Below are 115,343 nucleotides of genomic sequence, written 5' to 3'. Positions count from 1 at the left end.
CAGTAAAATTAACGGGCATAAGCCAAATAGCCGCCCTTTTATAGGCCTATTCCAGCGATTGTCTGGCTGACCTGACAGGATAATGGTACGACTCTCTTACCCTTAGGTGCCTGTCTAGTGAGTGATCTGTATACCGCCGAAGGCGTGATGGACAAAAATTCCCTCTGGCAACGCTATGTTCCTTTGGTTCGCCATGAGGCACTGCGTTTGCAGGTTCGCCTGCCGGCCAGCGTGGAGTTGGATGATTTGTTGCAGGCTGGAGGTATTGGTCTGCTGAATGCTGTCGAGCGTTATGACGCTTTGCAAGGGACTGCGTTTACCACTTATGCGGTACAGCGTATACGGGGTGCCATGCTAGATGAACTGCGTAGCCGAGATTGGGCTCCACGCAGTGTGCGGCGTAATGCACGTGAAGTAGCCAGTGCCATGCAACAGGTTGAACAACGGGTGGGGCGCCCTGCAACTGAGCAGGAAGTAGCGCAAATTCTTGATATTAATTTGGCGGAGTACCGTCAGATTTTGTTGGATACCAACAATAGCCAGCTTTTCTCCTATGACGAATGGCGGGAAGAGCATGGTGAAAGTGTCGAACCCCTGCTGGAAGGGCATGAGGATGCCAATCCATTGCAACATTTGTTGGAAGGAAATCTGCGTCAACGCGTGATTGAAGCGATCGAGGCATTGCCGGAACGCGAAAAGATGGTGCTGACGTTGTATTACCAGGAAGAGCTGAACCTGAAAGAAATCGGAGCGGTGCTTGAGGTCGGGGAGTCCCGCGTCAGCCAGCTTCATAGCCAGGCGATAAAACGCTTACGCGCCCGCCTGAATAACGACTCTTAATTCACTTCCGCTCAGTGATATCACAGTTTCTATTTTATTAATGCAGGTCTTCTTATGCCAGGACTTCAGTTAAAAAAACGGCCACTGAGCCGTTATTTAAAAGATTATAAACACGGCCAAACCCATTGTTCACATTGTCATAAAGAACTTGATCGTATGGCGTTGGTTTTCCGTGGACAAATCATTAATAAAGAAGCTATCTCCGGTATGGATCAGCCCATTGACGATCAAGTATGGTCAAAGCTTCAGCATGAGTTGACTGCATTATGTCGTTTTTGCAGCGAAATATATTGTAATAGCACGCCCGGTTATTTCGATATTATGGCGTTCAAGCAATATTTATTTGAACAAACTGAGATGAGCCATAGTACTGTTCGCGAATATGTTGTGCGCCTACGTCGTCTGGATGAAATGTTGGTTGCCACTAATTATCCGGCCGAAAAGTTTGCCAGTGAGACCATGCATCAGCGCATTATTGATGAGTTGCCTAATGCGGCGCATAACAATTATCGTATTGCCTTGCGTAAATATGATCAGTATCTGGAATGGCAAAAAAATTACTGAGACTGGTACGTGCATTCAGGCAGTTGAGAAAACTCTGTATTTTCGCTAACAGCGTCGCGAGTGTAACGCGAAACCCTTCAGTCATTATTTTACGCCCGGCAAGGTTCCCCGTGCCGGGTTAATACCCTTCATTCTGTACCCTGTAGAGGTGTTAGCTACCCTCGTTCCCTCGAATGACTGACTTGATTAAGCTGAGTAGTGCCGCCCTCTATAGCTTGAAATCGCTGAGTATCGTCTATTTATTCCGCATATTACGTTATTCCCCTGCGCTATCGTCAACGACATCTATAATAAAAATAAGTGATTATTGGTGTTACATCTGATAAATCTATATTTCCTCTTGGTACTTGCAGCCGCAGGGGTTAGTTACATTGACTTATCCGTACCTACCTACACGCCAAGTTCGTTGGGCAACAGTTGACTTATTAATTCCCTGGGGGATCCGTGACGTTTCAACACAAACTGGCGCAATTTCCGCGTCTAGATCTGGTCGGCAATCCGACGCCATTGGAAAAACTATCTCGACTCTCCGATTATCTGGGGCGTGAAATTTATATCAAACGTGATGATGTAACACCTCTGGCATTAGGGGGGAACAAATTGCGTAAGTTAGAGTTTTTGGCAGCAGATGCGTTAAGTCAGGGCGCGGATACGCTGGTTACCGCGGGCGCTATTCAGTCTAATCATGTCCGCCAAACAGCAGCAGTTGCGGCGAAATTGGGGCTGCGTTGTGTCGCATTGCTTGAAAACCCGATTGGCACGGCACAGGAAAATTATCTGACTAACGGCAATCGGTTGCTATTGGATCTATTTAACGTAGAAGTAGTGATGTGCGACGGGTTACATGACCCGAACCAACAATTGGCTGAGCTGGCAACCCGTCTGGAGGCTCAGGGCTTTCGGCCGTATGTGGTGCCGGTTGGTGGTTCTAATGCCTTAGGCGCTTTAGGTTATGTGCAATGTGCATTAGAGATTGCGGCTCAGTCGGCTGGGAATGTCACTTTTAGCTCGGTGGTGGTGGCATCGGGTAGTGCGGGCACCCACGCAGGTCTGGCAGTAGGGTTGCAACAATTATTGCCTAATGCCGAGTTGATTGGGGTGACCGTATCGCGTAAAGCCGATGAGCAACGCCCTAAAGTGGCGCATATTCAGCAAGAGTTAGCTGCGTCCCTGGGGATTACTGGGGAGCAGGCAGAAATTATCTTGTGGGATGATTATTTCGCCCCGCAATATGGCATGCCGAACGATGAAGGGTTGGCAGCTATTGGGCTGTTGGCAAGGCTTGAAGGTGTACTGCTCGATCCGGTGTATACCGGCAAGGCGATGGCGGGTTTACTGGATGGTCTTGCGCAGAAAAAGTTTCGCGATGAGGGTCCAATTCTGTTTATCCACACCGGTGGTGCACCCGCATTGTTTGCTTATCATCCACGGGTGTAACCTTTAGTTATTGCTTATTCCGTTTATAGCTATCGTTATTAGTTTATATTCCTTTATTCCATTAACAGCACTGATAAAGTGCTGAATATCAAAAAATAAACATGACAGTCGGGGTATTTATGGGTTTTTCAATTGTTCGTCGCCGGTTAGTTCTGGGCATGGTGGCAGTCGCACTGGCAACAGGCTTGAATGTGAAGTCTTATGCTGCAGGTGATTTGCTGAGTCAGGTCAAAGATCGAGGAACTCTGATTGTTGGGCTAGAGGGCACTTATCCGCCGTTCAGTTTCCAAGGTGAAGATGGGAAACTCACTGGGTTTGAAGTGGATTTTGCTAATGCATTAGCAGAACACATGGGCGTTAAGGCCAAAATCACCCCGACTAAATGGGATGGCATGTTGGCTTCATTGGAGTCCAAGCGTATTGATGTGGCGATTAACCAAGTCACCATTTCTGAAGAGCGTAAGAAAAAATATGATTTCTCAACGCCTTATACCATTTCTGGTATTCAGGTGCTGACTAAGAAAGGTAACGAAGGTAACTTCACTAAACCTGAAGATTTGCAAGGCAAGAAAGTCGGTGTTGGCTTGGGTAGTAACTACGAACAATGGTTACGTGACAACCTGAAAGGTGTTGATATTCGTACCTATGATGATGACCCAACTAAATATCAGGATCTGCGTGTAGGCCGTACGGACGCCATTTTGGTTGACCGTTTAGCTGCATTGGATCTGGTAAAGAAAACCAATGGTACTCTTGCTGTTGCAGGCCCGGCGTTTGCTCGTCAGGAGTCTGGCGTAGCATTGCGTAAGAACAACCCAGAGTTGTTAGCGGCAATCAATCAGGCGATCACTGAGATGCAAAAAGATGGCACGTTGGCCAAAATCTCTGAGAAATATTTTGGTGCGGACGTAACTAAATAATGCAAGAAAGTATTCAATTGGTGCTGGATTCAGCACCATTTTTATTGAAAGGTGCCTGGTTTACCCTCCAGCTCAGTCTGGGGGGGATGTTTTTTGGTCTGGCATTAGGTTTTATGTTGGCCATGATGCGGTTATCTCGTTTCTTGCCGTTATCACTCCTTTCTCGTTTCTATGTCTCCATTTTCCGTGGTACTCCATTAATAGCTCAGCTATTTATGATCTATTATGGTCTGCCACAGTTCGGCATTGAACTGGATCCGATGCCTGCTGCATTGATCGGTCTATCACTTAATACCGCCGCTTATACATCTGAGACATTGCGTGCTGCTATTTCGTCAATTGAGAAAGGGCAGTGGGAAGCTGCGGCCAGTATCGGTATGACACGTTGGCAGACACTTTATCGGGTGATATTGCCGCAAGCCGGGCGCACCGCATTACCTCCGCTAGGGAACAGTTTTATCGGTCTGGTAAAAGATACCTCTTTGGCGGCGACTATCCAGGTTCCTGAACTTTTCCGTCAGGCGCAATTGGTCACTTCCCGTACATTGGAAGTTTTCACTATGTATCTGGCGGCCTCGTTGATTTATTGGGTCATGGCGACATTGTTGTCAGCATTACAAAATCGGCTGGAAGCCCATGTTAATCGTCAGGATCAGGAGTAGCCATGAGTGCCATAGACATTAAACAACTGACCAAACAGTTTAAAGGTCAGCAGGTGCTGCACGGTATCTCACTTGAAGTAAATAGCGGTGAAGTGGTGGCGATCATCGGGCCGAGTGGCTCAGGTAAAACGACTTTATTGCGCAGTATTAATCTACTGGAGCTCCCTGATTCAGGGATTATTCGTGTCGGTGATATTGAGATTGATGGCAGCATACCTATCAGCAAGCAGCAACGTCAGGTGCGTGCACTGCGCCAACAGGTCGGGTTTGTGTTTCAGAGCTTCAATTTGTTTCCACACCGTTCGGTGCTGGAGAATATTATTGAAGGGCCGGTTATTGTTAAAGGCGAAAAGCGAGCCTCTGCGGAGAAACGTGCTCGTGAACTGCTGGCAAAAGTAGGGCTAAGTGGGAAAGAAGATGCTTACCCACGCCGTTTATCCGGTGGTCAGCAGCAGCGGGTTGCCATAGCACGAGCATTAGCGATGCAACCACAGGTTATTCTGTTTGATGAACCGACGTCAGCGTTAGATCCTGAACTGGTGGGGGAGGTTCTCAACACTATCCGCGCACTGGCTGAGGAAAAACGCACCATGGTGATTGTGACGCATGAAATGAGCTTTGCCCGCGATGTGGCTGACAGGGCTATTTTTATGGATCACGGACGGATTGTTGAGCAAGGTCCAGCAAAAGAGTTATTTGCTCATCCGCAGCATGAGCGTACTCGGTTATTCCTTGATAAGTTCCTGAACAATCACTGAGTCATTTACTGCGAAGCTGATAGCCAAATTCAGCGAAATAGGGGGCACTTTTGGGCCCCCAGTTTTATCAAATCATCTTACAAAAAGGCTTCCAGCTTAAGGCGAAGCGCGGTAGCTTTAACTTCCTTCATCTGCCCATGGCCCGGTAATACTTTTTGTTCGACGGTGACCAACCCTGCTTTTTTCAAAATAGCCACATCGCGGGTGACGGCACTGCGATCCCTTTTTAAACGGGTTGAAAGGGAGGTGATAGAGCCAGGGTGCATTTTTACCGCCCGCAGCAGAACAATGCGCGCAGCACTTAATATCCGCACCATCGCTAATGGGTCTTCAAAGGTAATAGTGTGTTCTTCAGGTAAGGCTTTCCCTGCATCTGCCAGAACCGCGACTTGTTTGCCTCGTTTGAAAAAATCATCTTCCGTTGCTGTTTTGATGACCAGTTTGTCCATTAACTTCTCCTTAATGAAGTCCAATCCTTCTGAAAGCAATCCTCTATCTGTTCAAAGCTGACAAAATCAACTGCTTCAATGCCACCTAAGTAATGGCGATGGTGAAAACCATGCGCATTGTCGTAACCTATTACGCAACCATTATCACCCAGTGATAAATGGTGATTGATATAGGCTAAGTTATAACGGGTGATAGTACCGGCCCGATCAGCCCATATTTCACGGCGTAATTGACCATTACCCCGCCGGTTAGCAATTTGATGAGTCTCATCGACAATCTTTTTATCAGACATGAATATTATTATCACTCCTGAGGAGGGTTGTACATAAGATCTTCACTAAGAAGAAAGCTAGGGGCGTATACAGTTCCGTCATTTGTCTGAATTTATAATGAGTTAATTACCAGGGAAGGCTCAACAGAGTGATGTGAAATATGCGAGAGGCTACCAGAGGAAAATAGTTTCATACCCGTTTTACATCGGGGAATGCGGCACATATCGAATAATAACCCGTCAGTTGCGACCGGAGTCTACGTAAAGAATAAGGTCCCGAAGGACCTTATTGGTGCAGGCACTCTAAGTGCGAAAAAGAGTGAGCTTAGTTAGCTAGCCGATGGTCATCAGGCTGGCATTTCCTCCCGCGGCGGCGGTATTCACACTCAGTGAGTGCTCAATCAGCAGACGTTCCAGCAGTATATTTGTTTCACCACGGGCGAAGCCCTGTACCGAGACAATTGGCCCCTCAATTTGCGCTATCTGCTCACACAAGGTGCGCAATTGATCAGCATCACCGTGATAGATAACGGCATCAAACGGTACGTTGGCGGTTTGCCAGTCATGGGTAAGGGTAATTTGGGATTGCACTACCGCCGGTAGCTGGCGTAACAGATCCTTTTGTATCCCCTGTTCTGGCCATAAGATCTCGCAGCCGATTGCCAGAACGGCTGCCAGTTGTATTAGAGCATCAGTGTCATTATCCGCCAGACAAAGAACACGTTCACGTGGTAGTAGGGTATAACTGTTGCGCTCACCGGTTGGCCCAGGCAATAACTGTATGGTGCCACCTTGCGCCAGTTCGCCATAGCGCTGCGCTAAAGGTACTAATTCAGCATATTGTTGTTTGTCAGCCCATTGTATTAGGGCGCGATGGGCTATTTGTAATGCTTCGCGACCAGCCATATTCTGTGGTTGCTCAATATTTTGATGTGCCAGTGTCTTAAGAACTGCATCTTCTGGGCGGCTGCACAACAGGCGATACAGATACAGTGGACCACCCGCTTTAGGGCCGGTTCCTGACAACCCTTCACCACCAAAAGGTTGTACGCCAACCACTGCCCCAACCATATTGCGGTTAACGTAGAGGTTGCCTACCTTAGCTTTTTCAGTGACTTGGGCGATAGTTTCATCAATACGAGTGTGAATGCCCAAGGTTAAACCATAGCCGGATGCGTTGATTTGATCGACTAAGGCGCCAAGGTTCTGACGCTGGAAACGTACCACATGCAGTACCGGCCCGAAGATCTCTTTTTTCAACTCATCAAAGCTATCCAGCTCTATTAATGTTGGCTTAATAAAGGTACCGCGTTGCCACTCGGTTTCGTCCTGACTGTTGGTGCGGGCAGCCTGGTAAACTTTACGCCCTTTGGCGCGCATGGCCTGAATATGGCGCTCAATCCCAGCTTTGGCCTCGGCATCAATCACCGGCCCAATATCTGTAGACAGGCGTTCTGGATTACCCATCCGGCACTCGGCCATCGCGCCACGCAACATTTGCAACGTGTGCTCAGCAACATCATCCTGAATGCAAAGAATACGCAAGGCCGAACAACGTTGGCCCGCGCTGTCAAAGGCTGATGCGACGACATCGGTCACCACCTGTTCCGTCAATGCAGAGGAATCAACAATCATGGCATTGAGGCCACCGGTTTCGGCAATCAGCGGCGTTGGGCGGCCCTGAGGATCAAGGCGGCCTGCGATGCTGCGTTGCAAAATAGCAGCGACTTCGGTTGAGCCGGTAAACATCACGCCGCGCACACGGTTGTCATTGACCAATGTCGCCCCAACGTTGTCGCCTCGTCCTGGTAATAGTTGCAGTACGCCGTGAGGAATACCGGCCTCTAGCAAGATACGTACAGCTTGCGCAGCAATCAGTGGCGTTTGTTCTGCCGGTTTTGCCAAGACACTGTTACCGGCAGCTAATGCTGCGGCAATCTGGCCGGTAAATATTGCCAACGGGAAGTTCCACGGGCTGATACAAACCACAGGGCCAAGAGGGCGGTGGCTATCATTGGAGAAATCGTTTCGTACCATTCCAGCATAATAGTGCAGGAAATCAACAGCTTCACGCACTTCGGCAATGGCATTACTCAAGGTTTTACCCGCCTCTCGTACCAGTATCCCCATCAATGCTTGCATCTGACTTTCCATCAGTTCGGCGGCGCGCACTAAAATAGCCGCACGCTCAGCCGGTGGCGTTGCAAACCAGATAGCCCCCGCGCTGCCAGCCGCATCTAGCGCACGACTGATTTCAGCATCCGTTGTTTCGCGAACGTAACCGACGATATCAGCGGGTTCTGCCGGGTTGATAACGGCTTGCGCTATTAGGTTATCAAGTCCTATACCGTTATCTCTTTCTGCGTCAATCATCGGTTCTGCCCGCCATATCTGGCTGGCACTGGTGAGGAGAGCACTGGAGAGCGAGGCCAAACGGTGTTCGTTGGCCAAATCTAATCCGCTGGAATTGGCTCTATCTTTACCGTAGAGGTCGCGTGGTAACGGGATTCGTGGATGAGGCAAACCAAGTTGCCCTTCACTGGCGGCAATGGCTTCTACAGCACTAACAGGATCAGCGACCAGTTCATCCAATGGCAGAGTGGCATCGGCAATGCGATTGACAAACGATGTGTTGGCCCCGTTTTCCAGCAGGCGGCGCACTAGATACGCCAGTAAGGTTTCGTGGGTACCGACCGGAGCGTAAATACGACATGGGCGATTAAGCTTACCCTCGGCAACTTTCCCGACGACTTGTTCATATAGCGGTTCCCCCATGCCATGCAGGCATTGGAACTCATACTGGCCGGGGTAATAATTTTGCCCTGCAAGATGATAGATAGCGGACAAGGTATGCGCGTTATGAGTGGCAAATTGGGGATAAATCAGATTAGGTACGGCCAGTAATTTACGCGCGCAAGCCAGATAAGAGACATCGGTATACACCTTGCGGGTATAAACCGGATAACCTTCTAACCCATCAACTTGAGCGCGTTTAATCTCGCTGTCCCAGTATGCGCCTTTGACTAAGCGAATCATCAGCCGGCGGCGGCTGCGCTGGGCCATATCTATCACAGCATCAATAGTGGCGGGGCAACGTTTTTGGTATGCCTGAATGACGAAACCGATACCATTCCAGCCTGCCAATTTTGGCTCGAAACAGAGTTTTTCCAGCAGATCGAGGGAGATTTCCAGACGATCAGCCTCTTCTGCATCAATGTTAATGCCAATATCATACTGCCGTGCTTGCAAGGTCAACGATAATAGCCGTGGATACAGCTCATCCATTACTCGTTCATATTGAGCACGGCTATAGCGAGGGTGCAGGGCGGACAGCTTAATTGAGATACCTGGCCCTTCATAAATTCCCCTGCCATTTGAGGCTTTGCCGATAGCATGGATTGCTTGTTGATAGGAGAGTAGATAAGCCTGAGCATCTACCTCTGTCAGTGCTGCCTCACCCAACATATCGTAAGAGTAACGGAATCCTTTATCTTCCAGTTTACGGGCGTTCGCCAATGCCTCGGCAATGGTCTCGCCGGTCACAAATTGCTCGCCCATCAGGCGCATCGCCATATCCACACCTTTGCGGATCAATGGCTCACCACCTTTACCGATAATACGATTTAAGGAGCCGGAGAGCTTAGCCTCATTATGAGTAGAGACCAGATGGCCGGTAAAGAGCAGCCCCCAGGTCGCCGCATTGACAAACATCGACGGGCTGCGCCCCAAATGAGAGTGCCAGTTGCCGTTACTGATTTTATCGCGGATCAGTGCATCACGAGTGGGCTTATCAGGAATACGCAGTAGTGCTTCCGCGAGACACATCAATGCCACACCCTCTTGTGAAGAGAGGGAGAACTCTTGCAGTAAGCTTTGCACGATACCCGCGCGACCATTAGCACTCTTCTGGTTACGCAATTTTTCAGCAATGGAGTAGGCCAGCTTATGGGTTTCTTGCGCTAAATCGGCCGGTAAACGTGCTTGCTCCAATAACATCGGTATGGCTTCAGTTTCGGGACGACGATAGGCCGCAGTGATGGCCGCACGAGTTACTGATTGTGGTAGCACTTGCTCGGCAAAATCTAAAAATGGTTGATGTGCGCTTTCAGTGACTTGCGGCATAATATCGTCCGTTTCCGCGATAGGGGTCACATGGGGTGTTGGCAATTCGGGTAGCTCACTGCCACTTTCCAGTCGTTCCAAATAGTTAAAAATGGCCTGCTTGATCAGCCAGTGTGGCGTGCGGTCAATACGCTGTGCCGCGCCCTTGATACGGTCGCGTGTTGCTTCATCGAGTTTCACGCCCATTGTGGTGCTACCCATGCTGTCCGGCTCCTTTAATAAGGGGGATTATGATTTGATTCCTGATAATATCAGGCATGTTGCAACTTTGTGCAACCGTGTTAAATCACGGCGTGAATGAAGTGTGAATTCAGTCTTGTTTTTAACAATCGAGCGGGGCGTAGGAGGGATCGAATATTATGTTTAACTAAGGCTAATGCTAACAATGGTAGGCTTTGTGAGGGATTAACCTTAGGTATGACTCATTTTGCAATGGAAGGTGTAACCTCTAACATGGCGTAATGTGATGCAGGGTGAATTTTTTGTAAAAAATTTGTTTAATTTGTTGTGAGTAAGGAAACTCCTCCACTAGGATAGCCACCGCGAGATGGCCGTTCGCCAGCGAATAGTTGTGCTGGTAGTTTATTTGAGTTCGAGATTCATCTCTGGTGCAACTGAGTGTCACGTTCCGGCTCTCCAGAGTGAAAACATGACACCGCACTGAGCGGAAAGAACTCAAAATAGCGGGATATATTAAAACGATAATACGCACTATGGAGACGTTGCATGACCATGAATACGCCAATGTTGGTGACTTTTTTAGTTTACATTTTTGGGATGATATTAATTGGCCTCATGGCCTACCGGGCAACCAATAACTTTGATGATTATATTCTGGGTGGGCGAAGTTTAGGCAGTGTGGTCACTGCATTATCTGCCGGTGCTTCCGATATGAGTGGCTGGTTATTAATGGGATTACCGGGGGCAATATTCCTGTCGGGTATTTCCGAGAGCTGGATAGCCATTGGTTTAACGATTGGTGCTTATCTTAACTGGAAGTTGGTCGCAGGCCGTTTGCGGGTTCATACCGAAGCCAATAACAATGCACTGACATTGCCTGATTATTTCACCAGCCGTTTTGAAGATAAGAGTAAATTGCTGCGGGTGATATCAGCGGTAGTTATCTTGGTTTTCTTCACTATTTATTGCGCTTCAGGAATCGTTGCCGGTGCGCGTTTATTCGAAAGTACGTTTGATATGAGCTATGGCACCGCATTATGGGCTGGTGCTGCGGCCACCATCGCCTATACCTTTATTGGCGGTTTCCTCGCAGTAAGCTGGACGGATACAGTACAAGCAACGCTGATGATTTTTGCTCTGATCCTGACCCCGATTATTGTTATTCTGGCGGTGGGAGGTATCGACACTTCCATGATGGTCATTGCTGCGAAAAATCCCGCGAATATCGACATGTTTAAAGGGCTGAATCTGGTTGCCATCCTCTCTCTACTCGGTTGGGGATTGGGTTATTTTGGTCAGCCACATATTCTGGCGCGTTTTATGGCGGCAGACTCTCACCGTACTATTCGTAGTGCACGCCGCATCAGTATGACTTGGATGATCCTCTGTCTGGCAGGGACCATCGCGGTGGGCTTCTTTGGTATTGCTTACTTTGAAAACCATCCTGAACAAGCTGGGAATGTGAGCCAAAATGGCGAACGTGTTTTCATTGAGTTAGCTAAATTACTCTTCAATCCATGGATTGCCGGTATTTTACTGTCCGCTATTCTGGCAGCCGTCATGAGTACCTTAAGCTGCCAGTTACTGGTGTGTTCTAGTGCGTTGACGGAAGACCTGTACAAAGCATTCCTGCGTAAAAAGGCCAGCCAGAAAGAGTTAGTGTGGGTCGGCCGTGCCATGGTGTTGCTGGTGGCATTGATAGCTATCGCACTGGCAGCGGACCCGGATAATCGGGTTCTTGGTCTGGTTAGCTATGCATGGGCTGGTTTTGGCGCCGCATTTGGTCCTGTGGTTCTTATCTCGGTGATTTGGCCACGAATGACTCGCAATGGCGCACTGGCAGGGATGTTGCTCGGTGCTATTACGGTTATCGTCTGGAAGCAATATGCCTGGTTGGGCTTGTATGAAATTATACCAGGCTTCCTATTTGCCAGTATCGCCATTGTGGTGGTGAGCTTGTTGGGCAATACGCCAAGTAATACCATTACTGAACGTTTCCGTAATGCTGAAGCGGAGTTTAAAACCATTTAATAGCGCACACATGCAGTTATTAATAGCATTTACTGTTGCTTAACATCGCCTCCTGTACAACAGGAGGCTTTTTTTTGCTGAAAATTGCGCCAGATATCGATAAATAGGCTGAGAGGGCGGTGCGACCTAAAAAAACGTATCTTAATGAATTTATTTGTTATTTAACCTAGCAGAAACAACTTGCCACAGTTTGTTTAACAATATTCTTATTTAGCCTCTTGAATTTCTTTTTGCCAGAATGATAATCACTATCGTTCTTAGTTTTACTTTTCTTTACGAAAATTGACGTTACTCATAATTACATATTTATACCCATATCCAGCGCAGGGGTGCTTAGCATGTTTGTCCCATTTCTAATTATGTTTCGTGAAGGGCTGGAAGCCGCGCTGATTGTTAGCTTGATAGCCAGTTACCTTAAGCGTACTCAACGCGGTCAATGGATGGGGGCAGTGTGGATTGGAGTGGTAACGGCAGCCGCGCTATGCCTTGCTATCGGCATCTTTATTAATGAAACCACGGGTGAGTTTCCGCAAAAACAGCAAGAGCTGTTTGAAGGTATTATTGCGGTGGTCGCAGTTTGTATTTTAACCTATATGGTTTTCTGGATGCGCAAGGTATCCAAGTCAGTCAAAGTCCATCTGGAAGGGGCAATTGATAATGCACTCAACTCAGGCCGCAGTCAGGGCTGGGCATTGGTGGCGATGGTCTTTTTTGCCGTGGCCCGTGAAGGGCTTGAATCGGTATTCTTCTTACTGGCGGCTTTCCAGCAGGATGTCGGGATTGGCGCGCCAATTGGCGCAATACTTGGCCTGACCTGCGCCATTTTGGTGGGGATGGCTATCTACTGGGGCGGCGTTAAGTTGCATCTGGCTAAATTTTTCAAATGGACCAGCCTGTTTATCTTGTTTGTCGCCGCAGGCCTGGCAGCCGGAGCCATCAGAGCTTTCCATGAAGCCGGTCTGTGGAATCATTTTCAGGATATCGCGTTCGATTTGACGAATGTGCTCTCCACTCATTCACTGCTCGGCACCTTCCTTGAAGGGATGTTTGGCTATCAGGAAGCACCAACAATCAGCGAAGTTGCGGTCTACTTTATCTATCTGATTCCGGCACTGATCCTCTTTTTCCTTCCACCACGCACTACGGCGGCCACAATTACCCCTGCTGCGCGGAAAACTAACCAATAATTCAGGAATTTTCACATGTCTAACCGGTTCTTCCGTCGCACTGCATTGCACGCCGCGTTACTGGCACTACCTGCTGTAGCTATCAACGTACAAGCAGCTGATATTCCACAAATTAAAATTACCGTTAACGATAAGCAGTGTGAGCCGATGGTGCTGTCTATTCCTGCCGGTAAAACTCAATTTATTGTTCATAATGCCAGTCAGAAAGGGTTGGAGTGGGAGATCCTCAAAGGCGTGATGGTGGTTGAGGAACGCGAAAATATTGCCCCGGGCTTTACCCAGAAGATGACGGCTAATCTGGAGCCGGGTGAATACGATATGACCTGTGGCTTACTCAGCAACCCGAAAGGTAAATTGACAGTCACGGCGGCTGGTGATAACGCGGCGGTAAAACCGGACGCGATGGCATTGGTCGGGCCAATTGCTGAATATAAAGTCTATGTAACACAAGAAGTTGCCCAATTAGTCACGCAAACTAAAGCCTTTACTGATGCAATCAAGAAAGGCGATTTGGCTCTGGCGCGCAAGTTGTATGCGCCAACCCGCCAGCATTATGAGCGTATCGAGCCGATTGCTGAACTGTTCTCAGATTTGGATGGCAGTATCGATGCCCGTGAGGACGATTTTGAGCAGAAGGCCGCTGATCCGAAATTTACCGGTTTTCATCGGTTAGAAAAAATCCTGTTTGGTGACAACACCACTAAAGGCGCGGATAAATTCGCCGACCAACTGTACAAGGACACCCTGGAACTGCAACAACGCATCACCGGCCTGACATTTGCGCCAAATAAAGTGGTTGGTGGTGCTGCGGGCTTAATCGAAGAGGTTGCGGCCAGCAAAATCAGTGGTGAAGAAGACCGTTATAGTCGTACTGATCTGTGGGATTTCCAGGCCAACGTTGATGGAGCACAGAAAATTGTTAATCTGCTGCGGCCATTGCTGGAAAAAGCCGACCAGCCGCTGCTGCAAAAAATCGATGCTAACTTCAAAACCGTCGATAGCGTATTGGCGAAATATCGCACGAAAGAGGGTTATGAGTCTTACGAGAAGTTAACTGACGCCGATCGTAATGCTATGAAAGGGCCGATTACGGCACTGGCGGAAGACCTTGCTCAGCTTCGTGGCGTATTGGGTTTGGATTGAGGCATTAAGATGAGTAAGAAAACCGACCCGCAACACGGGTCGTATCAACATGATAGCGGGGCGGCGTTGCCCTCCCGTCGGCGTTTACTGCTGGGTATGGGCATGATGAGTGGTGCCTTGGCTCTTGGCGGGGCAAAGATAGCCCGAGCGGCAGATTGCCCTGCACCCGAGGCTGCACTTGTGCAAGATGAACGCTGGCAGAAGCAGCCCTTTTATGGTCAGCATCAGTCAGGGGTATTAACCCCACAGCAAGCGGCCATGATGCTGGTAGCATTTGATGTACTGGCCACCGATAAGGCGGCCTTGACCCGATTATTCAAACTGCTGACGGAGCGGCTGGCCTTCCTGACCCGCGGCGGGCATGCACCTTCGGTTAATGCCAAATTGCCACCGCTGGATTCTGGAATTATGGGGCCGGAAATTTACCCGGATAACCTGACCATTACGGTTTCTGTGGGGGATTCCTTGTTTGATGAGCGGTTTGGTTTGCAGGGGCAGAAACCACTGCGGCTACAAAGAATGACGCGCTTCCCCAATGATTCACTGGATGCGGGTTTGTGTCATGGTGATATCTTGCTGCAAATTTGTGCTAATACCAACGAAACGGTGATTCACGCTCTGCGCGATATTATCAAGCACACGCCAGATTTACTCAGTGTGCGGTGGAAGCGTGAAGGTTTTATTTCTGCTCATGCGGCCCGTAGCAAAGGTAAAGAAACGTCGATCAATTTGTTGGGTTTTAAAGATGGGACTGCGAATCCCAAAACCAGCGATAAGCCGCTGATTAATCAAGTGGTATGGGTTCAGGGCAATATCGGCGAGCCCGCATGGGCAGTCGGGGGTAGCTATCAGGCGGCGCGGATTATTCGCTTTAAAGTGGAATTTTGGGATCGCACACCGTTACAAGAACAGCAGACTATCTTTGGCCGTGATAAACATAGCGGTGCCCCCTTGGGGAGCCTACATGAACATGATGAGCCGGATTACACCAAAGATCCCGATGGCAACGTGATTAAGTTAGATGCACATATCCGGCTGGCAAATCCACGTACCGCAGAAACTCAGAGTAACCTGATGTTACGCCGTGGCTACAGTTACTCGCTGGGAGTGTCAAATTCAGGGCAACTGGACATGGGCTTGCTGTTTGTCTGCTACCAATCTGATTTGGAAAAGGCGTTCCTGACGGTACAAAAACGGTTGAACGGTGAGGCGTTAGAAGAGTATGTCAAACCGATCGGTGGGGGATATTTCTTCGTGTTACCTGGGGTGGTTGATGCTAACCACTATCTGGCACAAGGGTTGCTTGAAGCCTAACTCCGTTTAATGAGTAAGAAAAAGCACCGCTTTCATGCGGTGCTTTTTTATTGCCAGACAGCAGGGTTGATGCTCAAAGCAGATTTGAACGCTACTTGCCAAGCCCTGATATGGGCTGAATATTGAGCGAAACTAACCCCGCTGCGGTATTAGGTCTGAAGGGCGTTAGCTTACCAGTTTGGCGGTAATTTTTGCCACATGCTCGCCCTGGAAACGGGCGATAGCAAGCTCTTCAGCAGTTGGCTGACGGGAGCCATCACCACCGGCAATGGTTGTTGCACCATATGGGGTACCGCCACGGGTCTGTGAAACATCAAATAACTCTTTGGCCCCATAGCCGATTGGCACGATGATAAAACCGTGGTGGGCTAATGTGGTCCATGTGGAGGTGATGGTGTGCTCTTGTCCGCCGCCAGTACCGGTTGAGGAGAATACACTGGCAACTTTGCCGTACAGTGCACCAGAAGCCCATAGCCCGCCGGTTTGATCGAGGAAGGTACGCATTTGCCCTGCCATATTACCGAAACGGGTTGGGGTACCAAAAATGATGCCATCGTAATCGGCCAGTTCTTGCGGCGTTGCGACCGGGGCTTGCTGGTTGTTTTTGCCGCCGGCATTGGCGAAGGCGTCTGGTGGCATGGTTTCAGGGACCCGTTTGATGGTCACTTCAACACCGCTGACTTTTTGGGCACCTTCGGCAATCGCACCGGCAAGTGTTTCAATATGCCCATACATGGAATAGTAAAGCACTAAAATTTTCGCCATCTCGCTATGCTCCAATCAAATTTATTGAATAATGCTGATGATGTAATCATAGTCGCTGCTAATGACACCTATTAACCATACGCCAATACAATCAGGCTGCAACTTATTAGTCGTGCGCAAAATGAATGGGATATGAGCTAACCTTCTCTTTCTGCTGGTTTTATTAGCGCAATATTGTTACAGATTACGTAACTTCTTTTGCAGGCGTTTTTGCTGCCAGCGCTCGACCCAATTACCCAGCAATAACAGATTTATTGCGCGCAGACACAGCGGGATACTTAGCCCTAGCACTACCCACCAGGCCCACATATAGCCAGGTGAAGTAAACCAATTGATAGCAAACAGCACTGCACACAGAATAACCGCCCGCAGTAACTGACGCAGTAAAGACATTTCATCCTCAACCGCTTTGCGGGCATCAATGACGCGTTGGTCAACAGCTTGCGACGGGGTGCTCTGTTCCTGAGAGACATTTGGGCAATACAGCTCACTGACTTTCAGATCCATGACGGCCGCAATAGCACTCAGTGTTTCCAAGCTGGCTTGTTCACCATTCTCTATGCGTTGAATCGTGCGTACACTCAGACTGCAAAGTTCAGCCAACTGTTCTTGTGACCAGGCCCGGGCCAACCGCAATTCACGAATACGATACATGTTCATACTGATTTTCCTATGAGGTTTGAAGCGATATCAACAAACCTATGCTTAAGCCCTCGTCACTGCCACGACAGCAGCATGACATGTTCCCGACAGCTTTCTGACACGCTTATCACGACTTATTTAACCGCTGTTGCGAGCATTTTACCGCGACGACCCTGCACATGGCGTGACGTCTTGGTTATAAAACGCCTTAACGCTCTTGATTGAGCTTTTTGGCACACTAACAGAGCGTTATGGCACAATGTAAACAAGCCTGTTTGCGTAAGCTACTAACTTACCTCACAGGAGAACCATCATGAAAAAGATAGCACTGTCTCTGGCGATTATCGCAGTGTCATTATCTGCTCAGGCACAAACCTTCAGCGTCAAAAGTAGCGATATGCCTGAAGGTAGACCCTTACAAACCCAGCAGGTTTTTAACGGATTTGGCTGTGATGGCGGGAATCAATCGCCACAGCTTTCATGGCAGGGTGCGCCCGCAGGAACCAAAAGCTTCGCCATTACCGCTTATGATCCTGATGCCCCGACGGGGAGTGGCTGGTGGCATTGGACGGTGGTGAATATCCCCGCCGATGTTCATTCATTGGCAACAAATGCTGGGCAGAGCAAAAATGGCACTTTACCTGTTGGTGCCGTTCAGGGGCGCAATGACTTCGGCTATGCGGGATTCGGAGGGGCTTGCCCACCAGCAGGAGATAAACCTCATCGCTATCAGTTCACTGTGTGGGCATTGAAAACAGATAAATTACCCCTCAATAGTGATGCCAGTGGTGCATTGGTGGGTTTTATGCTCAACAGTAATGTGATTGCGAAAACGCAACTGGTTGCCACTTATGGCCGCTAATTATTAATCCAAGAGCAGGAAGTATGCAGCAGATAAATCATAGCCAGATGACTATCTCCAGCGCTGAAATTGTTGCCCGCCGAGCACATACGTTGCATCGGGTCACGGTGTTTTCACCGGCACTGTGCCATGTCCGTCAGGGCAGTAAATTGGTGCAATGGGGGGCACAGGCTGCCAGTGCGGGGCAATCGTCGCTTATTTTGTTTCCTGCCGGTATCGAAGTCAGTATCGCGAATACCCCGGATCGGGGGCATTATTGTTCTGATATGGTCTATCTGCCGCAAAGTTTATTACGCCAGTTTCGCCACTGGTACGGTGCCTCTGCGGTGACGCCAGTGGCAACTGCATCGCTGTGTGTTCCTCTGGATAGCCATACCCGCCTTGCATGGGATAGCTTATTGCTCAACGTGAAGTGTCATGCGCCAGATGCGCTCTTACAGCATGCGGCGATGGGGGTTTTATTGGCGCTGCACTTGGCTGGACAGGCAGGGACGTTATTAATCGACCGACGAGATAAATGGGCGGAACAGGTACAACAAATTTTACTGCTCGATCCGGCGCGCAACTGGAGCGTGAGTGACGTCGCCCACTCTTTGCATATTGGGGATTCAACTTTGCGGCGCAAACTGATGCAAGAAGATCGTAGTTTTCGCGTGATTCTGGAAGAGGTTCGTATGGGGTGTGCATTAAATGCATTACAAACCACATCACTTTCGATTGGCGAGATCGCTGCACAGCACGGTTATATTTCACCGTCCCGCTTTACTTCACGTTTTCAGCGGCATTTTGGCTTAACGCCACGCCGATTACGCGAAGCAATCACGGCAGCCTAAGTATATCTATATAAAAACCTTACTCCCGTGCAGGGAGTAAGGTGATGATAATAAAACAACCGCTATAGGTGATGATGATGCCTTACTGATTACGGTTATCGTACAAGTAGCTTCTGCGCTTCTTCAAGATGAGATAGCCAATGGTCAGAATGACAAACCACAGCGGCGTCACTATCAGCGCTTGGCGGGTATCACTTTCCAAGGTTAACAGCACCAGGACAAAGGCAAAGAACGCCATACATACCCACGACATGAAAATACCAGCGGGCATTTTATAGATGGATTTCTTATGTAATGCCGGGCGTCTTTTGCGATACACCAGGTAAGAGCAAAGGATGATGGTCCAGACGAACATAAACAGAATCGCTGAAACTGTGGTGACCAGTGTAAACACCGTCATTACGTTCGGGATTAGGTAAATGAGAACCACACCACCTAGCAAACAGATACAAGAAAATGTCAGGCCGGATGCGGGGACGGAACGGCGCGACAGCTTACCAAATTGCTTTGGTGCATCACCTTCTTTTGCCAAACCGAACAACATACGGCTGGTGGAAAACACGCCACTGTTAGCTGACGAAGCCGCCGAGGTTAGGACCACAAAGTTGATCACACTCGCAGCGGCGGGTAACCCGACCAGAACGAATAACTCAACAAACGGGCTTTTATCGGCAACTACTGAACTCCATGGTGTCACTGACATAATCATAATCAATGAGAAAACATAGAACATGATGATGCGGATAGGGATGGAGTTAATAGCACGCGGTAATACCACTTCAGGATCTTTGGTTTCAGCGGCGGTGGTCCCAACTAACTCAATACCGACAAAAGCAAAAACGGCTATCTGGAAGCCCGCAAAGAATCCACTGATTCCTTTCGGGAACATCCCGCCATCATTCCATAAATGGGTAAATGACGCGGTGGTACCCGAAGGGGACTGATAGCTCATTAACACCATGGTTAAGCCGGCAAAGATCAGTGCCACAATTGCCACAATTTTAATCATGGCAAACCAGAACTCCATTTCACCGAACATTTTCACCGTGGCCAAATTCAGTGATAGCAACAGTAAAACCACTAGCAGTGAGGCAACCCACTGGGAGAAACCGGGGAACCAAAATTGGGCGTAAGCCGTGATGGCAACCACATCAGCGATACCGGTGATGACCCAACAAAACCAGTAGGTCCAGCCGGTGAAAAAACCAGCCCAAGGACCGAGTAAGTCGGCAGCGAAATCACTAAATGATTTATATTTCAGATTCGATAGCAGCAGCTCACCCATGGCCCGCATCACGAAAAACAGCATAAAACCGATTATCATATAAACGAAAATAATCGACGGCCCGGCAAGGCTGATGGTTTTACCCGATCCCATAAACAATCCGGTACCTATAGCCCCGCCAATAGCAATTAGCTGGATATGGCGGTTGGAGAGACTTCGTTGAAGGTGCTCTTCAGGTTCCGGCAACTGTTCTGCCACTATCTTGGATTGGTCTACCATCTTTCCCATTCCCTCTTCCTGTATTTGTGAAGTTGTTGAGCTCTATGTTGGCTCTTTGGTCTTAACCTGTCTGTCTGTCTGTCTGTTAGTTTTTTGCTATGTTTTAAGTACAATTTGCGAATTATTTAATATCTTCGCAACAATAATTGCACAATACGCCTCGTTTTCCAGTGTTTATATTTCACACACTGAATTTTGTTAAGTTCATCACAGCATCTGGAATTACAACATGAAGTCACATAACTAACAATAATCGTAAAGAACAGATGAATAATTAATCTCCAGAGAGGGATATAAACAGTATAAACAGAAAAATCCGATGAAATGTTTGACAGCCAAGGCTAACAGGAGAATAATTATCGCCGTTGGGTCGTTAGCTCAGTTGGTAGAGCAGTTGACTCTTAATCAATTGGTCGCAGGTTCGAACCCTGCACGACCCACCAACAAAATCAATAAGTTACACTAAATTTCATATGTTTTATTTATATTTTCGTGCCATATTTGTATCGGTAATATTTAATATTCCATCTGTTTATTTTATATGCTGGATTAAATTGATAGGTTAACCACGAACAAGCCTTATTAGTATCTCAATATCTTCTCTCAGCCTATTTCTTATGATATATAAATAGTAAATCTCGATTTAAATAATTGACTTTTTTATGTATATCTTAACCAGGAATATGGGTAAAACACGTTAAAACCCAAATGTTAATTGAGTAAATAAAGTTGAATAAACATCAATTATGATTATAGGCTTGCGCTGAATAGTTTTATTTTCTCCGTAGTTGTGATAATCGTAATGCTTTATTCACTAACATTGCACAATAAAAATCTCAATTTTCCATAATATCCAGGGGCCGTGATATGAGAGGTCTGTAAACAGTAAATACCTATGGTGGTCGAAAGCGGAAATCGCTCAAACGTTTGATACTACCTTTCCTGAGAATATTCTTTCGACTTTAGGCTAAACGTCGAGGCGTAATGGCTGTATGACTGCCATGTAGGGTGAGGATCAATGAGTCAAACAATTATTTTTTTGCGTATTAATACGACAATTTATTGTACTTTTTACCCGAGATAAAACAAAAGAGCCGCGCATTAGCGAGACTCTTTTAGTGGTTACTGAAAAATAAAATTGATGGTTCCAGCAACCAGTAGCAGAAATACAGTATATTGTAAGTAGTACGCAGACATTGCTCTCATTTCTTCCTCCTTGCTGTTATGGTCTTTAATCAAGCAATATTTGCGCCATATCTAACTAATTGAAAAATAGTTTATTTTTATTATGGATAACTAAATTAGTGCCCCTATTTAGGGAGTCGGCACCATTTAGGAGCATATCGGGTATATCTCTCCTGGCAGATTTATTGTTTAGGCATTTAGTTTTGATTTGATTAATTATTAACACGACGACTTACTGGTGCTTTGAGAAGTGTAATAACACATGACATTAACTCTTAGAAAAAGGGTTTTTTTTAGTGCGTAGCTCTAATTTATGCATGTACATGGATGAATCGGCGGCGGCGAGTAGTTCATTAATCGGTGTATCTTTCTCTAAATTGCAATTAGCGTACCCCACGCTAAAATCAATATTATAACCACGCAATTCTTGGCTATTGCGTAATTCTAACGCATTCTTAAAGCGGCTTAATATTGCTGGCATATCACTACAACCTGATGCCGTGAGTAATGTGACAAATTCGTCGCCACCCAATCGGGCGACAACATCTGTGTCACGGAAGAAAAACTGTAACTCCTCAGCGAAAGTCACTAATGCCTTATCACCTTCAGCATGACCATAACTGTCATTTATTTCTTTAAAATCATTTAGATCAAAGAAAATCAAAGTGGCAGGAATATTATTATGTGAGCAAAATGTTAATGCATGCTGAGCCAGAATTTCAAAGCCTCGACGGTTGGTTAACTGTGTTAGTTCGTCAATAGTTGCTAATTGAACGGCAGCAATTTCTTGCTCAGCCATTTTCGCTAAGTCACATAAAAGTTGTTGGTCGTATTCATCTAAAGAGCGCGGTTTAAGATCGATAATACAGAGTGTGCCAAGTTTACTGCCATTGGGAACAACCAGCGGACAACCCGCATAAAAACGAATGCCAGGATCGTCGGTAACGAGTGGGTTGTCACTAAAACGAAGGTCGTTAAGGGCATTGGGTACCAAAAGGATATCGTCACCTAAAATCGCATGACCACAAAAAGATATATCCCTGGGGGTTTCGCTGGTTTCCAGTCCGGGATGTGATTTAAACCATTGCCGGTTTACGTCGACGATAGATATAAGCGCTATTGGCACATTAAATAAACGTTTAGCTAAGCGGGTGATACGATCAAAGCGTTCTTCGGGAGAGGTATCGAGAATATTATAAGAGCGTAATGTAGCAATTCTCTTAGCCTCATCTTGAGGTATCGGGGGAGCTTGCATATTCATCGTCTCCTGTTACTTGTCTTATCCACTTAGCGCGAAGTGTCGCTAACAAAGATTAGCAGTAGTGACCAAAGACTACTGGGTGTGGCTACAAAACAACATCAAAAATAAATTTAACGCATTGAAAAATAGTTATTTTCTCATCAGTGAGATGACATTTTACAGACGTAAAACTCAATCCAAGAAGCTATTTATCCGTATCACAAATTACCAACTGTGGATCGGGTAGCTTTTATTACCATCAGTCTCAATTCCCAGGCCAAATGATCGCTTGTGCTGCAATTATCGTCTTTTTCTCTGGGTCATAAGCGATTGATTGTGAGCCGTATAATACATAGCCAAGCTTCAATTGATCAGACACTCGGTGACAAAATGATGAATCATCTGGTCCGGTAATCAGCCGGTATATTGGTAATCCATCTGGCGGCACAGTGTTCATATACATCCCCCATTTTGTTGATTAGTCGTGTGTATGCTTTTGTACATTCTCTCTGGCTGCGGCTTTGGCTTCTTCAGCCAACTGTTCAATTTGCTCTTCGGTAAGTTGTTCTGAAGCTTCATGAATTTTAGCCAAACCTTCATTAACTGTTGTTTCTTCGTGATTTTTATTAGACATAATGGATCCCATACAGCGTTGCATTTAATTTATACTATAGGTCATTTAACCCTATTAAGGGGTTTTATAATGAGTTAGTGGTTTTTAGGCTCGCCGAGTCAATATCAAACAGGCGCTGGGGGAGTAAACCTCCCCAAGAGTCACGAGTTGATGCAGGAATTTTTAATAAAAACCATCCCGATTTCTATTCAGGTTTCTTCGCAGAAAGTAAAAATAGCATAGGGCGTTCTTTCTCTTCATCCAATTCAGGATAATCTATAATTTGCTGTGTTGTTGGTCCCCATTCTTCGACATGCGTAATTATAAAACCTTGTTTTATCAAAAAATTAATATAAGTCCCTAATGTCCGATGCTGCTTGATAACGCCTTCTGCCAACCAGTTTGTTATACGTTCCCCTTCCGCCTGATAACTGTTCACCGGCCAGGATTTTTGCCCATTATCGGCAATTAACCAACCAGGTTGCTTTGCTGCGGTAAAGATAGGGTGTTCGGCGGAAAAAACAAAACTGCCCCCAGGAGTTAGTGCTTGATAAATCGTGGCAAACAGTGCTGGCAGTGCTTTTATATAATGCAATGTGAGTGAGCTATAGGCTAATTGGAACAGCTGTGGTGGTAGATGCAAATGTTCCAGGTCTTCCTGACGGTAAATAATGTTTTCGTCAGTGGTCATCTCTTTAGCGTGGTTTAACATTCGCGTTGAAACATCCAGACCTAAAACTTCGCTGGCACCTTGCGAGCGTGCGTAGCGACAAAACCAGCCATAGCCACAACCCAGATCTACAACTTTGCTTCCTGACAGCGACGGCAGCATCTGGCGAATGGCTTCCCATTCTGGCGCGCCAGCCAATCCATCAACTGAACGGGGAAGTTGTGCATACCCTGAAAAAAATGCCTGATTATCATAAATATTCTGAGTCATTTCTCTTCTCCTTTAAATTAACTTTTTACTCCTGAATAAAAAACATCGACAGTTTAGCACTAATGAAAAGATATTGAATATATCAGAGCAGCCGCCAAATGTTATTCCTTTGTTATAAATACAAATGACTGAGATTAGCTAAAGCGATATTGAGATGTAATAACGGATAGTTAAAACTATTTAATATGGAGTGCGGAGTAAATTAATATTATGCGGATTCTGTTATTTATTGAGAAATAGCCTAAACTTTATACAGTACGTGTTGACGGACTTCGTTAACCGTTCGGGAAGGGTCACCTTCTGTTTGGTGTTGCCAAAGACTGATAAAGCGTGAATATACTGCGAGAGCAGGTAGCCACTATGCCAGATTAAGGCACTTTATCCCTGATTAGATGCTTCTCTTGAAGGAGATAGCGATGACTCCCGTACAAATACTGATTATTCTGGTGCTAACACTTTTTGCATTGTACCGCCAGTCGGTCAGCCACGAGGTGTCTTTAGGCCCCGCCCGTTTTAAATGGGCCTGGGTTTACGGGATGGTCGGCCTGGTAGTCGGTGGAACATATATGCCCGCTACGATGACTTCCTGGGTAGTTTTAGGTAGCGGAGTTTTATTTAGTATTGTTGTCGGTGTTTTGCAAGGTCGCCTTATAGAGATTTGGCGTGAACCTGATGGACGTATTTTTTGCAAGGGAACACCACTGACGATAACTTTATTTCTGCTATTGGTTGGTTCTAAATGGATTATAGGGACACTGCAATATCTTTATAATCAACCAACGGAACAAGGCGGGTTTGGTGAAATCCTGATCATGATTGCAGTCATGGCAGCATTTCAGGTCGAGATTGTCAGACGACGTATTCGGGTTTTATACCCGGATAACCCCGTTGATTCATTACCTGAAGGGCAGTAACAACGTTTATTTCAGCTAACAGCCGAGGACTGGCTGCTAGCTGAATATAAAGGACTCATAGACATCTTCGAAAAACGTGATCAGTCGACAATAAAAAGTCTGGCCCCTGAGATTGTAGATGAACGATGTGCTTCGGCGCCATCGGCAACCTGATAACTCATACCTGCCTTCAATATAAAGCTTCGCCCATCGTCCAATTCAGTGCTTAGTTCGCCTTCAAGGCACAGCAATATATGCCCTTTAGAACACCAATGGTCAGCTTTGTATCCAGCACTGTACTCAACCATACGGACTCTAACACGACCAAAAAGTTGTGTTCGCCAGTAGGCAACCCCTTGCTCCCCCTTATGCTCAGTTGTTTCTATTTCTGACCAATCGGTGATACCGAAGGGGATATCCACTATTTTCATTTAAATTACCTCTTTTTAATGCTGGCCGACCTTACATTAACTCACTATTAAAACGAATACACAGTCTATTACCTTATTGCCAATCCAACTTTTATAAAGTGGGCCATACTGTGAGATATACGGTTAAATGGAGTTATCAAGCCTATGAATAATCCCACAATCTTCCAGTTTTTCCATTGGTACTATCCTGATGGCGGTAAATTATGGCAGGAGGTCTCAGATCAAGCCGCACATATTAGCCAACTTGGAATTAATATCGTTTGGCTTCCCCCCGCATATAAAGGTGCCTCAGGAGGATATTCTGTAGGATATGACACCTATGATTTGTTTGATCTGGGGGAGTTTGATCAGAAGGGGACTCAGTCGACTAAATATGGCGACAAAGAAGGATTACAGAATGCGATTAACCGATTGAAGGAGAATGGCATAAAAGTTCTTTTTGACGTCGTATTCAATCACAAGATGGGGGCGGATGAAAAAGAACAGGTCAGTGTCCGTAAAGTTAATCCTGATAACCGGACTGAAATGGACGATGATATTATCGACGCCCTTGCCTATACCCGTTTTACGTTTTCTGGCCGCAATGAAACTTATTCATCCTTTGTTTGGGATAAACAGTGTTTTACCGGTGTTGATTATATTGAAGAACCCTCAGATGAGGGGGTTTTTAAGATAGTAAACGATTATAGCGATGAGGGATGGAATACAGAGGTTGATGATGAGTTAGGTAATTTTGATTATCTGATGGGGGCGGATATTGATTTCCGTAATCCTGCCGTTATGGATGAGTTAAAATATTGGGGAAAATGGTTACTGGAGTCACTGCCAATTGATGGTTTTAGATTGGATGCAGTAAAACATATCCCAGCATGGTTTTTTAAAGCATGGATAGAATATATACAAAATGAAACAGAACATGATTTACTGATTATTGCGGAGTATTGGTCCCCTGATATCGAAAAATTACAACAATATCTGGCACGGGTAGAAGGCAATGTAATGTTGTTCGACGTTGCTTTACATCACAAGTTTCACGAAGCGTCGAAACAGGGCGAAGATTTTGATTTAACGCAAATATTCAATGGCTCATTAATTGAAGTTGACCCGTCACATACCATTACGTTGGTGGCCAATCACGATACTCAGCCACTTCAGGCCCTGGAAGCACCTGTAGAACCTTGGTTTAAACCTTTGGCTTACGCGTTGATCTTAATACGAGAACAAGGTATTCCCTGTGTTTTTTACCCCGATCTTTTTGGTGCCAATTATGAAGATAACGGTGAAGATGGGGGGACTTATCAGATAGAGATGCCGGTTGTTGCTGAATTGGAGAGGCTAATTCAAGCCAGACAACGCTTCGCTCATGGCGCACAAACCGATTATTTTGATGATAAAAACTGTATTGCTTTTGTTCGTGCTGGTACGGCGGAGGCACCCGGTTGTGTGGTGATTCTTTCGAATGGCGCAGAAAGTGAAAAAACAATCGTCCTTGGTGAAGGTTTTGAAAATAAAGAGTTTGCTGATTACTTAGGTAATCGTCAGGATATTATTACTACAGATGAAGATGGTGGGGCGACATTTCCTGTTAATGGCGGGAGTATTAGCCTTTGGGTACAGAAAGAACTTCTGTAATCCGTATAATGAATATGTTCTTCAGAGAAGATGCCATATCATCTTGAGCTAGGCACTAAGTTGCTATGATTCACACAACTTAGCGCTTAGTCATTATTTCCTTAGCTTAATGATGGCTGATTAATTTGAAAGAAACGGATAATCTGGCGCAACTCCGCGCCTTGCTCCGTTAATGATTGTGCGGCGGCGGCGGCTTGTTCAACCAATGCGGCATTTTGTTGCGTAACTTGATCCATCTGTTCTACAGCGATACCGATCTCTTGAATACCAATGTGTTGCTCGTGTGATGCCGTCGATATCTCGCCAACGATATGAGCAACTTTCCCCACCGAGTCGACTATCTCGCCCATCGCTTGACTGGCATGGTCAGCGCGTTCTGAACCCGCATTAATTTTCTCAACCGTACCAACAATTAATTGCTTTATCTCTTTGGCTGCATTTGCACTTTTCTGTGCCAAAGTGCGTACTTCGCTTGCGACAACGGCAAATCCCTTACCTTCGGTGCCCGCTCGGGCGGCCTCAACTGCAGCATTTAACGCTAATATATTGGTTTGGAAGGCAATGCCTTCAATAACAGCAATAATATCGACGATCTTCCTTGAGCTTTTGGTGATTTCTTGCATACGAAGTAGCATTTCATCAACAATAATTCCGCCTTCTGTGGCGGTTGCTGCTGTATTAACCGCTAACTCACTTGCTTGCCGTGCATTCTCCGCATTCTGACGTACGGTTTGGGTGAGTTCCTGCATATTTGCTGAGGTTTGAATCAGAGAGGATGCTTGTTCCTCGGTACGTTGTGATAAGTCAGCATTACCCTGAGCAATCTGATTCGACGCCACAGAAATTGATTCGCTCCCATGCATGATCTCATTAATCGTTTTCTTCAACTGCCGGTTCATGATATTCAGGGAAGCCAGTAAGCTATTATTATCACCTGGGCGAAGTTTTATTTCAGTGGATAAGTTTCCGGCGGCGATATGGCCCATAATAGCCACAGCATAGGCCGGTTCCCCTCCCAATAAACGAGAAAAGTTGCGGGCAATCATGACAGCAAGCAGTGCAGAAATGAAAACAGCAAAGAGCAATAAAGCGATAAGTACGTTTTTGGCAGTATTAAAGCTTTGTTGACCATCCGTTGCAGCTTGTTCCCCACCTTGAACTTCCAGCACGACTAATTCAGCGAGGTCTTTCATCAACTGTGTGCGATATTTTCTTGATGTATCACCACTAACTTTAGTGGCTTCAGCTAATTGATTATTATTAACCGCATCAATAACGAGACTGTTTGCCTGAGAAAAGTGGTCAAAATCTGACATTATTATCTTGAATAGTTCGGAGTGATTGTAACCTTCGGGTAATTTCAGAAATCTATCTTGCGCGGCACGAAAGTTGTCTACGGCTTGTAATATCTCCAGACGGTGTCCTTCGCGCTCTTTTTCTGTCGATGAGGCGATATACTGAACCTGCTGCAGGCGCAATTCGGCTAAAACGCCTCGCATCTCTAATGCATAGCGAACACCCGGTAACCAACTGTCGCGATAGGCTTCCAGCCTGGCGTTATTACTGCTTAACTGTGATAGTGCCACAGCACCTAGCAATAACATCATAACAATAACAACCGAAAAGCCTGAGAGTAACTTTGTCAAAATGGATAGGTCGGAGAACTTTTTCATGAACATTACGTATATTAAATAAGAGGTGCAATGTATAACGGCAAATAAAATGAATTCTTGATGTAATAAAACTACTTAATTTGATTTTTTAAGCATTTTATTTGAATGTACAAAACACAGGATAATGTTGATTTTTGAGCTGAATTTATCATGTTTTAGATAAAGTCATAGATGATTTGTCTTATAATTTAGTTATCGCTTTATCTTATGCTATTTAATTGTGGATGTTCAATACGGTTCTTTTTTTAAATTAACTATTTATTAACTTCATTTCTGCTGTTTATGATGTTTTTAGACTGACATTTTATGTTTTCTGCATTCCTTTTTTTCTTGTAAGTGGGTCTTAATGGTTTTTAAGGAGTGTGCTAAGCTCGGACTATCAAAACTTTAGGTGGTTAATCATGGTCTTTGTCATTCTTTGGTTTGCTATTGCAGGATTAAGTGAGTACTTAGTCTGGGGATCTCCACTCTTGGCGGTGTCTCTGGCCTTGCTTTTTGTGGTGCTCGGCGGGTACTGGGTTTACAGAGTCAGAAAAATTCAAGTAAGTGATATACCTTCTGATGAAGTCAGATCAAAATCTATCAGTAATTTGAATCTCACCTTCTCTGTGGCGCTGTTGGCTATTCATGCGCTTGTTTTATTACTATTGCGCTGATAATGGTATGGTTTTCGTTAACTATGCCATTGGTTCCAGGCAGCTATAAGTATCCAGGCGGCGATGGCCCAACATAACACAGCCGCGGTCAATGCGAGTGGTAGGCGTAAATAGTCAATTAAAAAATAAAGCGATATCAAATAGATAAAGTAGGGAATGATAGCCCATAAACCGAATATAATTGTTATGCGCAGTGCTTCGATATTGCGCTCATGGCCAACAATATAGTGTGCGATGAGGGCGAAAGTAGGGAATAACGGGATTAAACCAGCAATATAGTAATTGCGCGTCTTCGATAATAGCCCAATCAATACCACAACTATGGCGCCGATCAGTGCTTTAAGTAACAGTCCCATCGCAATCCCGAAAAATTTAAAAAAGCTGCCAATAGAATATATTTCAATGAAAAACAAAGAAATTCCTATATATGGCAGCGGAGCAAAATAAGACTCTATATCTTGATAAGCTATTGACGATAGCCGTTCTTGATTTGTGCCAGGGTATTGGTGAAAACTTCAGCTTGAGCAGTGTCTTCGATACCGGCAATGGAACGTTCGATATTTAAGATTACTTTCCCAGCATCGGCTTGGCCGATCGCTTTTAGCAATAGAGTCAATGTTGCTTTCAAACATGCAACTTCATTTGCTAAAGTTTCTGGGTCAGCAGAAGTGGTAAAGTCTGGATTACTCATTTTTTTTCCTGAAGTGATAGCTTACCTGTGAACAAAGTGATGTGGGCTAACCCAGTATCGCAGTGAACATTCGCGGCATTATTAAACAGTTATAGCATTATATCATAAACTGATGGTCAGCTTTGATAACATGTGCTTAATCTTTAGTTTGTGGCGCAAAATGTGGTCGAAGGCGAGCAGGGGATAGGTATGTCTGGAAGATGCTTCCTCTGACTATGTAAGTATTATCTTAATTAAGTGAGTTTTGTTCATAAAAATCATACCATTTCTGAATGAGTAATTTTGTGTCAAAAATCACTCATTTTGAGCGTGAATAAGAGATAAACAATAAATAAACAAAACTAAGAATAATTCCTATGCCGCAAAATTAGAACGGAAATAGCCGATCCTGTGTGGTATCAATATGTTGTGCTTTTTCATGTAAAAATAAGTTTCGGGATGTCAGCAATTACTGTTTGCATGAATAGCAGTGTAATGCCAAGAAAACTCTTAAAAAAACTTTTCTTTTTTATCATGTCGTTAATTGATATGTCAGCGATTTTATGTACATAGTCGAAATGATGATAAAAATAATATCTGTCAAACAATATAGATATGAATTTGCAATTATTCTGTATTCATTCTTTGGTCGAAAACAAGTAATATCATTGTCGTAAACAAAGCGTGATTAGGTTACTCCCTTATTTTTGGAGAATTTTCTTTGATTAGCGTTCTTCTTGTTGATGACCACGAACTGGTGCGCGCAGGGATTCGACGCATTCTTGAAGATATCAAGGGTATCAAAGTAGCGGGCGAGATGCAGTGTGGTGAAGATGCGGTAAAATGGTGCCGTAGCCATGTTGTTGATATCGTTTTGATGGATATGAATATGCCCGGTATCGGCGGGTTGGAAGCAACTCGTAAGATTTTGCGTTTTTCTCCAGATACTAAAGTTATCATGCTAACCATCCATACTGAAAATCCGCTGCCCGCAAAAGTCATGCAGGCTGGTGCCGGTGGGTATTTAAGTAAGGGGGCAGCACCTCAGGATGTTGTTACGGCTATCCGTGCGGTTCATTCGGGGCAACGCTACATTGCTTCTGATATTGCGCAGCAGATGGCCTTGGGTCAGTTAGAGCCTCCAGCCGAAACGCCTTTTAGTTGTTTGTCAGAGCGTGAGTTACAAATTATGCTCATGATAACGAAAGGCCAAAAGGTGAACGACATTTCGGAACAACTTCATCTGAGTCCGAAAACGGTGAACAGCTATCGCTACCGGATGTTTAGCAAGCTTAATATAAGTGGTGACGTTGAATTGACCCATCTGGCCATTCGCCACGGTCTGTTTAACGCGGAGACGTTGTCTAATAGTGACTGATTGTTTCGATTCTAAAGAGTTTTTGAAAACTGTCACCAGCCAACCTGGTGTTTACCGTATGTATGATAAGACGGGGACAGTTATTTATGTCGGCAAAGCAAAAGACCTCAAGAAACGTCTGACGAGTTATTTCCGTGCTCAGGTTGCCAGTCGAAAAACAGAGACCTTGGTTAAGAATATTGCTCAAATTGATGTGACCGTGACACATACAGAAACGGAAGCACTGCTGCTTGAGCATAACTATATCAAGCTTTATCAGCCTCGTTACAACGTACTGTTGCGTGATGATAAGTCATATCCTCTTATTTTCTTGAGTGCGGATACTCACCCGCGCTTAGCTATTCATCGCGGTGCTAAGCATGAGAAGGGTGAGTATTTTGGCCCGTTCCCGAACTCTTATGCTGTCCGCGAAACCTTGGCATTATTGCAAAAACTTTTTCCAGTAAGGCAGTGTGAAAACAGTGTCTACCGCAATCGTTCACGGCCTTGTCTGCAATATCAGATTGGCCGTTGTTCAGGCCCTTGTGTTGCAGGTCTTGTGAGCGATGATGAGTACCAACGCCAGGTTGATTATGTGCGTTTGTTCCTCTCGGGCAAAGACCAACAGGTACTGACACAACTGATTTCCCGGATGGAGGAAGCCAGTCAATCGTTGCATTTCGAAGATGCGGCGCGTATTCGAGATCAAATACAAGCAGTAAGGCGAGTTACTGAACAGCAATTCGTTTCGGGCGACAATGAAGATCTTGATGTTATCGGTGTGGCGTTTGATGCCGGGTTAGCTTGTGTCCATGTGCTATTTATTCGACAAGGGAAAGTGCTGGGAAGCCGGAGTTACTTCCCGAAAGTTCCTGCTGGGACTGAGCTCAGTGAAGTCGTTCAGACCTTTGTTGGGCAGTTTTATTTGCAAGGAAGCCAGGGGCGAACGCTCCCAGGTGAGATCTTGCTGGACTTTACCCTAGAGGAAAAGGATCTGCTGGCTTCCTCTCTTTCTGAGTTGGCCGGAAGAAAAATTCAGATCCAAAGCCGTCCTCGGGGGGATCGAGCGCGTTACCTTAAACTTGCGCGCACAAATGCCTCTACTGCGTTGATTACTCGTTTATCGCAGCAATCAACAATACATCAGCGAATGAAAGAGTTAGCCAAGATTCTTAATCTTGATGAGATCAATCGTATGGAATGTTTTGATATCAGCCATACGATGGGAGAGCAGACTGTCGCGTCTTGTGTCGTATTTGATGCAAATGGTCCTGTACGTTCGGAATATAGACGCTACAATATTAGTGGCATAACGCCCGGTGATGATTATGCGGCGATGTCTCAAGTGCTTAAACGTCGATATGGTAAGTCATTAGATGACAAAAAAATTCCTGATGTTATTTTCATTGACGGAGGGAAAGGCCAACTGTCTCAGGCTTTTGACGTGTTTGCTTCTCTCACCGTTGAGTGGGATAAGCAAAAACCATTATTGGTCGGCGTTGCTAAGGGAAGTGATCGAAAAGCGGGGCTGGAAACATTGTTCCTGGAGGCGCAAGGGGAGGGGTTCTCGTTGCCACCAGATTCACCAGCATTGCATTTGATTCAACATATCCGAGATGACTCGCATAACCATGCTATCACCGGACATAGGCAGCGTCGTGCTAAAGTAAAAAATACCAGTGCATTAGAAACGATAGAGGGAGTTGGCCCTAAACGGCGGCAAATTTTGCTGAAGTATATGGGGGGACTGCAACCTTTACTGAATGCTAGCGTCGAGGAAATTGCAAAAGTGCCGAGTATTTCACAAGCATTGGCAGAAAAAATCTACAATGCATTGAAACACTGAGGCTAATGTTGCACCATACTCATAATATCCACCCCAGCCAGATAGTTATCGTAGCATTATGCAATTGAATATACCGACTTGGCTTACCCTGTTTCGTGTTGTACTCATCCCATTCTTCGTTCTGGCGTTTTATCTGCCATTCGTTTGGGCTCCGATGGTTTGTGCCATCATATTTGTGTTTGCAGCAGCAACCGATTGGTTTGATGGCTTTTTAGCGCGCCGCTGGAAACAAACTACCCGTTTTGGGGCTTTTCTTGACCCTGTGGCGGATAAAGTTATGGTTGCCATCGCATTAGTGTTGGTCGCTGAGCATTATCATGTCTGGTGGATCACTCTACCGGCGGCAACTATGATTGCCCGTGAAATCATCATTTCTTCCCTGCGTGAGTGGATGGCTGAAATCGGTAAGCGCAGCAGTGTTGCGGTGTCATGGATTGGTAAAGTGAAAACCACGGCTCAAATGGGTTCGCTGGTTGGCTTACTTTGGCGCCCAGACCATAATGTTGAGCTCGCCAGCTTTGTTCTTCTCTACATTGCTGCGGTACTGACATTCTGGTCAATGTTTCAATATTTAAACGCCGCCTGGAATGATTTGCTCGAACCTTGATCGAAGCGCCGCAAAAAGCAGCAAACGAACACATTAGTCAGATAATTTTATTGACTCATTGCGTCAGGTAAGTAGAATGCATCGCATCAGACGGCAGCAACGAAATGTCGAAAGATAGCAAAAGAATCAGTAAGTTCTGATGTTGCGGGAATAGCTCAGTTGGTAGAGCACGACCTTGCCAAGGTCGGGGTCGCGAGTTCGAGTCTCGTTTCCCGCTCCAAATTAGTAGGTTGGCTTAAGGCGAACCTCAGCTGTAAAGGCAAAGAAGAATAAGGCGCGTTGGCAGAGTGGCCATGCTACGGATTGCAAATCCGTCTACCTCGGTTCGACTCCGGGACGCGCCTCCAGTTTTCCAGAGCCCGGGTGGTGAAATCGGTAGACACAAGGGATTTAAAATCCCTCGGCTTATGGCTGTGCGGGTTCAAGTCCCGCCCCGGGCACCATGGAAAATATTCTAAGTAAAACAAAGTAGTATGAGTATGTCGTTAACCGCCGAGAGGCGGTTTTTTTGTGCCTAAAATCACCTTTCATAATATCTCTTCATAATATTATTTCTGCTTTACTGGTCTCCTACCGCTGGCACTATCGCAATTTTACGATCATATCGTGCTGTTTGAGCTGCATTCTTGTGTCCTGATATCGCCTGTTTGTCACTGAGTGAACCCTCAAGATCAGAAACCCCTTTAGCTTTCAGGTCATGGAAGGTGAAATTAAAATCCAGCTCAGGGTGCGCTTCTTTTGCTGCTTCTTTGGCTTTGCGCCATCGACTATTAAAACCGTCGCGTGTATACCGCAGTCCCGTTCGTTGGCGAATGATGTAGATACTGCTGATACCCGGCTGTAAGGACAGGGACTCAGCCAGCGCGATAGCGTCACGTAATCGCTCCGACCATTCCTTGATTTGTTTTGCCCCTGTCTTACCCTGCCTGATGTATATACCTGACTCTCTGAATTGATCCTTGCGTAATGAAAGCACATCAGCCTGTCTTGCGAGGCACAAGTACGCTACCTGAATTCGTTGGTACCACTTGGGGCGATAGTGGGTTGTATGCCCTAGCTCTTAAGCGTGAGTTGCGCGGCTCGATGAGGTTATTAGCTGGCGGCAGAACGCCACCCGGAAGCAATGAAAAAGGATCGGACATTAACGTTATATAAATGGAGTTAATAACTTGTAAATAAAGGCTTGATAGCGTCAGCTTTTAACTGTATAAAAAAACAGGTCATTAATTTATTGTTAAGTACAATACGTTAATAATTAGAAAGATAATTAATTCACAAGGAGTGATTATATGGTAGTTCGCTTATCTGCATTAATTGTTGCTTTGACTGTATCGTTCTCTTCGGTTGCAGCAACTTCACAAGAAGATATCCAAGGAGCTAAGGTAGTGACTATGGCTACCGAAACAATATCCGGCCATCTTAATATTGCAAATGGCCGTAACTGTTTGGATGAGAATACCCAAGGTAAGCCCACCTTGTTAGCCTGTGATAGCGTGGCAAAGGCCAGTTCAGAAAAAAACACCGTCCATTACATCGTGTTGAAAAGTGGGCAGTGTTTGTCAGATGAAGGTGGCTCAACTCCGGTCATGGCAACCTGTGATTATCAGAACACAAAACAACAGTGGAAAGCTCTTCAAGGTGTTGGTTCGGATGTGCGAAATGTGGCGTCAAATAAGTGCCTGACAACTGCAGGGTTGGACAAGTCGGTGACGATGGCTACATGTGCTGGCCTGCCAGCTCAGAATTGGAAATTACCTCAGTAAAGTAGCATTACAGGTGGCATTCCTTGAGTGCCATCGATAATGGTGCGGATATATAAGATTTTCCTTAATTTAATGCCATTACCAATGGAAATAAGAATTATTATTAACAGCGGTTAAACAAACCAACTTATTTGATTGATTAGTGGACTTGATGAATTAATGATTAGGGTGGCTATTGCAGGTTATTAAAAGCAATCGTCGCATCGTCCGTCACTTTAGGCGGCTAATCATGGAGGAAGTTACGATGAAAGATATGTTAAAAGGCTTACTGTTAGTTAGTGTTATGTTGCTATCTGCGGGTGCTATGGCTGAAGAATGTAATCCATCCAGCAAGTGGTGGCCGTATTGTAATGATCCTGCAACGGGGCCTGATGTTGGCACTCCTGAACATGGACACTGTCAAGCTAACGGCGGATGCACTAATAATTAAATAGTTGAAGATTCCCTATATTGGGAGTCACATTTTATGTGTTAAATATTATTATCAAACCGCCTACGGCGGTTTTTTATTGGAGTAAACAAATGACCAAACCAGATTGGGAGGCCATCGAATCGGCGTACCGAGCTGGCTTGATGTCATTGCGTGAAATAGCCTCACAACACAAATGTCTTTGCCAGCGAGGGCGTGAGCGGCTTATCGTTGGCCCACATATGGGCCTCAGCCATGGTGTCAGCCAACATTTGCGTGGTACGGATGTAGTTTTCAAAGGCAAATAGCGGATAATCAGAGCAGGAGCGGGAACCCAAGAGGCGATAGCCATTTTTACGGATCAGGGTGGTAACATTTGTTATGGTGCCGGATTGCTACGCGCGGGCAGGTGATGGGGGCTGTGTGAGGGATAGCACAAAATAAGGTGGCACTATTACTGATTAAGTAATAGTGCCACTATTTATAGAAACAAATAAGGATGATTACATACTCGGCGCTGCACTTTTGTATTTTGCGTCAGGCGTCGGTTTTGCACCTAATGAACGACGGAACTCGTCAAGAGACATACAGGCACATATATCCCCATTTTTATTGACGCAAGCCACTTGCGCATAATCCGTTACCCCCAGACCACCCGAACTACCAGGATTACCACCTTTTTTAAATGCGATAAATGCTTCGACATAAATAATAAAAGCTCTTATGCCTTTACCATTTTTGATGACCTCATCTAGGGAGACTCCGGTTCTACCAGAGAAATAGGTTTGTGCCCATAGTGAAAATTCACCTGTGTAGAGCATGCCGCCATAAATCAGGAAATGATGACCATCAATTGCGGATAGAGCGCTTTGAGCCTGTTGATAATTAATAAACTTTGTTTTTTCGGATTCTAAGTCGGCCTTACTTCTTTTAAATTCAATTAATACCCATTTATTGCCCTGAGTAAATATATTGTCACCGGCTTTCTCGTGATTGCCATCTAATGGGGCTATAGCAGCTGTGTCACTCAAATATTTAGCCACGAAATAGTATTCAACGGTTTTTTCCCACCATATCATGGTGCCAGCGGTTTTATCTTGCCCGAACATTACAGCTCCTATTGCTGTTATCTGGATGATAAATATAACTATACATCTATTTTGGCAGCGTGTATTAACGGTATTTCTTGTGAGCTATTCTATGACAAGTGGCCAAGTGGAAACGATATAACCTTGATTCACCGCTTCAATCAAAAGCCACTGCGGTAGTTCGGGTAATTCAATCAGCGGCCAGTTTTCCGCTGTCGGCCATGCGCCGAGGCCGACGGCGGCGGGAAGTCATCAGAGAAAATGCCACGCAGCACAAAGGCTGTATCCAGTTCGTCACCGAGGGACAATATCAACACCTACTCACCCTCGGACGGTGCTCACCATGATCGCGATTGACCGGCGCGCAGCGTCAGCCAGTTTAACTAGCCGGTGGTATTGTCTCCTGTCGCCACGCGGCGCAGGACTTGGTCGAGATCGACCGCGGCCACTGTACCAATACGGATCAGGTTGTGCAGCAGGCGCAGAATTTCAGTGATTTGGATTTGAGTTTGCATGGGGGAAGCATGCTATCGGAGATGGTCTTCTTCAATCTGATAGGGTTGTAAGAGCTATAGCACAACAAATTTTGAAATAACTTGCTAATCACTAAATTGATAGTAATTTATTATCGATAAATTTTCAGTATCACATTTTTTATAGCTATCTTTATTTCTGGGACAATATAATAGAAGAAAAAGAATTCTTTAGTCATGGGGATGTATGGGTTACAAATGCTTGTTTACGGTAAGCGGTGCCACTTATGCAATGAATGGCGTTACATCAGTTAAAAAATTATAGACAAAGTACTCAAAGGTAGGCTCGGTTATTTTAGCTATTATTGGCGCTCTAGTTACATTTAACACTGGTGGTGAGGTTAGGATTATTGGAATATTAATTTTATTAACTGATGTCTTTTGGTTTAGAAAAATAAAACTAAAATATGTTGTCGTAAGAAAATACGATATTTTGCCATGACAACTCTGCAATAGTATTCACACTTGTTCAGTGGTGGCAATATATTAAAAAACATTTCACTAATGATGTAATAAAGCCTCAAATATTGTTATTGTCAATAAGATAGTGATTAATTTGACTAAATCGGATATTCCCATTGCCTTTAAATCATGAAACGTGAAATCAAAATCCAATTCAGGAAATGTCTTTGCGGCCAGTAATTTTGCATTGCGCCACCGACTATTGAAACCATCTCTTGTGTAGCCATGCCCTGACTTTTGCTGCAGTACATAAATACTGCTCACTCTTAGCGCTATTTCTATTTCATCGGCAATCTTGATGGCCTGCTGTAATCTTTCTGTCCATGCCTTGATCTGTTTCTTGCCTAGAAATGGATCCGGCAATAATGAAGTCAGAAATTTATGATAAAAGTGTCGGTGCGGCCGCAAAAAGTGCATTAGTGTGATAAGAATTGTTTGTGCAGTAGTGCCTAGCCAGCCAAATAAACCTCGCTTCGGTGGGGTTTTGTCGTTTTTGAACTTGGATTGGTGGGCTGAATAATCTGAAAAGTAACCTTGTTGATGGCGTGCTTATAAATTGATGCGTAGAATTCGCTCTGTAACCGCCACTAGCTCAGCTGGATAGAGCCGATAACCATAGTTGTTGTAGGTGCGAGGTTCGAGACCTCGGTGGCGGGCCAAATTTCAGCCCTTAGCTTAACGGTAGGGGCTTTGCCATTTTGTGAGTCATGCCCACTATAAAGTTGGTCATGTTTACTGTTTGTTTATAATTACAATGTAAATTATACGGTGCTGTGATAGTTACCTTGGTGCAAGGATTGCATTATCATTGGTACGGTTACAGGGTCAGCTATCACAGCACCAAATTTAAAGCCTCAGCTAATCGCTGGGGCTTTGTCATTTCTGGAGCTTGATAATGGATAAAAATAACCCCTCGATGTTCTGATATTTCGTCAATGAAGTAGTTTCAGATAACTTGATTAATAATGTTGTATAAAAAAACACCATTTATAAGAATGAGTGTTAGGACGTTATCTGAAAAAACCTACTAGAGAATATGATGAAAGCAAATATCGGTGGCTAGTTTGAGATTTGTGTTGCAGGCATGTATCGGGCACAAAAATTCTATGAAGCGGTCTTTAACACTAAACTAGAGAAACTGGGCGATGGTGAGACGGAGTATTTAATGTTTCCTTATAAAGAGGGGACTGAAGGGATTAGTGGGGCATTGGTAAAATGAAGGGTGTTACACCAGGGCCAGTGGCACGGTAATTTACCTGATATGTGATGATTGCTCGGTGGAAGAAGGTAGAGGAAGTGATTGTCCGGTTTTCAATACAAAAGGCCGCCACTAGCATCTAATTACTTGTAGACATGATGTTTCGTGGCGGAAGCAAGACCTAATCCATAACCTTTTACAGGGTCTCATAGCTTGCTTACAGGTTGACAGACATGAAAGCGCTGTGGATTTGGCACTAAAATGATTGATCAAAAAGTGATCAATTACAATTGATTTGAAATGACATGCATCACATAACCACAAGTATGCTCGCTAACTCGCTTATTTATATAACGAGGCCCACACAAGGTATGGGGAAGCAAGTAATATATGCAGAATACTTATTTTAACGTTGGTTTCTCAATGGCTGTTTGGGAGCATAGAAGGATTTCAACCTTCTCTTTAGCACTGCAAGCTGGAGGGAGGTTAAATCAGAGGATCATCATTTAATAATCATCCTCAACGTCTTTAGCTGCCGAGCGAAGAATGAGCCAGACTATCACCGCGATGATCACAACAATACCGGCTATTATCAACGTTATCTTCAATTCCAAAATTGCCTTATTCAAAGTGTTATTAATACTCATCGCGGTTGAGTAACTAATAAAATAGCGTATAACGCTCGACATTGCTGGATTGAGCGCTTTCTCCGATCAATTAAGTTATGTGATAGCGCTGGCAGGGATGCTAGCAGATATTAAAAGCATAATCGATATGCAACATAGTAATTAGGAGTATTGTTTAGTGGCGATGGTGAGTGTCAAATTTAATGCACGAAAACAGTGCATATCATCAGTAGATAGCCATTCTGATTAAATAGAAACCTTTATTTTATAAATTATTTGCCATGATAGACAGCTTCAATATTGTAACCATCTGGATCAAGAACAAATGCAGCATAATAGTTTTCATGATAATGAGGACGGTAGCCAGGCTCTCCATTCGATATTGCACCAGCTTCCATGGCAGCATTATAGAATTGATTGACCTCATTTTTGCTTGCAGCACGGAAAGCGATATGGCTTCTTGGGGTATAAGGTTTACCTTCCATTACCCAAAAGTCACCGCCGGGATCATCCCCATTGGCTGAAATTTTCACACCAAAACCACAGGCATCACCAAGGTTTAGACGTATCTCGTAATTGAGAGGTGCAAGCGCTACACTGTAAAAATCTTTACTTATTAATATATTAGTAACGTTAATCCCCGTATGGTCTATCACTCTTTATCCCTTCTATTAAATGCCAGCCATTAATCTCATTCGAGTATAGCTCACACAGAACATCTTATAATTTGATGCTAATCTCAATCCTTATTAAGACATTGCATAACTTGCAGCCACGCTGTTTCTGTTTCTTTTCCCAGTTGTTGGAATACCTGTCGTAGCAGTTGCATTTGTGTCTCTGTTAATTGAGATTCAAGCTTTTTACCGGCGGGGGAGAGAGATAACTGCCGCACTCTTTGATCATATTCGGCGGTGGTAACCGTGATTAGCTCCATTTTAACTAATTGTTTTAATGGTGCATTAAGCGCTTGTTTGCTGATTTTCAGAATTCCCAACAAGGCATTGATGGCGATATCAGGATTGTGTCCGACAAAGTACAGGATGCGGTGGTGAACCCGACCTAATCCTCGCTGAGCCAGTAATTTATCCGGTAGTTCAGTAAATGTCCGATAACCAAAATAGAACTGTTCGATGGCTTGATGCAGTCGTTGGTCTTCCTGTTGCGGGACGTTTTTGGAGGTTGCCATCGGATTTTTATCACAAATTAAAAAATAATTAGGTCAATACTATTGACGTAATCAGCCGTCCATTTTACTGTCCATAAAGGTCAAATATGTTGACCTTTATGGAAGGACTGCCATGAATAAGACTGTAGTGGATCAGAATAATCGATTTTCCTCACGGCTGCACGATCTTCACCCCTCGCCTATACGGGAAATACTCTCTGTTATTGAACGGCCTGGGATGATCTCATTTGCTGGCGGCTTGCCTGCGGTTGAAAGTTTCCCCCACTTGCACCTGGAAGGAATGCCGCAATCGATGTTGCAATACGGGGCCAGTGAAGGGGAAACAGAATTGCGCAGGCATATTGCGCAGAATTTATGTAGGCGCGGTTTATCTTGCACTGAGGAGCAGGTCCTGATTATTTCAGGCTCGCAACAAGGAATTGATCTGGTCGCTAAATTATTTATTGATGCAGGAACACCTGTCGCTGTTGAGTCGCCCACTTATTTGGCGGCATTGCAGGTATTTCGGTTCTTCGGGGCACAATTTGTGGCTTATGATTCGGCACAACCTGATATTGATAAACTCAAAACAGAAAAGCCTGCTTTTGCCTACAGCATCCCAACTTTTCAGAATCCAAGTGGTCACTGTCTTGATAGTACGCAGCGGGCCACATTAGCAAAGGCGTGTGATGACCTTATGTTGCCGCTGTTTGAAGATGATCCCTATCATGACCTGGTCTATGATCCGTGTGAGCGAAAGCCGGTATGTGCCTTATTACAGCACGCACCGTGGATTTATCAGGGGTCCTTTTCTAAAAGTTTATCCCCGGCATTGCGGTTAGGCTATCTGGTTGCTTCGTCAGAGTTAATTCCTTATCTGACACGGCTAAAGCAGGCGGCTGATCTACACAGTAGCCGAATCAGCCAATGGCTGGTATTGCAACAGCTAGGTGCCGCCAACCATGCTGAACATATGGACCAACTGGCCACATATTATAAGAGTCGTCGTGATGCATTTGAGATCTCTTTACAACGCCATTTTGGTTCTCTTGCCACTTGGGAGAAACCTGCCGGTGGGTTATTCTTCTGGCTCACACTTAATCATTGTATTGATACTCGTAAACTATTGCCTAAAGCACTCGAAAAAAATATTGCATTTATGCCGGGCGAATCGTTCCTGCCATATCCGTCAGAGGGCTGTGGCCAGTTACGACTTAACTTCAGTCATGCAACAGAAGAACAAGCTGATATTGGTTTACAGACGTTAGCTGCTTTGGTGAGAGAAGATTGTTAATATTCTAAAATAGCTTACAAATAGAATGGCGAGAGCCGCAATAATAGAGAAAATTAATTAATAGGCGGGAGTCTTTCCCGCCAATATATTTTTGTTATTAAATATGTCTATGTGAAAGGATGTTCTTTCTTTAGAATTTTATCAATTATATTTAATACGCCAGAGTCGTTATTTGATTCGGCCTGATACTTTGCTACATTCTTAATGTTGTCTGGAGCATTTGCCATGGCATAACCAAAGCCGGCGTACTGTAACATTTCAATATCATTGCCACCATCGCCAAAAGTTACGACTTGTTGATCAGTTACATCCCACATTTTTTGGAGTAGTTTAATACCATGGGCTTTATGAATTCCGGGTATTATAAGGTCTACAGAACCATGTCCACTTGATACCGGGGTCACTATATCTGCGAGTTCTTGCTCGATAAATTTCATAAAGTCTACCAGTTTCTCATTGGGTAAACTTATCGCAAATTTGAATGCAGACTCTGTTACTTGATCGAAGTTATCGATAATTTTAAGGCGATGGTAGTATTTACTCATTGTAGTGTAGAAATAATTATCTGAAGAGCTCAACATGTAAGCGCCATTTTTGCCACAAACAATGACATCAAGATAGGGTATTGGTAGTAATGTTTTTAGCACTTTATTACAATCTTCATCAGAGATTGAACCGCAGAAAATTTCAGTATTCTTGTTACTGACATAAGCCCCATTTTCAGCAACAAAAGCGATTTCATTGGCAATCTCAGGGAAGAATGAAATTAGCTGATAATATTGATTACCACTGGCAACAACAAATTTTATTCCATTTTCTTTTAGTTGTGAATATTGTGTAATAAACCGTTCCCTATCAAAACTCATCTGATCATTGAGAAAGGTTCCATCCATATCAACAGCAATGATTTTAATGCTCATACAATTTCCCTCTTTAACATCTTGGTTTGATAGAGAATATCTCGGCATAGTATACCTAAAAAAAAGCTAGCATAATTTTGCTAGCAGGTAAAATTACCATACTCAGTCACACTTTTATCTTCAAAAAACAGATTGACCCACTATCCACCGGCTTTATTTATCGGTAGATAAATGTTTAGTCACTGGAATATTTCAGTTTGAATGCCCCAACTGCTATGACAATAAATGTCAGGGCAACCACTGTGAATGCAGTGTAGAGGTCAGTTATATGTGCAATAAAACCGATCAGTGCCGGCCCCCCTAAAATACCGAAATAACCCAGCGTTGCGACCATGGCTACCGACATGTTCACGGGCATTACACTTTCCTGGCCAGCCAGCGTGATAAGTACCGGAACAATATTAGCTGCACCTATTCCTACCAGTGCAAAGCCAAATAACGTAAATTTCCAGTCAGGTATTATGACGGCAATGGCATAGCCGGTCATGGCGATGATACTGCTAAAAATCAGTACATGCTTGCGTCCCAAAATACTGACAACTTTATCACCAGTGAAACGCATTACAGACATGGTGCCACCGAAAATAGCAAACCCCCAACCGGCATGTGCTATGTCAAGGCCACGGTCATTGGTTAGAAATACGCCACTCCAATCTAATACTGCACCTTCCGCCATAAAACAAATCATGCACATAAGTGCCATTAATATGAGCCTGAAGTTTGGGCGTGGTTTTATTTTTGGCTGTTGATTAGGTTCTTTATGATCGCCAAAAGGGATTAATTCCTTGAAAACGACTGAGGTAATTATAGCCATTATCACGACGGCAATCAGCGTTACGGGGAGGGGCATTAAGCCAAGAGTAAATAATATTGCACCGCCGCCAGCACCCGCAATTGAACCAATGCTGAATAAACAGTGGAAACCTGACATCAGTGGTTTATCCGAGGATTGTTCAACCAGAGAGCCTTGGACATTAACCGCAACGTCGACTAAACCAATGCCTGCGCCAAAAAAGAACAGACATAGTGCCATCAAAGGGAACTGATCAATAATTGCCAATGTGGGCAGGAAAACAGCGCTAACAACGATACCTAATAGTATTATTCTTCTACAGCCGAAGCGGCCAATCAGTTTGCCAGAGAATAGCATTGCCAGTAGGGAGCCTGTTCCCAAGCAAAGTAATAACATCCCCAAAGAGCCTGCATCAAAATGAAGTCTATTCTGTGCATAGGGCACCAACGATGCCCAAAGGCCCATAGCAAATCCAGCGACAAAGAAGATAGAGCGCGTAGATGTGCGTGTAGCCGGTGTATCCAGAGGGTAGTCGACGACATGGCTAGACATTTAAGCACCTTTCTCTGGTAAGTGGCAGCGAGCAAGTAATAAGTACAGTCACTTTATAAAAGACTTATGTTAAGTTGTGAAATATACAGTGGGTACCTGGCTTGTCAAGAACATTTTTGCCTATCAAGGTGGTTTGCCGACTAGAGAAAAGGGCATACGACGGTTAGGATAGCCTGAAGGTGGGAGAGGGGGCTCTAGAAAAATTTTCTCATCATAGATACCGCTGAATACTAGATCTCAAATACTCGAAAATTATTATAGGCATCAAGAGTGTATTCTGATATTCCATTGTGATAATCGTATTTAATGTTGTCGCGATAGACAAAATGGGGTATGTGTTTGCAATCAAATTTTTTGAGTAATTGAGCAGATAATTCTGCAATGCAATTTTGACTGATATGTTCTCCTGAGATGGCTATGGTTGCAGGGTTAATCATGGCGATCAACGATGAAGTAATATAAATAAGTCGTTGTTGCACCAGTTCATGGTGAGAATTTATATTAGTCCCTAGATTGTCATAAAATGGCAGTTGCGACACTTCACCTGCAAATTGACTTGCACCACGTAGCATTTTACCTGAAATAACAATGCCACAGCCGGCACAATGTCTTGGTGGCATAAAAATATAGGCGATAGGTTCATTTATATTACGGCAGTGATTACGATAAAAACCAAATGCGGTATAATTCATGTCATTCCCCGCCTGAACAAAAATACCGAATCGGTTACTTAATAATTCAGTGATTGCCAATCCCTCCAGGCGGGTAATATCGCAAGTAAGTATTTTTCCATCCACAATGACACCGGGCAATCCTAGCCCTATTGCTTTGATATTATTGTATTTATCTGAAAATTCTTGAGTTTGCGCGAGCAACATATCTTCAGTTAAATCAGAATATATTTTATCGTACTCAACAATGATTTTGCCATCTGCAGACCTTAGGGATGACGATATAACGCCGGAGGTATCGCTCCCTTCAATATAAATACTTAATATGCTAAAGTAATTTGAGTTGTATATATAGCGCTTTGCTGGCCGGCCACCACGTGATTCATCAATAGATTCTTCAATGATTTCGCCCTTTGAACATAATTCATTCAAAATGGTGCCACATGTTGCCAAGCTTAATCCAGTTTGAGCAGATATATCGCCTTTGGTTGCGGATGACAGCGATTTTAATGTGCTTGCAACCAACATAATATTTTTTTGTTTCATCTGCCGGGTGGTATTAAGCGGTACAGTAGTCATTTTCTTCACCAAATATTTAATTGAAATGAATATAACATGTTCGTATTTATGAAGAAATAATTATCATGGCATTTATCCGTATGGTTGTGGTGATTAAACTTTGCTATAAATGAGTACAGTTGTCGAGCTATAACCACCAGTGGTATTTTCTGTTTTCGTGACTCTCGCGTTTCACGATATTGATGCTTTAGAGGCTGCCTTGTAAAGGGACTATTTGATGGAACCATTACTGACGGATCGTTTGCTATTAATACCTTTAACCCTACAGGATGCTGACCAGATACAGCTAAAATTTCCGGTATGGGAAGTGGTGAAGTATTTAGATGCTTCTGCCGTACCTTGGCCTTACCCAGCCGATGGTGCCCTGACCTTTGTCCGTGATATTGCATTACCTAAGATGCAATGTGGTAGCCGTTTTTTCTGGTCAATCAGGCCGAAGGTTTCACCAGAGACCTTGATTGGTGTTATTAATTTGGCCTGTGATACAGACGATCACCGTGGCTTTTGGTTAAGCCCTGTGTGGCAAGGGCAGGGGTTAATAACGGAAGCCAGTGATGCAGTCACTCACTTCTGGTTTACACAATTGGACCAGCCTTATTTACGAGTGACAAAGGCCGCACCGAATAAGGCGTCAGCCGCCATATCACGTAAAAATGGTATGCGTTTGGTTGCAACGCAGGAGCGAGACTACGTTAGTGGGCATTTCCAGACGGAAATATGGGAAATCAGTCGCGAAGAGTGGTTGAGAAATAAGCGCTGAACCATGGCATGCCAGCTTTGAGGTTATTAATGAGACTAACCGAATGAATAAAATCTGTGGTTGGGCGACAGACTCTTGTTGATAGGGTTGCTAACATGGTGCATATACCGCACAAAGGAGGAGTACAACAATGGGAAATCGCATCACTTTAGCGCGTGTTTACGATGTTCAGCCGCCATATCAAGCCAATACCTTTCTGACTGATCGGCTGTGGCCGCGAGGCATTAGCAAAACCCGGCTGTTAGGGGTGGTATGGTTAAAAGAAGTGGCGCCGGAAAATGCATTACGAAAATGGTTTCATCAATGTTTAGATTGGCCAGAGTTTGTGGTGCGTTATCAGGCCCAGCTTGATAGCTCAACGGCCTGGCAACCTTTACTAGACGTACTGAAACAACAGCCAATTACGTTGCTGTATGGCAGTCGCGACACGCAACAGAATCAGGCGGTAGTGTTACGTGATTTTCTGCTTAGCAAGCTATAGTATTTTCTCTTGTAATACCCATACTGCGGCTTCAACCCGCGATTTCAGCTTCATTTTTTTCAACAGATGTTTGACATGAACTTTAACGGTGCTCTCTGCAATCAGCAATTTCCGGGCAATGGTTTTATTCGGTAACCCTTTAGCGATCAGCTTCAATATGTCGCGTTCACGTGGGGTGAGGGTGTTAATATCGCGCTCATTATCAGACCGATTCTCGCGGAGGTTGATTGCCAGTATCGACATCAATGCGTCGCTGAGAACCATTTGTCCTGCTGCTGCATCATACAATGAGACCAGCAAATCTTCAGGGTCCATATCTTTTAGCAGATAACCATCGGCCCCGCGTTTTAAGGCACTGATGACATCATCCTGATGGTCAGAAACGGTAAACACTACAATTCGCCCGGATAGTGGCTGCTGACGCAATCTATCCAGTGTTTCCAATCCATTCATGCCCGGCATGTTTAAATCCAGCATGATCAAATCAGGATCAAGATTGGTGGCGAGAATAATACCTTGAGCACCGTTGCTGGCCTCACCTGCGATGGATAACCCAGGTGCCATGCTGATTAATTGCTTAATACCGTGCCTTAGCATCGGGTGGTCATCAATCAACAGGATGGTCGCGGCGTCTTGTTCACTCATGAATAGTTCCTGTAGCTGAGAGGGTAAATACCTCGAACGGAAGGGTTGATCGATATTCTTCCTCATCCTTGACTATTACCCCATAACCAATAGGGAGTACCCCCTAATAGTCAACGGGTGTATTACTCGGTTTCAAGAAAACATTCACATCGGCAACTAAATGAAAAGAGGCTCTTTTTTGCCAGTAAACCTACTACCCACAAATGATGTATGGGTATTGTTAGCTAAAAGTTAACTTCACATCCTCTTGATGTAAATCAACTTTGAAATAGCCTCTGGTGCCTAGGGTGACGCATTACTTCCCGTTTGTGGTCACCCTGACTGAGGTTTTTATGTCGCACTCTCCGACACCATTAACTAACTCATCATCTTCCGCTATCCCGGCAAAGTTAGCCGGTGGTCAATCAATACCGCAGTGGTACCCGGAAGATCCACAGTTCTGGCAACAGGTAGGGCATAGTGTTGCCCGGCGAAATTTGTGGATTTCAGTACCAGCATTGTTACTGAGTTTCTGTGTCTGGATGCTGTTTAGTGCGGTCGCAGTGAATCTGAATAAAGTGGGCTTTAACTTCACCACCGATCAACTGTTCATGCTGACAGCATTACCCTCAGTATCGGGGGCACTGTTACGTGTTCCATACTCGTTTGTCATACCGGTCTTTGGTGGTCGTCGCTGGACGGCTATTAGCACATTGTTTCTGGTTATCCCCTGCCTCTGGTTAGGTATCGCGGTACAGGACAGCACCACCCAGTATGGAACATTTGTATTGATTTCATTGTTGTGTGGTTTTGCCGGTGCGAACTTTGCCTCTAGCATGGCTAATATCAGTTTTTTCTTCCCGAAAGCCAAGCAGGGGGGGGCGCTGGGCCTCAATGGGGGATTGGGGAATCTTGGCGTCAGTGTGATGCAACTTATCGCCCCTATGGCTATTTCGGTTGGGGTGTTCAGTGCCTTTATGGGCAGTGGCTATCCACAAGCGGATGGTAGCCAGCTCTGGTTGCAAAACGCAGCCTATATCTGGATCCCCTTTTTGCTGATATTCAGTGTGGCGGCCTGGTTTGGTATGAATGACTTGTCTGCTGCAAAAGCGTCGATTATCCAGCAATTACCGGTCCTGAAACGTGGCCATTTGTGGATTTTGGCGGTGTTATATCTGGCAACTTTTGGTTCATTTATCGGTTTCTCAGCCGGATTTGCCATGTTGGCAAAAACACAATTTCCTGATGTTGTCATCCTGCATTACGCTTTCTTCGGCCCGCTATTGGGCGCACTGGCTCGTCCAATGGGCGGTGCGCTCTCTGATCGCTTTGGCGGCATTCGCGTCACCTTCGTCAATTTTATCCTGATGGCAATATTTGCGGCATTACTCTTCCTCACCTTACCGGGAACCAATGTTAATGGCTCCTTCTTTGCCTTTTTTGGCGTATTCATGCTGCTGTTTCTGACGGCGGGACTGGGCAGTGGATCAACGTTTCAGATGATTGCGGTGATCTTTCGCAAGTTAACTGTCGATCGAGTGACCCTCGCGGGGGGGAGTGATGAACAAGCGCAGCATGATGCCGTCAGAGAGTCAGCGGCGGCACTGGGTTTCATCTCAGCCATTGGCGCTATCGGCGGTTTCTTTATTCCTAAATCCTTTGGTACGTCGCTGGCCCTAACCGGTTCACCGGCCGGCGCGATGAAGCTATTCGTGGTTTTTTATGTGGTTTGCGTATTGATCACCTGGTTTGTCTACGGGCGCAAGCTTAACGCGGGTATGGCGACCAAAAAACCACGTTGACCGGTACGGTCCGATAAATAAGCAACATTGAGCAATGTTAATCCACTTATAAAAATAAACAGGGCCGTTATGTCCCCAATCAGGAGGTCTCCCGATGAGCAAATTTCTTGACCGATTTCGTTATTTTAAACAACTTGCCGAGCCTTTTGCACAAGGCCATGGCCAGACACTGGACACCAATCGTGATTGGGAAGATGGCTATCGTAGCCGCTGGCAGCATGACAAAGTGGTACGTTCAACTCATGGTGTGAATTGTACGGGTTCATGTAGCTGGAAGATTTATGTCAAAAATGGGTTGGTCACTTGGGAAACCCAGCAAACTGACTACCCGCGTACCCGCCCGGATTTACCTAATCATGAACCCCGTGGTTGCCCTCGTGGGGCCAGCTATTCCTGGTATTTGTACAGTGCTAATCGGCTGAAGTACCCGATGATGCGCAAGCATCTGTTGCAATTGTGGCGTGCTGCCAAAGTGCTGCACAGTGATCCGGTGGAGGCATGGGCTTCAATTGTTGGCGATAGCGTACAATCAAAGGATTATAAACAGGCTCGTGGCCGGGGGGGCTTTGTCCGTTCGACCTGGCAGGAAGTGAATGAACTGATTGCCGCCGCTAACGTCTATACCGCCAAACAGTATGGGCCGGATCGGATTATCGGTTTTTCACCGATTCCAGCGATGTCGATGGTTTCCTACGCGGCGGGCGCGCGCTATCTATCACTGATAGGCGGCGTTTGCCTCAGTTTCTATGACTGGTATTGCGATTTGCCTCCGGCATCACCGATGACCTGGGGTGAGCAAACTGACGTGCCAGAATCCGCTGACTGGTACAACTCATCCTACATTATTGCCTGGGGTTCAAATGTTCCGCAGACCCGTACACCCGACGCCCACTTCTTTACCGAAGTCCGTTACAAAGGGACCAAAACTGTAGCGGTGACGCCGGATTATGCAGAGGTCGCTAAACTGTGTGACCAATGGCTGAATCCGAAACAAGGAACAGACAGTGCCATGGCTATGGCAATGGGGCATGTGATCCTCAATGAATTCCATCTACAACGACAAAGCAGCTACTTTGTTGAATACATGCGTCAGTACACCGACATGCCGATGCTGGTATTACTTGAACCTCGTCATAGCGGCGATTATGCCGCCGGGCGGTTACTGCGCGCCGCCGATCTGGTGGATAATCTGGGAGAGGAGAATAACCCAGAATGGAAGACCATTGCCATTGACGCTAACAGCGGGCAGTTGGTAGCGCCGCAAGGGTCTATCGGTTATCGCTGGGGTGAAAAGGGTAAATGGAACCTTGAGCAGCGCGAGGGCAAAACGCAGCAGGAAGTCTCATTACAACTCAGTTTATTGGGTCAACATGATGCTATTGTTAATGTCGGATTTCCCTACTTTGGTGGCGAAATCAGTGAGAATTTTCAAAGTGTTGCGCTAGAGGAAATACTGCAACACAAGTTGCCAGTAAAACGGTTGCCATTAGCCGATGGCAGTGAAGCACTGGTGACCAGTGTTTATGACCTGATGATGGCAAACTATGGCCTGGATCGTGGTTTGGCTGATGACAACTGCGCCAGCAATTATGACGATATAAAAGCTTACACTCCTGCCTGGGCTGAAAAAATTACTGGCGTTGCACGTCAGGATATTATCCGCATTGCGCGTGAATTTGCAGATAACGCCGAGAAAACCCATGGCCGTTCGATGATTATCGTCGGGGCCGGTATTAATCACTGGTATCACATGGATATGACCTACCGTGCACTGATTAATATGCTGATTTTCTGCGGCTGTGTCGGGCAAAGTGGCGGCGGTTGGGCGCACTATGTGGGGCAGGAAAAACTGCGACCACAAACCGGCTGGTTACCTTTGGCATTTGGCCTCGATTGGCAACGTCCACCGCGCCATATGAACAGTACGTCATTTTTCTATAATCACTCCAGTCAGTGGCGTTATGAGACCGTCAGCACCACCCAATTACTCTCTCCCTTGGCCGACAGTTCGCGCTTTAGCCCAAGTCTGATTGATCTTAATGTGCGCGCTGAACGTATGGGGTGGCTGCCTTCGGCCCCGCAACTGAATTGCAATCCATTGACCCTTGCCGCCAGCGCACAACAAGCCGGTCAAACACCGGTAGAATATACCGTCGATAGCCTTAAAAACGGGTCACTGAGATTTGCCGCTGAACAGCCAGATGATCCACAAAACTTCCCGCGAAACTTGTTTGTCTGGCGTTCCAACCTACTGGGTTCTTCCGGCAAAGGGCATGAATATATGCTCAAGTATTTGTTGGGTACGGAAAATGGTATTCAGGGTAAAGATTTGGGCCAGCAAGGTGGGGTGATGCCGGAAGAGGTTGAATGGCAGGAACAGGGAGGCGAAGGCAAGCTGGATTTAGTCGTGACATTGGATTTCCGCATGTCTAGTACGTGTCTCTATTCAGACATCATTTTACCCACCGCAACCTGGTACGAAAAAGACGACATGAATACCTCGGATATGCATCCGTTTATTCACCCGCTGTCTGCGGCGGTAGATCCTGCCTGGGAGTCTAAAAGCGACTGGGATATCTACAAAGATATTGCCGAAACCTTCTCTCGAGTTTGCGTCGGCCATTTAGGTCAGGAAACCGATGTAGTGACCTTACCCATCCAACATGATTCGCCAGCCGAACTGGCACAGCCATATGGTGTAAAGGACTGGAAAAAAGGTGAATGTGAACTGATACCGGGCCAAACCGCGCCGCACATTGTGGTGGTCGAGCGCGATTACCCAGCAACCTATGCTCGCTTTACTGCCTTGGGTCCCCTATTGGATAAATTAGGTAATGGCGGCAAAGGGATTAACTGGAATACCCAGACTGAAATTGATTTCCTCAAAAAACTTAACCATACCCAGCCTGACGGCCCTGCCGCCGGACGACCAAGAATTGATACTGCTATTGATGCCGCAGAGGTGATTTTATCCTTGGCCCCTGAAACCAACGGTCAGGTGGCGGTAAAAGCCTGGCAGGCTTTGGAACAACTTACCGGTCGCCAACATGCTCACTTAGCTCTGAATAAAGAAGATGAAAAAATTCGTTTTCGCGATATTCAGGCGCAACCACGCAAAATCATTTCCAGTCCAATCTGGTCCGGCTTGGAAGATGAGCATGTTTCCTATAATGCTTGTTACACCAACGTTCATGAGTTGATCCCGTGGCGCACCCTTTCAGGCCGGCAACAACTTTATCAGGATCATGAATGGATGCGTGCTTTTGGTGAGAGTTTGTTGTGCTATCGCCCGCCAATAGATACTCGTGCCGCCCAACCTTTGCTTAATAAGAAGCCGAACGGTAACCCAGAGAAAGCACTTAACTTCCTGACACCCCATCAGAAGTGGGGCATTCACTCAACCTACAGTGACAACCTGTTGATGCTGACACTGTCGAGAGGGGGGCCTATCGTTTGGTTGAGTGAAGATGATGCCAAAGATCTGCTGATAGAAGATAACGACTGGATTGAGGCGTTTAACAGTAATGGCGCATTAACTGCTCGTGCCGTCGTCAGCCAGCGAATTCCGTCAGGCATGACCATGATGTACCACGCACAGGAGCGCATTATTAATATCCCCGGTTCTGAAATTACCGGCCAACGTGGCGGTATTCATAACTCAGTCACCCGTATCAGTCCAAAACCAACCCATATGATTGGCGGATATGCGCAATTAGCCTACGGCTTTAACTACTACGGCACGGTAGGGTCCAATCGCGATGAGTTCGTGGTGGTGCGCAAGATGAATAAGATTGATTGGCTGGATGACGAACAGCAAAACCAGAGCAAAACCGGGGGCAAACTATGAAAATCCGTTCACAAGTCGGCATGGTTCTGAATCTGGACAAATGTATTGGCTGTCATACCTGCTCAGTAACCTGCAAAAATGTTTGGACCAGCCGCGAGGGTATGGAATATGCCTGGTTTAACAACGTGGAAAGCAAACCGGGGCTGGGTTATCCGCACGATTGGGAGAATCAGGATAAATGGAAGGGGGGCTGGATCCGCAAGATTAATGGCAAATTGACCCCCCGTATGGGGAGCCGAGTCGGGGTCCTCGCCAAGATATTTGCTAACCCTGATGTACCAGCATTAGATGATTATTACGAACCCTTCGATTTTGATTACCAGCACTTGCACAACGCACCGGCTGGAAAACATCAGCCGGTAGCTCGCCCACGTTCGCTGATTACCGGTCAACGAATGGAGAAAATCGAGAACGGCCCTAACTGGGAAGAGATTCTGGGCGGTGAGTTTTCTAAGCGATCTAAAGACCAGAACTTCGCCCATATTCAGAAAGAGATGTATGGGCAATTTGAACATACCTTCATGATGTATTTGCCACGTTTATGTGAACACTGCCTTAACCCCGCCTGTGTCGCAACTTGCCCCAGTGGGGCAATTTATAAACGGGCTGAAGACGGTATTGTGCTGATTGATCAGGATAAATGCCGGGGCTGGCGTATGTGTCTGACCGGTTGCCCGTATAAAAAAATCTATTTCAACTGGAAAAGCGGCAAGTCGGAGAAGTGTATTTTCTGCTATCCACGCATTGAGTCCGGTGAACCGACCGTTTGTTCAGAAACCTGTGTGGGGCGCATTCGTTATCTGGGGGTACTACTGTATGACGCAGATGGCATTGAACAAGCCGCGGCTACTACTGATGAGAAAAACCTCTACCAACGGCAAATGGATATTTTCCTCGATCCCCATGATCCGCTGGTGATTGCCGAAGCGCAGAAACAGGGGATTCCCTTAAGTGTCATTGAGGCCGCCCAACGCTCCCCGGTTTACAAAATGGCAGTGGAATGGAAATTGGCACTGCCGTTGCACCCCGAATACCGGACCTTGCCGATGGTATGGTATGTCCCGCCGTTGTCACCGATTCAGTCTGCGGCAGACTCTGGCGCGCTGCCCCACCGCGGGGTGCTACCGGATGTGGAAAGCCTGCGTATCCCGGTTCAGTATTTAGCCAACTTACTGACTGCTGGTGATACTCAACCGGTATTAATGGCACTGAAACGGATGCTGGCAATGCGCCACTATAAACGGGCTGAAACCGTTGAGGGTAAAACTGATCTCAGTGCACTGGAGGCCGTGGGGCTAACAGAGGCGCAAGCGCAAGAGATGTACCGCTATCTGGCGATTGCTAATTATGAAGGTCGCTTTGTCATTCCATCCAGCCACCGTGAAATAGCCCGTGACGCTTTCCCGGAAAGTAAGGGGGGCGGCTTCAGTTTCGGCGATGGTTGCCATGGCAGTGACAGTCGTTTCAATTTGTTCAATAGCCGCCGCATTGATGCCGTTGATGTCACACGTAAGACTGACCAGGGGGCCATTCATGATTAGTTTGAGAATCATTTCACGTTTGCTGGAATACCCAGATATTGATCTGTGGCAAAACCGGCAAGAAGTTGTTGAGGCGCTCGACAGCGCCGACGAACTCACGACGGAACAGGTTCATCGGCTCAGGCAATTTATCAATACATTATGTCAGAGCGAATTGCTTGAGTGTCAGGCTAGCTATTGTGGCTTATTTGACCGGGGGCGAGCCACCTCACTGTTGCTATTTGAACATGTGCATGGTGAGTCGCGCGATCGTGGTCAGGCCATGGTGGACCTCATGGCACAGTATCAACGTGCGGGGTTAGTGCTTGACTGTAAAGAGTTGCCTGATTTCCTGCCACTTTATCTTGAGTATCTGGCTAACCAGCCAGTGCAGGATATCACCTTGGGTTTGCAGGATATTGCACCCATTTTGGCGCTGCTGGGGGCACGTTTACATCAGCGGGATAGCGACTATGCCCAGTTGTTTGATCTGCTGTTAGTGCTGTCTGGCAGTGCTATTCGCAGTGAAAATCTTGGCGATAAAGTGGCGGGTGAAAGCCGGGATGACACCGCCAAAGCACTGGATGCGGTATGGGAAGAGGAGCAAGTGAAATTCCTCGGCACGCAGGGGTGTGCATCAGCTCAGCAGGGGATGCCCCCCAAACACCTTGCCGATGCCGTACTACCACAATATCTCAGTATTCAGTCTGCCTCAGAGGGCAAAAAAGTCGTTCAGTCCCATGTGGTGACGGACCGTAAAGGAGCCATCTTATGAGCTTTTTGAATAAATTCTTTTTTGATATTTATCCTTACATGGCAATGGTGATTTTCTTTGTGGGCAGTTGGTTGCGTTACGACTATGGGCAATATAGCTGGCGAGCAGGTTCCAGTCAGATGTTAGATAAGAAAGGTGTATGGCTGGCATCTAATTTATTCCACATCGGTATTCTGGGGATATTCTTCGGCCATGTGCTGGGTATGCTGACGCCACATTGGATGTATGAATCGTTCTTACCGATAGAGATAAAACAAAAAATGGCGATGATTGCTGGCGGTGCCTGCGGTCTGATGATGTTAGTCGGTGGTGTCATGCTGCTACACCGCCGCTTGACTAATTCGAGGATCAGGGCAACCAGTACCCGGGTAGATATTCTGATTCTGATATTGCTGGTGGTACAAGTTAGCTTGGGGCTACTGAGTATTCCGTTTTCTGCTCAACATATGGATGGTAGCGAGATGATGAAATTGGTCGGTTGGGCGCAGTCAATTGCGACTTTCCGCCCCGGAGCATCGGCCTATCTGATAGATGTAGCCTTGATTTTCAAGTTGCATATTGTCTTGGGATTGACCCTTTTTGTTTTATTCCCGTTCTCACGCTTGGTACATATCTGGAGCGTACCCATCGAATATTTAACGCGCCGTTATCAACTGGTGCGTAACCGCCACTAAGCGTGTCGATTCAGCCCGTAGGTCTCTCTATCAACCTACGGGCTAACGATGGGCTTTAACCGGTGGAGTTTTGTTCGCGTAACTTAGCCAGAGCCACTTCTGAAGCGTTTATATCTTCCCGCGGGCGCTGTTTGGGCATTGTATCTACCGGTGCGGCAGCTACCTCAGTGGCGCGCTTACGTAAACTAAACCAACCGGCAACCAATAACATGGCCACTACCGGCAATGTGGCGATAGTCCAGGTTCCATTCGGATAGTCGAAAGCCATCATCACTAAAACACCTGCCAGGAAAAACAGCGTCAGCCAGGATGTGACCGGCGCACCGGGCATTTTAAAGGATACGGGTTTTGCTGTTCCCTGCTTTATTGCCTGACGTAATTTCATCTGACAGATAATGATGAATGCCCATGAGCTGATAATACCTAAAGAGGCAATATTAAGAACGATTTCAAATACCTGTGATGGTACCAGATAGTTAAGTAGCACGCCGAAGACATAAATACCCACGGTAACCAATATGCCGGCGTAGGGAACAGATTGTGGGCTCATTTTGGACATGAATTTAGGTGCTGAGCCACCCATGGATAATGAGCGCAGAATACGACCTGTCGAGTAAAGGCCAGAGTTCAAACTGGAAAGTGCGGCAGAAAGTACCACGATATTCATGATGGTCCCGATATAGGGGACGCCTAAGTTACTAAAGAAGGTGACAAAAGGGCTTTGGCCGGCCTGATAGGCATTCCATGGCAGCAGACACACCAGTAGCACCACAGAACCGACGTAGAATAGGCCAATCCGCCAAATCACACTATTAATTGCCTTTGGCAGCATATTTTCCGGGTCTTTACATTCACCGGCCGCCGTACCAATTAATTCAATACCGGCAAAGGCGAATATCACCCCTTGAACCAATATCAACGCGGGTAACAACCCGTGGGGGAACAATCCGCCATTATCGGTTATCAGGTGTATACCGGTGGGATGCCCGGCAACACTTTGCCCTGTGCCGAGAAAGATCACACCCACGACCAGAAAGATAGCAATGGCTGCGACTTTGATCAGTGCAAACCAAAATTCCATTTCAGCAAACCATTTAACGCCAATCATATTCATGGTGGCAACAATTGAGAGCGCACCCAGTGCAAATAACCACTGCGGAACATCAGAGAACGTCCCCCAATAGTGCATATAAAGGGCCACCGCAGTGATATCGACAATCCCGGTCATGGCCCAATTAAGGAAATACATCCATCCGGCAACATAGGATGCTTTCTCACCGAGGAATTCGCGGGCATAAGAAACAAAGCTGCCACTGGTTGGGCGGTGCATAACTAATTCACCGAGCGCTCTAAGAATAAAAAACGAGAAAATCCCACACACCAGATACACCAAGGCCAGTGCGGGGCCAGCCATTTGCAAGCGGGCGCCGGTGCCTAAAAATAACCCCGTACCAATAGAGCCACCGATAGCGATCATCTGGATATGACGTCGGCCCATACTTTTGTGGTAGCCAGTATCATGAGAGTCTAGCCAGCGTTTTTTGGCGGCGTGATGGGTCTTTGCAGTGTGTTTTCCTGACATCATAGCTTTCCCTATTTTCCTGTCTGTCGTGCAATCATCGTGAATGTATTACAGCAACTGATTGCTAAAGGTTAATGCATAAATAGCGTCTTAGCGCCTTCGATTATTATGGTTTCTATTGCTGCCACTGGATTCTGGGAGGGCATGCTATCGTTTCTATCGTGATGAGGCAAAAAAAATATTCACTTATAAATTATTTTTTTTGTTCTATTACCGGAATCAGTAATTGCAAATGAAAGGTTAAATTATATACAGGAAAAATGTTTTTATGGTAATGTATTACTTATGCTTATAGGGCGAAATATCAGTATTTCTTAACTCATTGTTACATTTATGAAAGTAGAATTTTTTTGGATCGGAGTTATAGATTGGCTGTATATTATTCAACGATAAACCTTTCTTAGATTGAGTGTATTTATTAAGATTATTGCTTCACATAAAATTGCAATTTATCTTATTATAGATAAAAATAATATATTGTTTTTCTAAGTGTTAATTTTAAAATTTATAATTTATTTTTGTGTAGCGCAGTTAATATTTACGATGATATTTATCAAGCAATTAGATTGTTGTATTAACGTGACTCAATCTAATAGGTAAGTTGCAGAAACTCTTATTCGAATAGCCTCGACTTAGTGCTGTGCATAAAGCGTACTGCGTAAGATGCAATATGAGATCTAACACACAGTTTTCCGAGAATGATATTGCATTTTCTCACCTTCAATGATGATACTAATAACGCAATAGTTATATTTATTGCCATAATTTTATTGAGGCGTGTTACTGGTAAAGCAGGCAAGACCAAAATAAAAGTGTCCCCCGTCCGCGGGTGCATTTTTGTTTTGGTCTTTTTTTTTGTTTTTTTTAAGTGATAAATTCAGGGGAATAGCGATGGATTACCAGCAGTTAGGATTGAAGATCTTAGCGTTGATCGGGGGGAAGCGTAATGTCAGTAAGTTAACACATTGCGCCACCCGCTTGCGTTTTGAGTTTAACGATGACACTAAAGTTGATGCTAAACAGATTGAAAAACTGGAGGGTGTGATCAGTGTGGTCGAGCGAGGAGGCCAGTTTCAAATAGTTGTCGGCAACAACGTGCAGCAAACCTATCGGACGATATTGAAAGAGATTGGCAGTGTGCCAACAGCAGAGAAGCAGGGCAATAAAAATAAAACCAAAAATGGTATTTTCAGCCAGATAATCAGTGTGATTTCTACCACCTTTACCCCTGTCATTCCGGCTATTACCGGAGCCGGGATGATTAAGGCGTTGCTGGCAATTTTGAAACTCACCGGTGTGATTACAGCTAGCAGTACCACTTATCAGTTGCTCGATACCATTGCGGATGCGGCATTCTTTTTCCTGCCGGTTCTGCTGGCATATGGTGCCGCGATTAAGTTTGAATGTAATCCTATTTTGGCAATGACGATTGCCGGGGCACTGTTACACCCTAATTTGGCACAAATGTTGGTAAAAGGTGACGCGGTTAGTTTTATCGGTATTCAGGTTAGATTGGCTGATTATGCCGGTTCGGTATTACCGATTATCTTTACCGTTTGGTTGATGTCTTATGTCGAGCGCTTTGCCGAGCGAATTTCGCCCTCGATGATTAAATTTTTTACCAAGCCAATGATTATATTATTGATTACTGCTCCTTTGGCATTAGTCATGATCGGGCCATTTGGTATCTTTCTTAATGATATGGTGGGCAGTGGTGCTGCCATTATAAACACGAAAGCCAGTTGGCTTATTCCCATGTTAATGGGGGCGCTGCAACCCTTCTTGGTTATTACGGGCACGGCGTGGGCCATGACCCCGATTGCAACCATGCAATTGACTAAGCAAGGCTATGAGATGATCAATGGCCCCGGTATGTTGGCATCCAATATTGCTCAGGGGGCGGCGACACTCTGTGTCGCCTTCAAAACAAAGAATAAGAACTTGAAACAACTGGCATCTTCAGCAGGCTTCACTGCACTTTTGGGGATAACCGAGCCGTCATTATATGGTGTGACCCTGAAGCTGAAACGCCCGCTGGTGGCGGCAATGATCGGCGGGGGCTGCGCTGGTGTTTATGCGGGGTTAAGTGGTGTGGTGCGTTACGCCTTTGTATCACCAGGGCTTGCTGCATTACCGGCGTTTATTGGCGAAAACCCAATGAACATTGTGCACGCATTAATAACCTGCGTTATTGCTATTGTGGTCACTTTCGCCCTGACCTGGGTATTGGGCTTTGAAGACCCGGTAGATGAACAATCGCAAGTTGATGAAAGTGATAACGTTCCCTTGTCTGCCTCTGTGGCGAGAACTACGGGGACAGCGGCTCAGGCAGCAGTCATAAGTAGTCCATTAAGCGGAAAATTAATCCCATTAGGCCAGGTTAACGATGATGTGTTTTCTCTGGGATTGTTGGGGCAGGGGGTGGCTATTATCCCTGATGTGGGTGAAATGCGCGCCCCAGTAACAGGTGAAATTATGACGTTCTTACCCAGTAAACATGCCGTCGGAATTAAATCAGACGACGGGGCTGAGGTTTTGATTCATATCGGTATTGATACCGTCAACTTAAATGGTCAGCACTTCAGTTCGACGCTGCAAGTGGGGGATCGTGTCATGGTGGGCGACCTACTGGTGAGTTTTGATATCACCGCCATTACTCAGGCAGGCTACGATATCGTCACACCGGTATTGATTGTAAACAGTGATGCGTATTCGCAGGTTAGCAGTGTAGCTTGCGGGCCAACTCAGTTTGGTGAGCCGATTATTACTCTGGGTGCACGTGGTTAGGGGGCGGTTATGATTTATCAACAATTACAGAACTTCCCAGCAGGATTTCTCTGGGGCGGTTCCACCTCTGCCTATCAGGTTGAAGGTGCTTGGGATGAAGACGGTAAAAGTCCATCGATCATTGATATGTGCCAGCATCCAGCAGGGACGGCAGATTTTAAAATCGCCAGTGACCACTACCATCACTATAAAGAAGACGTTAAGTTATTTGCCGAATTAGGCTTAAAGGCATACCGATTTTCTGTCGCCTGGACCCGCATTATCCCTGATGGTTCGGGGGCGGTTAATCCTGCGGGGATCGCGTTTTATCAGAATTTGATTGATGAACTTAATCATTACGGCATAGAGCCAGTTGTCACACTTTACCATTTTGATTTGCCCTATTGTCTGGAGCAGCAGGGTGGTTGGGGGCATCGCGCCACGATTGATGCCTTTGTTGAATACGCCAAAGTGCTCTTTAGCCATTTTGGTAGCAAAGTAAAATATTGGCTGACGATTAATGAGCAGAACACCATGATCCTCCATCCTGGGGCAATTGGTACTCCGCCCAATGGTCAATTACCGGATAAAAAATCCTTATATCAGCAGAGTCACCATATGATGTTGGCACAGGCGCAGGTGATGGCGTTGTGTCATCAAATGTGCCCGGAAGGTAAAATTGGTCCGGCGATAAATACCACATCGATGTATCAGGAAACCTGTGCACCACAAGATGCTATCGCAGCCCATAACTGGGAAACATTACGCTGCTGGAGTTTTCTCGATGTGGCGGTGTATGGTCGTTACAATGCGTTGGCGTGGCGTTATTTGCAGGATCGTGGATTAGCGCCCACGGTGGAAAGTGGCGACAGTGAAATCCTGTCACAAGGGCGGCCAGATTTTGTCGCGATTAACTATTATTCGACGGCGACTATTGCTGCCAGCCGGGGCGATGCCTCAGATATCACGGCCCGTGCCGGAGATCAGCAGATCATGTTGGGTGAACCGGGCGTGTATCGCGCAGCAGAAAATCCGTTTGTGGATAAAACCCGCTATGGCTGGGTGGTCGACCCCATTGGTTTACGTCTCACGTTACGTAAGACGTATGAGCGCTACCATCTGCCCATCCTGATTAGCGAAAATGGTATTGGCGCACCGGATTCGCTGCAAAGCGACGATCAGGTTAACGATGACTATCGTATTGATTTTCTGCGTAAACATATAGAGCAAATGCAGTTGGCTATCAGCGATGGCGTAGAGCTAATGGGATACTGCCCGTGGTCTGTTATTGATGTTGTCAGCACGCATCAGGGCTATGGTAAGCGCTATGGCTTTATTTATGTCAATCGGACTGAACATGATTTACTCGACCTAAGGCGTATAAAAAAAGCCAGTTTTACCTGGTATCAACAAGTCATTGCCTCAAATGGTCAGTATCTTTGACCGTAGTTTGATATTCTGGGCGGCAGAGAACCGCCCATGGCACATGAACAGTTGGCATACTAGACAGCCCGGTAGACCGGGCTAATCATGATATAAAGTCATTGCGGCGCAAAGACAGGGGTGGCTAGAAAAATGGATGTCATTAAAGTATTGAATAACAGCCTGGTCTTATCTGTCGATGCCAACAATAATGAAGTTATTGTTATGGGGAAAGGTATTGGATTTAATAGCAAAATTGGTGATGCGATTGATGCTGGGAAAATAGAAAAAGTCTATGTGGTACAAAACACTCAAACCAGTAGAGAATATGTTAGGTTGATCGAAAATACGCCAGAAGAGTATATATCTTTGGTGCAGAATATTATGAGTGACGCCAATGCCAGCCTGAAGGGAAAGCTTAGTGAACAGCTATTTTTTACTCTAACGGACCATATTACCTTTGCCATCGAACGTTTTCACAAAGGGATTTCAATCCAAAATAGATTGTTATACGAAGTAAAAAGATTTTATCCGCATGAATTTTCCATTGCGCAACAAGCAGTTAAATATTTAAATGAGAAACTCAATATTCAGTTACCTGAAGAGGAAGCGGGAAATATAGCTTTCCACTTGGTTAATGGTCAAACTGATATTCAGAGTATGGAAAGTACACTGCTCTCAGTTAAGATGTTGAAAGACATATTTAATATTATCAAATACCATTTTAATGTCGTAATTGATCAAGACTCGCTAAATTACCAACGCTTTTTGACGCATATGCAATTTTTTATCCAGCGAATGATTGAACGTAACCAGATAGAAACCAAAGATGACTTTATTTTTGAACAAATGATCCGCGAGTACCCTGGTGAGTACCGTTGCAGTATGTTAATCGGTGAATACATCAAAAACCTGCTCAGTATTACTCTCTCAAATGACGAAATGTTGTACTTAATCATTCATTTAGTTCGTATTGCAGGCTCGTCAATAGATGAAGAGTAGCACCAAATAACAACAGGTGGTATTTCAGTATAGGTTTGTCTGTCAGCGACAAAAAAGTATAACAGACAAATCTCACATCCTTCAGATTATTTAATTACAAAACACCAAGTTAAGTTAATTAAAATAAACTTGACGATAGCCTCGCAAATACAATACATCGTTGCACCTTAACTGTTCTTTTATTTTAAATAGAGTGGTAGTTTGCCATTCTATATTCACATTTGAATTTTTTGTTGTTGTTTTTAACATCAATAATAATTTTTAAGTGCCAGGTTGGTCGATGCCTCATTGAGATACATCAGTCAAAAAATATCAAATCACTATAACCGGCTAAAGCATTAGATCCGTTACCTCCCGTTCCTTAGGTGCTACCCAATAGTAGGTCTAAAATGAAAAAAATAAATCAGGATGTCGTGCTTACCCCCGTCGAACAGATTGACATGTCGGGGAAATCTGCAATCAAGAGAGTTATTACACACTTAAATCAGATGAACATAAATACTATGCCAATGGCATTATTTATGACTATTTCAGCTATTGTATTCATTTCGGCTTATGCCAGTTATTTACCCAAAAATATGATTGGCGGGCTGGCTGTAATCATGACGATGGGTTTTGTTTTATCACATATCGGCCGCCACATACCGGTGTTGAAAGATATCGGTGGGCCAGCAATTTTGTGTTTAATGGTACCCTCGGTTTTGGTTTATTTTGGTATTTTCCAAACCAACACCTTGGATACTGTCCACTTGCTGATGAAAGAGGCGAACTTACTCTATTTTGTTATCGCCAGTCTGGTGGTCGGCAGTATTCTTGGGATGAACCGCGTGGTGCTTATTCAGGGAATGACCCGGATGTTTGTCCCGCTAGTGGTGGGAACCATTACGGCGGTGGTTACGGGGTTGCTGGTGGGTAAATTATTTGGTTTTACTCTTTATCACACCTTCTTCTTTATTATTGTACCTATCATCGGTGGCGGTATTGGTGAGGGCATCTTGCCATTGTCGTTGGCTTACTCGGCTATCCTTGGTCAGGCTCCTGATGTGTATGTGGCCCAACTGGCACCGGCTGCGGTGGTGGGGAATATTTTCGCTATTATTTGTGCCGGGGTGCTGGCTCGTATTGGTCTGCGTCGCAAGGATCTCAATGGCGAGGGGATGTTAATTCGCTCGGCACAAGATAATGCGGTATTTACCGCCCAGGAAGGGCCAAAGCAAGCCGATTTCCAACTGATGGGCGGTGGGTTATTAATGACCTGTGCTTTCTTTATTGTCGGGGGCTTATTTGAAAAGATTGTCCACATTCCCGGCCCGGTGCTAATGATTTTGATTGCGGTGATGTGTAAATATGCGCAGGTTATTCCGTCGAAAATGGAACAAGGTGCGCACAGTTGGTATAAATTCGTCTCCACCACACTGGTATGGCCGCTGATGATTGGATTGGGGATGCTGTATGTTCCACTGGAAAGTGTCGTCGCCGTATTCTCTGTCGGTTATGTGGTGGTGTGTGGTGCGGTGGTGTTGTCGATGGCCGCGGTCAGTTTTATTATCGCACCCTATCTGAATATGTATCCGGTTGAAGCGTCGATCGTCACCAGTTGCCACAGCGGGCTAGGTGGCACCGGTGATGTTGCTATTCTCTCTGCCTCGAACCGAATGTCACTGATGCCATTTGCCCAGATAGCAACCCGTATCGGCGGTGCGTCCACCGTCATTGGGGCTACGTTACTGTTGGGTTGGATTATGTAAATAACTGCCCGATAAGACTGAGGTCATCAGCGGCATCCCTGAGCAAATGCCGCTGGTTTTTTATCAGGACAGTTTCTGTGCGTGCTGGTTGATAAAAACAGCTTCGAGGCAGTGCGGCTCATTACTGGCAATACTGCTTTAAGACTTCTTGCTGGCTGGGTAGCAACTTGTAGAGATAAACTGGCCGACCGGTCGCACCGTAAAGTACCTTAGTGCTTAAAACGTCGGTATCAGAAAGGTAAATCAAATATTTGCGACAAGAAACCCGTGAAATACCAATGGCGTTCGCCATTTGTTCGGTTGAAAATTCCCCATCCTGCATTTCCTGAATCCATTCACACACCGTGCGCAGTGTTTGTGCTGTCAGCCCCTTGGGTAGCTTCTTGCGCTCAGTTGGCGTCGCATTGCTACGCCGCAGTAATGAGTCGACATCTTCCTGAGCACAATATTCACGTTGCCCCAGCAAACTCTGTTTTTCCCGGTAAGTGGAGAGTGCCTCTTCGAAACGCGAAAACTGGAAGGGTTTAATTAAATAGTCCACTACACCGTATTGCAGCGCTTTCTTAATGGTATTCACATCGGTGGCAGATGAAATAACAATCACGTCAGTATGTTCGCTGAATTCACGCAACACTGGCAGCAAATCCAAGCCATTGTCTTGGCGCATAAAAACATCTAATAACACCAGGTCAATGGGGTGTTCTGTTGTCATCAAATGCTCTCTGGCTTGCTGTAAACTGGACACTGTACCGCAGCAGTTAAAGCCTGCCACTTGGCTCAGATAGCACTTGTTCAGCTCAGCTACCATTGCATCATCATCTACTATCAATACATTAATCATGATTTACCGCGCTGATGTTGTTTGAAGGAATGTCATTCGGTGTGATGTCGTAAGGAAGGCTGATAAAGAACTGGGTAAAAACGCCCGCTTCAGAATCAAATTCTATATTGCCACCAATACTCTCTAAACTCTGACGCACCAGGCTCAAACCGATACCGTGCTCATTTCCTTTAGTGGAAAAACCATTATCAAAAATACGGCTTTGCAATTCTGATGCGATACCCGGCCCATCATCGCTGACAACACAATGTAGCCGGCCATTTTGATAGTGGAAGCTGACATTGATCTCCCGTTGACTCAGGCTACCAATGGCGTCCATGGCATTCTCGATTAGATTACCCAACACCGTAATCAAAGTGGTGGTCACTTGCTCATTATCGGTATCGGGGAGCAGGCTTTCGTCACTGATGGATAGGGTTATCCCCAAATCGCGCGCACGGTTAATTTTCCCCAACAGGAAACCGGCTATCACCGGCGATTTTACTTTACGCAACAGCGATCCAATTTCTGCCTGATAATTATTGGAGGTTTTAACGATGTAATCTTCAAGTTGCTGATAATACTTCATATGCAACAGACCCAAAATGACATGAAGTTTATTCATAAATTCATGTGACTGCGCCCGTAACGCGTCGGCATAGTGCACCATACCGGTCAAGCGTTGCATCAGTTGGCTCACTTCAGTTTTATCGCGGAAGGTGGCAATAGCACCGATAATATCGCCTTTTACTATTACCGGCACGGTGTTGGTCAGTAATATGCTGCCATTAAAGTTTATCTCTTCATCACGGCGAGCGATGCCCGTTTCCAATACTTGCTGTAAGTACAAGCGCACCGGCCAATATTTGCTGGCATTACTTAATAATAAGTTCTCCATCGGCCCACTTTGTTTAAATAAGCGCTTTGCTTCATGGTTAACGACGGTAATGCGTGAGTTGGCATCAACCGCAATGACGCCTTCCTTAATGGATTGCAACATGGCGTTACGCTGTTCGAATAAATTAGATATTTCATACGGCTCGAAACCTAGCATAATTCGTTTAAGCGCTTTGACTAAAAACCAGGTGCCCAAGGAGCCAATCAAAGCTCCGAATAATATGGTCCAGGGAATGGTCCAGCGAGTTTCGCTCACTACCGAATCGATACTGGTCAGTGAGATACCAATGGCGACCACCCCTAACTGTTTGCCGTGCGGCTCATAGACCGGAATAAAAATACGTAATGCTTGCTCAAGGACGCCACGGTTTATCGCACTGTTCTCTTTCCCCTCAAGCGCAGGTTGCAGATCATTACCGATAAAGTGTTGACCGATCATTTCAGGATTAGGGTGTGAATAACGGATGCCTTTCATATCGGTAACCACGATGAACAACAGACCATTGGCTTTCTGAACTTCACTGGCATAAGCCTGAATCTGCCGTCCGGCAGCCGGGTCACTCAATCCGTTAATAATCGTGGGCGAGAACGATAATGTACGTGCTACGGCAACGGCCTTGTCTTGCAAACTATCCTGTGCCATTTGACTGAGCTGAATAAAGAACAGAGTGTGAACCACCAACAGCACCGAGACAATGACCCCAGAAACCATCAAGGTAATCGTGGTGCTGAGCCGTAACGGCACTTTTTGCTTTGCTGCCGTTGTTGCGTTGTTCATGTCATGCTCCAGAGACACTGACCAGTGTGATGCATCGACCGCTAGATTGAGGTAATAGGGGTGGGTGAATCAGCGGTAAGCTAAATAAACGGGTAAACTCAATTACCCTATAGTTTACGCCGTTTATTTATTAGGATGCTAAGACTTAGAATTACTTTAACTACATAACGATTTATATAATTATTCAAACTGAATGCTGTCAGGCGGTTGTCCCATTTGCCGCGCAAGGAACCGCTACAAGCGGTTTTATCATCAATTTGCCAAGCGCGGGACGGAGGCGATGATCAATTCAATCTCTTTATCGGCCAACTCGTCATGGGCCGCTGCCGATAAACTGCTATCAGTGATAACCACATCAAAATCAGTTAATGGTAATGCCAGATAGGTGGCTATTTTGCCGTATTTTGACGCATCAGCCAGTAGCACGCGCTTACTGCTGACTTCACAGACTGCCCGTTTGACCACCACCTTATCTTCGTCTGGCGTAGAGATACCCCGCAATCCCCAGCAGGACGCGGAAATAAAAGCGATATCAATGGACAAGTTTCGTAGGGCGCGGGCTGCTGCCTCACCGACACATGAGCGGTTTTCACGACACAGTGTGCCGCCGGAGTGAATCATTCTGCATTGGCAGGATTCAATCAGAAAGTTGGCGATCACAAAGTCATTAGTCACCACCAATAAATCATCTCTGGCTTCCAATTGGCGCGCCAATGCCAGTGTCGTTGTTCCCGCATCAAGATAAATACAGCTATTACGTGGAATATGCAGTGCGGCTGACATGCCAATGGCATTTTTCTGGCTGCTATACATCAGTGTCTTATCCAGATGCGAGGGTTCTGCGGCCAGCCGCTCGGTGGAACGCACCCCACCTGACACTGATAGCACTGCGCCTTGCTCTTCCAGCTTCTGCACGTCACGGCGAATAGTCATGTGTGATACGCCTAAACGATCAGTCAGTTCAGCAATGCTAACCACTCCACGTTCGGCAACCAGTGCCAGTATCTGTTGGTGACGTTCAACCGGTATCACGTTAACTCCTCGCCAAATTCACCCACTTGCGGGCTATAGGATGGTAATTAATGTGATTATACGTCAAGAGTGAAAATTTCTTTCTCATTTTTTAACGTAAATGTTACGCACCGCGGTGAAATGGGTGATGTTACGGGTAAAAAAAGGCGGTAAAAATAGCTAATCGATTAATTTTGCTGCTGAATGCAGGGGTGAGCTACTGAATGGGTAAATGTGAAATGATGTGATTTAATGATTTTTGGTGTTAATTATTGTGATTTCACTCACGATAACAGCCCTTACCTCCGGCTATGCTTAACATAAGAAATCAAATTATCACCAAAATTAACACGGAGAGAATATGACTCACGCAGAAACACTATCAGTATGCGTTATCGGGCTAGGCTCTATGGGAATGGGGGCCGCACAGTCTTGTATTAAAGCCGGGCTACAGACCTACGGCGTTGATCTTAATCCGCTGGCACTGGAAACCTTACGAAAAAATGGCGCGATAAGTGCCCAAGTCAGCGCGGATGATTTTGCCAAAAAATTGGATGCCGTTGTGGTGCTGGTGGTGAATGCTGCCCAAGTAAAACAGATTCTATTGGGCGAGCAGGGGTTGGCGGCCAAATTAAGGCCCGGCACTGCCGTTATGGTGTCGTCAACTATCTCAGCCCAGGATGCCAAATTGATCGAGCAAGGGCTGTTGGCACATAACCTCATTATGTTGGATGCGCCAGTATCGGGCGGCGCAGTTAAAGCTGCTGCGGGTGAAATGACGGTAATGGCCTCCGGTAGTCGTGCTGCTTTCGAAAAGTTACAGCCAGTATTAGACGCGGTAGCCGGGCAGGTTTATCGCATCGGTGATGAAATTGGCCTGGGCGCAACCGTGAAAATTATCCACCAGTTGTTAGCCGGGGTCCATATTGCTGCCGGTGCCGAAGCGATGGCTCTGGCCGCGCGCGCGGGGATCCCGTTGGATACGATGTATGAAGTTGTCACCCATGCTGCGGGTAACTCGTGGATGTTTGAAAACCGTATGCGCCATGTCGTAGATGGTGATTATTCGCCCAAATCGGCGGTAGATATTTTTGTAAAAGATTTAGGGCTGGTGACCGATACCGCCAAAGCGCTGCACTTTCCTCTGCCATTGGCATCAACTGCCTTCAACATGTTTACTTCAGCCAGTAACGCCGGTTTTGGTCAGCAGGATGACAGCGCGGTAATCAAGATTTTCAGTGGTATTACCTTGCCGGAAAAACAGGAGAATATCTGATGCGACTCGGTGTAATTGCGGATGATTTTACTGGTGCGACCGATATCGCCAGTTTTCTGGTGGAAAATGGCATGTCGACGGTGCAAATCAATGGTGTGCCTGATGCCGATTATCATGTGAATGCCGATGCGGCAGTGGTCAGCCTGAAATCACGATCTTGCCCAACGGCAACTGCGGTGGCGGACTCACTGGCGGCCCTGGCATGGTTACAAGCGCAGGGCTGCCAACAATTCTACTTCAAATACTGCTCAACCTTCGACAGCACCGCGCAAGGCAATATTGGCCCGGTCACTGATGCATTACTGGATGCACTGGGTCAGCAACAAACCATCATCTCTCCGGCGCTACCGGTGAATGGAAGGACGGTATATCAGGGCTACCTGTTTGTGATGGGGCAACTGCTGGCGGAGTCGGGAATGCGTAATCACCCAGTGACGCCGATGACAGACAGCAATCTCTTGCGGCTGATGGACGCACAAGCGCGCGGTCGCAGTGGATTAATCAACAGTACAGTGATGGACCAAGGGGTTCAGGCGGTGAGATCACAGCTCGCTCACCTAAAGGAAGAGGGCATACGTTATGTGGTGCTGGATAGTTTAAACGAGAGTCACTTGCTCACGCAGGGTGAAGCAGTACGCGACATGGTACTGGTGACCGGGGGATCCGGCTTGGCCATCGGTCTGGCACGGCAATGGGCTGGTGATGAGTCCCATCAGCCGCAAGCCACATCTGCTGGTGCACCACAAGGCAAACTGTGTGTGGTGCTGTCGGGGTCATGCTCGGCGATGACCAACCGTCAAGTGGCTCGTTATGCACAACAAGCGCCTAGTCAATCGGTAGATATCGCCCGTTGCCTAAATGAACCTGAATCTTATGCTGAAGAGTTATGCGCGTGGGTAATGGAAAATGCGGGCGGTCCGTTGGCACCGTTACTGTATGCCACCGCTGAACCCGAGGTGTTACAAAAAATTCAGCAGCAGTGGGGGGCGGCTGCCAGTAGTGAGGCGGTAGAGCGGCTGTTCGGTACCATTGCACACCGTTTACAACAACTTGGCTTCCAGCGTTTTATCGTGGCTGGTGGCGAAACCTCAGGGATTGTTGCGCAGTCACTGGGTATTCAAGCTTTCCATATCGGCCCGGCAATCTCACCGGGAGTACCTTGGGTAAAATCCACAGATCATCCGGTTTCACTGGCGTTGAAGTCAGGTAATTTTGGTGACGAAAACTTTTTTGCCAGAGCACAAACGGAGTTCGCAGTATGAATGAGCAGCAAGCGCGGGAAGAGATGGTTAAGTTAGGCGCGTCCTTTTTCCAACGGGGCTACGCCACTGGCTCTGCGGGAAATCTGTCAATGAAACTGGCTGATGGCACATTATTGGCCACACCAACAGGTTCCTGTCTGGGTGAACTGCATGCGGAACGGTTATCAAAAGTCAGTTTGGAAGGTGAATGGATCTCAGGTGATAAACCGTCAAAAGAGGTCAGTTTTCATCGCGCAATCTATCTTAATAACCCTGCGTGTGAAGTGGTTGTTCACCTCCATTGCCTCTATCTGACAGCGCTTTCCTGCTTACAAGGGCTGGATAGCCGTAATGCCATCAAGCCCTTTACACCTTATGTGGTGATGCGGGTCGGCGATGTCCCAGTGGTGCCATATTATCGTCCAGGTGACACACGGTTGGGTGAAGAGTTGGCAAAGCTGGCACCCCATTATCGTGCTTTCCTGCTGGCAAATCATGGCCCGGTTGTGGTGGGTAAAAGCCTACGGGAAGCCGCTGATAATATGGAGGAGCTAGAGGAAACCGCTCGTCTGATATTTACGCTGGGTGACCGACCTATTCGCTATTTGACTGATGACGAAATTGCAGAGTTAAGGAGTTAAAGATGCCTAAGTTTGCGGCTAATTTATCAATGATGTTTACCGAGGTTCCTTTCCTGGATCGCTTTAAGGCGGCCAAAGATGCCGGTTTCAGTGCGGTGGAATTTCTATTCCCTTACGACTATCCGGCGGCACTTCTTGCACAGACACTGGCAGAAAACAGTTTGCAGCAAGTGCTGTTTAATACCGCACCTGGAAATACCAGTAGCGGTGAATGGGGGCTGACGGCACTACCTGGCCGGGAGCAAGAGGCGCGCCGCGATATAGATTTGGCGTTGGAATATGCATTAGTGCTGGGGTGCCCGTCAGTCCATGTGATGGCCGGTGTGGTGCCGGTGGGGGCTGATCGTGCAGTTTATCAGCAGACATTTGTTGAAAATATTCGCTATGCGGCTGACCGCTTTGCCGAACATAATATTAAGGTAATGATTGAGGCGTTAAACCCGAAAATAAAACCTAATTATCTTTTTTCCAGTCAGTATCAAACCTTGGAACTGGCTAATGTTATTGACCGCCCTAATGTATTTACCCAATTGGATCTCTTCCATGCGCAAATAGTGGATGGCAACCTCAGTCAGTTAATTACCTCTTTAGCTGGGCGCTATGGCCATATTCAAATTGCCTCGGTACCGAATCGTCATGAGCCAGATGAAGGGGAGATTAACTACCCGTACTTATTCGATCTACTCGATAGTATTAACTATAGCGGCTGGATTGGTTGCGAGTATCAACCACGGGCTAATACGATGGCAGGCTTAGGCTGGATAAAACCTTACCAATCATAGCTGCTGTCATCGAACACTTCACCGGGTTGTTTGAATCACAGAAATAATAATTACAGAGTCGAGAAAACATCGTGATGTCGTTTGGCGGCCGCGCGCTATTTCTTCGTTACTCGCATTAGGCGGGTGTGGCTCAGAATAAGATTAATAGAAAAGTGCCAATAAGCACATAACAAACAACCTATGTAATATTTTTTGTTATCGAGGTTTAAATAATGTCTACCTCCCTACTGCTGACTATTGCTGTTGCCAGCGTTTTACTTTTATTAATATTAGTCATTAAAGCCAAGGTCCATCCCTTTGTTGCGTTATTGGTTGTCAGTCTGTTGGTTGCAATAGCAACAGGTATTCCGGTCAGTAATATCATGAAAGTGATTATGTCCGGTATGGGCGGATTGCTTGGTTCGATAACCATAATTATTGTGCTTGGGTCAATGCTGGGAGGGCTGATTGAAGCCTCCGGTGGTGCGGAATCTCTGGCTCAACGATTTACTGGCTCATTGGGGATCAAGCGCACGGTCATGGCATTAACCCTGACTGCCTTTATTTTGGGGATCCCGGTATTTTTTGAAGTTGGCTTTATCATTGTTATCCCGCTTATTTATGGTTTCGCTAAAGTTGCTAAAGTATCACCCATTAAATTTGGCCTACCTATGGCCGGGGTCATGCTAACAGTACATGTGGCCTTGCCAACTCATCCGGGAGCAGCGGCGGCGGCTGGGCTATTGGGTGCGGATATGGGGCGGCTAATGATGATTGGCATCCTTATCTCTATTCCAGTCGGGCTGATAGGGTATTGGGTCGCGAAGAGTATGAATCGGCGTAACTATGCGCTTTCAATTGACGTTTTGGAGCAGTTGCAGTTGGCAAAACCTGAAACCGGGATTGCTGCTGAACCGGCGAAGGATATTCGTGACCGAATCCCGGGGGCGGGTTTAATTGCTTCACTTATCATTATTCCCATCGCCTTGATCATGCTAGGTTCGTTGGCTGCTACCGAGTTGCCTGAAGAGAGCTTGCTGCGGGAGGTTATCGTGCTTATCGGTACGCCCGCCATTGCATTGTTAATTGCTCTGGGGTTAGCAACCTATCTGTTGGGTATTCGCCGTGGCTGGGGCAAGGACAAAATAGAACAGATTATGGGGGATGCTATTCCAACGTCGGCGGCGGTCATTATGGTTGCTGGCGCTGGTGGCGCTTTTGGTAAGGTTCTGGTTGAGTCTGGTGTTGGCAAAGCATTGGCGGTTTCACTGGAAGCTATCCACTTGCCTTTAATTCCCGCGGCTTTTCTGCTCTCGCTGGCATTACGTGCTTCTCAAGGCTCGGCTACCGTGGCAATCCTGACTACCAGTGGTTTGCTGACCCAAGCGGTTACCGGGCTTGATAGCATGCAGTTAGTATTGGTGACCCTTTCGGCGTGTTTTGGTGGCTTGGGGTTATCCCATGTTAATGATGCTGGATTTTGGGTGGTAACACGTTATCTGGGGCTTTCCGTCGCTGATGGATTAAAAACCTGGACAGTATTGACGACGCTGATGGGGCTAACCGGATTTGCTTTGGTATGGTTGGCATGGGTCTTGGTATAAAGAACAGCAGTCGATAGGAATAAACTAATAATAAGAGTCCACAGGCCAGGCGGATTCTTATTACATTCACTTTCCCTGTGGCGATTATTCCCCAACACTTTGCCAGTAATCACTCACTATTATGCTAATTTAATGTCAGCTTACCTACTAATCTACTACCGCTAATTAAATCATTCCTACGTCGTTACGCCTATCACATATCGCTAATGTCATGATACTGCAATAGTATCGTTGTTCTCTCGTCTGACCAAAAATAATCAATCTTATTGAAAACAACTGATATACAGCTTTCTAAACCTAAGCTATCTTAGCTTAAGAATTTCATGATTAATTGATAAAACCAAAGGTGAAAGAAGCCAGGATTCATTATTACCATTTTATATAAATTAAAATGTGAAAGTATTACTGTCGCCTAAAATAAGTGGTAGAGGCAAAAAAAAGACAGAAAAATAAACAAAAGGTAAACGGGAGATAGCGAATATGCCTACAGATGATAGCAAAAATGGAATTATCGACTACGTATCCACCGGGCATCTACCTGACCCAGACACTGTGGTTAAATTGGTGCAAGAAGCTCATAAACGTTTTGGTGCAGATACCGAAGGTGTAGTTTCTAGCGTTTATCCTGCATTGGAACGCGTTTCGCCGAATCTGTTTGGCGTCTGCATGGTTGGCACCAACGGTAAAGTGCATTCTGCCGGTGATGTAGATGTTGAGTTTACCATCATGAGTGTCTCCAAACCCTTTGTGTTTGCGCTGGTTTGTCAGGCTATCGGAGCCAAAGTTGCACGTGAAAAACTGGGCGTGAACAGCACCGGTATGGCATTTAACTCCGTTACTGCGATTGAACGCACGCCAGATGGCCGCACTAACCCGATGGTGAACTCCGGTGCGATTGCCACCACCAGTCTGGTACCTGGATCAACCAGTGATGAGCAGTGGAAATTTATCTATGACGGATTGTGCCGTTTTGCCGGACGCAAGCTGACACTAAACGAAGAAGTGTATCAATCTGCTTGTGAAACCAACTTCCGCAACCGTGGTATCGCTAATGTGCTGCATGGTTATGGCCGTCTGGGGTGCGATCCTCTTATTGCTACCGACTTATATACCCGCCAATGTTCGCTGAATGTCAGCGCCAAAGATCTTGCGGTGATGGGCGCGACACTGGCTGATGGTGGGGTTAACCCACTGACTCGCGAGCGGGTGGTGGACAACGATGTATGCCATTACGCATTAGCGGTAATGGTAACAGCAGGGTTGTACGAAACGTCTGGTGACTGGCTTTATGACATTGGTCTGCCGGGCAAAAGCGGTATTGGTGGTGGAATTGTGACGGTGTCACCTGGAAAGGGGGGGTTAGGGACGTTTGCACCGCTACTCGACAGTGCGGGTAACAGCGTTAAAGGGCAACTGGCTGCCCGGTTCTTATCACGTAGTCTTGGGATGGACATGTTTGTTTCTGAGCCTTACACCGAAAAGAGTTGAGTTACACGATCTGAGCATTGCGCTGACAGTCATATTGTTTCGTGTGCAAGGTTGATTTAAGAACGAGAGTACTTGGTAGACGAAATTATCTCGCAAGCCAAAGGGCTCGAAAACAAGAATACATGTCAAAAGGACAGAGAATTTATGGCGAATCAATCAACTCACCGCGCTGGCGCGGAAGTTAAAGAATCCTGGGTGCCGATGATAACCATCGCATTAGCCCAGATTCTGATGTCATTCAACGTTGCTTCCCTACCGGTCGCATTGGGTGGGATGGTAAAAAGTTTTAATGTGCCACCCACCACGATCGCCACCGCGATTGTTATGTACTCATTATCTGTTGCGGGCTTCGTGATGTTGGGCGCCAAACTCAACCAACGTTTTGGGCCGCTGGTGGTATTTCGCAGCACAGTACTGCTGTTTGGTATCGCGCAGGTCATGATGACATTCAGCCCGAATGTTACTGTAATGATCAGTGCGCAAGCATTAAGTGGCTTGGCGGGGGCGGCTTTGGTGCCAGCTCTGGTCGCTTTGATTGCTGAAAACTACCGTGGTACACAACAGGCGACGGCGCTCGGTGCTTTAGGCTCAGCTCGAGCCGGTGCGGGTGTCGCGGCGTTTCTGATTGGTGGTGTCCTGGGTACCTATATCGGCTGGCGTCCAGCGTTCGGTATTTTGATTGTGTTATCGGCCGTGATCTTTGTGCTGAGTTTCCGATTGAAATCTGATAACGGTCGTCCTGAAGTGGGCATCGATGTGTTTGGGGTGGTACTGGCGGCATCGGCGATTATTCTGCTGTCGTTTGGTTTTAATAACCTGAACCGCTGGGGCTTCGGTCTGGTGCGTGATGGTGCGCCCTTTGATTTGTTAGGCTTCTCACCCGCGCCCTTCATGATTGTATTGGGTATTGTGCTGGGTCAGGCGTTTGTGGTTTGGACCCGTCGCCGTCAGGAACAAGGTAAAACACCGTTACTGGCACTGGAAGTGATTACCTCATCTACGGAAAAAGCGGCAGTATTCGCTATGTTTGCTGTGGTCGCACTGGAAGCGATGTTGAACTTCTCAGTGCCGTTGTATATCCAGATAGTGCAGGGCAGTACCCCGATGGCCACAGCGATTGCCATGATGCCATTTAACTTGTCAGTGTTCTTCTCCGCGATGCTGATAGTTCGTTTCTACAAGAAATTGACACCACGCAAAATTGGCCGTTATGGTTTTATCACCTGTACCATAGCCCTGTTGTGGTTGGCATTCGTGGTGCGCAATAACTGGAGTGAGTTCGCGGTACTGTTCGGTCTGGTGGTATTCGGTCTGGCACAGGGCGCATTGGTGACCTTACTGTTTAACGTATTAGTCAGTGCATCACCGAAAGAGTTGGCAGGCGATGTTGGTTCGTTGCGTGGTACGACTAACAACCTGGCAAATGCTATCGGTACTGCGGTTGCCGGTGCTTTGTTGGTCGGTTTGCTCAGTGCTAACGTGCTGCGTGGTGTGGCTGAAACGCCAATTCTGACGCCAGAAATTCAGGCTCAGATCAATATGGACAGCATCAACTTCGTCAGCAATGACCGCCTACAAGGTGTGTTAGCTCAGACGACGGCGACACCGGAACAAGTTGCCGAAGCGGTGCGAGTCAATGAAGAGGCGCGTTTACGAGCGCTGAAATTTGGCTTACTGATTATGGCGTTGCTATCACTGCTGGCTATCTTCCCAGCAGGCCGCTTGCCTGATTACTTACCGGGTGAATTGCCTGCGGATAATCTGGATCCTAAAGCCCGCAAATAACATGCTGTATTGATAGAAGAAAACGCTAAAAAGAACCTGGCAGTGTGCTGCGAAAACAGCCACTGTCAGTGTTCAACCCGCTTTAAATCCCATCAGCTATAATCTCATCGACAGTGCGCCTTGTGGCGGCGCTGATGACTGATGCTCGTTTTACAACTTCAATATCGTAATCGCCGCGAACTGCAAGTGATGCATAAACTCACGCAGGATCAGCAGGCGTGCGGCAAACACATTATCTGCCGGTATCCCTTCAGAGGCTGCGGGTCTACCCATCATTACCGCCGCCAGCCTGTCAAACACCCGCTCTACCGCCTCAAGTGATAAGTGCATTTCGCTCTGTAAAGGCAAACCCGCGAGCAGAGCTATCTCGGCTATCTCGCTATCGGTGGTGACTAATTGCGAGGTTTTATTCAGCGCAGGGCTAATACGGATAACTTCATCTTCAACCACCATAATGGCGGTTTCCATCTCATCAGCCGTTGGCGGATTGTGGCGGAAATAGCGCTGAGCTGTATGGGTATCACCCACGGTAAGTGGCCATTGAGCACCAGTCGGGTCAATAATTACCGTGCTTGCATCACGACCAATATGCAGCAGGGTGATGACCTGCGCGCTATTACTGAGAGATGCGCGGATAGTTTCATATTCGGTCTGAATGCTATGCATTATCTACCACCTAAAGGGCTAGCGTTACTCAATTAATCCATGTGGAACAACCAAATTACCCCGGAAAACCTGCGGATTTACATGTTTACCCGCGCGGGCATCAATTAAGTCGACCACCTTTCTCGCCAATGTTTCTAATGAATACTCGATTGCTGGCACTGCTGGGATACCGGGTAATTGCACTGAACCATCCAGGCTGAAAACCATCACTTTATCAGGAACGGTATGCTTGAAGACATGCAATAGCGAGATGGCCTTTTGCGCTTCGATTTCATCCATTACCAACAGCGCATTAAATTGTGCACCGTTATTCAATAGTGTCTGCAACGCCTCTGAAGAGGAGTGAACGTTACCCATCACTAAACTGCGGTTATAGGGAATCAGGTAATTCTCCAACGCCCGTTGATAACCCAGTAGCGTCTGTTCCGCCACCGTGCCAGAGGCATGATTTAACAGCGCAATATGTCGGCGGCCCTGACTGACCAAATAGTGACAGGCAGTTTCTGCTGCGAATGAGTGGTCGAATAAAATACTGTTAGGGGTAGAGGACTCAAGACAATCAATCATGATGATATTTTCATCATGAGATGGCAGCGCAAAGCGTGCGCCGATGATGATAATGGCATCACACAAACCATTGGCGAGCTCAGCGACAGCATTTGCTACCCCGATGCTATTGTCGGCAAAACGCAGTAATAAATGCTTTTGATGCTGGCTAAACTGTTTTTCCAAGGCAAACAGATAACTGGTTGTTTGCTGAATGTGTTCAGTAGCGCAAATCACACCGACACACCCGGTTGACTGTGCAGTCAGAAACTGGGCGATGACATTCGGTTTATAATTCAGAGTCTCAACGGCCTTCATCACCGCCAGACGGCTCTCTTCCTTGACGCCGCGTGTACCGCTTAACACCCGGGACACTGTAGCTTTAGATACGTTGGCTAACCGCGATACATCATTAATAGTCGACATAACTTCACTCCACTTTATCTGATCAATGGCCAGAGGGCCTGGTCAGTTCCCTATTTCCTTGGTTCCAGTCTTACTGCATCTATTCTATACCGCGATCATCATAACGGAAACCGTTGTTACCAAGGAGTATCCAATAAAACAGCTCCCAGTGCTTAGCTTTTTGTGACGTCTTTCACAACTGCATATCTTTCAGTGGTTAAATATTTGAGCGCGCTCTCATATCTATTCTGTTTGCATGGAAACCGGTTTCCATTTTGTTTCCAATGAGGCTCAATATGACAAAATTACTCTGAGGCGATACGTAATGAAAAAGATAATGTTGTGCTGCTCCGCCGGGATGTCTACCAGCATGCTAGTGAAAAAAATGTTGGCTGAGGCAGCAACGCGCGGACTTGAGGTTCAGATTGATGCTTTCGGTGCCAGTGAATTCAATGAACAGTTCAGCCGCTATCAGGTTGTGCTATTGGGACCACAGGTGAAATATATGCAACGTGATTTGGCGGCAATCGCTGAGCCTTTAGGGATCCCGGTGATGACTATCGACATGATGGATTACGGTATGCAACGCGGTGATAAGGTGCTCGACTTCGCCTTATCTCTTATTAATGCAGTGAAATAAAAGGTATCTGCCATGAGTTCTCTTTACCAAGCAATGGTTGGAATGATAGAGCAAACCATTACGCCACTGGCTGGGCGGCTGGGGCAACAAAAGTACATAATCGCCATTCGTGACGGGTTTACCTCGGCACTGCCGTTTATGATTATTGGTTCATTTATGCTGGTGTTCATTTTTCCGCCGTTTTCTGCGGACACCACATGGGGTTTTGCCCGTGGTTGGTTAAACTTCTCAAGTACCTATCGCGAGCAATTGATGCTGCCTTTCAATCTCAGCATGGGGGTGATGACCTTCTTTATCTCGGTGGGGATTGGTGCCAGCCTTGGGCGGCAATATAAGTTGGACCCAATCATGACCGGTCTGCTGGCATTGATGTCCTTTTTGCTGGTAGCAGCACCTTATGCTGATGGGCACATTTCAACCCAATATTTCTCAGGACAAGGGATTTTCACCGCCATCGTGACCGCGGTGTATTCCACGGAGTTGTATGCATTCCTCAAACGCCACAATATTACTATCCGCCTGCCGAAAGAAGTGCCGACCGGGGTTGCACGATCTTTTGAAATTCTGATCCCCGTAGTGGCAGTGGTTGCGACATTGCATCCACTGAATTTATTTATCGAATCCTCCACAGGAATGATTATTCCAGAAGCGATTATGCACCTGTTGGCACCTTTAGTTTCTGCCTCAGATTCGCTACCTGCCATTTTGTTGTCGGTTCTGTTATGCCAAATTTTGTGGTTTGCCGGTATCCATGGCGCATTGATTGTGACCGGTATCATGAACCCGTTCTGGATGACCAATTTGGCGCTAAATCAAGCGGCTTTAGCTGCCGGAGCGCCGTTACCTCATATCTATTTGCAAGGTTTCTGGGATCACTACCTATTGATCGGTGGTGTGGGTTCGACTTTACCGCTGGCCTTCCTGCTATTACGCAGCAAAGCCATTCATCTGCGTACTATTGGCAAAATGGGGATAGTCCCAAGCTTCTTTAATATTAATGAACCGATTCTGTTTGGTGCCCCCATCATCATGAACCCGGTGTTCTTCCTGCCTTTTATCTTCGTTCCGATGATCAACGCTACATTGGCCTATATCGCGACCAAATTGGGGTGGATAGCGCAAGTTGTGTCATTAACCCCGTGGACGACGCCTGCGCCAATTGGTGCTTCCTGGGCTGCCAATTGGGCGTTTAGTCCAGTAGTTATGTGTCTGTTATGTATGGTGTTCTCGGCGGTGATGTACTACCCATTCCTCAAAGCTTATGAGCGCAGCCTGCTGAAAGCCGACCAGGAAAAAGAGCAACAACTGAGTTTTGCTGAGTCAGCCGAAACCCGCTAAGTCGTGATTAGATTAATCTTTATGGAGAGTATGATGAAGTATCAATTTCCACATGATTTTTGGTGGGGCAGTGCCAGTTCAGCCCCGCAAACCGAAGGTGAAAGCTTGAGTGGTGGTAAAAGTGCCACTGTCTGGGACACTTGGTTTGACAAGCAACCGGGGCGTTTTCATCAGCAGATTGGGCCGCAACAGACATCAACGTTTTATCAACATTGGCAGCAAGATATTGCTTTATTGAAACAGTTAAATCACAACAGTTTCCGTACCTCCATCTCATGGGCGCGACTGATCCCCAACGGACGAGGTGAAGTGAATCCGCAGGCAGTGGATTTTTACAATGGTGTCATTGACGAACTGCTGGCACAGGGGATAACCCCATTTATCAATCTGTTTCATTTTGATATGCCAACAGTCATGCAGGAGTTGGGGGGGTGGGAAAGCCGCTATGTAGTGGACGCCTATGCTGAATATGCCGATACCTGTTTTCGTTTATTTGGTGACCGGGTACAACATTGGTTTACCTTCAACGAACCAATCGTGCCAGTCGAAGGTGGCTATCTCTACGATTTCCATTATCCGAATGTAGTGGATTTCAAACGGGCGGCCACGGTGGCTTATCACACCGTGCTGGCTCATGCTTTGGCGGTGAAAAAATATCGCCAACGTGAGTTAGGTGGTGAGATTGGCATTATTTTAAATCTCACGCCGTCGTATCCGCGTTCTGAAAATCCTGCGGATGTAAAAGCGGCTAATATCGCCGACTTACTTTTTAATCGCAGTTTCCTCGATCCAGTATTACGCGGCGAGTATCCGGCTGAGCTGACGGCATTACTGAAAGATTATGATCAGCTGCCTGCCTGCCAACCTGGAGACAGTGAATTAATTGTTGAGGGTAAAGTAGATTTACTCGGTATCAATTATTATCAGCCACGTAGAATTAAATGCCGCGATAGCCGGGTTAATCCAGAAGCCCCCTTCATGCCAGAATGGCTGTTCGATTATTATCAGATGCCAGGCTGCAAAATGAACCCGCACCGGGGTTGGGAAATTTATGAACCCGGTATTTACGATATCCTAACCAACTTACGAAAAAACTACGGCAATCCGCGCTGTTTTATTTCAGAAAATGGTATGGGTGTCGAAAATGAACAGCGATTCAGCCGCAACGGTCAGATAGATGATAGTTATCGTATTGAGTTTGTTTCCGAGCATTTAAAATGGGTTCACCGTGCTTTGGCGCAAGGGAGCCATTGCCTTGGTTATCATATGTGGACGTTTATTGATAACTGGTCATGGTGTAATGCCTATAAGAATCGTTATGGCTTTGTTCAGTTAGATTTGAAAACGCAGCAACGTATCGTGAAAAAAAGTGGCGAATGGTTTGCGGCAACGGCAAATAATCAAGGTTTTGATGAGGTAGAGCGAAATGATTGATTTGGAAGAGGCCGTAATGGAGATTATCGTCAATGCCGGTCAGGCCAGAAGTCTTTGTTTTGAGGCATTGCGAGCCGCCCGTGAAGGTGATTTTGTTCAAGCGCATGCACTGTTATCAGAATCGGATGGCTTTACCAAGGCCGCACATCGGATGCAAACCAAGCTTATCGAACAAGATGCCGGGGAAGCCAAAACACCGATGACACTGATTATGGTCCATGCTCAAGATCATTTAATGACATCGTTATTAGCCCGTGAATTAACCAATGAATTAGTATTATTATATCAGCGAGGATAAATCGCCTTGGGTAAATGAAATTCATTGTGTAAGTCAAAGAAATATTTAAATTAACTATTGCACTGAGGTCAAATATGAATATTTAACCATGGCTGGTTATTTGCCAAAAAGATACTTCTGGGTATAAAAATAAATAAATCATTAACTCTTTAAAAATGGGTGAGCTGAGTATCGCCTTTATTTTGAGAGCCTAATACTTTACTTCACATTATCCTAAATAGAGATGGTTATTATGAATAAGTTTATACTGGTTGGACTTACCAGTCTTTTATCATTGCCTGTATTCGCTGAAGTGTCCTGGGAGACCCCACAAGGGAATCTGAAATTATACGGTGATGTTGAGATTAATATGGATGCTGCCAGTAAAAGTGGGCAGCTCACTTCTCTACGCACCAGTGCAAATAAAGACTGGAAAGCGGGGAGTAGAGAGCAATGGGATATTAATGGCAGAATACTGATCGGTCTGGATGGTTATCGGCGTATGAATAATGGCAATTTCGCAGGTTTCACTGTACAGCCACTGGCTGATATTGGTGGTCATATGAACCTCGATGATGCAGCCTTCTTCTTTGGTCATGAGAAAGATTGGAAGGTGAAAGTCGGTCGCTTTGAAGCCTATGATATGTTCCCACTGAATCAGGATACGTTTGTCCAACACTCAGGTAATACTGCGAATGAGCTTTACAGTGATGGCTATGGTTACATCTATATGATGAAAGAAGGCCGTGGGCGCAGCAACAATGGGGGTAACTTCCTGGTCAGTAAAACTCTGGGTAACTGGTATTTTGAAGTTAACACCATTCTAAAAGACGGAACCACGTTATTTGCCAATAATACTTATCATGGTAATACGCTGGAAAATGAAAAAAATGTGGCGTATGTTCGTCCGGTGATTTCGTGGAAACAAGATAGCCTTTCTGCGGCTATAGCAATGGAAAGTAACGTTATCAGTAATGCCTATGGTTATCGTGATGATCAGGGCCAGTTTCAGGACCAATCGAAACGTAATGGCTATGGGGCAACATTCACTTGGAATAATCAGGATAAAGATCCTGACAATGGTATTGTCGCTAATCTGAGCTCAGCTTATATGGATGCAACCAATGAGAAGAACTTCAGTGCCGGGGCTAATATCTTATGGCGAAACTTTGAAATTGGTTATATTTACGCACACAATGATATCGAATATTTCAACAGTGCAAATGCAGGGATAGTTACCTCGGGGATATTAACCTCGCCTGATAAATATGATGTTCACACGATCCACACCTCCTATAAAATTGCCAATATCATGGATATGAATAACTTTAATTTATATCTTGGTGCTTACTGGTCTAAATTGGAAGTGTCACCTGACAATAAAGTGGTTAATGCTGAAAACGATGACCGCTACGGTGTACGTGCCAGATTTAAATATTTCTTCTAATAGATTACTGGCGACCACATGAATTAAATTAGTTATTTAATATTTTACTCAGATTAAATTTCACTTAAATAAATGCCTGTCTGCGGAATTAGGTTATGCACGCCTGTGGTATTTCCGCAGCAGGCCAGGTTGTTTTCTACTCTTGTCCCCCTCAGAACCAGCGAATAAAAAACCTTCTATTTGAATTATTTTTGCACTTTCCTAAGAAGAAATTGCGTAGTGCGCCGCATTTTTAAACAAAAATTCAAGAAACTAAATATTTTTTGATGCGGATCAAGACACATTTCCTTTGTTTAGTGTTAATGTTAATAAATCTCATTATCAACTTCATGTGCGTTACTCATATTATGCAAACTTGGCACAAACTCTTTCTGCTTTGCTGCTGTTGGTGGCTATCAGCCTCATTAGCCTGGGCTGCGACGGATTACCCGCAGTTGGTTAATGATATCCAATCCCGTCTCGATAAAACGTCTCAGTTGTACCAACAACAGAACAATGATGAAGCCCGTACTACGGTGCAGATGGCGTACTTTGAAGTTTTCGAAAACCTCGAAGGCCCGATTCGTATCAATATCTCTGCCCAGAAGAGTTATCAGATGGAAGCCGCTTTTGGTGAAATCCGGCGCATGATTGGGGAGGGCAAGCCGCAAGCGGAAGTTGATAATAAAATTAATTGGCTTAAAAGTGAACTCACTGCGGTACTGCCTATACTGACCGATGGGCATAAACTTAATGCAGAACAGCAACATGCAGCTTATGAAAACAGTGAAATTGCACTGTACTGGCAGCAGAGTTTCAAGATCATTGATGACTTACTGGCACAAGCCATAAGCGAATATCAAGAAGGGAAGTTCGCCGCGGCCAGCGAAAGCGTGCAACAGGCTCATTATCAGGGTTTTAAAAACTCTGAAATGGAAATGTCAGTGCGGGGCAATCGTTCCGCACAAGCAGCAGCGGCAATTAACCAACAATTTACCGCATTAATCGATCTCACTCGCAAGCCAGACCAAATAACGGAAGTTGCCTATCGTGTCACCGGTTTACTACAAACTATCGAAGACACCCTTCCAGGCTTACCCACAACGCGTGAACAGCAACCCGTCACCGCAGATCAAGCCAACGTTGGGCAATCTTCGGCATCGGCTGCTAGTTCTGACGGACAAGCTAATGCCGATTGGGCGGCTGTTTCCAGTAAGATAAATCAGGCCATCAGCGATGCTATTAGTCAGTACCAAAAGGGGCAGACTACACCGGCAATGATGGCTGTGCAGGATACCTACTTTGATTTGTTCGAAGCCAGTGGCATGGAGAATAAAGTTGGTTCACGTGATGCTGCATTTAAATCGACGTTAGAGGGGCATTTCACTCGTTTAGTCAGCCTGATGAAAGCCGGTCAGCCAGTCGAACAGTTACAAGCCGAAGCCGTCGCGTTGCAAAAGGATTTGGCCAGTGCTGTAGAGATGCTCGGTGGGGGGGATGAAACCAACTGGAGTCTGTTCATCTACAGCCTGCTGATTATTGTGCGTGAAGGGCTGGAAGCTTTACTGATTGTTGCCGCGATAGTGGCTTATCTGGTGAAAAACAACCATCAGGATAAATTACCGCTCATTCGTCAATCCGTTGTAGTGGCCTTAATCGCCAGCGTGCTAACCGCTTTCGTCTTCCAGTGGTTATTTGCTAATTCAGGGCAAAGTCGTGAGTTATTAGAAGGTTTCACCATGATGATTGCCGTGGTGATGCTGTTCTCAATGAGTTACTGGTTATTGTCGAAGACTGAAGCACGGCAATGGAAAGCTTATCTCGAAGGGAAATTTTCTAAATCACTCAGTAGTGGATCGATGGTCGGGTTATGGCTGACAAGCTTCCTGGCGGTGTATCGCGAAGGTGCTGAAACTGTACTGTTCTATCTGGCCCTGATGGGCGATGCCAGTACCACTAGCGGCCACTTGTCGATTCTGGCAGGTTTTGGCGTTGGCTGTGTATTCTTGCTGGCAGCTTATCTGGTCATGCGCTTTACCGTAGTCAAATTGCCACTCAAACCCTTCTTTATGTTTACCGGTGGCTTTATGTACCTAATGGCGTTTGTATTTGCCGGTAAGAGTGTTCTTGAACTAATTGAAGGTAAATTGTTTGAGCCGACATTGCTACCGGGCGTACCTGAAATCAGTTGGTTGGGGATCTATCCATATCTGGAAACATTGATTCCTCAAGGGATATTACTGATTGCTGCGCTGGTTGCTCTTTGGGTAATGCAACGGCGTGGTCGTACTGTCTCAGCGTAATGGTCCGGCATGATGCCGGTGTGAATAACGACAATGTAATTATCATTTGATACCAGAGGGTGTGCTACATGACCATGAAGAAAACGATTATTGCCAGCAGCATTATCGCCAGCATTTTTGCAGCGCCTGCTGCTTTCGCCTTTAAAGAGTATCCGGCTGGCGAGCCTATCAAGATCAACGATATGGAAATTGCTGCAGTTTACTTGCAGCCAATCGATATGGAACCGCGTGGCATGGGTTTGCCTGCCGCGAAAGCTGACATTCATCTGGAGGCAGATATCCATGCCACCGAAGGCAATAAGAATGGATTTGGTGCCGGTGAGTGGATGCCGTACCTGACTATCGCTTATACCTTGGTGAATACGGATACTGGTACCAAACAAGAAGGCACATTCATGCCGATGGTTGCCAGTGACGGTCCACACTACGGTGCCAATATTAAAATGATGGGTGTAGGTAACTATAAAGTTACTTACCATATCAGTGAGCCATCTAAAGCCGGATTACATCGCCATACTGATAGCGAAACGGGTGTTGGCCGCTGGTGGAAACCGTTTGATGTGAGCTATGACTTTAAATATACCGGTTTGAATTGATAACAATGGCCGCGATGACTAAAACAGTTATCGCGGCTTTTTCTTAATGCTGGATGGTCAGCGCGTTTTTATCCGCGCGATGTAAAAGCTGATCAGTGATAACTGGCAGGTGTTGTGATTATCTTGCCCAAGGTGTGTGCTAATGAGTTATTTTTTTGTTTCCGTGCTACAAGCCTTTTTACCGGTAGCGTTGTTATTGGGGTTAAGTTGGGCATTCAGGCCAGCTCCTGCATTGAACCGGGTGGTATGGATAACGATACTCATGGCTATCTTGGGTATTTGGGCCGGTACCCATTACCCAAAATCGCAGCAATTGCAGTTAGTTCTGGCGGGGGGGCAACTTCTCGCACTGCTGTTATTCTTGTTAAGTCAATTTACGCTCCGCCGATCGTTAGGTTATGTCTGGCAAGCCCTGTTGGTATTGGGCGCGGCATTCAATTGGGGTAATAACCCGAATCTCGGTGCCTTTACCAATACCCATGTCATCAACACCGATTTACTGCTTAATTTGGCGGCTATTGTCGTGGCATTTGGCTGGGTGATTTTCAGTGCCGTATTATTGCTGATGATGGTCAGGCAATTGCCTCGTTGTCGTTGGCCACTATTGATACTGATAACGGTATTACTGATTTTGCCACTCAGTGGCGACGGCATTCTGTTATTAATGAAGTTACAGGTTGTGCCACTGACCAAATCACTACTCAGTTATGTCGCTTTAGTTACCAATGGGCATGCCTGGTTGAGTTACATTTGTGCGCTGCTTCTGGCATTTACGACGCTGTGTTACTTGATACCGTTACGGAATTCCCGCCGGATCGTCGGTGAAAATTCAGACCCGATTGCTCACCGTAAAGCATTAGCTGATTACCGTAATGTACGCCGAATCTTTGTTTTTTCCTTGCTGGCATGGGTAATAGCCGCAGGTGCTCAACTCTACTGGGATAAAGTCGCTTCTCAACCGCCCCAGTTGTCCGAGGCTTTACCCGTGACACTCTCGGCTGATGGTTTAGTCCGTATTCCAGTAGAGCAGGTACGTGATGGTAAGTTGCATCGTTTTGTCTGGGTCGCCGATGATGGTAAAGCAGTACGTTTCTTTATTATTAACCGTTATCCCGATCGTCTGCGCCTGAGTGTGGTTTTCGATGCCTGCTTGTTGTGTGGTGATCAAGGGTATGTCATGGAAGGCAATCAGGTCATTTGCGTTGCCTGCGCCGTGCATATTTTCATTCCGTCGATCGGTAAAGCAGGGGGCTGTAACCCGATACCGTTGGAGGGGTGGAAAAGTGACGATAAAGAGTTAGTCATTCCCAAAGCCTCTTTGGAGGCGGGTGTCAATTACTTCACCACGGTAGTAACGCTTGATGTAATTGATCCGGTTGATAAAACTCGCCTCACCAATCAAAAGGCCGAATATAAGTACAGTTATGGCGAGAATACCTATTTCTTCTCATCTGAGGCGAATTACAACCGTTTCCGTGAACACCCGGAGCAGTTTGTGACGCCGGTTGCCAGTAGTGAAGACAGTGACACGCAGGAGAATCCATAATTATGTTATGGCGCATGCTCAAGCAGTCTTGGTTCAGGAATGTCCGGCGTAAATCCCTGGCGGTATTTACGGTCTTCCTTGCTGCCGGACTCATCTCGTCATTGTTGGCGGTATCGATAGATATTGGCGATAAAATGTCACGTGAGTTGAAGTCTTATGGTGCCAATATTTTGATTGAACCTGCTGGGCAGGTGGCACTGCCGTCATTATTCGGCGAGCAGAGTAACCCACTTACCGGGCAGGATTTCCTCGATCAAGCTGAGTTACCCAATATCAAAGATATTTTTTGGCGTAACAATATTGTCGGTTTTGCGCCATTACTGAGCGGCGAAACTGATGTTAAGGGGCAAATTATTCCGCTGCTGGGGACCTATTTTAATCAGCCGGTTGATGTACCCGATGAAGAGGACTATCACACTGGTCAGCAAATTATCAGCCCGTATTGGCAGGTTAGTGGTAACTGGCCGCAGGAGCCAGTTAAAGCCGATGCGACAACGGCTGAGGCATTGTTAGGTAAACAACTGGCACAGCAAACTGGTTGGAAAGTCGGTGATGAGTTGCACCTCAACGGTGCCTCTGGCCCACTAACGGTGAAGATAAGTGGGGTGCTGAGTAGTGGTGGTGAAGAAGAGAGCCGCCTGGTATTACCCCTAAGCGCAGTGCAATCACTCCTCGGCTTGCCAGGAAAAATCCAGGCAGTGCGGGTTTCAGCATTGACTGTGCCAGAAAATGAGTTGTCGCGTAAAGCGCGCGAAAACCTTGAAGCCCTTAATGCCGAAGAATATGACCTGTGGTATTGCACTGCTTATGTTTCTTCAATTGCACACCAATTGGAAGAGGCTATTTCTGGCTCCGTAGTGCGGCCAATTTGGCAAGTTGCTGCATCTGAAGGGGTGGTGATTGAAAAGATACAACTGCTGTTGGCGGTGGTTACGCTGGCGGCGTTGATTGCTGCGGCAATGGGGATTGCATCGCTGATGACCAGCACGATTATGGAACGCGCGAAAGAGATTGGTTTGATGAAAGCATTGGGGGCGCGTCAGTGGCAAATTTTGATGCTGTTTTATCTTGAAGCAGCAATCAGTGGCTTGATTGGTGGTCTGGCAGGCTGTTTGGCTGGCTGGGGCTTGGCAAAAACCATTGGCCTGATGTTGTTTGGCGCTCCACTCAGTTTTGCCTGGATGGTGGTGCCCTGTGTGCTGGTGATATCCGTGTTGATTGCCGTCATAGGTACCTGGTTCCCTGCCCGGCGTATTGCCAGTCTCTATCCGGTGGAGGTGCTTTATGGCCGTTAATCATCGGGCAATTCAGCATAAAGGCAGTAATAGTATGTTCTGGCGATTAGTATTACGTGCACTGCGCCTGCGGATGCAACGGGTCAGTGTGGTATTTGCCGCACTCACTGTTGGTGCAGCGATTGTCACCGCAATGTCAGCAGTTTATTTCGATATTAATGCCAAAATGAGTCAGGAGTTACGAACCTTTGGTGCCAATTTCTATATCGGCCCAGGGCATGGTAACTCTTTTGAACAACAGCGATTTCAGCCAATTATAGATGCGGCACCCAAAGGGCTTATCAATGCTTCCAGCCCCTATATTTATGGTATGGCCCGCACCGAATTGGAAAAAGTGGTGCTGATGGGGGTATGGTTTGAATCCCTACAACAGCTCGTTCCCTACTGGCAAGTCACCGGCAACTGGATCGGCGTCAGTTTTGATGATCGCAATGCCATGATTGGTGTCAAACTTGCCGAACGCTTGCACGTCAAAGTAGGCGATACCATTACATTGGTGAATGGAGCGACTCGCCAGCGTCTTCAGGTCAAAGGTATTGTTGAAGCGGGTGACGCCACGGATAACATGTTAATCGTCAATCTTGAACTGGCACAAAAATGGCTCAATCAACCGGGGCATATCAGCAATGCGCTCCTTAGTGTCAGTAATGATGTGGGGCAGGTTGAAACATTTGCCAGCCGCCTGCGTGAGCAATATCCCGATCTTGAAATTCGGCCAATCCGTAAGGTTTCGGCTTCTGAAGGACAAGTGCTTGATAAAATAAAAGGGCTGATGGGGCTGGTCTCGGTGGTGATCCTCATTTTGTCATCACTGTGCGTTAACACCACCTTAATGGCGATAGTGGGTGAGCGTTCAAAAGAGTTCGCCTTGCAAAAAGCATTGGGTGCCAGTGGTGCCGATATTATTCGTCAGATGCTGACTGAAACACTGATTATATCGCTGGCTGCCGCAGTCTGTGGTGCTTTGCTTGGGTATGTGTTGGCGCAAGTATTGGGCCAGACGGTGTTCAGTGCGGCAATCGCTTTGCGAGCACCAGTACTGCCATTGACCCTGATATTGTCATTGTTAGTCGCCGCCGTGGCGGCCATTGTTCCCACCCGTCGGGCTATTCATATCGAACCCGCTAAAGTCCTGAAAGGAGAGTAGCAAATGACATCGCCATTAACACGGGTGAAACCTGAATACACCGCGGATGCCGTCATTGAAACCCGACATTTATATAAGCGTTTTGGTCAAGTTACAGCGCTGGAAGACATTAATATTCGCATTAATCGTGGTGAGTTTGTCGCGATTATGGGGGCGTCCGGCTCAGGTAAAACAACATTAATGAATATCCTGACCTGTCTGGATACCGTTAGCGAAGGGCAGGTGTTACTTGACGGTATTGATGCCGCAGGCTTAGACGAAGAAGGCCGCAGGCAGTTTCGGGCTGACAAGATAGGGCTGGTTTTTCAACAATTTCACCTGATTCCTTACCTGACTGCGTTAGAGAACATTATGTTAGCGCAGCATTATCACAGTGTGGTTGATGAAGACGCCGCGCGGCAGGTTTTAGAACAGGTCGGGATGACACCACGTATGGGGCATCTGCCTAGCCAACTCTCTGGTGGTGAGCAACAGCGAGTGTGTATTGCACGTGCGCTTGTTAATCAGCCCCCTATCATTTTTGCTGATGAACCGACCGGCAACCTTGATGAAGAGAATGAACAGCGGGTGCTGGATCTGCTAAACCATATTCATCGTCAGGGTAGAACCATTGTCATGGTTACCCACAATCCAGATTTAGGGTGTGTTGCTGATCGGATAATCCGGCTCCAGCACGGTAAATATCTTAATGAAGAGAGCCGTCATCATGTGGCGTAATCGGTTAAAAGTTATCGGCATGTGTGGTGTGTTATTGCTACTTAGCGCGTGCAAACAAGAAGAGTTGGTGGTGGGTGAAGCGGCCCCGCAATTGGCAGCTTATGACCTAAAAGGCAAGCCGGTGGCACTTGATCAATGGAAAGGTAAGCAGGTGTACCTCAATTTCTGGTCAGCTAGCTGTGGCGGTTGTCTGGCTGAAATGGCGGCACTGGATAAACTGAGTCAGGAATATCGGGATGATATCGTGGTTGTGGCGATTAACACCGATCCTGAACAGGTGGATATCAATCCGGTGTTGGCACAGCGGAATATTAGTTATCCGGTTATTCGTGATCAATTAGGTATCACACAAGAACGCTACCAGGTTATTGGCACCCCGACTTCTTTTCTGATTGACCGCAGTGGTAAAGTGACGCAATTGCATCAGGGCGCGCGTAATGAGCAGGCGCTGGTTACGTTGTTCCAACAATGGGCGGCGGGTGCATAATGAAAGCAGTGCTGTTGTTAAGCGTGGGTGTCCTGCTGCTCAGTGTCACGGCTCAGGCGGCCACTGACGGTGAGCATATTTATAAACAAACCTGTTCAAGTTGCCATGGGCGTTCGGCTGATCGCAAAGGCTTGGATAAGGCACCGCCACTGATATCGTTATCGCGTGATGAAATTGTTGATGGTCTAACTGCTCGCCGCGATGGCAAGATTGTTGGCCGGGGTAATAAGGCCAAAGCACATCTGACGGATGACGATATTCAAAAACTGGCCGACCATATCGAAAACTTAAAAACGATTAAACACACAATGCCTTGATGTAATATTATCTTTTATTTCAATTTGTTGATTGATTTAAATAAACCAAATCTCGTGCCGAATTTGTTTGTTCCGACGGCTTCATTTGATAATGTTAATGCTGTATTATATGTTGCATATTAAATACATCTTTAAGTTATCTGAGGAATATCAGTATGGGAAATGCATCAGCACTGCTGTGTTATAAAGAGTTACCTGTCTGGAATAGTACCGCTGTACCGGCGATGTTCCGGGAAAAACACAATACCAAGGCAGGTACTTGGGCCAAACTGACCATTCTAAACGGGGAGATGGATTTTCTGATCCTCGATGAAGCGGGGAATACTTTGGCGAGGCATAGCTTCTCTTGTGAGCAGCAGCCACCCTTTATAGAACCCCAAGTCTGGCACCGTATTGCCGCATGTTCAGATGACCTGCAATGCCAACTCAGTTTCTATTGCACGGCAGAAGATTTTTATCATAAAAAATACAATTTAACCCCGACGCACTCTGAAGTCATTGAAGCCGTGAAAATGGTTAAACCGGGTAAAGCATTAGATTTAGGTTGTGGTTCTGGTCGTAATTCTTTGTATTTGAATTTATTGGATTTTGATGTCACGGCGGTAGACAAAAATAGCGATAGTATCCATAATTTACAGCAGATTATAGTACAGGAAAATCTGCAAAATATTACCGCCAGCACTTACAATATTAATGAAGCCAGTGTGGACAACCGCTATGATTTTATTTTATCGACTGTGGTCCTGATGTTCCTACAACCGGAAAGAATTCCCTCTATTATTAATAATATGCAGGAGTGTACCTTGTCCGGTGGTTATAATTTGATTATCTCTGCCATGTCTACGGATGACTTCCCTTGTACTGTGCCGTTCTCCTTTACATTAAAGTCGGGTGAGTTAAGCCATTACTATAAAGATTGGGATATTATTAAGTACAACGAAGATGTTGGGCAATTACATAAGACCGACGCCGAAGGTAATCGGATAAAACTGCGCTTTGCGACACTATTGGCGAAAAAACGGTAATTGCACCGTAGGTACCTAACCTGCGACTTAGTTGGGTTTAATACAGCATATTAAATCGCGGGTAATTTAACCGCCGCGGGGGGTAAGTTGGGTTCTTTACGCAAACAACTGACAATATAATCAATAAATACGCGCAGCTTGGGGGGTAAATAGCGGGTTGGCGGGTAGAGTAACCATAAGCCACCGCTGTACGAACTGATAAAGCGCCATTCTGGTAATACCGGTACTATCAGTCCCTGTTGCAATGCTGTTCTGGCCGTAAAATAAGGTAGGCTGCCGATACCTATATGCTGCAAGACAGCATCTAGCCTGACACCGGTATGGTTAGCTGCGTAGCGGCCCCGTACCGCGACAGTTACCGCTTTGCTACCTTGACGGAATTTCCAGCGGGCGTCTCCCGGCGTCTCTCCGAGATAAATACAGCTATGGTGCGCTAAATCATGAGGATGCAGGGGAACCTCATGGGCGGCGAGATATTCGGGTGTGGCGCACAACAAATGTTCGATAGTCATCAATTGCCGGCCAATCATTCCAGCAGGGGGTTGGTCAGTAATACGAATTGCCAAATCGATATTTTCATCAATTAAATCAACGTAGCGGTCATCTAAGATCAGTTGTACATCTATTTTACTGTGGCGGCGCAAGAATTCAGGGATATGCGGGTGAACGACAAAACGGCCAACCGCTTTTGGTACACTGATACGAATAAGCCCTTCCGGTTCCAGATTGTACTGGCCACTGACTTCCATCACTGAATTGGCTGCACTAAGCATCGCATGACAGCGTTTAAAAACCTCTTCGCCACTTTCGCTCAATCGCAATTTACGCGTAGTTCGTTGCAATAAGCGCGTAGCCAGCGCTTTTTCGAGTCGGCTGACGCTACGGCTGATTGCTGAAGGTGAAACGCCTAACTGGCGTGCAACTGCCGAGAAACTGCCGGTTTCTACCACTTTAACGAAAATAGCCATTTCGCTTAGCGGAGTCAGAGGCGTATTTATGCTCACAGCGCAACAGTCCTTTGAGGTTATGACGGATTATCACGATAGACTGACATTAATATAATCATAATGGAAATGATAAAAGGATAATGATTGTGACTACTCGTCTATTTTTTGATAACGATACGCTGGCTACGGATGTAAATGTCCTGAGTTGTACTCCTGATGGTGAGCGATTTGCTTTAATATTGCAGGCTACTATTTTCCATCCACAAGGCGGTGGGCAACCTTGCGATACCGGTATGATTGGCGGCAGCCCGGTATTACATGTGGTGCAGCAGCAACATCAATTAGTTCATTATGTGGCGCTGCCCGTTGCATTAGGGATACAACCTGCGTGTATCGACAGTGACCGGCGTTTTCTGAATGCACGCATGCATTCCGCTGGGCATATCATTGGCAATATTGGCGAAAGTTATGGCTGGTTGCCAATAAAGGCACATCACTGGCCGGGTGAGGGCCGAGTCTCATTTAAACGAACTGAAAATCCGCATCCAATTGATATTAATACTGTTCAGATAGCTTTAGAGCAGTTTATTCATCAGGATTTAGCCCGACAGACGTTGATCCAGGGTGATTTTCGCGAAATCGGATTTGGTGAATTGCCCGCGTATGCCTGTGGCGGAACACATGTTAGTTCGCTGCGCGATGTGGGAAAGGTTGTTGTTCAGTCCATTTCGGAGAAAAAAGGAGTGATGTCGGTGAATTACACGATTGATTAATCGGTAATAAATTGTCCTGGCTCTGCACCTGCAACTTCAATGACTTTAGGTATATTATTCAGATCACAGATAAAATAAGCCTTGAAGGAAAGTTTGGTGAATAAAGAAAAGATTGCGCATTTAGACGCGGTAAGCCGCAAAGCCCGTACGGTAATGGAGCGAGAAGGGCTTGATGCTCTGGTGGTCACCGTCTGTGATAATTTCTACTATCTCACTGGGTTCGCCAGCTTCTTTATGTATACCTTCCGCCACACTGGTGCGGCGGTGGTGATTATGTTCCGTGATGCAGCAATTCCTTCGCAAATCATCATGAATGAGTTTGAGGCAGCCAGTGCCCACTTTGATATGCCGAATATGGTGCTAAAAACCTTTCCGGTGTGGGTCGATGTCGACTCTCCACGCAATCCCCTTAATCATCAGACCAAGCGTGAGCGGCCGATTGGCCCGCCAGTTGAAGCTGTTTTTAGTTTAGTCAAAGCAGCGCTTGAGGACGCCGGGGTGCTGGGTAAGACCATTGCCATTGAATTACATGCCATGTCTAACGGGGGAAAAGGTGTTCTGGACAAAGTAGCGCCAGGGCTGAAATTGGTTGATTCAACGCCGTTATTTAATGAAATCAGGATGATCAAAAGCCCGTGGGAGATTGAACATCTGCGCAAAAGTGCTGAGATAACCGAGTTTGGTATTGCCCGTGCAGCGAAAGAAATTCGCGTCGGTTGTACTGCGGCACAATTGACGGCGGCATACAAAGCCGCAGTAATGACGTTCCCGGAAACGAACTTCTCCCGTTTCAATCTTATTTCGGTTGGCGATAACTTCTCGCCTAAAATGCTGGCGGATGACACCCCAGCTAAGCCGGGAGACTTAATTAAGTTTGACTGCGGTGTGGATGTTGCAGGTTATGGTGCCGATCTGGCGCGAACTTTTGTTCTGGGGGAGCCGGACCCACTAGCAAAGCAGATATATGACACCATTAGAATCGGTCATGAACATATGCTCTCAAGGGTGGCACCGGGGGTTAAATTAAAAGATGTTTTTGATTCCACCATGGACGTCATTAAAAAATCGGGCTTGCCACATTATAATCGTGGTCATCTAGGGCACGGTGATGGTGTATTTTTGGGATTAGAAGAAGCACCTTTCATCAGTACATTAGCGACTGAAACGTTCCAGCCTGGGATGGTGTTAAGCCTTGAAACACCCTATTACGGTATTGGGATCGGTTCGATTATGTTAGAGGATATGATTCTCATTACTGATAATGGTTATGAGTTTTTAACTAAACTCGATCGCGGCTTACAACGTTGTGACTAATCTGCGCTGAACATCTCACTTTATGTGAATTAAATTCATCTTGCAAAATAGACTCTAGCTATTTTAGCTGAGCCTATTTTTCTTAGGTCAAAATCGTATATGACAAACATTCAAATAGTTATAAAAATTATTCATATAAAATAATGAGTTAAATTGTAGAAGTGTTTTAATAGTTTGGTTACGGGCATTTTGGCAGTAAGACCTGATTTTCAATCAGTTCATTCTTAATGATAACGGTAGTGATAATCTACTATTGCTAATAATAGCGGACTTATTTTCTAGTTATAAGATAAATAATATTTTAGATATTAAAATTAAAAGTAGTAAAAAAAACAGGCTAAAACAGCCCGAAAATCAAATCGTGCTACCCTTTTGCAGACGACTGTATCGCAGGATTCCCTTAGTGAAAATATTTCGTCGCTAAATTTTGCCTTTTTAAAGAGTTTTCTTCTAAGATTAATCTTAATTTCATTAAAACTAACCGCTATAACACATTTTCACCTCTATTAATCGCTGGAATAACAATATTCTATAATAATTCGACAACAGTATTTTCTTTCAACTATCCTATGTAACATGCTGTAATACATTCTAAGGACTTCATTTCATCATAATTCCATAATGAAAAATGGATGTTCGTGAAGTAGCTTTCCTTGATCATCAAACAAGTTGCTGGCTTAAGGGTTATATAATGTATAACGCATTTACAACACTACTGCGCCCGTTGCACCGGCACAGAATAACTTTATTAGCGCTATTAATTTCCGGCCTTTCAGTTAATCCAGTTTTGGCAGATACACAGTATGATTCGTTAATCATCCAAGCCAGATCAGGAGATACCGCGCCGGTCCTTGACTACTTACAAAAAGAATCCAAATCTGGCCCTCTCAATAGTGGGCAGGTAGACGACTGGCTACAAATAGCCGGTTGGGCAGGGCGTGATCAAGAGGTCATTGACGTTTACGAAAGATACCACTCTTCAATGAATCTCTCTTCGCGGGGCTTAGCGTCAGCAGCGCGTGCATATCGCAATGAAAAACGTTGGGATCAGGCGTTGGCATTGTGGCAAAGCAGTTTAAAGAAAGACCCAACCAACCCAGATCTTATCACTGGCATGATAATGACTCAGGCGGATTCCGGGCGCGGTGGTGAAGCTTTACAGCAAGCGAAAGACCTGGCTGCGCGTGACCCTTCTGCAAAAAACTATATGACCCTCTCTTATCTTAATCGGGCAACCAACCGCAATTACGATGCTTTACAGGCCTCGAGTGAGGCGGTACGACTGGCACCGGAATCTGAGGAAGTATTAAAAAATCACCTCGAGATTCTGCAAAGAAACCGTATTGCCGATCCTGCGTTGCAGCTTGCCAAAGAGAATCCAAAATTAGTGACCGCAGAGCAATATCGGCAACTTGAGCGAGATGCTGCAGCGGAACAAGTCCGTATGGCGGTACTACCAACACGCAGCGAGACGGAGCGATTTTATATTGCTGATCAAGCGTTGGCTGATTATCAGGATTTGTTAGCCCGCTGGAGCAAAGATCCCGAAGCGCAGGCCGATTATCAACGTGCTCGTATCGATAGATTAGGCGCGTTATTGGTTCGCCGTAATACCGAACAACTCATTAAAGAATATGAAGGCATGGAAGCCGAAGGCTACAAGATGCCGGATTATGCACGTCGCTGGGCGGCATCTGCTTATATCGATCGCCGGATGCCAGAAAAAGCAGCGCCCATCTTGACCAGTTTGTATTACGCCGATGGCAAAACATTCCGTAATAGCGATGATTTACTTGATGCAGATGATCTCTATTATTCGTTGAATGAAAGTGAACAATTGGATAAAGCACATCAATTCGCTAAAAACTATAGCGAGCAAACGCCGTATCAGGTTGGCGTTTATGGTCTGCCAGGTAAAGAGCCGAATGATGACTGGATGGAAGGGCAGACTCTGCTGGTTCAATCCCTGGTAGCACTCAATGATCTGCCTGCGGCGCAGAAAAAACTGGAAACGCTATCCAGTACTGCTCCTGCTAACCAGAATTTACGTATTGCTCTGGCCGGTATCTATTTGGCAAAAGATTTACCACGTAAATCTGAACAAGAATTGAAAGCAGTAGAGTCATTGGCGCCACGCAGTCTTATTCTGGAACGTGCACAAGCTGAAACTGCGATGGATTTGCAGGAATGGCATCAGATGGAGTTACTCACTGATGATGTGATTACCCGTTCTCCTGAAGATGTTCCCTCTCAGGAGCTCGATCGTCAGCGCAAAGTGCATAACATGTATGAATTGCGTGTAACCGGGAATCGAACTATTTCTTCCAACAGCCCAATCAGTGGTAACAAGGATTTTGGCGTTGAAACCTTGCTGTATAGCCCCCCGATAGCTGAAAACTGGCGGGTATTCGGTGGTGGCAGCTACGACAATGCGCAATTTGAAGAAGGAAAAGGCATTAATCGTGCGACACGGCTAGGGGGCGAGTGGACATCCCGTGACCATTGGGTTGAGGCTGAAGTGAATAATCAGAATTACGGTTTTGGTAACAAAACCGGTGCTCGGTTATCGACTTGGTACGATTTTAATGATCACTGGCGCGTTGGCGGGCAGGTTGAGAGACTGGCCAAAGATACCCCATTGCGGGCATTAAAAAATAATATATCCGCTAACAGTGCGTCAGCATATGTGTTCTGGAAAGCAGATGATCGGCGTGATGCTGAAATTAGCGTGACACCGTCACGTTTCTCTGACGGCAACAACCGTTGGGAATACGAGTTCAACGGACGCCAGCGTGTCTGGACGGGCCCTTACCTGACGGCAGATCTTAGCTTAGGGTTAGCGTCGAGCCATAACACCAAAGAGGATGTGATTTACTATAACCCGAAAAGTGATTTCACTTACGTCCCTGCCATTACCCTAAACCACATTATGTATCGCCACTATAAAACCGTCTGGAGCCAACAAATTCAGCTCGGTGTTGGCGGTTATTGGGAGAAAAACTTCGGTAATGGTCTGGTAACCACGGCAGGTTATGGGCAACGCATTCAATGGAATGATGTCGTGGATACTGGGATAGCAGTGACCTACGATAAGCGCCCCTATGATGGTGTCCGTGAGCACGATCTCTCGCTCGCTTTCGATTTGAATTACCGTTTCTAAGGGATCAGCGCCATGGCGAAGATACTATTTTTTATACGAATACTTGTAGTAGGAATGATAACGGTGCTGGCCTCGGTGTGTTATGCAGAGAAACCGGTATTCGTTCCACCCGCTGAGCGGGCATTGCCGCTAAGTGAAAGGCCGTGGCAAAAAAATACCTTTGTGGTTATTGCTTATCACGACGTTGAAGATGAATCCGCAGACCAACGCTATCTGTCAGTAAGAAGCAGCGCATTAAGTGAACAATTGGCCTGGCTAAAGGATAATCGTTACAACGTGGTGTCTGTTGATCAGATTTTAGCGGCCCGTAATGGTGGCGCACCGCTGCCTAATAAAGCCATTTTACTGACCTTTGACGATGGGTACAGTAGTTTTTATAACCGTGTTTACCCATTGTTAGAAGCCAATAATTTGAGTGCAGTACTGGCTCCAGTGGGGACTTGGATCGATACGCCACCGAATAAGAAGGTGGATTTCGGTGGTTTAAGTACTGATCGCGATCGTTTTCTTACCTGGAAACAGATCAGCGAAATGGCTAAATCAAAACTGATTGAAATCGGTGCACATACTTACGCTTCCCATTACGGCGTGATAGCAAACCCGCAGGGGAATACCGAACCGGCAGCAGCCAACTTGATTTATGACCCTAAAACGAAAAAATATGAAACTGAAGCGGCTTTCAAGCAGCGGATGGAAAAAGAGGTTACCTTGATAACTCAGCGTCTTATTCAGGCAACGGGCAAGCAACCGAGAGTCTGGGTTTGGCCATACGGTGCAGCCAATGGAACCGTGTTAAATATCTTACGCCAACACGGTTACCAGATGGCTATGACACTGGAGCCCGGTATTGGTAACGTCAATGATCTGATGAATATACCGCGTATCTTGATCAGTAATAATCCGTCGTTGAAAGACTTTGCCCAGTTGGTTACCTCTGTGCAGGAAAAAGACATCATGCGGGTGGCGCATGTTGACTTGGATTATCTCTACGATCCAGACCCGGTACAGGAAAAGGAAAATCTCGACAAACTGGTACAACGGATTTCTGATTTACGCGTCACCACGGTGTTCCTGCAAGCATTTTCTGATCCGAAAGGGGATGGCAATATTCGTCAGGTATACTTCCCTAACCGTTGGATACCAATGCGCCAGAACTTGTTTAACCGCGTTGCCTGGCAACTAGCATCACGCCCTGATGTGGATGTTTATGCCTGGATGCCGGTGTTGGCATTTGAGATGGACCCGTCGTTACCACGGATTAAGCGTATTGACCCAAAAACAGGGAAAACCAGTATCGATCCGGATCAATATCGTCGCCTATCGCCATTTAACCCGGAAGTCAGACAGCGCATCATCGATATTTATCGCGATATGGCCTATAGCGCACCGATTGACGGGATTCTCTATCATGACGACGCGGTAATGTCTGATTTTGAAGATGCATCGCCGGATGCTATCCGTGCATATGAGAAAGCCGGTTTCCCAGGTTCAATTGCTACCATACGCCAAGACCCGGAAACCATGGCCCGCTGGACGCGATATAAGAGTAAATATCTGGTTGATTTTACTAATGAGTTAACACGTCAGGTGCGTGATATCCGTGGTCCACAAGTAAAATCTGCCCGTAATATATTTGCTATGCCGATCTTAGAACCGGAAAGTGAAGCATGGTTTGCGCAGAATCTTGATGATTTCCTGGCTAACTATGATTGGGTTGCCCCGATGGCAATGCCGCTAATGGAGAAGGTGCCGTTATCAGAGTCTAATGAGTGGCTATCGCAATTAGTTAATAAAGTTGCAGAGCGCCCTGGGGCCCTGAATAAAACCGTATTTGAACTGCAATCGAAGGACTGGACCAAGCCTGAGGGCAGCAATGCCATCAGCGGCCCGATACTGGCGGGATGGATGCGCCAGTTGCAGTTAAATGGCGCGCAAAATTTTGGTTACTATCCGGATAACTTTATCACTGGCGAACCACCGCTAAAAGATGTCCGCCCTGTGCTATCTTCTGCCTGGTACCCTTTATATGATCGATAGAATTATTGCGTTACTCATCCTATGCCTAGTACTGAGTATACCTGCGGGTATGATCCTGCTCTTTACTGGTGATGTGTTGCTGAATTTTGTTTTCTTCTATCCGCTCTTTATGTCCGGTATTTGGATAACCGGTGGTGTCTATTTTTGGCTACGCCGAGAAAGACACTGGCCGTGGGGCGATGATGTTCCCGCACCGGAGCTAAAAGGTAATCCGTTAGTGTCTATTTTAATCCCTTGTTTTAATGAGGGAGAGAATGCGCGGGAAACCATTCACGCGGCATTGGCACAGACTTACACCAATATTGAAGTGATCGCCATTAACGATGGCTCCAGTGATGATACTGCACAAGTGCTGGATGGCCTGTTGGCTGAGGACTCGCGGTTGCGTGTTATTCATCTGGCTCATAATCAGGGTAAAGCTATTGCTCTGCGTATGGGAGCAGCAGCGGCACGTAGTGAATATCTGGTATGTATTGATGGTGATGCCCTACTGGACAGCAAAGCGGTGCCTTATTTGGTCGCGCCGCTGATTGCGAATCCACGCACGGGTGCGGTTACCGGTAACCCGCGAATCCGTACGCGCTCAACGTTGGTTGGCCGTGTGCAGGTTGGTGAGTTCTCTTCTATCATCGGGCTGATTAAACGGACACAACGTGTCTATGGTCAAGTTTTCACCGTCTCTGGTGTGGTTGCTGCGTTCCGTCGCCGAGCACTGGCGGATGTGGGCTACTGGAGCCCGGACATGATCACGGAAGACATCGATATCAGTTGGAAATTACAAATCAGGCACTGGTCAGTATTCTTTGAGCCTCGCGGTTTGTGCTGGATTTTGATGCCGGAAACCTTACGTGGTTTATGGAAGCAACGTTTGCGTTGGGCGCAGGGCGGGGCTGAAGTTTTCCTGAAAAATATGTTTAAGCTGTGGCGCTGGCGTAATCGCCGCATGTGGTTACTGTTTCTTGAATATTCACTGTCGATAACCTGGGCGTTCACTTACCTGTTCAGTATTATCCTGTTCCTACTGGGATTGGTTATTACTTTACCGCCAGGTATCCATGTACAAACAGTCTTCCCACCGGCCTTTACCGGGATGGTACTGGCGTTGACTTGCTTGATGCAGTTTGCGATAAGCTTGGTCATTGAACGGCGCTATGAGCCTAAACTGGGTAGTTCACTGTTTTGGATTATCTGGTATCCCATGGTCTACTGGATGCTGAGCTTGTTCACCACAGTGGTTTCGTTCCCCAAAGTCATGCTCAATACCAAGCGTAAACGTGCGCGTTGGGTTAGCCCTGACCGTGGGATCGGGAGGGTTAAACCATGAGTGCACCTCTTATTCACACTGAACAGCGGCTGATACCGCGCTGGATCGACATTATTATCACGGCATTGGCCTGGATAGGTTTTATCTTTCTGTTCGTGAAAGGTTTTCTCGACATGATTGGTAGAGCGCCGAATATGGGGCCGATTCCGTTCAGAATGTATATTATTAGCGGCCTGACAACCTTGGCATTGTATGCGGCGATTGCGGCATTCAATGCCGTGGTAATCATCGTCTGGGCTAAATACAATCAGGTGCGTTTTCAGGTAGAACGTCGTGGGCATCGACCACATCTGAATGATGATGAGTTGGCTAGCAGTATGGAACTTTCAGCGGAGGTGGTGGCTCAGCTTCAAGCGGGTTCCTGTCTCACGTTATATAATGATGAACATGGGCAATTACTGGACGTCAAAGAAGGACTACAGCTTCCCACCGTTGCACCGGTAGTTAATCTACGCCGGGGGTGATGGGCCATCATCTCTGAATACCTGATAGTAAGTTATTCTGTACTTATATCGGGTATTCAGACCCTGCTTGCTATTATTTCAGCTATTTCCCGCCAAAAAACGTCACTTTGTTTTGCCATTCTTGCCTTATATATTGCTATGATTTGGCAGGAATTACCGCGCGTGAAATCATTGAGTATCGTAATAATTGATATTCCTCTGCCAGTTGTGTTTAAAAGGAGCATACAGTGAAGCAAAACTATTTTGGGCAAACTATCGGCACTGAATTACCGCATTGGCAATCAGCGCAGCAACCTCAGCGTGAGATTTTACCCGGCCATTTTTGCTATCTCGCGCCAGTGAATGCAGACAAGCATGAAGCGTCGTTATATCAGGCGTATCACATGGCGAAAGAGGCCGATGACTGGACTTATTTTTATTGTGAACGACCTGAAAATGAAGCTGATTTTCATCTCTATCTGCAAACCCTGATCAATGCACCGGGGGCTGTCCACTATACGGTTATTGATGCACAGACGGGCCTTGCATTGGGGACGGTTGGCTTACAGCGAATTGATGAGAATAATGGTGTTATCGAGATAGGTTCAGTGAATTGGTCGCCACGTTTAAAACGTAACTCGGCAGGGACAGAGGCAATATATTTACTATTACATTATGTCTTCGATAAATTAGGTTATCGGCGCTGTGAGTGGAAATGCGATTCATTGAATGAACCCTCAAACTCTGCTGCGTCTCGTTTTGGTTTTCAGTATGAGGGCCAATTTCGTCAGGCGATTGTGACTAAAGGGCGCAATAGAGACACCAATTGGTATTCCATAACTGATCGTGAATGGCCATTAATTAAGCAGGCATTTAATGATTGGCTGGCTCTGGAGAACTTTGATAGTGAAGGCCGACAAATAGCACGTTTACAGGATTTAAGAATCAGCCGTTAGAGAGGATCTGGTTAATTACATTTGAGTTTATTCTATTGTATTAATGATGTTTTTTTATTTTCGTCTTTACTTATAACCCAAATAAAAAAGGTAAAGGCGAAATTACGAAGCTCGTTTGATGCAGGGAGTAAAACAGGGCTTAATAGTATAGCGCGATGCAAAAAATAATCAGAGCAAAAAATGAGCAAATAAAAAAATTATATTTTTTTACATTTTGAGATCGCGAAACTTAAGAGTGTCATTATACTGTAATCATCTGGCGGTATTTTTCACACGGTGCATAGCTTAGGCTGTTGTTTATCACTGCGGGGATCGCTAATGCTAGAGTCCATGATTGGGCTGTTAAGACAAGACCACTGTTTTACCCAAGCAACTCGTTGTTACGAGGGCTCCCCCTCCGACTCTCATTTTCCAGCAGTACTGTCATTATCTATCCCTGATATATTTTTGTCTCCAGCGTTATTGTTTCAAGTATTCATGTCACGTAATAACTCCCTTGCGATATCGTTCTCACCCCAGACCTGTTTTTACACAAGTCATTTTGGGGCCTGGGTGTTGACGCTACTCGCATTTTTCATTGGCTATTATTGGCTGCGAAGGAAGCCAAAAACCTCATCCGTATGTGAAACATATACCCAAAGTAATTCGAGTTGCAGGAAGTCAACACACATGCAGCTTGAAGTATGACGGATATAATCGCGCAGGCAACCGCTGCTGCGGTAGGTGAAACAAACTGTAAGGTGCCACTATGGGAAGACAGAAAGCAGTGATCAAAGCTCGTCGTGAAGCGAAACGCGTAATTAGACGTGATTCACGTAGCCATCGTCAACGTGAGGAAGAAAACGTGACATCGTTAGTGCAAATGGGCGGTGTTGAATCAATAGGTATGGCACGGGATAGCCGTGATACCTCCGTTATTCAGGCGCGTACGGAAGCTCAAGGTCATTACTTATCAGCCATAGACAATAAACTGCTCATCTTTGCGACCGGCGAAGCTGGGTGTGGTAAAACCTTTATCAGCGCGGCTAAGGCCGCAGAAGCACTGATTCACAAAGAAGTTGATCGGATAATTGTGACGCGACCTGTACTACAGGCTGATGAGGATCTGGGGTTCTTACCTGGTGATATCTCTGAGAAGTTCGCGCCTTACTTCCGCCCGGTGTATGACATTCTGCTGCGCCGGCTCGGCTCGTCTTTCATGCAATACTGCCTGCGCCCAGAAATCGGCAAAGTGGAAATTGCGCCTTTCGCCTATATGCGCGGGCGTACCTTTGAGAATGCGGTAGTGATCCTCGATGAGGCACAAAATGTAACCGCCAGCCAAATGAAGATGTTCCTAACCCGTCTCGGTGAAAATGTTACGGTCATCGTTAATGGCGATATCACCCAATGCGACCTTCCGCGTGGTGTGAAATCAGGTCTCAGTGACGCGCTGGAGCGTTTTGCTGAGGATGAAATGATTGGTATCATCCGCTTTGATAAACAGGACTGTGTCCGCTCTGCACTCTGCCAACACACTCTAAATGCCTATTCATAACTCAGTGTTATGAATGGATGACCCGATAAAAAAGGGCAAGCGCGATAAACGTTTGCCCTTTGCTTGTCCCTTGGCGGGCATGAAGTTACAGCATGATAGTCATCATATAAGCGGCAAATAGCGCCAGATGGGCGGTACCATTAAGTACGTTGGTTCTGCCGGTGGAAAATGATATTTGCGACAAAATCAACACGCTGACCATCACCACGATATGTGGCGCTTCCAGACCAAAGTTCAACTCTTGCCCGGTGATTACCGCAATCAAGGTAACCGCAGGAACGGTCAGTGAAATGGTTGCCAGCACTGAGCCGAAGAACAGGTTCATCGCACGCTGTACCTGATTAGCCAGCACCGCTTTTAACGCCCCTAATCCTTCAGGGGAGAGGATTAGCAGAGCAATCAGGAAACCGGTAAATTTAGCCGGTGCATTTAACTCAGTAAGCAGTGCTTCTAATGGGTTGGCATCAAATTTGGTAACGGCTATTACTGCTATTAAATGAATTAACAACCAAAATGTGTGCCACAAGCTACTGTGTGAGGATGGCTTACCATGGTGAGGGTCACTCGGGTCGTCACCTTCATCCTCATGTTCATACACAAATAGACTTTGGTGCGTTTTGGTTTGAATCAGCAGAAAAACACCGTACATCGCGGCTGAAATTGCTGCGACAACCAGTGATTGAGCCACGCTAAAGTTGCCGCCGGGCAGGGTACTCGGTAGCACCAACACAATGATAGCCAGCGGGAATATAGCCATCAGATACTGTTTAATGCCTACCAGATTGACATGCTGGGTAGCAAATTTTCGACCGCCGAGCAGCAAGGAAACACCGACCAATCCACCAATCACAATCATGATGATTGAATAGAGCGTATCGCGCATCAGGGCGGGTGCGGCATCACCTGTTGCCATCATGGCTGAGATCAAACTGACCTCAAGCACAACAACCGACAGACTGAGGATTAAAGAGCCATAGGGTTCTCCCAGGCGGTGTGCTAATACGTCGGCATGGCGCACTACGCTAAAAGCACTGCTCAGGATACCCACAAGTGCGATCAGGTTGATAACAATAACAGCAGCAAAATTGCTGGTATCACCCCAGATATTAAGAATGACCAATGCAATGATCGGCAGGATGAGGGAGTATTCGTGATGGCGAGATTTAGATCGGCCAGGATCATTTTGCGACTTCATTTCGAGAGCGCTCCTAATAACTTTACTGCATTAAACGGGCATTAGAGCCATTTAATGATAATTAAGTGCCATATTGTAGGCTAAGTAGCTTTAAGACTAACAAATAACAGGGAATTGTCGCAGAAAATTTACAAGGTTTTAACTGGAAAGGGTAAAAAAAATAGCTATGAAAACGGACACTACAGGGTAATGTCCATTGATTTTACAGATATTAATTAATCTTACTCGTCAATATTGTCCATAACTTCATGGCGCTTATGGTGATAATCTTCTTCATTCAGCCCTTCGCGCCAGTAGGGTACAGCATAAAGTTGCTGCCGCTCACACCCTTTTTCTCGGCGCAGATAACGGCGCAATTGCACCACCATGCTATCTTCTCCAGCCAGCCAGAATGTTGACTCTTCCATCAGCAGATTCAGCGCACAGAATTGGGTTATCACATCACCTGTTTTTTCCGTACCCCCAATGACCCAACTCAGTTCCAACCCGGCAGGTTTAATCAGATTCAATACATCTTGCGGGCTATCTACACGGATGATGGCATGGCCTTCGGCATTTGCAGGCAGGGTTTCCAGTAAGGCGGCAATAGCGGGCAGTGAGGCGGGGTCACCCACTAGATAGCTGTATGCCGCTGCTGGCAACATAGTTTCCGGTCCACCAGGATTGGTAATCCCTAACCAATCACCGACTTTGGCATTGCGGGCAAAATCGACCGCCGGACCACGGTGATCATGAATAGCAAACTCAATATCCAGCTCACTCAGTTCTGGGCGAGAAGCACGAACAGAATAGGTTCGAACAATCGGACGGACCTCGGCGGCAGGCCAGATTGGACCTTTTTCACCAAGTACTGGCAGTTCCGGCTGAGTTTGGCTCGCCAAAGGTAGGAAGATTTTCAAATGAGCGCCCGCGCAATCAGACGGGTAATTCTGCAATGTCGGGCTATGGAAGGTGATTCGACGTAAATGCGGTGAGGTATCCACTATCTTTTTCACCTGAATCAGACGCGGTGGAACTGGGCGATGTGTGGGTTTTGCTGCGGTTGATCCTGTGGTCACAGTTTATCCTTCTTATCCTATGATGTTTTATTCTTGGTCATCAGCCAGCAGAGGTTGTGGCTTATAAAGGGATAAACTATAACATCAACCAATGTTAATGATAATTATTTGCATAAAAAGAGTGCGATAGGCTGCAACGGCGCATTTGCCCCACAGATATGTAGGGCAAGATGAATTGATTGCTTAATTGATGGGTTTTACAATTGCCGTTCGACGGAAATGCAATCTTAAACGCAACATAGTGACCAGTGCGATAACCATCACGACCATTGCAGCCAGCGGAAGTTGCTGTAATTGCAGACCAAAAGCCAGCAAGGTGCCACCGAACCAGGCGCCCAATGCATTACCTAAATTGAACGCGCTTTGGTTAAAGGTTGATGCCAGATTAGGGGCGTCACGGGCCTGATCCACTACTAATAGTTGTAACATTGGGCACAAGGCAAAAGCCACAATACTCCAGATAAACAATGTCAGTAGTGCCGGTAAATAGAAACCAATGGTGTAATGCAGCGCCAGCAGGATAGCTATCAGTATGGCGATTAGTCGGGTCATGGATCCCACCAGGTTTTTGTCGCCTAAACGACCTCCCATCACGCTGCCGATGGACAACCCAACCCCAAGAATCAATAACACCACAGTAACGCCATGTTCAGAAACTCGCGTCACCTCACGCAATAATGGTGCAATATAAGTGAAAACAGTAAACAGGCTGGCATTGGTTAATACTGATAGCAGTAAGGCGGTTTGCACTTTTTTCTGCATCAGGGTTTTGAATTCCAGCTTAGGACTGATTCTCTTCATCGGAATATTATTCGGTAACCAGGCGATTACCGCGATGATAGCTACAATACCAATAGCACTGACACCCCAGAAAGCGGCTCGCCAACCAAAAGCTTGTCCAACTGCTGTACCTAATGGCACACCAAGTACATTTGCCAGTGTGACACCCATAAAGACTAATGCTATTGCCCGCGCCCGGCGGTTAGGTTGGACCAAATCAGTGGCGACCACCGATGCCAAACCAAAGAAAGTGCCATGGCAGAGCGCTGCAATAATACGGGCAGCCATCAATAAGTTATAGGTTTGTGCCAATGCACACAGGACATTGCCAATAATAAACAGGACAATTAAACCCAAAAGTGTGGATTTACGCGGGATTCGCGCCGTTGCAATAGCCAATAAAGGTGCGCCGATTACCACACCCATGGCATAAACAGAAACCAACATCCCGGTTTTAGGGATACTGACCCCCAAGTCATGGGCAACTTCCGGCAATAACCCCATAATTACAAACTCGCTGGTACCAATGCCAAAGGTAGCAATGGTGAGTGCGATAATAGCCAATGGCATGAGTAACTCCTGAACAGCCTTACATACATAAAAGGCTGAATAACATCAATGTCAACTCACTCCCTGGCATGAATATGAAGGAGATAAAGTCTTGGCAGATGAATTTTATTAAGCGATTTTAGCACCGAGCCAAAAGGGCGTCTAACGGCAAAGTACGATCCTCTGGGTAACTGACGCATCAGTAGGGGAGTCGGCGCTCTACCGGCAATACCAATAGCTCTGGGTATATTAAAAAGTAATTAAATATAGCTGATTTTAATTTCTCCCCCAAAATTAGAAACCCCTCTATTTCCCCTATCTTTTTGATAAATTGGGTTATTTCAATTTTTACCACCATAGTATAGTGATTTACGTATGCCATAAGCTTTACTTAGCACAAAAAAACATAAGCAACGGTTTTTTTGTATTTGTTGGTGGCCATTTTCCCCCGTAAATCTATCTACCAAATAGAGTGAAATCAAAAGGGGCTAAATGTGAATTTCCAGCAGCTTAAAATTATTCGGGAATCAGCCCGTTGCAACTATAACCTGACCGAAGTGGCTAATACTTTATTTACCTCACAATCGGGTGTTAGCCGGCATATTCGCGAACTAGAAGAAGAATTGGGTATTGAGATCTTCGTTCGACGAGGAAAACGGTTGCTCGGGATGACTGAACCGGGCAAGGAGTTGCTGACAGTAGCCGAACGCATGCTGAATGATGCTAATCAAATCCGCCGTCTGGCTGATGTATTCAGCAATAATGATAGTGGACAGTTGCATATTGCTACCACACACACTCAAGCTCGCTACAGTTTGCCTCGGGTGATTAAAGAATTCCGCCTGTTATACCCGCAAGTTAAGTTAGTTATTAGCCAAGGGAACCCGCAAGAGATTGCAGCCATGCTGCATTCCGGTGAAGCGGATATTGGTATTGCTACTGAACTATTAATGAGTGACGAGTCTGTCGCCACGTTTCCTTATTATCGCTGGCACCACGCTATTGTCGTGCCGGATAATCACCCGCTAACACAAGACCCTAATATCACCCTTGAAACGCTGAGTACGTTGCCATTGATTACCTATCGTCAGGGGATTACTGGCCGCTCACGTTTGGACAATGCCTTCAAAAATGCTGGACTGACACCCGATATTGCACTCAGTGCACAAGATTCTGATGTAATTAAGACCTATGTTGAACTCGGCATGGGAGTCGGCATTCTGGCGGATATGTCCTACGAGGCACATCGTGATAAAGGGTTAGTACGACTAAATGCCGAACACTTGTTTGATGCTAATACTGTTTGGCTAGGGCTAAAACGAGGTCAGTTACAACGTAACTTCATTTGGTTCTTTATACAGCTCTGTAATCCAACACTTTCTTTGCATGATATTAAAGAGAAAGTGTTGGCAGAGGCAGCAGATGAGGTGGTGATTGATTACCAGATCTAGCCACGAAGCGGTAGAGATAGGCCATCTGGACAGAAAGCATCAGTCAAGAGAGTCATTATCTGGAGCAAATCGCACCTGAACTTCTGTTCCGCCATCGTCCCGTTGGCGGATGTTACAGTCACCATTCAGGCTATTTGCCCGATCCTGCATAATGATCAAACCGTAATGATTAGGCCGCTCGCTGGCCTGTCCAATCCCACAGCCGTTATCGCGGATGGACATGATGACATCACCTTGCTCAACAGTAACCCTGACTGTGGCCATACTGGCGTGAGCATGCTTATAAATGTTGTTCAGTGCTTCACGGGCAATGTTAACCATATGAATGGCTTGATGGTCGGGGACACAGTCTGACGGCAAGTTAAACTCGAGGGTAATGGGTAAACTGGCTCGCTCGCTGAATTCATTTACCAAAGTCTGAAGTGCCGCTTGTAATGTTGCCTCATTTAGCTTCAGGCGGAAGGTCGTCAGTAATTCACGTAGCTGGCGGTAGGCGATGTTAAGTTCATCGCGCATTTGCTGTACTAAAAGTTTACTGGGTTCCGGCATGTCGGGCGCTTGCATCTGCAAACAACTGATTTGAATTTTGAGGCAGGAAAGCGACTGGGCGATGGAGTCATGCAGTTCCCGGGCAATGGCTGAACGCTCTTCCATCAATAATAATTGCTGCTGATGCCGGGCTTGGCTTTCCAGAGCCAATGTACTGCTCAGTTGCTCCACCAGCATATTGACCAGTTGCTGCTGATCTGAATTGAGTGATTTATCAGTGGGTAGTTTTGCCAGTAGTAACCCATATTGACCAAGCTTATCACTCAGACTCCAACTCAAAGATTCCCGCAAAACAGCACTACTCACTCCGCCAGATGAGCTGCTAATAGTGAGTTGTGCCGGGCTGTTTTGGGGCGGCAGATATTCGCCATCGGCGTTATCAGCGAGATGATCGCGATAAAGATGATTTTCATATAAACAGATCTGCACATTTTCCAATGGTGTCAGTGTTTGTAGCTGCTCGATAATTGGAACTAAGCGCTCGCTTAATGGTTGGTGGGTATGTAATTGACGGCTACTATGATATAGAAAGGCTAATACTTGATTTTTTTGTTGTAAATCAGCGGTTTTTTGAGTAACTCGTTGCTCCAAGTCACTGTATATCAAAGAAAGTTCCTGCGACATTCGATTCAATGCGGTACCCAGCATTCCCATTTCATCTCGTTGATAAGACAGCGTATAGCGTTTGCTGAAATCACCGCGACCAATCGCATTCGCCATGGAGATTAATTGCAGCCATGGACGCAGTATGCGGCGGCGCAAATAATAGATAGTGGCCAATAGTAAACTCATTGTCAGAACAATGAACACCAGTTGAATCATGGTAACCAATAACAAGCGTTGTTCAGTTTTATGGTCAATGGCTAATACCAGAGCATCTAGCTGGTGGACAAAGTCTGCCACGTTGACGGCAACGTCATCGGGATGTTTAGCTTGTAGCAACTGTGGTTTTAGCGTGGTTTGCCAGTAACGCTCTATTTGTTGATATTGGCTGGTTAACCCTTCTCGCTGTAACGCATGTTGTAAGTCGCTACTGGTTTTATCCTGCTCGAGTGCAACCAGGTAGGGCAAATCACCATTATTTAACGGTACCATTGAAAGCAGCCGGTAGCTTTGCATGCGTAGCGAGCCTGCTTTGTTGATGGCATGCGCGTTACCCTGAATACTTTGCGCCATCCATGACGAGATAGTCATACCGGCAAGGCCCAGTAAACCCAGTAGCATCATCAGTAAAGCTATCTGATTAACCAAGGGGATGAGGTAACGTTTCATAACATAATATTCCTTTGACCAATAAACGTGGCAACCTTACCGTATGTTCATCGTGTCATGTAAGCGTTAATGGGACTTCATGCCGGCCGCAGTCATCATCATACGAAACAACATAGAAACTGCGAATAAAGTCAGTACGCTACCGCACCAAATAAGTAACATCCAGCCGATCTTCTTCCACCAAGGCGATTTTAGCTGTTCAGTTGGCTGAAGGGCTGTTTGTGATTTTATCGTTTTATTTTCAGACATATAAGTCTCATGCATACAAATTCTAATATTCACTATAAGAACATATCAGGGCCAGCGAACTAGCCCATGATTGTCATTATCCACTTGGTACTTAGTGGTAACCTTGATCGTGATGGATTTTCCCTCGGAATACGTAGTAGCTCCAGAAGGTGTAAACCAAAATAATAGGAATAATAAAGAGTGCGCCGACCAGCATAAAACCCAGACTTTGCGGCGGAGCTGCCGCTTGCCACAAAGTAATGGATGGCGGAATAAGATAAGGCCAAATGCTAATACCCAAACCGCTATAGCCAAGGAACACCAGCAATAACGTCAATAGGAAGGGGGCATAATGCCCACCCCGTTTAACTGAGCGCAGTAATACCCAACTAGCCAGGACTACCAATAATGGCACCGGTAAGAACAAAAACAGATTGGGTAGCGTAAACCAGCGTGCCGCAATTTGTGGATGTGCAAGCGGTGTCCACAGGCTAATGATGGTAATAACGAGCAGCATTACACATGTCAGTGGTGTGGCTAGCTTATGCATGACCTGTTGCACATGTCCTTCGGTTTTCATAATGAGCCAGGTACAGCCGAGTAGTGCATAGGCTATAACCAGACCGAAGCCGCAAAACAGAGCAAAAGGTGTCAACCAGTCAAATGGGCCGCCACTATAACTCCGCCCCGTTACCGGGAAGCCGTGAATAAAAGCACCGACCACTATGCCCTGAGTAAAGGTGGCAATCAATGACCCACCGATAAAGGCTTTATCCCAGATATGCTGTTTTTCAGCGCTGGCTTTAAAGCGAAATTCGAAGGCTACGCCACGGAAGATCAAACCCAATAACATTAGGGTAAGAGGAATTGCCAGTGCATCCAGAATAACTGCATATGCCAACGGGAAAGCACCTAATAAGGCCGCCCCTCCAAGAACCAGCCAGGTTTCGTTACCATCCCACACGGGGGCGACGCTGTTCATCATCAAGTCCCGATCACGGCTGTGTTTTACCAGTGGAAACAGGATCCCGATACCCAAATCAAAACCATCCATCACTACATACATCATGGTACTGAAAACGATAATGACAAACCAAATCAGTGGAAGATCGATACCCATAATTAGCTCCTGCTTTGGTGGTTGTCAGAACTAAATGACTCACTTACTGCCGACAGTGGCCGTGATGGCGTATTCGGCTGACCGGGTCCGCCGGGTTGTTGCTGGGTACCTTCATGCGCTTTTGGCCCTTTACGGATAAGCCGCATCATGTAAGCGTAACCAACCCCAAATACCGAACCATAAACCACAATAAAGACCAGCAGGCTGATACTCATATGCATTTCGCCATGAGATGAAACCGCATCACTGGTGCGTTGCAAACCATAGACTATCCACGGTTGGCGGCCGACTTCGGTGGTGAACCAACCGGCCAGAATAGCAATTAAACCCGACGGTCCCATCCACAGCACAAAATAGAGGAAAGGGCGCGATTGGTATAAGCTGCCACGCCAGCGTAGCCATAAACTCCAGATACCGGCCAAGATCATCAACATGCCTAATCCGACCATAATACGGAAGGACCAGAAGACAATGGTTGAGTTCGGACGATCTTCCACTGGGAAAGATTTCAATGCTGGGATCTGTTTTTCTAAGCTGTGAGTGAGGATCAAGCTGCCTAAATAAGGAATTTCCAGCGCAAAATGGGTTTTCTCCTGCTTCATGTCTGGCCAACCAAACAGAATGAGTGGCGTGGGTTCTCCGGGCTTGTTTTCCCAGTGCCCTTCAATCGCCGCAATCTTAGCCGGTTGATATTCCAGTGTATTCAAGCCATGGGCATCGCCAATAACCGCCTGTAGTGGGGCAACGATCAACGCCATCCACATTGCCATTGACAGCATTTTCCGCATCGCGGGTGTATCCCGTTTACGCAGTAAATGCCAGGCGGCAGAGGCGCCGACAAAGAATGCCGATGCAAGGAAAGCAGCCGTGGACATATGCAGTAACCGATAGGGGAAGGA

98 protein-coding genes, 4 tRNA genes and 6 pseudogenes (1 of these 108 only partly in view) are annotated in these 115,343 nt (G+C 46.1%); 67 read left to right on the top strand and 41 right to left on the bottom strand.

The window, feature by feature from the left end; translation table 11 throughout:
• The first annotated feature begins 117 nt into the window (after positions 1–117).
• The 6 genes from fliA to A6J66_007430 all read left to right on the top strand — a co-directional run bounded on the left by fliA (position 118) and on the right by A6J66_007430 (position 5,181).
• Entirely contained in the window at positions 118–840 is a 723-nt protein-coding gene (gene fliA, locus A6J66_007455; protein PNM24048.1) for an RNA polymerase sigma factor FliA, read from the top strand.
• A 54-nt stretch (positions 841–894) separates the two neighbouring features.
• Entirely contained in the window at positions 895–1,404 is a 510-nt protein-coding gene (locus A6J66_007450) for a flagellar regulatory protein FliZ (protein PNM24047.1), read from the top strand.
• A gap of 444 nt (positions 1,405–1,848) precedes the next feature.
• On the top strand, positions 1,849–2,841 hold the full coding sequence (locus tag A6J66_007445) for a D-cysteine desulfhydrase (GenBank protein PNM24046.1): 993 nt from the start codon (positions 1,849–1,851) through the stop codon (positions 2,839–2,841).
• Between the two features lie 119 nt (positions 2,842–2,960).
• Complete coding sequence (locus A6J66_007440) at positions 2,961–3,761, top strand: cystine ABC transporter substrate-binding protein (GenBank protein PNM24045.1); 801 nt, start codon at positions 2,961–2,963, stop codon at positions 3,759–3,761.
• On the top strand, positions 3,761–4,423 hold the full coding sequence (locus A6J66_007435; protein ID PNM24044.1) for an amino acid ABC transporter permease: 663 nt from the start codon (positions 3,761–3,763) through the stop codon (positions 4,421–4,423). The genes A6J66_007440 and A6J66_007435 overlap by 1 nt, the downstream gene beginning before the upstream one ends.
• 2 nt (positions 4,424–4,425) lie before the next feature.
• Entirely contained in the window at positions 4,426–5,181 is a 756-nt protein-coding gene (locus tag A6J66_007430; GenBank protein ID PNM24043.1) for an L-cystine ABC transporter ATP-binding protein YecC, read from the top strand.
• Between the two features lie 77 nt (positions 5,182–5,258).
• On the opposite strand, the gene A6J66_007425 is transcribed toward A6J66_007430, so the two are convergent.
• The 3 genes from A6J66_007425 to putA form a co-directional block, all read right to left on the bottom strand.
• The gene (locus A6J66_007425; GenBank protein PNM24042.1) at positions 5,259–5,630 is read right to left on the bottom strand and encodes a MarR family transcriptional regulator; all 372 of its coding nucleotides are present in this window, start codon (positions 5,628–5,630) and stop codon (positions 5,259–5,261) included.
• Positions 5,630–5,923, bottom strand: coding sequence for a hypothetical protein (locus A6J66_007420; protein PNM24041.1), 294 nt, complete (start codon positions 5,921–5,923; stop codon positions 5,630–5,632). The genes A6J66_007425 and A6J66_007420 overlap by 1 nt, the downstream gene beginning before the upstream one ends.
• Before the next feature lie 312 nt (positions 5,924–6,235).
• Positions 6,236–10,225, bottom strand: a complete 3,990-nt coding sequence (putA, locus tag A6J66_007415) for a trifunctional transcriptional regulator/proline dehydrogenase/L-glutamate gamma-semialdehyde dehydrogenase (protein PNM24040.1) — start codon at positions 10,223–10,225, stop codon at positions 6,236–6,238.
• 525 nt (positions 10,226–10,750) lie between these two features.
• Here putA and A6J66_007410 point away from each other — a divergent pair.
• The 4 genes from A6J66_007410 to A6J66_007395 all read left to right on the top strand — a co-directional run bounded on the left by A6J66_007410 (position 10,751) and on the right by A6J66_007395 (position 15,879).
• On the top strand, positions 10,751–12,235 hold the full coding sequence (locus A6J66_007410) for a sodium/proline symporter PutP (GenBank protein PNM24039.1): 1,485 nt from the start codon (positions 10,751–10,753) through the stop codon (positions 12,233–12,235).
• Positions 12,236–12,573: 338 nt separating this feature from the next.
• The gene (locus tag A6J66_007405; protein PNM24038.1) at positions 12,574–13,422 is read left to right on the top strand and encodes an iron permease; all 849 of its coding nucleotides are present in this window, start codon (positions 12,574–12,576) and stop codon (positions 13,420–13,422) included.
• 15 nt (positions 13,423–13,437) lie between these two features.
• The gene (locus A6J66_007400) at positions 13,438–14,565 is read left to right on the top strand and encodes an iron uptake system protein EfeO (protein ID PNM24037.1); all 1,128 of its coding nucleotides are present in this window, start codon (positions 13,438–13,440) and stop codon (positions 14,563–14,565) included.
• A gap of 9 nt (positions 14,566–14,574) precedes the next feature.
• Positions 14,575–15,879, top strand: a complete 1,305-nt coding sequence (locus tag A6J66_007395) for a deferrochelatase/peroxidase EfeB (protein PNM24036.1) — start codon at positions 14,575–14,577, stop codon at positions 15,877–15,879.
• 165 nt (positions 15,880–16,044) lie between these two features.
• Here A6J66_007395 and A6J66_007390 read toward each other — a convergent pair whose 3' ends face one another.
• Both A6J66_007390 and A6J66_007385 read right to left on the bottom strand, forming a co-directional pair.
• Positions 16,045–16,644 carry an NAD(P)H:quinone oxidoreductase gene (locus A6J66_007390; GenBank protein PNM24035.1) on the bottom strand — a complete coding sequence of 200 codons (600 nt, stop codon included), beginning with the start codon at positions 16,642–16,644 and terminating at the stop codon, positions 16,045–16,047.
• A gap of 177 nt (positions 16,645–16,821) precedes the next feature.
• Positions 16,822–17,304: a helix-turn-helix domain-containing protein gene (locus A6J66_007385; protein ID PNM24034.1), complete on the bottom strand. Its 483-nt coding sequence runs from the start codon at positions 17,302–17,304 to the stop codon at positions 16,822–16,824.
• Between the two features lie 295 nt (positions 17,305–17,599).
• Between A6J66_007385 and A6J66_007380 the strand changes: the two genes are divergently transcribed.
• Entirely contained in the window at positions 17,600–18,148 is a 549-nt protein-coding gene (locus tag A6J66_007380) for a YbhB/YbcL family Raf kinase inhibitor-like protein (protein ID PNM24033.1), read from the top strand.
• 23 nt (positions 18,149–18,171) lie between these two features.
• On the top strand, positions 18,172–18,981 hold the full coding sequence (locus tag A6J66_007375; GenBank protein ID PNM24032.1) for an AraC family transcriptional regulator: 810 nt from the start codon (positions 18,172–18,174) through the stop codon (positions 18,979–18,981).
• An 82-nt stretch (positions 18,982–19,063) separates the two neighbouring features.
• On the opposite strand, the gene A6J66_007370 is transcribed toward A6J66_007375, so the two are convergent.
• Positions 19,064–20,494 carry a D-serine/D-alanine/glycine transporter gene (locus A6J66_007370; GenBank protein ID PNM24031.1) on the bottom strand — a complete coding sequence of 477 codons (1,431 nt, stop codon included), beginning with the start codon at positions 20,492–20,494 and terminating at the stop codon, positions 19,064–19,066.
• Between the two features lie 358 nt (positions 20,495–20,852).
• Here A6J66_007370 and A6J66_007365 point away from each other — a divergent pair.
• A tRNA-Lys gene (locus A6J66_007365) sits at positions 20,853–20,928 on the top strand.
• Positions 20,929–21,938: 1,010 nt separating this feature from the next.
• Here A6J66_007365 and A6J66_007360 read toward each other — a convergent pair.
• The 3 genes from A6J66_007360 to A6J66_007350 form a co-directional block, all read right to left on the bottom strand.
• Positions 21,939–22,931 carry a GGDEF domain-containing protein gene (locus A6J66_007360; GenBank protein PNM24030.1) on the bottom strand — a complete coding sequence of 331 codons (993 nt, stop codon included), beginning with the start codon at positions 22,929–22,931 and terminating at the stop codon, positions 21,939–21,941.
• A gap of 244 nt (positions 22,932–23,175) precedes the next feature.
• A complete protein-coding gene (locus A6J66_007355) occupies positions 23,176–23,367 on the bottom strand; it encodes a DUF1737 domain-containing protein (GenBank protein ID PNM24029.1) in 192 nt (63 codons plus the stop codon).
• Positions 23,368–23,728: 361 nt separating this feature from the next.
• On the bottom strand, positions 23,729–24,463 hold the full coding sequence (locus A6J66_007350) for a class I SAM-dependent methyltransferase (GenBank protein ID PNM24028.1): 735 nt from the start codon (positions 24,461–24,463) through the stop codon (positions 23,729–23,731).
• A gap of 416 nt (positions 24,464–24,879) precedes the next feature.
• Between A6J66_007350 and A6J66_007345 the strand changes: the two genes are divergently transcribed.
• A complete protein-coding gene (locus A6J66_007345; protein ID PNM24027.1) occupies positions 24,880–25,377 on the top strand; it encodes a hypothetical protein in 498 nt (165 codons plus the stop codon).
• Positions 25,378–25,457: 80 nt separating this feature from the next.
• On the opposite strand, the gene A6J66_007340 is transcribed toward A6J66_007345, so the two are convergent.
• On the bottom strand, positions 25,458–25,787 hold the full coding sequence (locus A6J66_007340) for a hypothetical protein (protein ID PNM24026.1): 330 nt from the start codon (positions 25,785–25,787) through the stop codon (positions 25,458–25,460).
• A 144-nt stretch (positions 25,788–25,931) separates the two neighbouring features.
• Between A6J66_007340 and A6J66_007335 the strand changes: the two genes are divergently transcribed.
• Complete coding sequence (locus A6J66_007335) at positions 25,932–27,419, top strand: alpha-amylase (GenBank protein ID PNM24025.1); 1,488 nt, start codon at positions 25,932–25,934, stop codon at positions 27,417–27,419.
• A gap of 101 nt (positions 27,420–27,520) precedes the next feature.
• Here the strand turns inward: A6J66_007335 and A6J66_007330 are convergent, their stop codons facing one another.
• Positions 27,521–29,092, bottom strand: a complete 1,572-nt coding sequence (locus tag A6J66_007330; protein ID PNM24024.1) for a methyl-accepting chemotaxis protein — start codon at positions 29,090–29,092, stop codon at positions 27,521–27,523.
• Positions 29,093–29,493: 401 nt separating this feature from the next.
• On the opposite strand from A6J66_007330, the gene A6J66_007325 reads away from it, so the two are divergent.
• The gene (locus A6J66_007325; protein PNM24023.1) at positions 29,494–29,748 is read left to right on the top strand and encodes a hypothetical protein; all 255 of its coding nucleotides are present in this window, start codon (positions 29,494–29,496) and stop codon (positions 29,746–29,748) included.
• 17 nt (positions 29,749–29,765) lie between these two features.
• Here the strand turns inward: A6J66_007325 and A6J66_007320 are convergent, their stop codons facing one another.
• Both A6J66_007320 and A6J66_007315 read right to left on the bottom strand, forming a co-directional pair.
• Positions 29,766–30,104 carry a GlpM family protein gene (locus tag A6J66_007320; GenBank protein ID PNM26922.1) on the bottom strand — a complete coding sequence of 113 codons (339 nt, stop codon included), beginning with the start codon at positions 30,102–30,104 and terminating at the stop codon, positions 29,766–29,768.
• A 110-nt stretch (positions 30,105–30,214) separates the two neighbouring features.
• Entirely contained in the window at positions 30,215–30,439 is a 225-nt protein-coding gene (locus A6J66_007315; GenBank protein ID PNM24022.1) for a hypothetical protein, read from the bottom strand.
• A 700-nt stretch (positions 30,440–31,139) separates the two neighbouring features.
• Between A6J66_007315 and A6J66_007310 the strand changes: the two genes are divergently transcribed.
• From A6J66_007310 to A6J66_007285, 6 genes are all read left to right on the top strand, one after another.
• Positions 31,140–31,796, top strand: coding sequence for a two-component system response regulator UvrY (locus A6J66_007310; GenBank protein ID PNM24021.1), 657 nt, complete (start codon positions 31,140–31,142; stop codon positions 31,794–31,796).
• Positions 31,789–33,621 carry an excinuclease ABC subunit UvrC gene (uvrC, locus tag A6J66_007305; protein ID PNM24020.1) on the top strand — a complete coding sequence of 611 codons (1,833 nt, stop codon included), beginning with the start codon at positions 31,789–31,791 and terminating at the stop codon, positions 33,619–33,621. The genes A6J66_007310 and uvrC overlap by 8 nt, the downstream gene beginning before the upstream one ends.
• A gap of 58 nt (positions 33,622–33,679) precedes the next feature.
• Positions 33,680–34,228 carry a CDP-diacylglycerol--glycerol-3-phosphate 3-phosphatidyltransferase gene (locus A6J66_007300; protein ID PNM24019.1) on the top strand — a complete coding sequence of 183 codons (549 nt, stop codon included), beginning with the start codon at positions 33,680–33,682 and terminating at the stop codon, positions 34,226–34,228.
• A 144-nt stretch (positions 34,229–34,372) separates the two neighbouring features.
• Positions 34,373–34,448, top strand: a tRNA-Gly gene (locus A6J66_007295).
• Positions 34,449–34,501: 53 nt separating this feature from the next.
• A tRNA-Cys gene (locus A6J66_007290) sits at positions 34,502–34,575 on the top strand.
• Between the two features lie 10 nt (positions 34,576–34,585).
• Positions 34,586–34,671: transfer RNA gene (locus A6J66_007285), tRNA-Leu, on the top strand.
• Positions 34,672–34,787: 116 nt separating this feature from the next.
• Here A6J66_007285 and A6J66_007280 read toward each other — a convergent pair.
• A pseudogene (locus tag A6J66_007280) lies at positions 34,788–35,243 on the bottom strand (integrase).
• Between the two features lie 274 nt (positions 35,244–35,517).
• Here A6J66_007280 and A6J66_007275 point away from each other — a divergent pair.
• Together A6J66_007275 and A6J66_007270 are read left to right on the top strand one after the other, a co-directional pair.
• Positions 35,518–35,991: a hypothetical protein gene (locus A6J66_007275; GenBank protein PNM24018.1), complete on the top strand. Its 474-nt coding sequence runs from the start codon at positions 35,518–35,520 to the stop codon at positions 35,989–35,991.
• Positions 35,992–36,235: 244 nt separating this feature from the next.
• Complete coding sequence (locus A6J66_007270) at positions 36,236–36,421, top strand: hypothetical protein (GenBank protein PNM24017.1); 186 nt, start codon at positions 36,236–36,238, stop codon at positions 36,419–36,421.
• Positions 36,422–36,600: 179 nt separating this feature from the next.
• On the opposite strand, the pseudogene A6J66_007265 reads toward A6J66_007270, so the two are convergent.
• From A6J66_007265 to A6J66_007230, 8 genes and pseudogenes are all read right to left on the bottom strand, one after another.
• Positions 36,601–36,774 (bottom strand): annotated as a pseudogene (locus tag A6J66_007265) (phage tail protein).
• A 129-nt stretch (positions 36,775–36,903) separates the two neighbouring features.
• On the bottom strand, positions 36,904–37,509 hold the full coding sequence (locus tag A6J66_007260) for a hypothetical protein (GenBank protein PNM24016.1): 606 nt from the start codon (positions 37,507–37,509) through the stop codon (positions 36,904–36,906).
• 84 nt (positions 37,510–37,593) lie between these two features.
• Positions 37,594–37,713: pseudogene (locus A6J66_007255) on the bottom strand (phage tail protein).
• Positions 37,713–38,003: pseudogene (locus A6J66_007250) on the bottom strand (phage baseplate assembly protein V). The pseudogenes A6J66_007255 and A6J66_007250 overlap by 1 nt, the downstream one beginning before the upstream one ends.
• Before the next feature lie 519 nt (positions 38,004–38,522).
• Positions 38,523–38,828 (bottom strand): annotated as a pseudogene (locus A6J66_007245) (hypothetical protein).
• A 1,359-nt stretch (positions 38,829–40,187) separates the two neighbouring features.
• Positions 40,188–40,370: a hypothetical protein gene (locus tag A6J66_007240; protein PNM24015.1), complete on the bottom strand. Its 183-nt coding sequence runs from the start codon at positions 40,368–40,370 to the stop codon at positions 40,188–40,190.
• A 209-nt stretch (positions 40,371–40,579) separates the two neighbouring features.
• Positions 40,580–40,792, bottom strand: coding sequence for a glyoxalase (locus A6J66_007235; protein ID PNM26921.1), 213 nt, complete (start codon positions 40,790–40,792; stop codon positions 40,580–40,582).
• Positions 40,793–41,046: 254 nt separating this feature from the next.
• On the bottom strand, positions 41,047–41,493 hold the full coding sequence (locus tag A6J66_007230) for a MarR family transcriptional regulator (GenBank protein ID PNM24014.1): 447 nt from the start codon (positions 41,491–41,493) through the stop codon (positions 41,047–41,049).
• A gap of 112 nt (positions 41,494–41,605) precedes the next feature.
• Here A6J66_007230 and A6J66_007225 point away from each other — a divergent pair, with 112 nt between their 5' ends.
• Complete coding sequence (locus tag A6J66_007225) at positions 41,606–42,766, top strand: PLP-dependent aminotransferase family protein (protein PNM24013.1); 1,161 nt, start codon at positions 41,606–41,608, stop codon at positions 42,764–42,766.
• 107 nt (positions 42,767–42,873) lie between these two features.
• On the opposite strand, the gene A6J66_007220 is transcribed toward A6J66_007225, so the two are convergent.
• The 3 genes from A6J66_007220 to A6J66_007210 form a co-directional block, all read right to left on the bottom strand.
• On the bottom strand, positions 42,874–43,686 hold the full coding sequence (locus tag A6J66_007220) for an HAD family hydrolase (protein PNM24012.1): 813 nt from the start codon (positions 43,684–43,686) through the stop codon (positions 42,874–42,876).
• 175 nt (positions 43,687–43,861) lie between these two features.
• On the bottom strand, positions 43,862–45,031 hold the full coding sequence (locus A6J66_007215) for an MFS transporter (GenBank protein PNM24011.1): 1,170 nt from the start codon (positions 45,029–45,031) through the stop codon (positions 43,862–43,864).
• A 230-nt stretch (positions 45,032–45,261) separates the two neighbouring features.
• Positions 45,262–46,281 carry an ROK family protein gene (locus A6J66_007210; protein PNM24010.1) on the bottom strand — a complete coding sequence of 340 codons (1,020 nt, stop codon included), beginning with the start codon at positions 46,279–46,281 and terminating at the stop codon, positions 45,262–45,264.
• 217 nt (positions 46,282–46,498) lie between these two features.
• On the opposite strand from A6J66_007210, the gene A6J66_007205 reads away from it, so the two are divergent.
• On the top strand, positions 46,499–47,041 hold the full coding sequence (locus A6J66_007205; GenBank protein ID PNM24009.1) for an N-acetyltransferase: 543 nt from the start codon (positions 46,499–46,501) through the stop codon (positions 47,039–47,041).
• A 130-nt stretch (positions 47,042–47,171) separates the two neighbouring features.
• Positions 47,172–47,522, top strand: a complete 351-nt coding sequence (locus tag A6J66_007200; GenBank protein PNM24008.1) for a DUF488 domain-containing protein — start codon at positions 47,172–47,174, stop codon at positions 47,520–47,522.
• Here A6J66_007200 and A6J66_007195 read toward each other — a convergent pair.
• Positions 47,517–48,167 carry a two-component system response regulator NarL gene (locus tag A6J66_007195; protein PNM24007.1) on the bottom strand — a complete coding sequence of 217 codons (651 nt, stop codon included), beginning with the start codon at positions 48,165–48,167 and terminating at the stop codon, positions 47,517–47,519. The two genes, A6J66_007200 and A6J66_007195, sit on opposite strands and share 6 nt — an antisense overlap.
• A gap of 377 nt (positions 48,168–48,544) precedes the next feature.
• Here A6J66_007195 and A6J66_007190 point away from each other — a divergent pair, with 377 nt between their 5' ends.
• The 5 genes from A6J66_007190 to narI all read left to right on the top strand — a co-directional run bounded on the left by A6J66_007190 (position 48,545) and on the right by narI (position 56,764).
• Positions 48,545–49,948 (top strand): nitrate/nitrite transporter, encoded by a 1,404-nt coding sequence (locus tag A6J66_007190; protein ID PNM26920.1) that lies wholly within the window; start codon positions 48,545–48,547, stop codon positions 49,946–49,948.
• Positions 49,949–50,042: 94 nt separating this feature from the next.
• Entirely contained in the window at positions 50,043–53,795 is a 3,753-nt protein-coding gene (locus tag A6J66_007185; protein PNM24006.1) for a nitrate reductase subunit alpha, read from the top strand.
• The gene (gene narH, locus A6J66_007180; protein PNM24005.1) at positions 53,792–55,336 is read left to right on the top strand and encodes a nitrate reductase subunit beta; all 1,545 of its coding nucleotides are present in this window, start codon (positions 53,792–53,794) and stop codon (positions 55,334–55,336) included. Before A6J66_007185 ends, narH begins: the two co-directional genes overlap by 4 nt.
• Complete coding sequence (gene narJ / locus A6J66_007175) at positions 55,329–56,090, top strand: nitrate reductase molybdenum cofactor assembly chaperone (protein ID PNM24004.1); 762 nt, start codon at positions 55,329–55,331, stop codon at positions 56,088–56,090. Before narH ends, narJ begins: the two co-directional genes overlap by 8 nt.
• Positions 56,087–56,764 (top strand): respiratory nitrate reductase subunit gamma, encoded by a 678-nt coding sequence (gene narI, locus A6J66_007170; protein PNM24003.1) that lies wholly within the window; start codon positions 56,087–56,089, stop codon positions 56,762–56,764. The genes narJ and narI overlap by 4 nt, the downstream gene beginning before the upstream one ends.
• A gap of 55 nt (positions 56,765–56,819) precedes the next feature.
• Here the strand turns inward: narI and A6J66_007165 are convergent, their stop codons facing one another.
• On the bottom strand, positions 56,820–58,346 hold the full coding sequence (locus A6J66_007165) for an L-asparagine permease (GenBank protein ID PNM26919.1): 1,527 nt from the start codon (positions 58,344–58,346) through the stop codon (positions 56,820–56,822).
• An 891-nt stretch (positions 58,347–59,237) separates the two neighbouring features.
• Between A6J66_007165 and A6J66_007160 the strand changes: the two genes are divergently transcribed.
• From A6J66_007160 to A6J66_007145, 4 genes are all read left to right on the top strand, one after another.
• Positions 59,238–61,133, top strand: a complete 1,896-nt coding sequence (locus A6J66_007160) for a PTS beta-glucoside transporter subunit EIIBCA (protein PNM24002.1) — start codon at positions 59,238–59,240, stop codon at positions 61,131–61,133.
• A gap of 9 nt (positions 61,134–61,142) precedes the next feature.
• Positions 61,143–62,555 carry a glycoside hydrolase family 1 protein gene (locus A6J66_007155; GenBank protein ID PNM24001.1) on the top strand — a complete coding sequence of 471 codons (1,413 nt, stop codon included), beginning with the start codon at positions 61,143–61,145 and terminating at the stop codon, positions 62,553–62,555.
• 132 nt (positions 62,556–62,687) lie between these two features.
• Positions 62,688–63,536: a PRD domain-containing protein gene (locus A6J66_007150; protein PNM24000.1), complete on the top strand. Its 849-nt coding sequence runs from the start codon at positions 62,688–62,690 to the stop codon at positions 63,534–63,536.
• Between the two features lie 389 nt (positions 63,537–63,925).
• Positions 63,926–65,284 (top strand): malate permease, encoded by a 1,359-nt coding sequence (locus tag A6J66_007145; GenBank protein ID PNM23999.1) that lies wholly within the window; start codon positions 63,926–63,928, stop codon positions 65,282–65,284.
• Between the two features lie 121 nt (positions 65,285–65,405).
• Here A6J66_007145 and A6J66_007140 read toward each other — a convergent pair whose 3' ends face one another.
• From A6J66_007140 to A6J66_007130, 3 genes are all read right to left on the bottom strand, one after another.
• Positions 65,406–66,125 (bottom strand): two-component system response regulator DcuR, encoded by a 720-nt coding sequence (locus A6J66_007140; GenBank protein ID PNM23998.1) that lies wholly within the window; start codon positions 66,123–66,125, stop codon positions 65,406–65,408.
• Positions 66,118–67,779, bottom strand: coding sequence for a two-component system sensor histidine kinase DcuS (locus A6J66_007135; protein PNM23997.1), 1,662 nt, complete (start codon positions 67,777–67,779; stop codon positions 66,118–66,120). The genes A6J66_007140 and A6J66_007135 overlap by 8 nt, the downstream gene beginning before the upstream one ends.
• A 252-nt stretch (positions 67,780–68,031) precedes the next feature.
• Entirely contained in the window at positions 68,032–68,811 is a 780-nt protein-coding gene (locus A6J66_007130; protein PNM23996.1) for a DeoR/GlpR transcriptional regulator, read from the bottom strand.
• A gap of 340 nt (positions 68,812–69,151) precedes the next feature.
• Between A6J66_007130 and A6J66_007125 the strand changes: the two genes are divergently transcribed.
• The 7 genes from A6J66_007125 to A6J66_007095 all read left to right on the top strand — a co-directional run bounded on the left by A6J66_007125 (position 69,152) and on the right by A6J66_007095 (position 77,586).
• A complete protein-coding gene (locus tag A6J66_007125) occupies positions 69,152–70,066 on the top strand; it encodes an NAD(P)-dependent oxidoreductase (protein ID PNM23995.1) in 915 nt (304 codons plus the stop codon).
• Positions 70,066–71,328: a four-carbon acid sugar kinase family protein gene (locus A6J66_007120; protein PNM23994.1), complete on the top strand. Its 1,263-nt coding sequence runs from the start codon at positions 70,066–70,068 to the stop codon at positions 71,326–71,328. The genes A6J66_007125 and A6J66_007120 overlap by 1 nt, the downstream gene beginning before the upstream one ends.
• Complete coding sequence (locus A6J66_007115; GenBank protein PNM23993.1) at positions 71,325–71,948, top strand: aldolase; 624 nt, start codon at positions 71,325–71,327, stop codon at positions 71,946–71,948. Before A6J66_007120 ends, A6J66_007115 begins: the two co-directional genes overlap by 4 nt.
• Positions 71,949–71,950: 2 nt before the next feature.
• Complete coding sequence (locus tag A6J66_007110; GenBank protein ID PNM23992.1) at positions 71,951–72,730, top strand: hydroxypyruvate isomerase; 780 nt, start codon at positions 71,951–71,953, stop codon at positions 72,728–72,730.
• Positions 72,731–72,942: 212 nt separating this feature from the next.
• Positions 72,943–74,313, top strand: a complete 1,371-nt coding sequence (locus tag A6J66_007105) for a GntP family transporter (GenBank protein ID PNM23991.1) — start codon at positions 72,943–72,945, stop codon at positions 74,311–74,313.
• Positions 74,314–74,793: 480 nt separating this feature from the next.
• Positions 74,794–75,801, top strand: coding sequence for a glutaminase (locus A6J66_007100; GenBank protein ID PNM23990.1), 1,008 nt, complete (start codon positions 74,794–74,796; stop codon positions 75,799–75,801).
• Positions 75,802–75,945: 144 nt separating this feature from the next.
• A complete protein-coding gene (locus A6J66_007095) occupies positions 75,946–77,586 on the top strand; it encodes an MFS transporter (protein PNM23989.1) in 1,641 nt (546 codons plus the stop codon).
• Positions 77,587–77,736: 150 nt separating this feature from the next.
• Here the strand turns inward: A6J66_007095 and A6J66_007090 are convergent, their stop codons facing one another.
• Both A6J66_007090 and A6J66_007085 read right to left on the bottom strand, forming a co-directional pair.
• Entirely contained in the window at positions 77,737–78,252 is a 516-nt protein-coding gene (locus A6J66_007090; protein ID PNM23988.1) for a hypothetical protein, read from the bottom strand.
• Positions 78,253–78,276: 24 nt separating this feature from the next.
• Entirely contained in the window at positions 78,277–79,224 is a 948-nt protein-coding gene (locus A6J66_007085) for a LacI family transcriptional regulator (protein ID PNM23987.1), read from the bottom strand.
• Between the two features lie 304 nt (positions 79,225–79,528).
• On the opposite strand from A6J66_007085, the gene A6J66_007080 reads away from it, so the two are divergent.
• The 14 genes from A6J66_007080 (at position 79,529) to A6J66_007015 (ending at position 93,751) form a co-directional block, all read left to right on the top strand.
• Entirely contained in the window at positions 79,529–79,843 is a 315-nt protein-coding gene (locus A6J66_007080; GenBank protein ID PNM23986.1) for a PTS sugar transporter subunit IIB, read from the top strand.
• 12 nt (positions 79,844–79,855) lie between these two features.
• A complete protein-coding gene (locus tag A6J66_007075; GenBank protein ID PNM23985.1) occupies positions 79,856–81,181 on the top strand; it encodes a PTS sugar transporter subunit IIC in 1,326 nt (441 codons plus the stop codon).
• A gap of 33 nt (positions 81,182–81,214) precedes the next feature.
• Positions 81,215–82,615, top strand: coding sequence for a glycoside hydrolase family 1 protein (locus tag A6J66_007070; protein PNM23984.1), 1,401 nt, complete (start codon positions 81,215–81,217; stop codon positions 82,613–82,615).
• Positions 82,608–82,913 (top strand): PTS lactose/cellobiose transporter subunit IIA, encoded by a 306-nt coding sequence (locus tag A6J66_007065; GenBank protein PNM23983.1) that lies wholly within the window; start codon positions 82,608–82,610, stop codon positions 82,911–82,913. Before A6J66_007070 ends, A6J66_007065 begins: the two co-directional genes overlap by 8 nt.
• 223 nt (positions 82,914–83,136) lie before the next feature.
• Positions 83,137–84,339 carry a porin gene (locus A6J66_007060; protein ID PNM23982.1) on the top strand — a complete coding sequence of 401 codons (1,203 nt, stop codon included), beginning with the start codon at positions 83,137–83,139 and terminating at the stop codon, positions 84,337–84,339.
• Positions 84,340–84,686: 347 nt separating this feature from the next.
• Entirely contained in the window at positions 84,687–86,621 is a 1,935-nt protein-coding gene (locus A6J66_007055) for an iron permease (GenBank protein PNM23981.1), read from the top strand.
• Positions 86,622–86,689: 68 nt separating this feature from the next.
• Positions 86,690–87,217: an iron transporter gene (locus A6J66_007050; GenBank protein PNM23980.1), complete on the top strand. Its 528-nt coding sequence runs from the start codon at positions 86,690–86,692 to the stop codon at positions 87,215–87,217.
• A gap of 142 nt (positions 87,218–87,359) precedes the next feature.
• Positions 87,360–88,763, top strand: a complete 1,404-nt coding sequence (locus A6J66_007045) for a DUF2318 domain-containing protein (protein ID PNM23979.1) — start codon at positions 87,360–87,362, stop codon at positions 88,761–88,763.
• Between the two features lie 2 nt (positions 88,764–88,765).
• On the top strand, positions 88,766–90,058 hold the full coding sequence (locus A6J66_007040) for an ABC transporter permease (protein PNM23978.1): 1,293 nt from the start codon (positions 88,766–88,768) through the stop codon (positions 90,056–90,058).
• Positions 90,048–91,205: an ABC transporter permease gene (locus A6J66_007035; protein ID PNM23977.1), complete on the top strand. Its 1,158-nt coding sequence runs from the start codon at positions 90,048–90,050 to the stop codon at positions 91,203–91,205. The genes A6J66_007040 and A6J66_007035 overlap by 11 nt, the downstream gene beginning before the upstream one ends.
• A gap of 3 nt (positions 91,206–91,208) precedes the next feature.
• Positions 91,209–91,922 carry an ABC transporter ATP-binding protein gene (locus A6J66_007030; GenBank protein PNM23976.1) on the top strand — a complete coding sequence of 238 codons (714 nt, stop codon included), beginning with the start codon at positions 91,209–91,211 and terminating at the stop codon, positions 91,920–91,922.
• Positions 91,912–92,409 carry a TlpA family protein disulfide reductase gene (locus A6J66_007025; protein PNM23975.1) on the top strand — a complete coding sequence of 166 codons (498 nt, stop codon included), beginning with the start codon at positions 91,912–91,914 and terminating at the stop codon, positions 92,407–92,409. Before A6J66_007030 ends, A6J66_007025 begins: the two co-directional genes overlap by 11 nt.
• Positions 92,409–92,726 (top strand): cytochrome, encoded by a 318-nt coding sequence (locus A6J66_007020; protein PNM23974.1) that lies wholly within the window; start codon positions 92,409–92,411, stop codon positions 92,724–92,726. The genes A6J66_007025 and A6J66_007020 overlap by 1 nt, the downstream gene beginning before the upstream one ends.
• Positions 92,727–92,881: 155 nt before the next feature.
• Positions 92,882–93,751, top strand: a complete 870-nt coding sequence (locus tag A6J66_007015; protein ID PNM23973.1) for an SAM-dependent methyltransferase TehB — start codon at positions 92,882–92,884, stop codon at positions 93,749–93,751.
• Positions 93,752–93,801: 50 nt separating this feature from the next.
• On the opposite strand, the gene A6J66_007010 is transcribed toward A6J66_007015, so the two are convergent.
• Positions 93,802–94,755 carry a LysR family transcriptional regulator gene (locus A6J66_007010; protein PNM23972.1) on the bottom strand — a complete coding sequence of 318 codons (954 nt, stop codon included), beginning with the start codon at positions 94,753–94,755 and terminating at the stop codon, positions 93,802–93,804.
• Between the two features lie 89 nt (positions 94,756–94,844).
• Between A6J66_007010 and A6J66_007005 the strand changes: the two genes are divergently transcribed.
• From A6J66_007005 to A6J66_006965, 9 genes and pseudogenes are all read left to right on the top strand, one after another.
• Entirely contained in the window at positions 94,845–95,471 is a 627-nt protein-coding gene (locus tag A6J66_007005) for a hypothetical protein (protein PNM26918.1), read from the top strand.
• A 96-nt stretch (positions 95,472–95,567) separates the two neighbouring features.
• Positions 95,568–96,785, top strand: a complete 1,218-nt coding sequence (locus A6J66_007000) for a peptidase (GenBank protein PNM23971.1) — start codon at positions 95,568–95,570, stop codon at positions 96,783–96,785.
• A 691-nt stretch (positions 96,786–97,476) separates the two neighbouring features.
• On the top strand, positions 97,477–99,945 hold the full coding sequence (locus A6J66_006995) for a poly-beta-1,6 N-acetyl-D-glucosamine export porin PgaA (protein PNM23970.1): 2,469 nt from the start codon (positions 97,477–97,479) through the stop codon (positions 99,943–99,945).
• 12 nt (positions 99,946–99,957) lie between these two features.
• The gene (gene pgaB, locus A6J66_006990; GenBank protein ID PNM23969.1) at positions 99,958–101,982 is read left to right on the top strand and encodes a poly-beta-1,6-N-acetyl-D-glucosamine N-deacetylase PgaB; all 2,025 of its coding nucleotides are present in this window, start codon (positions 99,958–99,960) and stop codon (positions 101,980–101,982) included.
• Complete coding sequence (locus A6J66_006985) at positions 101,972–103,306, top strand: poly-beta-1,6 N-acetyl-D-glucosamine synthase (protein PNM23968.1); 1,335 nt, start codon at positions 101,972–101,974, stop codon at positions 103,304–103,306. Before pgaB ends, A6J66_006985 begins: the two co-directional genes overlap by 11 nt.
• Complete coding sequence (locus A6J66_006980; GenBank protein ID PNM23967.1) at positions 103,303–103,770, top strand: poly-beta-1,6-N-acetyl-D-glucosamine biosynthesis protein PgaD; 468 nt, start codon at positions 103,303–103,305, stop codon at positions 103,768–103,770. The genes A6J66_006985 and A6J66_006980 overlap by 4 nt, the downstream gene beginning before the upstream one ends.
• Positions 103,771–103,997: 227 nt before the next feature.
• Entirely contained in the window at positions 103,998–104,705 is a 708-nt protein-coding gene (locus tag A6J66_006975) for an N-acetyltransferase (GenBank protein PNM23966.1), read from the top strand.
• A gap of 318 nt (positions 104,706–105,023) precedes the next feature.
• Positions 105,024–105,331 (top strand): annotated as a pseudogene (locus A6J66_006970) (hypothetical protein).
• A 122-nt stretch (positions 105,332–105,453) separates the two neighbouring features.
• A complete protein-coding gene (locus A6J66_006965; GenBank protein ID PNM23965.1) occupies positions 105,454–106,242 on the top strand; it encodes a phosphate starvation-inducible protein PhoH in 789 nt (262 codons plus the stop codon).
• A gap of 85 nt (positions 106,243–106,327) precedes the next feature.
• Here A6J66_006965 and A6J66_006960 read toward each other — a convergent pair whose 3' ends face one another.
• The 4 genes from A6J66_006960 to A6J66_006945 all read right to left on the bottom strand — a co-directional run bounded on the left by A6J66_006960 (position 106,328) and on the right by A6J66_006945 (position 110,206).
• Positions 106,328–107,437, bottom strand: a complete 1,110-nt coding sequence (locus tag A6J66_006960; protein PNM23964.1) for a sodium-potassium/proton antiporter ChaA — start codon at positions 107,435–107,437, stop codon at positions 106,328–106,330.
• Between the two features lie 221 nt (positions 107,438–107,658).
• Entirely contained in the window at positions 107,659–108,495 is an 837-nt protein-coding gene (locus A6J66_006955; GenBank protein PNM23963.1) for a siderophore-interacting protein, read from the bottom strand.
• A gap of 183 nt (positions 108,496–108,678) precedes the next feature.
• The gene (locus A6J66_006950) at positions 108,679–109,845 is read right to left on the bottom strand and encodes an MFS transporter (GenBank protein PNM23962.1); all 1,167 of its coding nucleotides are present in this window, start codon (positions 109,843–109,845) and stop codon (positions 108,679–108,681) included.
• Between the two features lie 178 nt (positions 109,846–110,023).
• The gene (locus A6J66_006945) at positions 110,024–110,206 is read right to left on the bottom strand and encodes a hypothetical protein (GenBank protein PNM23961.1); all 183 of its coding nucleotides are present in this window, start codon (positions 110,204–110,206) and stop codon (positions 110,024–110,026) included.
• A gap of 112 nt (positions 110,207–110,318) precedes the next feature.
• Between A6J66_006945 and cbl the strand changes: the two genes are divergently transcribed.
• Positions 110,319–111,275, top strand: a complete 957-nt coding sequence (gene cbl, locus A6J66_006940; GenBank protein ID PNM23960.1) for a CysB family HTH-type transcriptional regulator — start codon at positions 110,319–110,321, stop codon at positions 111,273–111,275.
• Positions 111,276–111,314: 39 nt separating this feature from the next.
• Here cbl and A6J66_006935 read toward each other — a convergent pair whose 3' ends face one another.
• The 4 genes from A6J66_006935 to A6J66_006920 all read right to left on the bottom strand — a co-directional run.
• Positions 111,315–113,096 (bottom strand): nitrate/nitrite two-component system sensor histidine kinase NarX, encoded by a 1,782-nt coding sequence (locus A6J66_006935; GenBank protein ID PNM23959.1) that lies wholly within the window; start codon positions 113,094–113,096, stop codon positions 111,315–111,317.
• A gap of 66 nt (positions 113,097–113,162) precedes the next feature.
• Entirely contained in the window at positions 113,163–113,360 is a 198-nt protein-coding gene (locus A6J66_006930) for a DUF2474 domain-containing protein (GenBank protein PNM23958.1), read from the bottom strand.
• A gap of 76 nt (positions 113,361–113,436) precedes the next feature.
• Positions 113,437–114,444, bottom strand: a complete 1,008-nt coding sequence (gene cydB / locus A6J66_006925; GenBank protein PNM23957.1) for a cytochrome d ubiquinol oxidase subunit II — start codon at positions 114,442–114,444, stop codon at positions 113,437–113,439.
• A 2-nt stretch (positions 114,445–114,446) separates the two neighbouring features.
• A protein-coding gene (locus A6J66_006920) for a cytochrome ubiquinol oxidase subunit I (protein PNM23956.1) crosses the window boundary here: on the bottom strand, positions 114,447–115,343 show its 3' portion. The gene runs 534 nt beyond the window's last position; only the last 897 of its 1,431 coding nucleotides appear in the window; its start codon lies beyond the right edge, outside the window; it ends in the stop codon at positions 114,447–114,449.

Origin of the sequence: Yersinia enterocolitica (assembly GCA_002082245.2) — a bacterium.
GTDB classification, from domain to species: Bacteria; Pseudomonadota; Gammaproteobacteria; order Enterobacterales; family Enterobacteriaceae; genus Yersinia; species Yersinia enterocolitica_E.
This window is presented reverse-complemented; position numbering and strand designations above follow the sequence as displayed.

Excerpts from the sequence above, each read along its gene's own strand:
- A6J66_007450 (PNM24047.1), top strand. The coding sequence starts at position 895 with ATGCCAGGACTTCAGTTAAAAAAACGGCCACTGAGCCGTTATTTAAAA.
- A6J66_007440 (PNM24045.1), top strand. The coding sequence starts at position 2,961 with ATGGGTTTTTCAATTGTTCGTCGCCGGTTAGTTCTGGGCATGGTGGCA.
- A6J66_007435 (PNM24044.1), top strand. The coding sequence starts at position 3,761 with ATGCAAGAAAGTATTCAATTGGTGCTGGATTCAGCACCATTTTTATTG.
- A6J66_007430 (PNM24043.1), top strand. The coding sequence starts at position 4,426 with ATGAGTGCCATAGACATTAAACAACTGACCAAACAGTTTAAAGGTCAG.
- A6J66_007425 (PNM24042.1), bottom strand. The coding sequence starts at position 5,630 with ATGGACAAACTGGTCATCAAAACAGCAACGGAAGATGATTTTTTCAAA.
- A6J66_007420 (PNM24041.1), bottom strand. The coding sequence starts at position 5,923 with ATGTCTGATAAAAAGATTGTCGATGAGACTCATCAAATTGCTAACCGG.
- putA (PNM24040.1), bottom strand. The coding sequence starts at position 10,225 with ATGGGTAGCACCACAATGGGCGTGAAACTCGATGAAGCAACACGCGAC.
- A6J66_007410 (PNM24039.1), top strand. The coding sequence starts at position 10,751 with ATGACCATGAATACGCCAATGTTGGTGACTTTTTTAGTTTACATTTTT.
- A6J66_007405 (PNM24038.1), top strand. The coding sequence starts at position 12,574 with ATGTTTGTCCCATTTCTAATTATGTTTCGTGAAGGGCTGGAAGCCGCG.
- A6J66_007400 (PNM24037.1), top strand. The coding sequence starts at position 13,438 with ATGTCTAACCGGTTCTTCCGTCGCACTGCATTGCACGCCGCGTTACTG.
- A6J66_007395 (PNM24036.1), top strand. The coding sequence starts at position 14,575 with ATGAGTAAGAAAACCGACCCGCAACACGGGTCGTATCAACATGATAGC.
- A6J66_007390 (PNM24035.1), bottom strand. The coding sequence starts at position 16,644 with ATGGCGAAAATTTTAGTGCTTTACTATTCCATGTATGGGCATATTGAA.
- A6J66_007385 (PNM24034.1), bottom strand. The coding sequence starts at position 17,304 with ATGAACATGTATCGTATTCGTGAATTGCGGTTGGCCCGGGCCTGGTCA.
- A6J66_007380 (PNM24033.1), top strand. The coding sequence starts at position 17,600 with ATGAAAAAGATAGCACTGTCTCTGGCGATTATCGCAGTGTCATTATCT.
- A6J66_007375 (PNM24032.1), top strand. The coding sequence starts at position 18,172 with ATGCAGCAGATAAATCATAGCCAGATGACTATCTCCAGCGCTGAAATT.
- A6J66_007370 (PNM24031.1), bottom strand. The coding sequence starts at position 20,494 with ATGGGAAAGATGGTAGACCAATCCAAGATAGTGGCAGAACAGTTGCCG.
- A6J66_007360 (PNM24030.1), bottom strand. The coding sequence starts at position 22,931 with ATGAATATGCAAGCTCCCCCGATACCTCAAGATGAGGCTAAGAGAATT.
- A6J66_007355 (PNM24029.1), bottom strand. The coding sequence starts at position 23,367 with ATGAACACTGTGCCGCCAGATGGATTACCAATATACCGGCTGATTACC.
- A6J66_007350 (PNM24028.1), bottom strand. The coding sequence starts at position 24,463 with ATGACTCAGAATATTTATGATAATCAGGCATTTTTTTCAGGGTATGCA.
- A6J66_007345 (PNM24027.1), top strand. The coding sequence starts at position 24,880 with ATGACTCCCGTACAAATACTGATTATTCTGGTGCTAACACTTTTTGCA.
- A6J66_007340 (PNM24026.1), bottom strand. The coding sequence starts at position 25,787 with ATGAAAATAGTGGATATCCCCTTCGGTATCACCGATTGGTCAGAAATA.
- A6J66_007335 (PNM24025.1), top strand. The coding sequence starts at position 25,932 with ATGAATAATCCCACAATCTTCCAGTTTTTCCATTGGTACTATCCTGAT.
- A6J66_007330 (PNM24024.1), bottom strand. The coding sequence starts at position 29,092 with ATGAAAAAGTTCTCCGACCTATCCATTTTGACAAAGTTACTCTCAGGC.
- A6J66_007325 (PNM24023.1), top strand. The coding sequence starts at position 29,494 with ATGGTCTTTGTCATTCTTTGGTTTGCTATTGCAGGATTAAGTGAGTAC.
- A6J66_007320 (PNM26922.1), bottom strand. The coding sequence starts at position 30,104 with ATGGGACTGTTACTTAAAGCACTGATCGGCGCCATAGTTGTGGTATTG.
- A6J66_007315 (PNM24022.1), bottom strand. The coding sequence starts at position 30,439 with ATGAGTAATCCAGACTTTACCACTTCTGCTGACCCAGAAACTTTAGCA.
- A6J66_007300 (PNM24019.1), top strand. The coding sequence starts at position 33,680 with ATGCAATTGAATATACCGACTTGGCTTACCCTGTTTCGTGTTGTACTC.
- A6J66_007275 (PNM24018.1), top strand. The coding sequence starts at position 35,518 with ATGGTAGTTCGCTTATCTGCATTAATTGTTGCTTTGACTGTATCGTTC.
- A6J66_007270 (PNM24017.1), top strand. The coding sequence starts at position 36,236 with ATGAAAGATATGTTAAAAGGCTTACTGTTAGTTAGTGTTATGTTGCTA.
- A6J66_007260 (PNM24016.1), bottom strand. The coding sequence starts at position 37,509 with ATGTTCGGGCAAGATAAAACCGCTGGCACCATGATATGGTGGGAAAAA.
- A6J66_007240 (PNM24015.1), bottom strand. The coding sequence starts at position 40,370 with ATGTCGAGCGTTATACGCTATTTTATTAGTTACTCAACCGCGATGAGT.
- A6J66_007235 (PNM26921.1), bottom strand. The coding sequence starts at position 40,792 with ATGGAAGGTAAACCTTATACCCCAAGAAGCCATATCGCTTTCCGTGCT.
- A6J66_007230 (PNM24014.1), bottom strand. The coding sequence starts at position 41,493 with ATGGCAACCTCCAAAAACGTCCCGCAACAGGAAGACCAACGACTGCAT.
- A6J66_007225 (PNM24013.1), top strand. The coding sequence starts at position 41,606 with ATGAATAAGACTGTAGTGGATCAGAATAATCGATTTTCCTCACGGCTG.
- A6J66_007220 (PNM24012.1), bottom strand. The coding sequence starts at position 43,686 with ATGAGCATTAAAATCATTGCTGTTGATATGGATGGAACCTTTCTCAAT.
- A6J66_007215 (PNM24011.1), bottom strand. The coding sequence starts at position 45,031 with ATGTCTAGCCATGTCGTCGACTACCCTCTGGATACACCGGCTACACGC.
- A6J66_007210 (PNM24010.1), bottom strand. The coding sequence starts at position 46,281 with ATGACTACTGTACCGCTTAATACCACCCGGCAGATGAAACAAAAAAAT.
- A6J66_007205 (PNM24009.1), top strand. The coding sequence starts at position 46,499 with ATGGAACCATTACTGACGGATCGTTTGCTATTAATACCTTTAACCCTA.
- A6J66_007200 (PNM24008.1), top strand. The coding sequence starts at position 47,172 with ATGGGAAATCGCATCACTTTAGCGCGTGTTTACGATGTTCAGCCGCCA.
- A6J66_007195 (PNM24007.1), bottom strand. The coding sequence starts at position 48,167 with ATGAGTGAACAAGACGCCGCGACCATCCTGTTGATTGATGACCACCCG.
- A6J66_007185 (PNM24006.1), top strand. The coding sequence starts at position 50,043 with ATGAGCAAATTTCTTGACCGATTTCGTTATTTTAAACAACTTGCCGAG.
- narH (PNM24005.1), top strand. The coding sequence starts at position 53,792 with ATGAAAATCCGTTCACAAGTCGGCATGGTTCTGAATCTGGACAAATGT.
- narJ (PNM24004.1), top strand. The coding sequence starts at position 55,329 with ATGATTAGTTTGAGAATCATTTCACGTTTGCTGGAATACCCAGATATT.
- narI (PNM24003.1), top strand. The coding sequence starts at position 56,087 with ATGAGCTTTTTGAATAAATTCTTTTTTGATATTTATCCTTACATGGCA.
- A6J66_007165 (PNM26919.1), bottom strand. The coding sequence starts at position 58,346 with ATGTCAGGAAAACACACTGCAAAGACCCATCACGCCGCCAAAAAACGC.
- A6J66_007160 (PNM24002.1), top strand. The coding sequence starts at position 59,238 with ATGGATTACCAGCAGTTAGGATTGAAGATCTTAGCGTTGATCGGGGGG.
- A6J66_007155 (PNM24001.1), top strand. The coding sequence starts at position 61,143 with ATGATTTATCAACAATTACAGAACTTCCCAGCAGGATTTCTCTGGGGC.
- A6J66_007150 (PNM24000.1), top strand. The coding sequence starts at position 62,688 with ATGGATGTCATTAAAGTATTGAATAACAGCCTGGTCTTATCTGTCGAT.
- A6J66_007145 (PNM23999.1), top strand. The coding sequence starts at position 63,926 with ATGAAAAAAATAAATCAGGATGTCGTGCTTACCCCCGTCGAACAGATT.
- A6J66_007140 (PNM23998.1), bottom strand. The coding sequence starts at position 66,125 with ATGATTAATGTATTGATAGTAGATGATGATGCAATGGTAGCTGAGCTG.
- A6J66_007135 (PNM23997.1), bottom strand. The coding sequence starts at position 67,779 with ATGAACAACGCAACAACGGCAGCAAAGCAAAAAGTGCCGTTACGGCTC.
- A6J66_007125 (PNM23995.1), top strand. The coding sequence starts at position 69,152 with ATGACTCACGCAGAAACACTATCAGTATGCGTTATCGGGCTAGGCTCT.
- A6J66_007120 (PNM23994.1), top strand. The coding sequence starts at position 70,066 with ATGCGACTCGGTGTAATTGCGGATGATTTTACTGGTGCGACCGATATC.
- A6J66_007115 (PNM23993.1), top strand. The coding sequence starts at position 71,325 with ATGAATGAGCAGCAAGCGCGGGAAGAGATGGTTAAGTTAGGCGCGTCC.
- A6J66_007110 (PNM23992.1), top strand. The coding sequence starts at position 71,951 with ATGCCTAAGTTTGCGGCTAATTTATCAATGATGTTTACCGAGGTTCCT.
- A6J66_007105 (PNM23991.1), top strand. The coding sequence starts at position 72,943 with ATGTCTACCTCCCTACTGCTGACTATTGCTGTTGCCAGCGTTTTACTT.
- A6J66_007100 (PNM23990.1), top strand. The coding sequence starts at position 74,794 with ATGCCTACAGATGATAGCAAAAATGGAATTATCGACTACGTATCCACC.
- A6J66_007095 (PNM23989.1), top strand. The coding sequence starts at position 75,946 with ATGGCGAATCAATCAACTCACCGCGCTGGCGCGGAAGTTAAAGAATCC.
- A6J66_007090 (PNM23988.1), bottom strand. The coding sequence starts at position 78,252 with ATGCATAGCATTCAGACCGAATATGAAACTATCCGCGCATCTCTCAGT.
- A6J66_007085 (PNM23987.1), bottom strand. The coding sequence starts at position 79,224 with ATGTCGACTATTAATGATGTATCGCGGTTAGCCAACGTATCTAAAGCT.
- A6J66_007080 (PNM23986.1), top strand. The coding sequence starts at position 79,529 with ATGAAAAAGATAATGTTGTGCTGCTCCGCCGGGATGTCTACCAGCATG.
- A6J66_007075 (PNM23985.1), top strand. The coding sequence starts at position 79,856 with ATGAGTTCTCTTTACCAAGCAATGGTTGGAATGATAGAGCAAACCATT.
- A6J66_007070 (PNM23984.1), top strand. The coding sequence starts at position 81,215 with ATGAAGTATCAATTTCCACATGATTTTTGGTGGGGCAGTGCCAGTTCA.
- A6J66_007065 (PNM23983.1), top strand. The coding sequence starts at position 82,608 with ATGATTGATTTGGAAGAGGCCGTAATGGAGATTATCGTCAATGCCGGT.
- A6J66_007060 (PNM23982.1), top strand. The coding sequence starts at position 83,137 with ATGGTTATTATGAATAAGTTTATACTGGTTGGACTTACCAGTCTTTTA.
- A6J66_007055 (PNM23981.1), top strand. The coding sequence starts at position 84,687 with ATGCAAACTTGGCACAAACTCTTTCTGCTTTGCTGCTGTTGGTGGCTA.
- A6J66_007050 (PNM23980.1), top strand. The coding sequence starts at position 86,690 with ATGACCATGAAGAAAACGATTATTGCCAGCAGCATTATCGCCAGCATT.
- A6J66_007045 (PNM23979.1), top strand. The coding sequence starts at position 87,360 with ATGAGTTATTTTTTTGTTTCCGTGCTACAAGCCTTTTTACCGGTAGCG.
- A6J66_007040 (PNM23978.1), top strand. The coding sequence starts at position 88,766 with ATGTTATGGCGCATGCTCAAGCAGTCTTGGTTCAGGAATGTCCGGCGT.
- A6J66_007035 (PNM23977.1), top strand. The coding sequence starts at position 90,048 with ATGGCCGTTAATCATCGGGCAATTCAGCATAAAGGCAGTAATAGTATG.
- A6J66_007030 (PNM23976.1), top strand. The coding sequence starts at position 91,209 with ATGACATCGCCATTAACACGGGTGAAACCTGAATACACCGCGGATGCC.
- A6J66_007025 (PNM23975.1), top strand. The coding sequence starts at position 91,912 with ATGTGGCGTAATCGGTTAAAAGTTATCGGCATGTGTGGTGTGTTATTG.
- A6J66_007020 (PNM23974.1), top strand. The coding sequence starts at position 92,409 with ATGAAAGCAGTGCTGTTGTTAAGCGTGGGTGTCCTGCTGCTCAGTGTC.
- A6J66_007015 (PNM23973.1), top strand. The coding sequence starts at position 92,882 with ATGGGAAATGCATCAGCACTGCTGTGTTATAAAGAGTTACCTGTCTGG.
- A6J66_006995 (PNM23970.1), top strand. The coding sequence starts at position 97,477 with ATGTATAACGCATTTACAACACTACTGCGCCCGTTGCACCGGCACAGA.
- pgaB (PNM23969.1), top strand. The coding sequence starts at position 99,958 with ATGGCGAAGATACTATTTTTTATACGAATACTTGTAGTAGGAATGATA.
- A6J66_006985 (PNM23968.1), top strand. The coding sequence starts at position 101,972 with ATGATCGATAGAATTATTGCGTTACTCATCCTATGCCTAGTACTGAGT.
- A6J66_006980 (PNM23967.1), top strand. The coding sequence starts at position 103,303 with ATGAGTGCACCTCTTATTCACACTGAACAGCGGCTGATACCGCGCTGG.
- A6J66_006965 (PNM23965.1), top strand. The coding sequence starts at position 105,454 with ATGGGAAGACAGAAAGCAGTGATCAAAGCTCGTCGTGAAGCGAAACGC.
- A6J66_006960 (PNM23964.1), bottom strand. The coding sequence starts at position 107,437 with ATGAAGTCGCAAAATGATCCTGGCCGATCTAAATCTCGCCATCACGAA.
- A6J66_006950 (PNM23962.1), bottom strand. The coding sequence starts at position 109,845 with ATGCCATTGGCTATTATCGCACTCACCATTGCTACCTTTGGCATTGGT.
- A6J66_006945 (PNM23961.1), bottom strand. The coding sequence starts at position 110,206 with ATGGCATACGTAAATCACTATACTATGGTGGTAAAAATTGAAATAACC.
- A6J66_006935 (PNM23959.1), bottom strand. The coding sequence starts at position 113,096 with ATGAAACGTTACCTCATCCCCTTGGTTAATCAGATAGCTTTACTGATG.
- A6J66_006930 (PNM23958.1), bottom strand. The coding sequence starts at position 113,360 with ATGCATGAGACTTATATGTCTGAAAATAAAACGATAAAATCACAAACA.
- cydB (PNM23957.1), bottom strand. The coding sequence starts at position 114,444 with ATGGGTATCGATCTTCCACTGATTTGGTTTGTCATTATCGTTTTCAGT.